Source organism: Stenotrophomonas sp. YJH_SMC_110 (assembly GCF_059369255.1).
Genome location: NZ_JCAFSM010000006.1, coordinates 114,931 through 224,476, shown reverse-complemented (window position 1 = coordinate 224,476; position 109,546 = coordinate 114,931). Strand labels below are relative to the sequence as shown.

At 67.1% G+C, this 109,546-nt stretch carries 108 protein-coding genes and 1 riboswitch (2 of these 109 running past the window's edge); of the genes, 60 read left to right on the top strand and 48 right to left on the bottom strand.

Translation table 11 applies throughout. The annotated features are described in order from the left end of the window. Nucleotides 1–1,215, bottom strand: partial view of a succinyl-CoA:acetate CoA-transferase ScpC gene (scpC, locus tag AC5P6H_RS13325; protein ID WP_032960979.1) — the 5' portion only. Its footprint begins 300 nt before the window's first position; 1,215 of the gene's 1,515 nt are visible here — the first part of the coding sequence; the start codon lies at nt 1,213–1,215; its stop codon lies beyond the left edge, outside the window. A gap of 386 nt (nt 1,216–1,601) precedes the next feature. Here scpC and glnE point away from each other — a divergent pair, with 386 nt between their 5' ends. After that, on the top strand, nt 1,602–4,397 hold the full coding sequence (glnE, locus tag AC5P6H_RS13320) for a bifunctional [glutamate--ammonia ligase]-adenylyl-L-tyrosine phosphorylase/[glutamate--ammonia-ligase] adenylyltransferase (protein WP_495202746.1): 2,796 nt from the start codon (nt 1,602–1,604) through the stop codon (nt 4,395–4,397). A gap of 207 nt (nt 4,398–4,604) precedes the next feature. On the opposite strand, the gene AC5P6H_RS13315 is transcribed toward glnE, so the two are convergent. The 5 genes from AC5P6H_RS13315 to AC5P6H_RS13295 all read right to left on the bottom strand — a co-directional run bounded on the left by AC5P6H_RS13315 (nt 4,605) and on the right by AC5P6H_RS13295 (nt 8,326). Further along, a complete protein-coding gene (locus AC5P6H_RS13315; protein WP_495202745.1) occupies nt 4,605–5,165 on the bottom strand; it encodes a queuosine precursor transporter in 561 nt (186 codons plus the stop codon). A gap of 75 nt (nt 5,166–5,240) precedes the next feature. Continuing rightward, nucleotides 5,241–5,756, bottom strand: a complete 516-nt coding sequence (locus tag AC5P6H_RS13310) for a hypothetical protein (RefSeq protein WP_014645728.1) — start codon at nt 5,754–5,756, stop codon at nt 5,241–5,243. 31 nt (nt 5,757–5,787) lie between these two features. Continuing rightward, on the bottom strand, nt 5,788–6,291 hold the full coding sequence (locus tag AC5P6H_RS13305; protein ID WP_014645729.1) for a hypothetical protein: 504 nt from the start codon (nt 6,289–6,291) through the stop codon (nt 5,788–5,790). A gap of 19 nt (nt 6,292–6,310) precedes the next feature. After that, nucleotides 6,311–7,162, bottom strand: a complete 852-nt coding sequence (locus tag AC5P6H_RS13300; RefSeq protein ID WP_197602877.1) for a DUF2145 domain-containing protein — start codon at nt 7,160–7,162, stop codon at nt 6,311–6,313. Nucleotides 7,163–7,366: 204 nt separating this feature from the next. Beyond that, nucleotides 7,367–8,326: a mitochondrial fission ELM1 family protein gene (locus AC5P6H_RS13295; RefSeq protein WP_495202744.1), complete on the bottom strand. Its 960-nt coding sequence runs from the start codon at nt 8,324–8,326 to the stop codon at nt 7,367–7,369. A gap of 126 nt (nt 8,327–8,452) precedes the next feature. On the opposite strand from AC5P6H_RS13295, the gene AC5P6H_RS13290 reads away from it, so the two are divergent. Next, nucleotides 8,453–9,043, top strand: coding sequence for a malonic semialdehyde reductase (locus AC5P6H_RS13290; RefSeq protein WP_005415046.1), 591 nt, complete (start codon nt 8,453–8,455; stop codon nt 9,041–9,043). A gap of 86 nt (nt 9,044–9,129) precedes the next feature. Then, nucleotides 9,130–9,837, top strand: coding sequence for a YceI family protein (locus AC5P6H_RS13285; RefSeq protein ID WP_005415047.1), 708 nt, complete (start codon nt 9,130–9,132; stop codon nt 9,835–9,837). 157 nt (nt 9,838–9,994) lie between these two features. Here AC5P6H_RS13285 and AC5P6H_RS13280 read toward each other — a convergent pair whose 3' ends face one another. Next, on the bottom strand, nt 9,995–10,396 hold the full coding sequence (locus AC5P6H_RS13280; RefSeq protein WP_075076856.1) for a hypothetical protein: 402 nt from the start codon (nt 10,394–10,396) through the stop codon (nt 9,995–9,997). A 208-nt stretch (nt 10,397–10,604) separates the two neighbouring features. Here AC5P6H_RS13280 and AC5P6H_RS13275 point away from each other — a divergent pair, with 208 nt between their 5' ends. Next, nucleotides 10,605–11,438, top strand: a complete 834-nt coding sequence (locus tag AC5P6H_RS13275) for a hypothetical protein (RefSeq protein WP_495202743.1) — start codon at nt 10,605–10,607, stop codon at nt 11,436–11,438. A 161-nt stretch (nt 11,439–11,599) separates the two neighbouring features. On the opposite strand, the gene AC5P6H_RS13270 is transcribed toward AC5P6H_RS13275, so the two are convergent. Together AC5P6H_RS13270 and AC5P6H_RS13265 are read right to left on the bottom strand one after the other, a co-directional pair. Then, nucleotides 11,600–12,397 carry a siderophore-interacting protein gene (locus AC5P6H_RS13270; protein WP_495202742.1) on the bottom strand — a complete coding sequence of 266 codons (798 nt, stop codon included), beginning with the start codon at nt 12,395–12,397 and terminating at the stop codon, nt 11,600–11,602. Nucleotides 12,398–12,457: 60 nt separating this feature from the next. Beyond that, nucleotides 12,458–13,018, bottom strand: coding sequence for a PadR family transcriptional regulator (locus AC5P6H_RS13265; RefSeq protein ID WP_495202741.1), 561 nt, complete (start codon nt 13,016–13,018; stop codon nt 12,458–12,460). 544 nt (nt 13,019–13,562) lie between these two features. Between AC5P6H_RS13265 and aceE the strand changes: the two genes are divergently transcribed. From aceE to AC5P6H_RS13250, 3 genes are all read left to right on the top strand, one after another. Then, nucleotides 13,563–16,250: a pyruvate dehydrogenase (acetyl-transferring), homodimeric type gene (aceE, locus tag AC5P6H_RS13260; protein ID WP_053494867.1), complete on the top strand. Its 2,688-nt coding sequence runs from the start codon at nt 13,563–13,565 to the stop codon at nt 16,248–16,250. 124 nt (nt 16,251–16,374) lie between these two features. Then, nucleotides 16,375–17,805 carry an AAA family ATPase gene (locus AC5P6H_RS13255; protein WP_100449284.1) on the top strand — a complete coding sequence of 477 codons (1,431 nt, stop codon included), beginning with the start codon at nt 16,375–16,377 and terminating at the stop codon, nt 17,803–17,805. Between the two features lie 3 nt (nt 17,806–17,808). Beyond that, nucleotides 17,809–18,756, top strand: a complete 948-nt coding sequence (locus AC5P6H_RS13250) for a hypothetical protein (protein WP_146257714.1) — start codon at nt 17,809–17,811, stop codon at nt 18,754–18,756. A gap of 144 nt (nt 18,757–18,900) precedes the next feature. Here AC5P6H_RS13250 and AC5P6H_RS13245 read toward each other — a convergent pair whose 3' ends face one another. The 4 genes from AC5P6H_RS13245 to AC5P6H_RS13230 form a co-directional block, all read right to left on the bottom strand. Continuing rightward, nucleotides 18,901–19,269 (bottom strand): hypothetical protein, encoded by a 369-nt coding sequence (locus tag AC5P6H_RS13245; RefSeq protein ID WP_100449285.1) that lies wholly within the window; start codon nt 19,267–19,269, stop codon nt 18,901–18,903. Nucleotides 19,270–19,756: 487 nt separating this feature from the next. Beyond that, nucleotides 19,757–19,972 carry a hypothetical protein gene (locus AC5P6H_RS13240; RefSeq protein ID WP_181452930.1) on the bottom strand — a complete coding sequence of 72 codons (216 nt, stop codon included), beginning with the start codon at nt 19,970–19,972 and terminating at the stop codon, nt 19,757–19,759. A gap of 91 nt (nt 19,973–20,063) precedes the next feature. Further along, the gene (locus tag AC5P6H_RS13235; RefSeq protein WP_111144197.1) at nt 20,064–21,389 is read right to left on the bottom strand and encodes an XVIPCD domain-containing protein; all 1,326 of its coding nucleotides are present in this window, start codon (nt 21,387–21,389) and stop codon (nt 20,064–20,066) included. Between the two features lie 21 nt (nt 21,390–21,410). Further along, nucleotides 21,411–22,280, bottom strand: coding sequence for a hypothetical protein (locus AC5P6H_RS13230; RefSeq protein ID WP_088435684.1), 870 nt, complete (start codon nt 22,278–22,280; stop codon nt 21,411–21,413). A gap of 214 nt (nt 22,281–22,494) precedes the next feature. Between AC5P6H_RS13230 and AC5P6H_RS13225 the strand changes: the two genes are divergently transcribed. The 6 genes from AC5P6H_RS13225 to AC5P6H_RS13200 all read left to right on the top strand — a co-directional run bounded on the left by AC5P6H_RS13225 (nt 22,495) and on the right by AC5P6H_RS13200 (nt 27,292). Further along, nucleotides 22,495–23,421: an XVIPCD domain-containing protein gene (locus tag AC5P6H_RS13225; RefSeq protein WP_495202740.1), complete on the top strand. Its 927-nt coding sequence runs from the start codon at nt 22,495–22,497 to the stop codon at nt 23,419–23,421. Between the two features lie 189 nt (nt 23,422–23,610). Continuing rightward, complete coding sequence (locus tag AC5P6H_RS13220) at nt 23,611–24,582, top strand: DUF3427 domain-containing protein (protein WP_164111039.1); 972 nt, start codon at nt 23,611–23,613, stop codon at nt 24,580–24,582. Nucleotides 24,583–24,788: 206 nt separating this feature from the next. Further along, nucleotides 24,789–25,934, top strand: coding sequence for a YncE family protein (locus tag AC5P6H_RS13215; RefSeq protein ID WP_495202739.1), 1,146 nt, complete (start codon nt 24,789–24,791; stop codon nt 25,932–25,934). 144 nt (nt 25,935–26,078) lie between these two features. Further along, nucleotides 26,079–26,651 carry a hypothetical protein gene (locus AC5P6H_RS13210; protein WP_495202738.1) on the top strand — a complete coding sequence of 191 codons (573 nt, stop codon included), beginning with the start codon at nt 26,079–26,081 and terminating at the stop codon, nt 26,649–26,651. Nucleotides 26,652–26,701: 50 nt separating this feature from the next. Further along, the gene (locus AC5P6H_RS13205; protein ID WP_495202737.1) at nt 26,702–27,028 is read left to right on the top strand and encodes a hypothetical protein; all 327 of its coding nucleotides are present in this window, start codon (nt 26,702–26,704) and stop codon (nt 27,026–27,028) included. Between the two features lie 129 nt (nt 27,029–27,157). Next, entirely contained in the window at nt 27,158–27,292 is a 135-nt protein-coding gene (locus tag AC5P6H_RS13200; protein ID WP_495202736.1) for a hypothetical protein, read from the top strand. Between the two features lie 41 nt (nt 27,293–27,333). Here the strand turns inward: AC5P6H_RS13200 and AC5P6H_RS13195 are convergent, their stop codons facing one another. Beyond that, complete coding sequence (locus AC5P6H_RS13195; RefSeq protein WP_053494882.1) at nt 27,334–27,750, bottom strand: XVIPCD domain-containing protein; 417 nt, start codon at nt 27,748–27,750, stop codon at nt 27,334–27,336. A 75-nt stretch (nt 27,751–27,825) separates the two neighbouring features. Beyond that, nucleotides 27,826–28,305, bottom strand: a complete 480-nt coding sequence (locus tag AC5P6H_RS13190; protein ID WP_053494883.1) for a nuclear transport factor 2 family protein — start codon at nt 28,303–28,305, stop codon at nt 27,826–27,828. Nucleotides 28,306–28,526: 221 nt separating this feature from the next. On the opposite strand from AC5P6H_RS13190, the gene AC5P6H_RS13185 reads away from it, so the two are divergent. Further along, the gene (locus AC5P6H_RS13185) at nt 28,527–29,339 is read left to right on the top strand and encodes an alpha/beta fold hydrolase (protein WP_495202735.1); all 813 of its coding nucleotides are present in this window, start codon (nt 28,527–28,529) and stop codon (nt 29,337–29,339) included. 293 nt (nt 29,340–29,632) lie between these two features. Here the strand turns inward: AC5P6H_RS13185 and AC5P6H_RS13180 are convergent, their stop codons facing one another. After that, entirely contained in the window at nt 29,633–30,313 is a 681-nt protein-coding gene (locus AC5P6H_RS13180; protein ID WP_495202734.1) for a hypothetical protein, read from the bottom strand. Nucleotides 30,314–30,451: 138 nt separating this feature from the next. On the opposite strand from AC5P6H_RS13180, the gene AC5P6H_RS13175 reads away from it, so the two are divergent. Continuing rightward, nucleotides 30,452–31,096, top strand: a complete 645-nt coding sequence (locus tag AC5P6H_RS13175) for a hypothetical protein (protein ID WP_014645753.1) — start codon at nt 30,452–30,454, stop codon at nt 31,094–31,096. Between the two features lie 64 nt (nt 31,097–31,160). Continuing rightward, the gene (locus AC5P6H_RS13170; RefSeq protein ID WP_495202733.1) at nt 31,161–32,129 is read left to right on the top strand and encodes a polysaccharide deacetylase family protein; all 969 of its coding nucleotides are present in this window, start codon (nt 31,161–31,163) and stop codon (nt 32,127–32,129) included. 3 nt (nt 32,130–32,132) lie between these two features. Here the strand turns inward: AC5P6H_RS13170 and AC5P6H_RS13165 are convergent, their stop codons facing one another. Continuing rightward, nucleotides 32,133–33,053, bottom strand: coding sequence for a class I SAM-dependent methyltransferase (locus AC5P6H_RS13165; protein WP_230548521.1), 921 nt, complete (start codon nt 33,051–33,053; stop codon nt 32,133–32,135). 65 nt (nt 33,054–33,118) lie between these two features. Continuing rightward, nucleotides 33,119–33,535 (bottom strand): hypothetical protein, encoded by a 417-nt coding sequence (locus AC5P6H_RS13160; protein WP_075076834.1) that lies wholly within the window; start codon nt 33,533–33,535, stop codon nt 33,119–33,121. A gap of 90 nt (nt 33,536–33,625) precedes the next feature. On the opposite strand from AC5P6H_RS13160, the gene AC5P6H_RS13155 reads away from it, so the two are divergent. Beyond that, complete coding sequence (locus AC5P6H_RS13155; RefSeq protein WP_032961769.1) at nt 33,626–33,910, top strand: hypothetical protein; 285 nt, start codon at nt 33,626–33,628, stop codon at nt 33,908–33,910. 88 nt (nt 33,911–33,998) lie between these two features. Here AC5P6H_RS13155 and dmeF read toward each other — a convergent pair whose 3' ends face one another. Further along, nucleotides 33,999–34,961 (bottom strand): CDF family Co(II)/Ni(II) efflux transporter DmeF, encoded by a 963-nt coding sequence (gene dmeF, locus AC5P6H_RS13150; RefSeq protein WP_046428557.1) that lies wholly within the window; start codon nt 34,959–34,961, stop codon nt 33,999–34,001. 48 nt (nt 34,962–35,009) lie between these two features. On the opposite strand from dmeF, the gene AC5P6H_RS13145 reads away from it, so the two are divergent. Continuing rightward, nucleotides 35,010–35,294 carry a metal-sensing transcriptional repressor gene (locus AC5P6H_RS13145; RefSeq protein ID WP_041863029.1) on the top strand — a complete coding sequence of 95 codons (285 nt, stop codon included), beginning with the start codon at nt 35,010–35,012 and terminating at the stop codon, nt 35,292–35,294. A 76-nt stretch (nt 35,295–35,370) separates the two neighbouring features. Here the strand turns inward: AC5P6H_RS13145 and AC5P6H_RS13140 are convergent, their stop codons facing one another. Continuing rightward, nucleotides 35,371–35,742 carry a MerC domain-containing protein gene (locus tag AC5P6H_RS13140; RefSeq protein WP_046428559.1) on the bottom strand — a complete coding sequence of 124 codons (372 nt, stop codon included), beginning with the start codon at nt 35,740–35,742 and terminating at the stop codon, nt 35,371–35,373. 69 nt (nt 35,743–35,811) lie between these two features. Here AC5P6H_RS13140 and AC5P6H_RS13135 point away from each other — a divergent pair, with 69 nt between their 5' ends. After that, nucleotides 35,812–37,137, top strand: a complete 1,326-nt coding sequence (locus AC5P6H_RS13135) for a GTP-binding protein (protein WP_014645761.1) — start codon at nt 35,812–35,814, stop codon at nt 37,135–37,137. A gap of 186 nt (nt 37,138–37,323) precedes the next feature. Here the strand turns inward: AC5P6H_RS13135 and AC5P6H_RS13130 are convergent, their stop codons facing one another. Then, nucleotides 37,324–38,931, bottom strand: a complete 1,608-nt coding sequence (locus AC5P6H_RS13130; RefSeq protein WP_445392124.1) for an ATP-binding cassette domain-containing protein — start codon at nt 38,929–38,931, stop codon at nt 37,324–37,326. Nucleotides 38,932–39,142: 211 nt separating this feature from the next. Then, complete coding sequence (locus AC5P6H_RS13125; protein ID WP_014645763.1) at nt 39,143–40,042, bottom strand: LysR family transcriptional regulator; 900 nt, start codon at nt 40,040–40,042, stop codon at nt 39,143–39,145. Nucleotides 40,043–40,273: 231 nt separating this feature from the next. Here AC5P6H_RS13125 and AC5P6H_RS13120 point away from each other — a divergent pair, with 231 nt between their 5' ends. Further along, entirely contained in the window at nt 40,274–41,452 is a 1,179-nt protein-coding gene (locus AC5P6H_RS13120) for a serine hydrolase domain-containing protein (protein ID WP_111207064.1), read from the top strand. Continuing rightward, the gene (locus AC5P6H_RS13115; RefSeq protein WP_014645765.1) at nt 41,449–42,633 is read left to right on the top strand and encodes an MFS transporter; all 1,185 of its coding nucleotides are present in this window, start codon (nt 41,449–41,451) and stop codon (nt 42,631–42,633) included. Before AC5P6H_RS13120 ends, AC5P6H_RS13115 begins: the two co-directional genes overlap by 4 nt. 218 nt (nt 42,634–42,851) lie before the next feature. Here AC5P6H_RS13115 and AC5P6H_RS13110 read toward each other — a convergent pair whose 3' ends face one another. Further along, on the bottom strand, nt 42,852–44,468 hold the full coding sequence (locus AC5P6H_RS13110; RefSeq protein WP_075076829.1) for an EAL domain-containing protein: 1,617 nt from the start codon (nt 44,466–44,468) through the stop codon (nt 42,852–42,854). Between the two features lie 230 nt (nt 44,469–44,698). Between AC5P6H_RS13110 and cycA the strand changes: the two genes are divergently transcribed. Next, on the top strand, nt 44,699–46,072 hold the full coding sequence (gene cycA, locus AC5P6H_RS13105; RefSeq protein WP_032962245.1) for a D-serine/D-alanine/glycine transporter: 1,374 nt from the start codon (nt 44,699–44,701) through the stop codon (nt 46,070–46,072). A gap of 162 nt (nt 46,073–46,234) precedes the next feature. Continuing rightward, nucleotides 46,235–47,011: a lytic transglycosylase domain-containing protein gene (locus tag AC5P6H_RS13100; protein ID WP_049406906.1), complete on the top strand. Its 777-nt coding sequence runs from the start codon at nt 46,235–46,237 to the stop codon at nt 47,009–47,011. 66 nt (nt 47,012–47,077) lie between these two features. Here AC5P6H_RS13100 and AC5P6H_RS13095 read toward each other — a convergent pair whose 3' ends face one another. Next, complete coding sequence (locus tag AC5P6H_RS13095; RefSeq protein ID WP_495202732.1) at nt 47,078–48,598, bottom strand: hypothetical protein; 1,521 nt, start codon at nt 48,596–48,598, stop codon at nt 47,078–47,080. Nucleotides 48,599–48,763: 165 nt separating this feature from the next. Here AC5P6H_RS13095 and AC5P6H_RS13090 point away from each other — a divergent pair, with 165 nt between their 5' ends. Next, on the top strand, nt 48,764–50,845 hold the full coding sequence (locus AC5P6H_RS13090) for an NHL repeat-containing protein (RefSeq protein ID WP_495202731.1): 2,082 nt from the start codon (nt 48,764–48,766) through the stop codon (nt 50,843–50,845). On the opposite strand, the gene AC5P6H_RS13085 is transcribed toward AC5P6H_RS13090, so the two are convergent. Continuing rightward, a complete protein-coding gene (locus AC5P6H_RS13085) occupies nt 50,823–51,230 on the bottom strand; it encodes a YciI family protein (RefSeq protein WP_012479004.1) in 408 nt (135 codons plus the stop codon). The genes AC5P6H_RS13090 and AC5P6H_RS13085 overlap by 23 nt on opposite strands. Before the next feature lie 737 nt (nt 51,231–51,967). Here AC5P6H_RS13085 and AC5P6H_RS13080 point away from each other — a divergent pair. The 13 genes from AC5P6H_RS13080 (at nt 51,968) to AC5P6H_RS13020 (ending at nt 64,316) form a co-directional block, all read left to right on the top strand. Beyond that, nucleotides 51,968–52,381, top strand: coding sequence for a YciI family protein (locus AC5P6H_RS13080; RefSeq protein ID WP_014645771.1), 414 nt, complete (start codon nt 51,968–51,970; stop codon nt 52,379–52,381). A 67-nt stretch (nt 52,382–52,448) separates the two neighbouring features. Continuing rightward, nucleotides 52,449–52,871 (top strand): VOC family protein, encoded by a 423-nt coding sequence (locus AC5P6H_RS13075; RefSeq protein ID WP_014645772.1) that lies wholly within the window; start codon nt 52,449–52,451, stop codon nt 52,869–52,871. Between the two features lie 36 nt (nt 52,872–52,907). Next, the gene (locus tag AC5P6H_RS13070; RefSeq protein WP_495202730.1) at nt 52,908–53,318 is read left to right on the top strand and encodes a VOC family protein; all 411 of its coding nucleotides are present in this window, start codon (nt 52,908–52,910) and stop codon (nt 53,316–53,318) included. 23 nt (nt 53,319–53,341) lie between these two features. Further along, the gene (locus tag AC5P6H_RS13065; RefSeq protein ID WP_111205908.1) at nt 53,342–53,698 is read left to right on the top strand and encodes a DUF1428 domain-containing protein; all 357 of its coding nucleotides are present in this window, start codon (nt 53,342–53,344) and stop codon (nt 53,696–53,698) included. 45 nt (nt 53,699–53,743) lie between these two features. Next, entirely contained in the window at nt 53,744–55,006 is a 1,263-nt protein-coding gene (locus AC5P6H_RS13060; protein WP_495202729.1) for an RNA polymerase sigma factor, read from the top strand. A 106-nt stretch (nt 55,007–55,112) separates the two neighbouring features. Then, nucleotides 55,113–56,309 (top strand): hypothetical protein, encoded by a 1,197-nt coding sequence (locus tag AC5P6H_RS13055; RefSeq protein WP_495202728.1) that lies wholly within the window; start codon nt 55,113–55,115, stop codon nt 56,307–56,309. After that, entirely contained in the window at nt 56,300–57,400 is a 1,101-nt protein-coding gene (locus AC5P6H_RS13050) for a hypothetical protein (RefSeq protein WP_014645777.1), read from the top strand. The genes AC5P6H_RS13055 and AC5P6H_RS13050 overlap by 10 nt, the downstream gene beginning before the upstream one ends. A 98-nt stretch (nt 57,401–57,498) precedes the next feature. Continuing rightward, on the top strand, nt 57,499–58,185 hold the full coding sequence (locus AC5P6H_RS13045; protein WP_049408541.1) for a hypothetical protein: 687 nt from the start codon (nt 57,499–57,501) through the stop codon (nt 58,183–58,185). A 16-nt stretch (nt 58,186–58,201) separates the two neighbouring features. Then, complete coding sequence (locus AC5P6H_RS13040) at nt 58,202–59,851, top strand: CsgG/HfaB family protein (protein WP_495202727.1); 1,650 nt, start codon at nt 58,202–58,204, stop codon at nt 59,849–59,851. Nucleotides 59,852–60,094: 243 nt separating this feature from the next. Further along, a complete protein-coding gene (locus tag AC5P6H_RS13035; protein ID WP_495202726.1) occupies nt 60,095–61,744 on the top strand; it encodes a M28 family metallopeptidase in 1,650 nt (549 codons plus the stop codon). Between the two features lie 174 nt (nt 61,745–61,918). Continuing rightward, the gene (locus AC5P6H_RS13030; RefSeq protein ID WP_046428597.1) at nt 61,919–63,178 is read left to right on the top strand and encodes a sensor histidine kinase; all 1,260 of its coding nucleotides are present in this window, start codon (nt 61,919–61,921) and stop codon (nt 63,176–63,178) included. Continuing rightward, nucleotides 63,168–63,938 carry a LytR/AlgR family response regulator transcription factor gene (locus AC5P6H_RS13025; RefSeq protein ID WP_049441363.1) on the top strand — a complete coding sequence of 257 codons (771 nt, stop codon included), beginning with the start codon at nt 63,168–63,170 and terminating at the stop codon, nt 63,936–63,938. Before AC5P6H_RS13030 ends, AC5P6H_RS13025 begins: the two co-directional genes overlap by 11 nt. Nucleotides 63,939–63,971: 33 nt before the next feature. Continuing rightward, on the top strand, nt 63,972–64,316 hold the full coding sequence (locus AC5P6H_RS13020; protein WP_111205904.1) for a hypothetical protein: 345 nt from the start codon (nt 63,972–63,974) through the stop codon (nt 64,314–64,316). A gap of 39 nt (nt 64,317–64,355) precedes the next feature. Here AC5P6H_RS13020 and AC5P6H_RS13015 read toward each other — a convergent pair whose 3' ends face one another. Then, nucleotides 64,356–64,970 carry a hypothetical protein gene (locus AC5P6H_RS13015; protein WP_014645784.1) on the bottom strand — a complete coding sequence of 205 codons (615 nt, stop codon included), beginning with the start codon at nt 64,968–64,970 and terminating at the stop codon, nt 64,356–64,358. Between the two features lie 309 nt (nt 64,971–65,279). Here AC5P6H_RS13015 and AC5P6H_RS13010 point away from each other — a divergent pair, with 309 nt between their 5' ends. Next, complete coding sequence (locus AC5P6H_RS13010; protein ID WP_049441361.1) at nt 65,280–66,209, top strand: oxygenase MpaB family protein; 930 nt, start codon at nt 65,280–65,282, stop codon at nt 66,207–66,209. A gap of 77 nt (nt 66,210–66,286) precedes the next feature. Here the strand turns inward: AC5P6H_RS13010 and AC5P6H_RS13005 are convergent, their stop codons facing one another. Further along, entirely contained in the window at nt 66,287–66,874 is a 588-nt protein-coding gene (locus AC5P6H_RS13005; RefSeq protein ID WP_014645786.1) for a TetR/AcrR family transcriptional regulator, read from the bottom strand. 133 nt (nt 66,875–67,007) lie between these two features. On the opposite strand from AC5P6H_RS13005, the gene AC5P6H_RS13000 reads away from it, so the two are divergent. Together AC5P6H_RS13000 and AC5P6H_RS12995 are read left to right on the top strand one after the other, a co-directional pair. Beyond that, on the top strand, nt 67,008–68,222 hold the full coding sequence (locus tag AC5P6H_RS13000; RefSeq protein WP_134808466.1) for an MFS transporter: 1,215 nt from the start codon (nt 67,008–67,010) through the stop codon (nt 68,220–68,222). Beyond that, on the top strand, nt 68,219–69,391 hold the full coding sequence (locus tag AC5P6H_RS12995; RefSeq protein WP_495202725.1) for an MFS transporter: 1,173 nt from the start codon (nt 68,219–68,221) through the stop codon (nt 69,389–69,391). The genes AC5P6H_RS13000 and AC5P6H_RS12995 overlap by 4 nt, the downstream gene beginning before the upstream one ends. 132 nt (nt 69,392–69,523) lie before the next feature. On the opposite strand, the gene AC5P6H_RS12990 is transcribed toward AC5P6H_RS12995, so the two are convergent. After that, nucleotides 69,524–71,635, bottom strand: coding sequence for a M13 family metallopeptidase (locus AC5P6H_RS12990; RefSeq protein WP_032959257.1), 2,112 nt, complete (start codon nt 71,633–71,635; stop codon nt 69,524–69,526). 175 nt (nt 71,636–71,810) lie between these two features. Between AC5P6H_RS12990 and AC5P6H_RS12985 the strand changes: the two genes are divergently transcribed. After that, nucleotides 71,811–74,873 (top strand): bifunctional diguanylate cyclase/phosphodiesterase, encoded by a 3,063-nt coding sequence (locus AC5P6H_RS12985; protein WP_046428611.1) that lies wholly within the window; start codon nt 71,811–71,813, stop codon nt 74,871–74,873. Nucleotides 74,874–75,033: 160 nt separating this feature from the next. Here AC5P6H_RS12985 and AC5P6H_RS12980 read toward each other — a convergent pair whose 3' ends face one another. Next, nucleotides 75,034–75,915 (bottom strand): LysR family transcriptional regulator, encoded by an 882-nt coding sequence (locus AC5P6H_RS12980; RefSeq protein ID WP_049441354.1) that lies wholly within the window; start codon nt 75,913–75,915, stop codon nt 75,034–75,036. Between the two features lie 96 nt (nt 75,916–76,011). On the opposite strand from AC5P6H_RS12980, the gene AC5P6H_RS12975 reads away from it, so the two are divergent. The 3 genes from AC5P6H_RS12975 (at nt 76,012) to AC5P6H_RS12965 (ending at nt 79,009) form a co-directional block, all read left to right on the top strand. Then, nucleotides 76,012–76,422 (top strand): DoxX family protein, encoded by a 411-nt coding sequence (locus AC5P6H_RS12975; RefSeq protein WP_046428617.1) that lies wholly within the window; start codon nt 76,012–76,014, stop codon nt 76,420–76,422. A gap of 31 nt (nt 76,423–76,453) precedes the next feature. Continuing rightward, nucleotides 76,454–77,242: a dioxygenase family protein gene (locus AC5P6H_RS12970; protein ID WP_032959251.1), complete on the top strand. Its 789-nt coding sequence runs from the start codon at nt 76,454–76,456 to the stop codon at nt 77,240–77,242. A 117-nt stretch (nt 77,243–77,359) separates the two neighbouring features. After that, entirely contained in the window at nt 77,360–79,009 is a 1,650-nt protein-coding gene (locus AC5P6H_RS12965) for a Na+/H+ antiporter (protein ID WP_014645794.1), read from the top strand. A 148-nt stretch (nt 79,010–79,157) separates the two neighbouring features. Here AC5P6H_RS12965 and AC5P6H_RS12960 read toward each other — a convergent pair whose 3' ends face one another. Next, nucleotides 79,158–79,406 (bottom strand): DUF3297 family protein, encoded by a 249-nt coding sequence (locus tag AC5P6H_RS12960; protein ID WP_005415112.1) that lies wholly within the window; start codon nt 79,404–79,406, stop codon nt 79,158–79,160. Nucleotides 79,407–79,496: 90 nt separating this feature from the next. Between AC5P6H_RS12960 and AC5P6H_RS12955 the strand changes: the two genes are divergently transcribed. Further along, nucleotides 79,497–80,039, top strand: a complete 543-nt coding sequence (locus tag AC5P6H_RS12955; RefSeq protein WP_032959249.1) for a DUF6630 family protein — start codon at nt 79,497–79,499, stop codon at nt 80,037–80,039. Nucleotides 80,040–80,094: 55 nt separating this feature from the next. Here AC5P6H_RS12955 and AC5P6H_RS12950 read toward each other — a convergent pair whose 3' ends face one another. The 5 genes from AC5P6H_RS12950 to msrB form a co-directional block, all read right to left on the bottom strand. Next, nucleotides 80,095–80,370: a DUF4031 domain-containing protein gene (locus AC5P6H_RS12950; RefSeq protein WP_046428626.1), complete on the bottom strand. Its 276-nt coding sequence runs from the start codon at nt 80,368–80,370 to the stop codon at nt 80,095–80,097. A gap of 13 nt (nt 80,371–80,383) precedes the next feature. Beyond that, complete coding sequence (locus AC5P6H_RS12945) at nt 80,384–80,872, bottom strand: hypothetical protein (RefSeq protein WP_046428629.1); 489 nt, start codon at nt 80,870–80,872, stop codon at nt 80,384–80,386. Between the two features lie 97 nt (nt 80,873–80,969). Further along, nucleotides 80,970–81,920 carry a flagellar motor protein MotB gene (motB, locus tag AC5P6H_RS12940; RefSeq protein WP_046428632.1) on the bottom strand — a complete coding sequence of 317 codons (951 nt, stop codon included), beginning with the start codon at nt 81,918–81,920 and terminating at the stop codon, nt 80,970–80,972. A 3-nt stretch (nt 81,921–81,923) separates the two neighbouring features. Next, nucleotides 81,924–82,778, bottom strand: a complete 855-nt coding sequence (gene motA / locus AC5P6H_RS12935; RefSeq protein WP_014645799.1) for a flagellar motor stator protein MotA — start codon at nt 82,776–82,778, stop codon at nt 81,924–81,926. 91 nt (nt 82,779–82,869) lie between these two features. Further along, nucleotides 82,870–83,337, bottom strand: coding sequence for a peptide-methionine (R)-S-oxide reductase MsrB (gene msrB / locus AC5P6H_RS12930; protein ID WP_005415117.1), 468 nt, complete (start codon nt 83,335–83,337; stop codon nt 82,870–82,872). Nucleotides 83,338–83,477: 140 nt separating this feature from the next. On the opposite strand from msrB, the gene AC5P6H_RS12925 reads away from it, so the two are divergent. Next, complete coding sequence (locus AC5P6H_RS12925; RefSeq protein ID WP_014645801.1) at nt 83,478–83,852, top strand: hypothetical protein; 375 nt, start codon at nt 83,478–83,480, stop codon at nt 83,850–83,852. Nucleotides 83,853–83,996: 144 nt separating this feature from the next. After that, a complete protein-coding gene (locus tag AC5P6H_RS12920) occupies nt 83,997–84,176 on the top strand; it encodes a lana protein (RefSeq protein WP_495202724.1) in 180 nt (59 codons plus the stop codon). A gap of 109 nt (nt 84,177–84,285) precedes the next feature. On the opposite strand, the gene AC5P6H_RS12915 is transcribed toward AC5P6H_RS12920, so the two are convergent. Next, on the bottom strand, nt 84,286–84,765 hold the full coding sequence (locus AC5P6H_RS12915) for an Lrp/AsnC ligand binding domain-containing protein (protein WP_495202723.1): 480 nt from the start codon (nt 84,763–84,765) through the stop codon (nt 84,286–84,288). 149 nt (nt 84,766–84,914) lie between these two features. Here AC5P6H_RS12915 and AC5P6H_RS12910 point away from each other — a divergent pair, with 149 nt between their 5' ends. Together AC5P6H_RS12910 and alr are read left to right on the top strand one after the other, a co-directional pair. Beyond that, nucleotides 84,915–86,219: a D-amino acid dehydrogenase gene (locus tag AC5P6H_RS12910; RefSeq protein ID WP_032959242.1), complete on the top strand. Its 1,305-nt coding sequence runs from the start codon at nt 84,915–84,917 to the stop codon at nt 86,217–86,219. Continuing rightward, entirely contained in the window at nt 86,198–87,265 is a 1,068-nt protein-coding gene (gene alr, locus AC5P6H_RS12905; protein ID WP_014645804.1) for an alanine racemase, read from the top strand. The genes AC5P6H_RS12910 and alr overlap by 22 nt, the downstream gene beginning before the upstream one ends. A gap of 103 nt (nt 87,266–87,368) precedes the next feature. Here alr and AC5P6H_RS12900 read toward each other — a convergent pair whose 3' ends face one another. After that, nucleotides 87,369–87,935 carry a DUF3016 domain-containing protein gene (locus AC5P6H_RS12900; RefSeq protein ID WP_014645805.1) on the bottom strand — a complete coding sequence of 189 codons (567 nt, stop codon included), beginning with the start codon at nt 87,933–87,935 and terminating at the stop codon, nt 87,369–87,371. Between the two features lie 244 nt (nt 87,936–88,179). Between AC5P6H_RS12900 and AC5P6H_RS12895 the strand changes: the two genes are divergently transcribed. Beyond that, nucleotides 88,180–90,168: a hybrid sensor histidine kinase/response regulator gene (locus AC5P6H_RS12895; protein ID WP_014645806.1), complete on the top strand. Its 1,989-nt coding sequence runs from the start codon at nt 88,180–88,182 to the stop codon at nt 90,166–90,168. 43 nt (nt 90,169–90,211) lie between these two features. Next, the gene (locus AC5P6H_RS12890; protein WP_049441346.1) at nt 90,212–90,505 is read left to right on the top strand and encodes a DUF3247 family protein; all 294 of its coding nucleotides are present in this window, start codon (nt 90,212–90,214) and stop codon (nt 90,503–90,505) included. Between the two features lie 71 nt (nt 90,506–90,576). Here the strand turns inward: AC5P6H_RS12890 and AC5P6H_RS12885 are convergent, their stop codons facing one another. Then, a complete protein-coding gene (locus tag AC5P6H_RS12885; RefSeq protein ID WP_005407925.1) occupies nt 90,577–90,840 on the bottom strand; it encodes a hypothetical protein in 264 nt (87 codons plus the stop codon). Between the two features lie 158 nt (nt 90,841–90,998). Between AC5P6H_RS12885 and AC5P6H_RS12880 the strand changes: the two genes are divergently transcribed. The 3 genes from AC5P6H_RS12880 to AC5P6H_RS12870 are packed head-to-tail and all read left to right on the top strand — an operon-like array spanning nt 90,999 to nt 93,441. After that, entirely contained in the window at nt 90,999–92,063 is a 1,065-nt protein-coding gene (locus AC5P6H_RS12880; RefSeq protein ID WP_495202722.1) for a class I SAM-dependent methyltransferase, read from the top strand. Continuing rightward, entirely contained in the window at nt 92,060–92,761 is a 702-nt protein-coding gene (locus tag AC5P6H_RS12875) for a pseudouridine synthase (protein ID WP_014645809.1), read from the top strand. The genes AC5P6H_RS12880 and AC5P6H_RS12875 overlap by 4 nt, the downstream gene beginning before the upstream one ends. After that, entirely contained in the window at nt 92,758–93,441 is a 684-nt protein-coding gene (locus tag AC5P6H_RS12870; protein ID WP_046428651.1) for an HAD family hydrolase, read from the top strand. The genes AC5P6H_RS12875 and AC5P6H_RS12870 overlap by 4 nt, the downstream gene beginning before the upstream one ends. Nucleotides 93,442–93,536: 95 nt before the next feature. Here AC5P6H_RS12870 and fabB read toward each other — a convergent pair whose 3' ends face one another. Further along, nucleotides 93,537–94,745 (bottom strand): beta-ketoacyl-ACP synthase I, encoded by a 1,209-nt coding sequence (fabB, locus tag AC5P6H_RS12865; RefSeq protein WP_014645811.1) that lies wholly within the window; start codon nt 94,743–94,745, stop codon nt 93,537–93,539. Beyond that, a complete protein-coding gene (gene fabA, locus AC5P6H_RS12860) occupies nt 94,745–95,260 on the bottom strand; it encodes a 3-hydroxyacyl-[acyl-carrier-protein] dehydratase FabA (RefSeq protein ID WP_014035851.1) in 516 nt (171 codons plus the stop codon). The genes fabB and fabA overlap by 1 nt, the downstream gene beginning before the upstream one ends. Nucleotides 95,261–95,451: 191 nt before the next feature. Between fabA and dinB the strand changes: the two genes are divergently transcribed. Beyond that, the gene (gene dinB / locus AC5P6H_RS12855) at nt 95,452–96,546 is read left to right on the top strand and encodes a DNA polymerase IV (RefSeq protein ID WP_495202721.1); all 1,095 of its coding nucleotides are present in this window, start codon (nt 95,452–95,454) and stop codon (nt 96,544–96,546) included. A gap of 258 nt (nt 96,547–96,804) precedes the next feature. Here dinB and AC5P6H_RS12850 read toward each other — a convergent pair whose 3' ends face one another. Together AC5P6H_RS12850 and AC5P6H_RS12845 are read right to left on the bottom strand one after the other, a co-directional pair. Further along, nucleotides 96,805–97,716 carry an MBL fold metallo-hydrolase gene (locus AC5P6H_RS12850; RefSeq protein ID WP_495202720.1) on the bottom strand — a complete coding sequence of 304 codons (912 nt, stop codon included), beginning with the start codon at nt 97,714–97,716 and terminating at the stop codon, nt 96,805–96,807. A 91-nt stretch (nt 97,717–97,807) separates the two neighbouring features. After that, a complete protein-coding gene (locus AC5P6H_RS12845) occupies nt 97,808–98,446 on the bottom strand; it encodes an NAD(P)-dependent oxidoreductase (protein ID WP_032959230.1) in 639 nt (212 codons plus the stop codon). 108 nt (nt 98,447–98,554) lie between these two features. Here AC5P6H_RS12845 and AC5P6H_RS12840 point away from each other — a divergent pair, with 108 nt between their 5' ends. From AC5P6H_RS12840 to gph, 3 genes are all read left to right on the top strand, one after another. Beyond that, nucleotides 98,555–99,484 carry a LysR family transcriptional regulator gene (locus AC5P6H_RS12840; protein ID WP_014645815.1) on the top strand — a complete coding sequence of 310 codons (930 nt, stop codon included), beginning with the start codon at nt 98,555–98,557 and terminating at the stop codon, nt 99,482–99,484. Then, entirely contained in the window at nt 99,481–100,272 is a 792-nt protein-coding gene (locus AC5P6H_RS12835) for a class I SAM-dependent methyltransferase (protein WP_014645816.1), read from the top strand. The genes AC5P6H_RS12840 and AC5P6H_RS12835 overlap by 4 nt, the downstream gene beginning before the upstream one ends. A gap of 64 nt (nt 100,273–100,336) precedes the next feature. Beyond that, entirely contained in the window at nt 100,337–101,005 is a 669-nt protein-coding gene (gph, locus tag AC5P6H_RS12830) for a phosphoglycolate phosphatase (protein WP_049441337.1), read from the top strand. 93 nt (nt 101,006–101,098) lie between these two features. Here gph and btuB read toward each other — a convergent pair whose 3' ends face one another. After that, nucleotides 101,099–102,940, bottom strand: a complete 1,842-nt coding sequence (gene btuB / locus AC5P6H_RS12825) for a TonB-dependent vitamin B12 receptor (protein WP_495202719.1) — start codon at nt 102,938–102,940, stop codon at nt 101,099–101,101. 115 nt (nt 102,941–103,055) lie between these two features. Beyond that, a riboswitch (cobalamin riboswitch) is annotated at nt 103,056–103,278 on the bottom strand. Nucleotides 103,279–103,420: 142 nt separating this feature from the next. Between btuB and AC5P6H_RS12820 the strand changes: the two genes are divergently transcribed. Continuing rightward, nucleotides 103,421–103,999, top strand: coding sequence for a histidine phosphatase family protein (locus AC5P6H_RS12820; RefSeq protein WP_049441334.1), 579 nt, complete (start codon nt 103,421–103,423; stop codon nt 103,997–103,999). 91 nt (nt 104,000–104,090) lie between these two features. On the opposite strand, the gene AC5P6H_RS12815 is transcribed toward AC5P6H_RS12820, so the two are convergent. Both AC5P6H_RS12815 and AC5P6H_RS12810 read right to left on the bottom strand, forming a co-directional pair. Next, entirely contained in the window at nt 104,091–104,453 is a 363-nt protein-coding gene (locus AC5P6H_RS12815) for a TfoX/Sxy family protein (RefSeq protein WP_014645820.1), read from the bottom strand. Beyond that, nucleotides 104,450–104,932 carry a GAF domain-containing protein gene (locus AC5P6H_RS12810; RefSeq protein ID WP_014645821.1) on the bottom strand — a complete coding sequence of 161 codons (483 nt, stop codon included), beginning with the start codon at nt 104,930–104,932 and terminating at the stop codon, nt 104,450–104,452. Before AC5P6H_RS12810 ends, AC5P6H_RS12815 begins: the two co-directional genes overlap by 4 nt. Nucleotides 104,933–105,000: 68 nt before the next feature. On the opposite strand from AC5P6H_RS12810, the gene bioD reads away from it, so the two are divergent. Further along, nucleotides 105,001–105,684: a dethiobiotin synthase gene (gene bioD / locus AC5P6H_RS12805; protein WP_495202718.1), complete on the top strand. Its 684-nt coding sequence runs from the start codon at nt 105,001–105,003 to the stop codon at nt 105,682–105,684. A 75-nt stretch (nt 105,685–105,759) separates the two neighbouring features. Here bioD and AC5P6H_RS12800 read toward each other — a convergent pair whose 3' ends face one another. The 3 genes from AC5P6H_RS12800 to AC5P6H_RS12790 all read right to left on the bottom strand — a co-directional run. Then, nucleotides 105,760–107,208 carry an aminotransferase-like domain-containing protein gene (locus AC5P6H_RS12800; protein ID WP_495202717.1) on the bottom strand — a complete coding sequence of 483 codons (1,449 nt, stop codon included), beginning with the start codon at nt 107,206–107,208 and terminating at the stop codon, nt 105,760–105,762. A 242-nt stretch (nt 107,209–107,450) separates the two neighbouring features. Further along, complete coding sequence (gene msrA / locus AC5P6H_RS12795) at nt 107,451–108,188, bottom strand: peptide-methionine (S)-S-oxide reductase MsrA (RefSeq protein ID WP_495202716.1); 738 nt, start codon at nt 108,186–108,188, stop codon at nt 107,451–107,453. 14 nt (nt 108,189–108,202) lie between these two features. Then, nucleotides 108,203–109,546, bottom strand: partial view of a cytochrome c biogenesis protein DipZ gene (locus AC5P6H_RS12790; protein WP_126411688.1) — the 3' portion only. Its footprint extends 423 nt past the window's final position; only the last 1,344 of its 1,767 coding nucleotides appear in the window; the start codon falls outside the window, past its right edge — the gene reads right to left on this strand; it ends in the stop codon at nt 108,203–108,205.

Genomic DNA, 109,546 nt, shown 5'->3' with positions numbered 1-109,546 from the left:
GGACGGGCTCAGGAACGCCGACAGGAAACCGTTGCGGGCGAAGTCACCCGAACCGCCAATGCCGTTCATGATCCGCGTGCCCATCACGTGCGTCGAGTTGACGTTGCCGTAGATGTCCACCTCGATCATGCCGTTCATGCCGATGCAGCCCAGGCGGCGCACCAGTTCCGGATGGTTGGAGATCTCCTGCGTGCGCATGATGATGCGCTCGCGGTAGAAATCGATGTTCTCCTTGAACGTCTCGTTGGCCTGCGGGCTCAGCGCGAAGCCGGTACACGAGGCGTAGCTCAGCACGCCATCGCGCAGCAGGTCGAGCATGCCGTCCTGGATCACTTCGGTGAACGCGGCCAGGTCGCGGAAACCGCTCCTGGCCAGGCCGGCCAGCACGGCGTTGGGGATGTTGCCCACGCCCGACTGCAGCGGCAGCAGGTTCGGCGGCAGGCGGCCCTTCTTCACCTCGTGCTTGAGGAACTCGATCAGGTGCGAGGCGATCTGTTCGCTGGTCGCATCGATCGGACTGAACGGGCTGTTGCGGTCCGGGCCGTTGGTGCGCACCACGGCCACGATCTTGTCCGGGTCGCAGCGCAGCGCGGTGTCGCCGATGCGGTCGTTGGCGTTCACCAGCGGAATCGGCTTGCGGTGCGGTGGCAGCGCGGTGCCGTAGTAGATGTCGTGCATGCCGTCGACGCCGGCCGGCTGCCATTCGTTGACCTCGACGATCACCTTCTTGGCCAGGTCCAGCCAGGTCTTGTTGTTGCCGACCGAGGTGGAGGGCACCAGCGAGCCATCTTCGCGGATGGCCGAGACTTCGATCACGGCGGTATCGATCTCGCCGTAGAAGCCGAACCACACGTGCTGGGCGACGTGGCTGAGGTGGATGTCGATGTAATCCAGCTTGCCCTCGTTGATGCGGTTGCGCGCATCCGGATCGCTCTGGAACGGCATGCGCATGGCGATGCCATCGGCCTTGGCAAGCGCGCCATCGAGTTCCGGCGCGGTGGAGGCGCCGGTCATCAGCTTGATCTGGAAGGGCTGGCCCTGGGCGTGCACCGCTTCGATGCGGCGGGCCAGTTCCACGGGAACGGCCTTGGGATACCCGGAGCCGGTAAAGCCGCTCATGGCCACGGTTTCACCGGGCTGGATCAGCGCGGCTGCGGCCTCGGCGGAGACCACGCGGTCACGAAGACGCGCGTTGGCGATGCGATCAACAGACATGACGACAGTGTTTCTGGGGGGAAACCCGATTATCGGCCATCCTCATCCGTACGGGGGGTTCTACCTTCGTGGAATGGCTTTTCCCCACCGGGGTCACCCATACCCACCGGTTTTGTTTTGCAGTGCAGCGTGCAAAGTGCTTTCACAGCCCGCACGATGGCCCTGCATCCCGACGTGGGGGAGGGAGCAGAGCCCGCTGGCAGTTCGCTGCAAGCGGGCTTTTTTATTGCCTGCCGCCCAGAATGAATGCGCGGCACCCCTTCGGGGTCGGATCCTTTTGCCAAGGGCAAAAGGCTCTGACCCCAGCAGCGGCATCAACCGGCGGCACCTCGGGGTCAGAGCCCTTCGCCGTTGGCAAAGGGATCCGACCCCGCGAGAATCAGCGCATGACCCTCGCCACCGCTGACCTGCCCGCCACCCTGCAGCCCCTTGTCGACCGCGCCCTGGCGCGCCTGGCCCAGGTCCTGCCCGAGCCCGTTCCGGCCGAGCTGCTGCCGCTGCTGACCCGGCTGGCGGTGGCCAGCGACTTCGCGCTGGACACCCTGGTGCGGCAACCGGCGCTGCTGGCGCAGCTGGCCGCGCCCGGCTGCCCGCCGATCCCGGCGCCGGTGCTCGATCCGCTGCAACCCAGCGACTGGCCGGCACAGCTGCGGCGCTGGCGCACCGCGATGTCCACGCGGCTGATCTGGCGTGACCTGGCCGGGCTGGATGACGTGGCGCAGACCCTGGCTGGTGCCACCACCCTGGCCGAGGATTGCCTGCGGCTGGCGCTGGACGCCCTGCAGCAGGAATTCGCACAGCGGCACGGCGTGGTCCGTGATGGCGCAGGCGTCCCCCAACAGCTGGTGGTATTCGGCCTGGGCAAGCTCGGCGGTGGCGAGCTCAACTTCAGTTCCGATATCGACCTGGTCTATGCGTACCCGCAGGGCGGCGAATCCGACGGTCCGCGCGCGCTGGCCGCCGAGGAATATTTCGCCCGCCTCGGCCAGCGCCTGGCCAAGCTGCTGGACGAAACCACGGTCGATGGCTTCAGCCACCGCGTCGACCTGCGCCTGCGCCCGTTCGGCAGCGCCGGTCGCGTCGCGCTGTCGTTCGCGGCGATGGATCAGTACTTCCAGCGCGAAGGCCGCGACTGGGAGCGCTATGCGTGGCTGAAGGCGCGCGCGGTGGCCGGCGATATCGACGCCGGCGAAGCGTGGTTGCAGACCCTGCGCCCATTCGTATACCGCCGCTACCTGGATTTCACCGCGCTCGACGGCCTGCGTGAGATGAAGGCGGCGATCACCGCCGAAGTCGCGCGCCGCGAGCTGCACGAAGACATCAAGCGCGGCGCCGGTGGCATCCGCGAAATCGAGTTCCTGTGCCAGGCGCTGCAGCTGATCCGCGGTGGCCGCGAGCCCGCGCTGCGCGAGCGCCGCCTGCTGGTGGCACTGGACGCGCTGGTGTCCGCCGGACAGATTGCGCCCGACGATGGCGCTGCGCTGCGCGAGGCCTACCTGTTCCTGCGCCGGTTGGAGAACCGCCTGCAGATGCTGCGCGACGCGCAGACCCACGTGCTGCCCAGCGACGCGCTGGACCGCGCGCGCATCGCCATCGGCCTCGGCTACCCGGATTGGGAGGTACTGCGCGCGGCACTGGCCGAACAGCAGCAGCGGGTCAGCACCGAATTCGCCGCGCTGCTGGCCCCGCGCAAGGGCCAGGCCGCGCCCGACGCGCTGGCCAACTACTGGCGCAGCCTGCCCGAGGGCAGCAACGCGCCGTTGCTGGCCGAAGCCGGTTTCCTCGATGCCAATGGCGCAGACCAGTCGCTGCGCGATTTCGCCCAGGGCACCGGCGTGAAGTCATTGTCCGATGCGGCGCGTGCGCGGCTGGATCGCGTACTGCCCGCGTTGCTGCATGCGGCCACGCGTTCGCCGCAGCCCGATGCCGCGCTCAAGCGCGTGCTCGGCCTGCTGCAGGCGGTGCTGCGCCGGACCAGCTATCTGGCGCTGCTGGACGAACAACCGAGCGCGTTGGCGCGTCTGGTCGATGTGCTGGCGCGCAGCGCGCTGCTGGCCGAGCGGCTCGCCGCGTACCCGCTGTTGCTGGACGAACTGCTGGACGTGCGCGTGTCCGGACCGATGCCCGATGCGGCCGGCATGCTGGCCGAGTGCCAGCAGGTGCTGGCGGTGGAAGATCCCGAATCGGCACTGCGCTGGCTCAACGAGACGCGGCTGGCGCTCAGTTTCCGCATGGCGATGGCCACGCTGGACGGCCGCCAGGGCGCGGTGGACAGCACGCGGCAACTGGCCGAACTGGCGCAGGCGGTGGTGGTCACCGTGCTGGCGATGGCCGAGGCGGACATGCGCGCCGCGCACGGCGCGATTCCCGGTGGACGTTTCGCGATCATCGGCTACGGCAGCCTCGGCGGGCTTGAACTGGGCTTCGGTTCCGACCTGGACCTGGTATTCCTGCACGACAACCCGGCCGGCGTGGAGGCCAGCGACGGCGCGCGTCCGCTGGAGCCGGGGCGCTGGTATGCGCGGCTGGCGCAGAAGGTGATGGCGCTGCTCGGTGCGGTCACCGCCGCCGGCCGCCTGTACGACATCGACGTGCGCCTGCGCCCGGATGGCGGCAAGGGGTCGCTGGTGTCTTCGCTGGCCAGCTACACCGAGTACCAGCGCGAACGTGCGTGGACCTGGGAACACCAGGCGCTGGTGCGCGCGCGTGGCGTGGCCGGCGATGCCAGCCTGCTGGCCGATTTCGAGCAGGTGCGTGCACAGACGCTGGGGCGTGAGCGCGACATGGGTGTGCTGTATGCCGACGTGCTGAAGATGCGTGGGCGCATGCGCACCGAACTGGACCGCAGCGACGCCGCACGGCTGGACCTGAAGCAGGGTGCGGGCGGCGTGGTGGACCTGGAATTCCTGCTGCAGACCGGTGTGCTTGCGCGCAGTGCGCGGCACGTGGCGTTGCTGCAGCCGCGCGATACGCCGTCGTTGATCGATGCGTTGGCGGTTGCGGGCTTCCTGCCCGATGCCACCGCGCAGGCGCTGCATGGCGCGCACGCCACGCTGTTGGACGTGGGCCTGGCCTGCACGCTGGACCGCCGCCCGCGGCTGGCCCCGACCACGCCGGCGATTGAAGAGGCGTGTGCAGCGATTACGGCGGCGTGCAGAGCGGCAGAGCTGCCGTTCGCCTGAGTGCCGGATGGCGGAGGACTGCAGTTGGTAGCCAACCTTGGTTGGCATGAATGCCAAGCGCCAACCAAGGTTGGCGACTACCGGATCAATGGCCCTGCGATGCCCGCTCCTGGTAGGTGCCGACCGTTGGTCGGCACAATCTGTCGGCAGCGATGAGTTCTGCAGGGCGTGTCGACCAACGGTCGGCACCCACCGGATCAATGGCGGTCAGCTGGTGGCGCGCAACGGCGCCATCTTCCACAACAACGCGCGGAACGGGGCCAGCAGGCAGACACCGATCGCCAGCTTCACTGCCAGGTCGCCGGCGGCCCAGCTCACCCACGGCAAGGTGGAACCGGTAAACGCGATCGACCAGAAAAGGGTGGTATCCACCGTCGCGCTGCAGGTGGTGGCCACCATCGGTGCGCGCCACCAGCTGCCGCGGCGCAGGCGGTCGAACACGGTGATGTCCAGCAGCTGGGCCACGATGAACGCCGAGCACGAGGCAATGGCGATGCGCGGGGTGGCCACCCAGATCGACAGCAGCACCGCCACCGCGAAACCGATCCACGCCACGCGGCGCGCCGGGCCCGGGCCGAAGCGGCGGTTGATCAGGTTGCTGACCAGGAACGCGACCGGATAGCTGAAGGCGCCCCAGGTCAGCCAGTCGTTGATCGGGTACTGCACCAGCACGTTGGACAGCAGCACCACTGCACCCATGGCCAGTACCGCCAGCACCAGGGCGCGCGGGGTCAGCGGGGCAAACAGAGGGGCAGGACGCACGGACATGGCGAGCCAAGGGGACAAAGGGGATCGCCCATTATCCGCCCGGCCTGCGGCAAAGCCAAAACCGGTCGTTCAGCTTTACAGCGCTTCACTCATCACATCACCGGCGGCATAGGCCGTCGGCACATAGGCCAGGGTCTGGCCCTGCGCGCTCTTCACGTTCCAGCCGGCACCGGCCTCGGTGGGGTCGAAATGCACCCGTTGCCCGACCACGAAGGCTGCAGTCGGGTTCTCGCCCGGCGGCTGCACCGGCCAGCGCAGGGTGGCGGTGTGGTCGGCCTTGTCCGGTACCTGCAACTGCACCTGGCGTTCGCCCGTGGGCGTGGTCTCCACCTTCTTCACTTCCATCGGCGGCAGCGGCACCGCCTTGGTGCGGGTCGCCCTGGCATTGCGTTCGCTGGCCTTGAACGGCGCCTTGGACAGTTCGGACAGGCCCATCGAGGCCGCCATCGGCAGCGACAGCACCACGAACGAGGTCACGATCACGCTGGCCTCGCTGCTGTTCAACTGCGGCGCGGCGCCGGCATGGACGGTGGGCACCAGCAGCGCTGAGAGCAGCAATGCAGTGGTGGGAACGCGCAGGCAACGGAACATGGAGACCTCCTGGTCAGCGTGGGGCGGCAGCTCAGCGCCGGGTATCGAAGATGTCGCGCGGGCCGGTAGCCTCGGGCAGGTATTCCAGCGCACGGCCCTGGTTGTCCTTCAACTGCCAGCCCTGGTCATTGCCCGTCGGCTCGAAGTTCACGGTCTGGCCCACGGTGAACTGCACGGCCGGGTCGCCAACGCCGCGCGGGTACTGCATCGACGCGGTGTTCTGCGGATCGTTGGCATCGCGCAGCAGCACTTCGCGGCGGCCGTCGACGGTAGTGGCAATCGCGCTCACCTCCATCTGCGGCAGCTTGATCTGCTGCGGGCGGGCCAGCGGCTGGCCGGCATCGGCGGCATCCTGGGCTTCCTTCGCCGCGGCGGCGCGGGCCGAGGCCACCATCTGCGTGGACATTTCCAGGCTCGGTCCCTGCGGGCCCGGGTCATGGATGATCACGATGCGGCGTTCGGCATGGGCGGCCGATGACCAGGCCAGCGCGGTGACGATCAGCATCGATACCAGGGAGTTGTGCAGCAGACGCATGTCGTTCTCCTTGCGGGATTCAGGGCGAGGCGGCGGTGGCACCGGCCACCGGCACATGGGGGATCACCAGTTCCTGCTGCAGCTGGCTGCGCTGGTGCAGGAAGTCGAACACCGATTCCACCGTCACCACCGAATAGTTGCCGGAGATGCGTTCGCCGGCCGGATGGTCGGTGGTGGTGGCGTTGGCCACGAACAGGCGCGCACCCACGCGCTTGCCGAGGCCGATGTGCAGCACGCTGGGCTGGTACTTCTGCTGGCGCAGCCACTGCTGTGCCTGTTCGCGCTTGACGATGGCCGGCGCGCCTTCGGCCTGCGCCATCGCCGCCGCCAGCACCTCCAGCACCCACTGGTTGGAGTTCTGATAGTCGGTGGCGAACGGGTAGGCGACCACGTTGTACTTGGTTTCGTGCAGCGCCTTGGGCTGGATCGAGGGCGGCACCAGCATCGCGCGCAGTGCGGCACGCAAGGGGGCCGACGGCACGCCGATGCGCAGGTCGGTATGGCCGCCGCTCTCGCCGACGAAGTTGCCGAGGCCCTCGTGGTACAGCTGCGAGCTGTCGGTCTTGCAGCGGTTGAGCAGGTGCATCGCGCGCCAGCGGCCGTCGTCCTCGCGCAGCAGGAAGGCCAGGTGGCTGTGGCGCAATCCATAGCGGCTCAGGTCCTGGCCACCGCGCGCGGCGACCACCACGTCCACATCGGGCAGCGCGTCCAGGCGTTCGGCGGTGGTCCAGGCCACGTCCAGCATCGCCGCCTGCGATGCCACACTGGGGTAGCGCTCGCGGCAGGCGGTGCTGTTGGCCCAGGCCGGTGCGGTCGCCAGCAGGCTGGCGATCAGCAGCGCGGCGCGGGGCAGGCGGGAAAAACGATCCATGTCGGTACCTTCAACGGCGGGCAGGCCCGCGCGCCGATCATACGCTGCTCAGCGCAGCGGGCGATCCACGCCCTTGCGCCGCGCAATCGGGTAGTGCCGGCCGCTGGCCGGCAACGGCAGGGTTTGGCAATGCGTGCAGCGTTGGCGGCCAGCGGCCGGCACTACCGTGATGTCAGGTACAGCGTTGCCGGCCAGCGGCCGGCACTACCGTGATGCCAGGCGCTGTTTCACTTCCGCCGCCACCCGCGCGGTTTCGCGCAGCGGCTCGATGCGGTCGTACTGCCAGTCCAGCCAGTGCGCCTGCAACCGCCCGCGTTCGCGCAGCTGCTGCTGGAAGCGCGCCAGGCGGCCCTGCGCTGTGTCGGCCAGCGCCACCATCACCGGCATGCGCGTGGCGCACGCCTCCGAGAGCAGGTTCACCGAATCGGGCGAGACCACCACGCGGTTGGCCCAGCCGAGCAGGCCGCCATAGGGATTGGTGCCGTCGCCACCATCGCCCCAGATCACGTGCGGCAGGTCGGCGAACTTCGCGCGCAGGATCTCGGCCAAGGCCGGCGGCGTGCGTCGCGAGGTGGTCGCCAGCAGGCTGCCGCCTTCGCTGCGGATCTGGTCGGCCAGCGCCTGGAATACACCGACCATCGCCGTCTCATCCCACGGTGCCAGTGGCGTCGGCCCACCGACCAGCAGTGCGGTGCGCGGGCCGGGCAGGGTGCTGAAGCCGGCGAACGCAGCGCGGCCCCAGGCCAGCCAGTCATCGTCCACCGGGTTGAGGCTGCCGAGCAGGGTCAGCACGTTGCTGCCGCGCAGGGCGTCGTGTTCGGGCACCACCACCACATCCCAGTGGCGCGCGCCGATGCGCGGGTCGAGGATCTGCACCACCTGGCTGCCGCGTGCGCGCAGCACGCGCAGGGCGCCAGCGGCCTGGCGGCCACAGCCGATCGCCAACGCCGGGGCGTCGGCAGCCAGCGTCGCGAAGGCCTCGCCGTAGCCGTTCACATCGCCGGGCAGGCGCCGCGGCGCCAGCCAGCGCCAGGGCGCGCGCGGTTGCAGCAGCAGCGGTCGGTGGGTGCCCTGGCGCAATGCCGAGGCCAGCGCGACCGCCTGGCGGACATTGCCCGCGCGGCCGTCAGTGACCGTCCAGGGCGCGCTCGATCGTTTCACCATTGGCATTAATTCGTTTCAGTCCTGCTGGGTGTTGCAACAGTCGCGACACTCTACACTGCGGCTCGTCGATTCGCCCCGCGCCGCCCGCGGGCACTGACTTCCTTTCGCCGCCCTGGAGATCCACCGATGTCCCACGCGCTCGACGCCGCCGCCCTCGATCAGCTGTTCCGCACGGCCCGCACCCAGAACGCCTTCCTCGACAAGCCGGTCCCCGAGAGCCTGCTGAAGGAACTGTACGACCTGGTGAAGTGGGGTCCCACCGCGGCCAACACCACGCCGGCCCGCTTCGTCTTCGTCACCTCGAAGGAAGCCAAGGACAAGCTGGCCCCGGCGCTGTCCGAAGGCAACCTGGCCAAGACCATGGCGGCGCCGGTCACCGTCATCATCGGTTTCGACCTGGACTTCCACGAGAAGCTGCCGTACCTGTTCCCGCACACCGATGCCAAGGCCTGGTTCGACGGCCCGCAGGAAGGCCGCCATGAAGCCGCCATCCGCAACGGCAGCCTGCAGGGCGCCTACCTGATCCTGGCCGCGCGCGCGCTGGGCCTGGATGCCGGCCCGATGTCCGGCTTCGACCCGGCCAAGGTCGACGAAGCCTTCTTCGCCGGCACCTCCATCAAGTCGAATTTCCTGGTCAACCTGGGTTACGGTGATCCGGCGGGCCTGTTCCCGCGCCTGCCGCGCCTGTCGTTCGACGAAGCGGCGCGCATCGCGTAAGTCGCTGTATCGGTTTCGGGCCCGCCGTCGTGCGGCGGGCTCTTGCTGCACCGTGTACCCACCCTACGATCCGGAGAGTTCCTCAGATGAGCGCCACCCGTAAACTGCTGCTGCCGCTGGCCCTGACCCTGGCCATCGCCGCCTGCTCCAAGCCGGCCGACACCGCTGCCCCGGCCGCCGATGCCGCCGCCCCGGCCACCACCGAGCAGGCCGCCACCCCGGCCGCCGATGCCGCCGCTGCTGCGCCGGCTGCCGAAGCGATCAAGATCGCCTCGGGCACCTACAAGCTGGACCCGAGCCACACCGACGTGCTGGCGCAGTGGAGCCACTTCGGCTTCTCCAACCCGAGCGCGCACTTCGGCAACGTCGAAGGCACCCTGGTGTACAACGCCGAAGACGTGACCAAGTCCACCGTGGAAGTGAAGCTGCCGCTGAGCGGCCTGAACAGCTTCACCGCCAAGTTCGACGAGCACCTGAAGAGCGCCGACTTCTTCGACGCCGCCAAGTTCGCCGATGCCACCTTCAAGAGCACCAAGGTGGAAGCGGCCGGCACCAACAAGCTGACTGTTACCGGCGACCTGACCATCAAGGGCATCACCAAGCCGGTCACCCTGGACGTCACCGTCAACGGCGGCGGCGAGCACCCGATGGCCAAGGTTCCGGCCGCCGGCTTCGATGCCACCACCACCCTGAAGCGCAGCGATTTCGGCGTCGGCGCGTATGCTCCGAATGTCAGCGATGAAGTGAAGATCCGCATCACCACCGAAGCCACCGGCGAAAAGCCGGCCGCTTGATGCACCCCGCTCACTCGTCGTGAGAAGGCAGAAGGCCCGCTGAAAAGCGGGCCTTCTTTTTGGGTGCGGGGGAACGCGCGTTGGTAGATGCCAACCTTGGTTGGCACATGGGCACTCCGCAGGCCAACCAAGGTTGGCCACTACCGGGTACGCGCCCTCAGCGCAACGCGCCCAGCCACGCCCCACATGCTTCGCTCGGGCTCTGCTTGGCCTTCACCGCCAGCCCGCTCACCCGCACGAACGTCTGCGCGGCCTGCGCCACCACCTGGCGTGCGATCAGCGCCGCCTGCTTGGTCGCGGCCTGCTGCTTGCGCAGCTGCACGATGTGCACCGACGGCCGGCCCACCGGCGCGTACTTCTGGTCGCGGCGCAATACATCGGCCACCTGGGCCACTTCGAATTCGGCCTGCAGGTAGCGGTGCTGTGCCGCCACCAGCTCGCGCAGCGGCGCGCGCAGTACGGCGGTGTCGGCGAACGCGGCCAGCGCCGCATCGCAGGCGGCGTCATCGGCAAAGCGGGTACGCAGCGCATCCACGCTGGCCAAGGTCAGTTTGGCCATGTGGGCCTCGTTGCTGCAGGAAAGGAGCGCGATTGTCGCATTGCCTGGCGGCTGATGCGTTGAACCGGGTGTCGGAATCCGTGTAGAGCCGAGCCCACGCTCGGCTCATCGCGCGCAGCGCGAGGGTTTTCCGATGGCGGAGCGGAGAGCAGCCGAGCGTGGGCTCGGCTCTACAATGGCTGTTGTATCACCCACGGAAGGAAGACCCATGCAGGACGCGCAGTACTGGTTGAACGAATTCTGGTCGGGCCTGAGCGTGCTCGATCTGCTGGGCGGCAGCGTGCTCGGCACGTTGCTTGGCCTGGTGCTGGGCATCCTCGGCTGGCGCTGGCTGCACCGCCGGGGTTGGTTGCAGCGGCGCAAGCGCTGGCATCACTGGCTGCTGGCCAGCTACGTGGTGCTGCTGCCGCTGGCCACGGCCATCTTCGGGCTGCAGCTGGGCTTCACCGCCGGTGCGCACCGCGCGCTGTTCAAGCAGCTCGATCATTTCCAGCCGCACCTGCAGACCCTGGTGGAAGGCTGGAGCGAAGGCTTCACCGACTCGCTGGACGACCCGCGCATGCGCGAGGCGTTGCGCAGCCAGGGCACGGTGGGCGATGTGGCCGACACCATTGCCTCTGCCTACCTCAGCGAACATCCGTTGCCCGGCCTTGATCGTCTTGGCAATGGCCCGTTGGCACGCGGCACCGGCTGGGTGATCGGCAAGGTGCGCGAAGGCCTGCTGCGCGGCATGGTGGAAGACACGCTGGTGGACAAGGCCGGCACGGTCGGGCTGGAACCCAAGGTGGTGCGTGAGGCGCTGACCATGCATGTGGATGAGCTGCTGCACACCCGTGGCGTGCTGCGGCTGGTGAAGGCGCAGATCAACGGCATGATGCCCGGCGTGTACTTCGGGCTGCTGCTGCCGCTGCTGGTCATCGCGCTGCTGGTTGCGCTGGAGATCTGGGCCGCGAAGCGGTTCGGGTGGGTGCGGGAGGGGGTCGTGCCGCCGGTCGCGGTCCCTCCTGTAGAGCCGAGCCCATGCTCGGCTCATCGCGGGTAGCGCGATGGGTCCATCGGTGGCCGAGCGGAGAGCAGCCGAGCGTGGGCTCGGCTCTACACAGTCAAGGGCGTGCGGACCAACGGTCCGCACCCGCCAGGCAGGTTCTGGTGCATGGGGTCAGATCCCTTTTCCACAGGAAAAGGGATCTGACCCCGAGCCGGTCAATCGCCGTCGGTTTCGTCCGGGTGGGCCTTCCAGTAGCCGGTCGAGCGGATCCAGTCGCGCGGCACGCCCAGGTGGCCTTCGATGAACTTGCGCATCATCCGCGCGCGGCGCGATTCGGTGGCGATCCAATAGAAGACATCGCCGTCAGGTGCCTCGAAGTCGGTCAGCATGTCTTCCAGCAGCGTGCTGCCGGCCGCCGGGAAGCCGTTGCGCTCCAGCCAGTGGATGCGCACGTTCTCGTACTGCGGCAGGTCCTGGCGTTCGGCCTCGTCGCGCACTTCGATGAAGGCCTGCACCTCGGCAGCGTCCGGCAGCACGTCCAGCCAGCGGGCGATGGCCGGCAGCGCGGTTTCATCGCCGATCAGCACGTAGGCATCGTAGGTGTCGGCCACCACGAACGAGCCGCGCGGGCCGCCGATCACCAGCGTATCGCCCGGCTGCGCGCGCTCGGCCCACGGCCCGGCGACGCCCTGGTCGTGCAGCACGAAGTCGATGGCCAGCTCGCCGGCTTCATGGTCCCACGCGCGCGGGGTGTAGTCGCGCGACGGCGAGGGCGCCTTGCCGTCCGGGTAGCTGCGGCCTTCGGCGGTCAGCACCGGCAGCACCATCTCGCCGCTGCTGTTGGGGAAGAACAGCTTTATGTGGTCGTCGGCACCGGGCGAATCGAAGCCGGCCAGATCGTCGCCACCCAGCACCACGCGGCGCATGTGCGGGGTGACTTCTTCGGTGCGCAGCACGGTCAGTTCACGGAAGCGCACATCCAGGCGCAGGCGCGTGTTGTTGTGTTCGGTCATGGGGATACCTGTAAAGGTGTCGCGCGGGGGCGCGCGGCGTAGGGGAGGACCTGGCTGGATTCAGTCTGGCTGGGTCGTTGAAAACGGTGGGCTCTCGCTACCGGCGGTACCGTTGAGCAGGGCCGAGGCCCGCGTCAGCAGCGCCGCCACTTCTTCCGCCTCGCCCTCGGCCCAACGGCCGTGGTGATGCACCAGCGCCCGCTTGAACTCGCGCAGGGCAGTGGCCAGCGGCGGCGGCAGCGAGGCCTTGGTGATCTCGCGGGCACGGTCGAAGGCTCGACGTTGCGCCAGACGCACCTGGGTGCGCTGCACCTTCAGCTCGAACTCGCCGGCAGCGGTGATGCGGAAGATCCGCTTCCCATCCACTTCCTCGGCCTCGATCCAGCCGGCCTGCTCGAAGCTGGCCAGCAGCGGGTACATGGTGCCGGCGCTGGGCGTATAGGCCTGCATGAACTGGTTGCTGATCAGCTGCATCAGCTCGTAGCCATGGCGCGGCTGCTCGCCGATCAGGGCCAGCACCAGCAGGCGCAGGTCGCCGCGGCTCAGCACGCGCGGCTGGCCGTTGCGGCGCGGCACATCCGGATCGGTGGAACGGGCTCTGGGAGAGGGGCTTCGGCTCATTTCGATATATCGTTAAACGAGTGTGCAAACGATATATCGATATATCGAAGCCGGCAATCATCGATCCGGCCACAAGCAGGTCCGTTTTGGGCCACGGGCGGCCGCGTGCACAGCAAAAGGGGCGCCCCTTGCAGGGCGCCCCGGCGAACCGTGGAAGGGAGCAGGGCCGCCAGGCCCCTCACTCGCAGCCCACGCTGGACCCGATGCCGGCACCGATCCAGAGGCAGGTGCGACATGTTGTCGCCGGTTCAGTACCGTTGCCCGAACCGCCCCTGCAGCGGTGCCGGAGTTGCCCTACAACCGTCATCGGCAGCGGTAACACTGCGTCCTGCACATGGGCGCAGCGGCCCGCAAGCGACAGCCCACGCAGCCGCCAAGGCCTGCCGCAGGGCCATCAGCGGGCCCGGCAAGCCCCTTGCGGACACTGGCCGGTTGCATCCATACGCCTGCGTAGCCAAGTGACGAAAGCCCTTGGTGCGCTACACTTTGCGGTCTAGAAATCTATACAACAGTCGCGCGCGTGCGTGCGGTTATGGGAGCGCTAATGAACTGGTTGAACGAGGTGCTGAACAACGACCCGAATCCTGTGGAAACCCAGGAGTGGATCGAGTCGTTGAAGGCCGTTATTGATGTCGAGGGCTCCGAGCGCGCGCATCAGCTGCTGGAAGGCATGGTGGAACTGACCCGTCGTTCGGGCGCCTACCTGCCGTTCTCTCCCACCACCGAATACGTCAACACCATCGAACCGCAGTTCGAGGCCAAGAGCCCGGGCAACGCCGAGCTGGAATGGCGCATCCGTTCGATCATCCGCTGGAACGCGATGGCCACCGTGGTGCGCGCCAACCGCAAGCCGGGTGACCTGGGCGGCCACATCGCCTCGTTCGCCTCCGGCGCCACCCTGTACGACGTGGGCTTCAACCACTTCTGGCGCGCCCCGAGCGAGAACCACCCGGGCGACCTGCTGTTCATCCAGGGCCACAGCGCCCCGGGCATCTACGCGCGTTCCTTCCTGGAAGGCCGCATCAGCGAAGAGCAGCTGGACAAGTTCCGCATGGAAGTGGACGGCGGTGGCCTGTCCTCGTACCCGCACCCGTGGCTGATGCCGGACTACTGGCAGACCCCGACCGTGTCGATGGGCCTGGGCCCGCTGGCCGCCATCTACCAGGCGCAGTTCATGCGCTACCTGGAAAACCGTGGCCTGATCGAGAAGTCCGACCGCAAGGTGTGGTGCTTCATCGGCGACGGCGAGAGCGACGAGCCGGAAACCCTGGGTGCCATCGCCCTGGCCGGCCGTGAAGGCCTGGACAACCTGATCTTCGTGGTGAACTGCAACCTGCAGCGCCTGGACGGCCCGGTGCGCGGCAACGGCAAGATCATCCAGGAACTGGAAGGCGTGTTCCGTGGCGGCGGCTGGAACGTGATCAAGCTGCTGTGGGGCGGCTACTGGGATGCCCTGCTGGCCAAGGACACCAACGGCGTCCTGAAGAAGCTGATGATGGAAACCGTCGACGGCGAATACCAGAACTGCAAGGCCTTCGGCGGCGCGTATACCCGCGAGCATTTCTTCGGCAAGTACCCGGAAACCGCTGCGATGGTCGCCGGTCTTTCCGACGACGACATCTGGCGCCTGAACCGTGGTGGCCACGACCCGCACAAGGTGTACGCCGCCTACCACCAGGCCGTGAACACCAAGGGCATGCCGACCGTCATCCTGGCCAAGACCGTGAAGGGTTACGGCATGGGCAGCGCCGGTGAGGCACTGAACCCGACCCACCAGACCAAGAAGCTGGACGACGAAGCGGTGCGCCACTTCCGCGACCGCTTCAACATTCCGGTGACCGACGCGCAGCTGGCCGACGGCCAGGTGCCGTTCTACCACCCGGGCGCGGATTCGCCGGAAGTGCAGTACCTGCAGGAACGCCGTGCCGCGCTGGGCGGTTACCTGCCGCAGCGCCGCCGCAAGGCCGACAAGACCTTCGTGGCGCCGAAGCTGGAAGCGTACGAACGCCTGCTGAAGAGCAGCGGCGAGCGCAGCTACTCCACCACCATGGCGTTCGTGCAGAGCCTGAACATCACCCTGCGCGACAAGGAACTGGGCCCGCACATCGTGCCGATCGTGGCCGACGAAGCCCGTACCTTCGGTATGGAAGGCCTGTTCCGCCAGATCGGCATCTACGCGCCGTTCGGCCAGAAGTACAAGCCGGTCGACGCCGACCAGCTGATGTTCTACCGCGAAGACCAGAGCGGGCAGGTGCTGCAGCAGGGCATCAGCGAGCCGGGTGCGATCAGCTCGTGGATGGCCGCCGGTACCAGCTACTCGGTCAGCAACGTGCCGATGCTGCCGTTCTACATCTACTACTCGATGTTCGGCTTCCAGCGCGTGGGCGACATCGCCTGGCAGGCTGCCGACATGCGTACCCGCGGCTTCCTGCTGGGTGGCACCGCCGGCCGCACCACGCTGAACGGTGAAGGCCTGCAGCACGAAGATGGCTTCAGCCATCTGGTGGCCGGTGGCATCCCGAACGTGCGCAGCTACGACCCGACCTTCGGCTTCGAAGTGACGGTGATCCTGCAGCACGGCACCAAGCGCATGATGGAAGACCAGGTGGACGAGTATTACTACGTCACCCTGATGAACGAGAACTACACCCACCCGGAAATGCCGGAAGGTGCGGCCGAAGGCATCGTCAAGGGCATGTACCTGCTGACCGACGCCGGCAAGCCGAAGAAGGGCGAGCTGCGCGTGCAGCTGCTGGGCTCGGGCACCATCCTGCGCGAAGCCATTGCCGCGGCCGAGCTGCTGGACAAGGACTTCGGCGTGACCGCCGATATCTGGAGCTGCCCGAGCTTCAACGAACTGCGTCGCGATGGTTTCGACGTGGAACGTGCCAACCGCCTGCATCCGGAAGGTGAGCAGCGCAAGGCCTACGTGACCGAGCTGCTGGAAGGCCGCCAGGGCCCGGCGATTGCCGCCACCGACTACGTGCGTGCGTATGCGGACCAGATCCGCGCGTTCGTGCCGATGAGCTACACGGTGCTGGGTACGGATGGGTTTGGTCGCTCGGATACGCGTGCGAACCTGCGCCGGTTCTTTGAGGTTGACCGGTACTACATCGCCCATGCCGCGATTGCGGCGCTGGCGAAGGAAGGGAAGATGACCGCGAAGGATGTGGCCCGGGCGATCAAGCAGTACAAGATTGATCCGGAGAAGGCTAATCCTGTTGGGGTTTGATTCGAATTCTTGAGGACATTAGTGAATGGCGACCCTAGGTCGCCATTCTTTTAGTTGATAGTGCGATACGTACTTCTGCTTCGAGTGTGCTGTCAGGCGCTGAATAATAAGAGGAAATGGAATTATGGAAGAGCGCAAGTCCACTGCTAGTCCGTTGTTTATTCGGCGCATTGTCGTTGAGGGGCTTCATGGGCAAATGGATGTCGATATGACGCTGGGCCCAGGTCTGAATGTCATCTATGGCAAGAATGGTCGTGGCAAGACGACAATGCTGCACCTTCTGGCTAATCTTCTTGAGCTCGATTTCAACAGATTTAGATACATCAAGTTTCAGCGAATCTGCGTTTGGACGTCTGCAGATGACAAGGTCGAAATTGAAAGGGATGAGGATAGTTCGGCGATCAGAGTATCTGTTAACGGGGCTTTGACCGGATCTTCTATAGACGCGCTATCGCCGCTAGAGCTGACTTCTCTCAGAACTGTTCTCGGCGGCCGCGCGACATATCTTCCGGCTTTCCGCTCGGTTCTGGAGCGAACAAGGCGAGATGGATATGGTGTTGGCAGGTACAGTGAAGCACGATCTGAAGAATTGGAATCGCTTCAGAAATTGGAATTCATAGCCTTGAGGGAGGGTTCCAGAGAAAATCTGTCCCCCCGGCAGGTGCACGAGGAAGCACTCTCCTCGGTAGAAAAAACACTTGTTTGCCGCCAGTGGTTTGGCGAATTTGTTCCTGTTATTCGCTACCCAAGTATTTCAGATGTCGAGACTTCCTTAACTGAAGAGTGGCGCCGCGCGCAGTACGAAATAACTGCCAAAGAGCAGCGAATGTTCGAGGAAACATTCGTAAAGGTATTTAGAGTTAGTGCTGGGCTAGAAAGCACTGAATCCAAGGATTCCAATGAAGGTATTCTTCAGGAGATATCCGATCTTCTTGAGGCTCAGGAATTGGCTTCGGGTGTCGAGAATTCCAAAGAAATAAATCAGGACCTTCTGCGGTCCGCACGTCAGCTTGGCTCGTCACCTCAACCCTCTGGGGTCAATAGATATCTTCTTGATATTTATAGGAAGGCATTGTTGGAGCGAGAGGGGACTCGAAGAAATGCGCTTCGCAAAACGCGAGAGTTCGAGAATTCAGTTAACAAATTCTTGGATGGAAAACAGCTGAAGATTGGCAGGAACATTGAGGAAAAGCGGCCGACGAAAAGACTTGTTTCAATTTCGACCGGGGCAGGTCATTCATATGGAATGAATGCGCTCTCCTCGGGTGAGAGGCAAATTATAACGATGCTGTACTGCGCGAGCCGTACCAAGTTCACGTCTGGAATGTTCCTGATTGACGAGCCGGAGCTTTCGCTCCATATCGATTGGCAGCGCATAATTCTCAACGAGTTGACCCGCCAAGCACCGGATCGACAAATTGTCGTGTGCACTCACTCGCCTGAAGTTGGGGCTGAGCATTTGTTCGATGTTCAAGATTTTGAGCCTAATGCTTCTGCGCGAAAGCAGCCTTCACTTTTTGACGATGTTCAGCCTGATGACGTGGATGAGGCATAAGAAATGGGATCGAAATACAGCATAAATGGATTTATTAATGCAGCCCTGCGGAGGAGTGGCAAGACGCTCCTTGTAGAAGGGATATCCGACCGGAATGTTATTCTTAGGCTGCATGCTGAAAGGGATTGTGACGCAGTATTTACGGTTGATCAGGCCGGCATTCTTGAGGGTGAATGCTGTGCTGGAATGGGTAATAAAGAAAAAGTGAAGGAAGTGGTAAGAGTGGCGCAGCAGCTCGCGAATAATTTGCCGAGGATCAATGATGTGCTCGCGGTGCTGAAAGATCGGGAATGGGATGGATTGCCCCCGGGTGAGTTCCGACTTTCTAATGCTTGGGTCGCGCCTGTCCAGGGAGCCAGAGAATTCTCCACGCAAGGTCATTCTATTGAGAACTACAATTTTCGACGGGATCATGTCGTCGCCTATTTGAAGATGGCGTTTAGTGGGTCACTGAAGAATGGATTCTTCTCATTAATTAATGATGAATTTAAAAAAATCCTTGTAGTCTCCTCGTGTCTTTCGCTTGCACTGCAGGAGGAGGGGGTTTTATCAAGGGTAGGGGGGTTATTGAGGCACGAGCACTTTGAGCCCAATTCAGATCGTGTTGTGATCGCCACTTCCTTGATTTCTTCACTTGAAAGTCGAGGATGTGCCGAACCTCGAGCGAAAATGATCGTCGATCGTATAAATGGGCTTGTTGAGAATCATGAGGATTCCCTCAGCACAAATATCTCAATTCAATGGCTTCCTCATGGTCACGCGGGAGAGGAGTGTATCTGGGCGTGTATAGGTGCATACGCTCGCCTTTCGGGGGTTGATAGTGTGGTCTGTAACAGCATTGTGAGTTTTGGGCGGGATGAGCGGCAACGTTATATGGCAACTTTGTTGGCTAAAACAGTGCCTGAGGATATTTTCCCCCTGCCTGAGATAGTGGAATGGCTTGCGGCTTAGGTTTTGCCACACACGCTCCGTGTTTGCCAAGTTTCACACTTTGAGTCTGCAACGCTGTTCCTGCATCATTGCAGGCTCAATTGCCTCTTCCCATTGATTTTCCTCAACAATCATTTGGCTACATGTGTGCGTGAACGCTCATCTTTATCGGTGAACCTGCAATCGCTCAGCCACCTGCGCAGTCAACGCCACACACGCCATCTTCAACCCCTCCATCACCCGATCCCCCAGGTACTCCTCGGGCGCACCATTCTGCCTAGTCCGCTCCGCAGCCAGCATCAGCTCCGCCACCACACGCAGCCCCGCCAACGCGCAATCCGCATCCGCCAACTGAAGACATCGCCCAGGCAGTTGATGCCGTTCCGGCCAAGGCTGGCCATCCGCAGCCGCACCAGATCCGATACGGCGCAGCGTGGCGACGAAGGCGTTGGGATCGACGGACGGTTCGCGCTCGGGTTCGGCGTTGTCCGGATCGTATTGCGCGTGCAGGGAACGGAAGTCCGATGTGTTCATGGCAATGCTCCGTACAGGACAGATAGCAACGCCACCGATAGAGGCGGCGGACGGTGCGTGGTTCGAAAGCCGGACAGTAACCAAGCCGGTGGGTCCGAAGACCCCCACGCACCGCCCGCCATGGAACGCGAACGGATTGCCAGCCGGCGCCACCCCAAAGGTGACGCCGGCTGACAAGCGCAAAACACAAGGTTACTGAGCGGGCTTTCGAACCCCGCGCCACCCTTTCCCGGTGGCATGCCAAGGTGTACTCGCATGGTTGCGAGATGCCAAGAAACCGTAGACCTCAGAGGCCGTAAATGCTGACGCTTACGGCATTGTTGCATGGCGCAGGCGTGGCAGAACCCTTGCGGTGCCGCGGTTTCGGCCGGTGTTAAGTTACCGCCCGAATGCGCATTGAAAAGCACGGTTTGCAGAGGGTCGGGGTCTCAAAAGCGACAGTCCGCCCGCAGGTCTGAGATCCGAAGCGTGCTGATTGCGACACAGCTTAACTTTCCGACGCCACGCCCGGCCGTGGCCACAGCGCATCGTCGCGCTCCAGGTCGTAGTCGCTGCCGAACGCCAGCGCCGCTTCGCGTGCCGGCAGGTCTGCGTAACAGCCCAGCAGGTACTCATCCATGCCTGCGTCGCCATGATCGATGGCGAACAAGTAGAGAAGCTCCTTGTCGAAAGCTTCCAGCCATGCAGGGTCGATCTTGGTCATGGTCATCCTCCCGAAGCAGGGGAGGATGATCTGGGGAGGTCTCAGGGGCTGCGACCTCTGGCCCCGAGGGAGGCCGCCTCAGCCTGCGCGATCAGCCCATGCGCATGGCGTGGCTTTGCTGTTCCTGCGCACGTGCATCCAGCGCCTGCTGCTCATCTTGGCGGGCGAGCTCGCGCTGATCGCCCACCACAGTCAGTTGCTGCAGCGACTCAGCCACCGGCGTTTGTGCAGCCACGGCAGTGGGCATTCCTGCACGCAGGTGGGCAGGGTCAGATAGCTCGCCTTGTACAACAAAGATGGTGTGCCCCGCCGGCTGATTGGCCGTGGCGTTGCTCAGCACCACATGGTCCACCTGTTCCAGACCCTGCTCGCGTGCCCTCACTGTCAGGCTGGCGGCGAGGTTCTCACTGGTCGCGTCGAAGGGGCGGCCGTGCTTCTCGTCCAGTGCAGCGACGCCCTGGCGGATCTGCTGATGGAGCGCGTAGTCCGGGCTGCCTGGCGCTATCGCTGCGATGCGGCGTCCTTCCGTATGGAGAGGCTCGGGTTCCTGCGTAGATACCACGCGTGGGCTCTTGGCGATCTCTCTGTAGGGATCTTCAGGATGAAACTGCTTCGCCTTGGTCTCGCGTTCCAAGCGAACTTCGCGGGTCTCGTTCAACGCGGAAATCTCGGCGGGATCGGTCTCTTTGGTTGTTCTATCCAGCGGGGGAACGCCCACTGTGTGGTTCCAGCTGCCGTCCTTGGGGTCGTAGCTGTGGTAGTCGAACTTGGTACCAATCACGTTCGGATCGACGGCGTCGCGCTGCAGGAGCGCTGCGCCCTCGAACTTGCTCAGCTCAACGAAGTAGAAATGCCCAGCGGGCTGCGGCATATCCAGGTGCACGCTGACTGCCGTCCTGCCGGCACGGAATGCGCCGGCAGCGCTGTTGTCGAGCATGTTCTGCCATACCTTTTCGGCTGCCTGCTCGCCGCGTTTGTGCTCCGTGGACACCAGCAGCAAGCGCGGCGTCCAGCAGTTCACATTGAGGTTGTTAGCTTCGAAGGAAACATCGTGGGACTTGAGCGTGCTCGTATAGGGCAGGTTGAGAGCAAGATCGGGCCTGCCGGCCTCCACCCAACTTCTGCGCTCCGCCAGGTCGTTTCTGATCAGATCCTGGCCGAAGGTTTCCTGCCTGCGTTCGGTGAACGCTACGTTCTTCTCGTTGCCGAACAGCGTGGCCTGTTGCTCGGCAACGGCGGTTGCAAAGCTGTTGGCCACCCGGCCGGGGAGGCTGTCGTTGCGCACAACACCCAACGCCAGCAGTCCATAGCCATCATTGTCGGGAAGCTGCGCGAGATAGTTCCAATACAGCTCGCGATTTCCCTCCTTCGCGTAGGAGGACAGGACACGAATATCCTTATCGGTAAGTCCGCTCATGATTCATCCTTGAGATGCGGTTTACGGCTGAACGCGATAGCGGCTCAGAAGATCACGCACGCTGGTTTCCAGACGCTGCCAGTCGCTCAGCATTACGCGTGCATAGTTCATCTCGATGGCGATGCTGTCGCCCACATCCACGATGGAATGGCGGCACATTGCGATCTGGCCTTCTCCGACGCGTTCAAGTGTCTTTCCCTGAGCTACAAGTCCGTCAGGAATGCGATCTGCCGGGTCGCAGCTGATGAACGTTGTCAGTTGCCCCTCCGCCGAGCGGGCCACATACCAGTCTGGCTCCATCCCCGGGTTGTGCACGTAAGGCCTGCCCAGCGCAGCCTCTGACTCCTTCGCATAGGCTTCCATCAACGATGGGTCGATCGAATAGGGCGTCAGGCCCCATCGCTCGGGTTGTGCAACGCGTAGCGCAAGATTCTCTACCGGGTCTCTTCGCTCCAGCGACCCCGGCGCGCTGGTGGCCTCACTGCTGGACCGACGTGCCAGATAGTTCTGGATGGGAACGCGATCGATGTACCTAAGCTCGACCAGTACCTGCCGCCGGCTGTCCTGCGTGCTGCGCACCGGGCGATCACCAGGAGGCGCTGCATCGAAATCAGGCCAGAACACAGTGAGCATGACGCCCCCATCGGCCAAGGGGCCCGTCTGGTTGTAGTAGAGGTTGGCCGGGAACATGAAGCGGTGCGGGCCAAGCCGAGCTTCCACCGGCTGCATTGTGTAGGTCTGTCCGCCCACCGTACGTGGGCTGGTTGCGGTTTCGGACATGGGGGTTCCGTTCGGGTCCTTTTCCGTGGATGGGGCCTTCGCGCAGGCGGTGGTGCTGAGCACGGCCACCAGGGCGAAGGAGGCAAGCCGGCAAGCCGGTGCTCTGCTCATGGGCGATTCCCTTGCATGATCGAAACGACTATAGAACGGTGGGATGGCAAGCTCCAGTCGCAGCCGGGACCGCGGCCACCGCGGGGTCATTACTGCATGCTGGCTCACATATTCAGCAAGTCGCGATCGGCGTCCTCTCTTCCTCCACCTGCCCGCCATCCCACCTATGCCATCATCCGCTCAGGACCGCAGTACCCAACAAGGCTGAGCAGGCATGGAGCAGGCAACACGCTACACCGCAACCCTTTATCTGGCCGCCCCCGGCACCCCGCTGAAAAGTGGAGGCGTCTCGCCGCGCGGCCATATGTACTTCCAAGTGGCCGCGGGCGACGAGGCCCACAGTTACGGCTTCGCACCGCCGCGCCAGGCGCCGGGCGAAACCCCCACCGGCGTGCAGTACGCGCAGGTGCGCCACGACGATGCCGATGAGCATCTGGACCCGTACTACAGCCGTACCCTGGAAATCACCGAAGAGCACTACGGCTGCCTGCGTGACTTCGCCGAGGAACCGGCCGAGTTCGAATTCGACGTTGATCGCCCGGCCACCATCAATCGCTGCAGCGATTTCGTCTGGACGGCCCTGCACTACGCCGGCCTGCACCCGCTGCCGGCGCCGCTGGACGGCGGCAGCAACCTGGGCGAGTTCGCGGTGCTGTTCAACCTGCCGGAGATCCAGTGCATTGCCGCGCCGTTCCCGGGCAGCGACCTGAATGCCGAAACCCACCACGCGATGCCCGAGCGTGAGGCCGAGCATCATCGCCAGGGCGACCGTGCCAGCGATGAGCCGCCGCCGACGCCGATTGAAGTGGCCGGTACGCTGCTGGACCCTTCGCACCCCGACCATCGCCTGTTCTCGCAGCTGATCCAGAAGGTAGCGGAGCTGGACGCCGCGCACGGCCGCCCGTTCGATGCAGCCAGCCAGCGCATCAGCGCCAGCCTGCTGGTGCTGGCCAAGCAGAACAATCTCTCGCGCGTGGACCACGTGCTGCTCAGCCAACCGACCCAGAACAGCCACGCCGCCGAGAGCATCTTCATCGTGCAGGGCGACCGCAACGACCCAGGGCACAGCCGCGCCAGCATCGCCACCGAGGTGGCGGCCAAGACCGATGTGGCCGATTCGCTACGGTTGAAGGAGCAGTAGCGGCGGATTTTCCAAGGCTAGCGGAAGTCGTACCCACTCCGCGGAGAGGTGTCGCGCCAGCAGCAGTGGGCATTCTGTCAGGTCCTGTCGGCTTTGCCTCTTGCAAATCGAAGCTTCTGGATCGCCAATTGATTGAGTCTATGGTTATGCCGCCACTAGAATTCCCCCGTCTATGGGACGGGATGGGTCATGGCTGCACAGCAGGAAGTGTTCAATTCGGATGGGCTGGTCATTGGCAAGACCTACAGCCGCAAGGAGATGGCTCATGCGGGTGGTGTAAAACCCCCTACTGAATCCCGTGATCCACGCTGGACGAGCGGCGTAGTTTCCTTCAGTAACGCCACCTTGCTGCTTGTAACCCTGGAAAAGGGGGATGGCGGCTACGATGATTCCTTTGAGGGTGAGCAATTCCACTGGCAGAGCCAGTACCGCCAGAGCCAAACATCTAAGCGCATCGTTGCCCTGAAGAAGGGCGCCGTGAAGGCACTTCTATTCGTTCGCATCTATGCAAAACGGGGGCGGGACGCCCAGCCGTTCTACTACTGTGGTGAGGTCGTACTTCGATCCATGGAGAAGAACAATCCCGTTGATTGCGTCTTCGATGTTAAGGAAGCTCTGCAGGGTAGAAGTGAGGCGCTCGACGAGATTCTTCGTTGGCGCCCCATTCGTCCTGGGGACACGCTCGGTGCGGAGTTGTTTAGTGCGCAAGAGGCGGCAGAGCAAGAGGCGCAGGCTGCGGATGACGCAGATCGTCGAAACAAGACGTTGCGGGCCATCTACGTGCGCCGGGGGCAGCGAGCGTTCCGCCGAAGGCTACTGAAAAGCTACGACAAGACGTGTGCCGTAACGGGGTGCAAGATTGAGGCACTTCTGGAGGCGGCGCATATCAGCCCGTATCTTGGTGACCACACAAATTCCGTTAACAACGGATTGCTGCTCCGTGCTGACATTCACACGCTCTTTGACCTTGGACTGCTTTGGGTCGCGGAAGGCTTCATCATTCAAGTCGCGAAGTCCGCGCGGGGCGGTCCTTACGCCGACTTGCATGGCAAGCCGTTGAGACTACCAAATGCCGCAAACGATCGGCCTAGCTCGGAAAGGCTTAAGCAGCATGCGAAGGTGGCAGCTGAGCGCAGGAAGAAGTATCGAGACGCGCACTGAGTCTGGTTTTATAGGGGAGCGCTGAACTGAAGGGCGACCAAGGTCGAACGTCTACCACGCCCGCGCCGGCGCACGCCACGCCCCCACCTGCTACCATTCCCTTGCAACCCCAGCCAGCCCACCCGCGCAGACAGATGCAGGTCGGGCCGTCGCAGTACGGCCCAGCGAGCCAGGACACCTTCCCGTGCCCATTCAAGGACGCTCGCATGTTCCGTACTCCTCTCTTCCGTTCGGCCGCCCTGGCCCTTGCTGTATCGCTCAGCCTCGGCGTGCCTTCGGCGTTCGCCGATAACGCGCCCGCCGCCAGCGCCACCACCGCCGTACAGCGCCAGGCCGTGGCCAAGGGACTGTACGAGCTGGCCTACAGCCCGAAGCAGAACGCCGTGTTCGTGGCCTCCTCCGGCGGTTTCGGCGATGACGCCGGCCCGGCCCAGGTGCTGCGCCTGAATCCGGCCACGCTGGCCGTGGAAACCCGCATCCCGCTGGAGCGCAAGGCGTTCGGTGTGGTGCTGGATGACGCCCACAACCGCCTGTACGTGGGCAACACCGTGGACCTGTCGGTGACCGTAGTCGACACTGCGCAGAACAAGGCCGTCGGCACCATCCAGCTGATGGAGAAGAAGACCGGCAAGGACGGCAAGGCTGCCTACACCCACGACCTGCGCGAGCTGGTGGTCGACAGCGCGGCCAACCGCCTGTACGTGACCGGCCACAGCAGCCAGCCGGACGTGGGCAGCGTGCTGTTCGTGATCGATACGAACACGCTGAAGGTGATCAACACCATCGATGGCCTGGGCAATGCCAAGGCACCGGGCCTGGCGCTGGATGCGGCCAACAAGCGCGTCTACACCAGCAACCTGCTGGCCGACCTGGTGGTGGTGGGCACCGATTCGAACAAGGTGGTGGCGCAGCACAAGATCGCCGCCGAGCAGCCGATGAACATCGCGCTGGACCCGGCCGGCAAGCGCCTGTTCGTGACCGACCAGGGCTCGGAATTCCTGCGTGGCTACCAGGCCAAGAGCAGCGGCCTGGTCAGCAAGCATCCGGGCCAGCGCGTGCTGGTGCTGGACCGCAGTACCGGCAGGGAACTGGCCAGCATCCCGACCGATGCCGGCCCGCTGGGCATCCTGCTGGATGCACCGCGCAAGCGCCTGTACGTGACCAACCGCGAAGCCGGTACGGTGACCGCGTACAACAGTGACAGCTACCAGAAGGTGGCGACCTACAAGGTACCGACCCACCCGAACAGCCTGGCGCTGGATGCGAAGAACAACGTGCTGTTCGTGAGCATCAAGAACGGCGAGAAGGATGACAAGGGCGCTGACGAGAGCGTGGCGCGCATCCAGCTGTAAGGCGCTGACGCAAGGCCCCGCGCCGTAGCGCGTCGCATGAGGAAGGCAGTGTGCAGACCCTGCCTTTTTCTTTGCCTGGTTGCAGTGCCCAGCACCAGCCCGCTAGGGTTGAACCCCATGGCAGGGAGCCAAAGGGTCTTCATCATGCTGGGTATCCACCGCTGGCTGCGCGCCGGCCTGATCTTCACGCTGGTGGGTGCACTCGGCGCCTGCAGCCGCATACCGGATGCACCGGAGCCGCTGGATCTGGTTAAGCCGATCAACGTGACCCAGTCTGGCCAAGCGGTGCGGTTCGAGTTCGAGACGAATGCCCGCAACTTCCACCCGGGTCGCACGTATGCGCTGGAGCTGGAGTTGCAGCGCCAAGAGACGCGAAAGCCCGACGAGCCTGACGTGGGCACAATGCGGATCCCGTTCGAGGTGATCCTGCAGCAATGGCGTGCTGATGCCTGGAAGGATGTTCCCACCTACGACAGCTTTCAAGCCGGGGTGCTCAATGCCGGTGAGCAGCTTCCGGAATGGCATGAATCCGGCGAATGGCGGTATACGTCGCCGCACATGGGCAGTGATGGCCAGTACACGCTGAGCCTGGTTGCTCTGCCAGTGGAAATTGACTCCCGCTACCGCGTGGACGTGCGCACGGTGCAGAGGACCGAGGCACTGCAGGATTACTCGGCCCGTTTGCGGATCCATGCCGCCCGTCCCGCCGGAAAGTAATCAATCGTCTGGTTGCGGCGCCACTGGTCGCTCGCCAGGATAGGTACTTCATGGCAGGACGCCAAAGGGTCTTCATCATGCTGGGTATCCACCGCTGGCTGCGCGCCGGCCTGATCTTCACGCTGGTGGGTGCACTCGGCGCCTGCAGCAGCCGCATACCGGATGCACCGGAGCCGCTGGATCTGGTCAAGCCGATCAACCTTGCCGAGCCAGGCCAGACGGTGCGGTTCGAGTTCGAGACGAATGCCCGCAGTTTCTACCCGGGTCGACCCTACGTGCTGGATCTTGAGGTGCAGCGACATGGCCCCGGGCCTGACATGGACCCTGTTCATGTTCCCTTCCAGCTGTCCCTGCAGCGCTGGGTCGCAGGTGCCTAGCAGGACGTTGCAACGTCTGATGTCCATCAGGCAAGGGCGCGCAATCTGGGTCAGCCGCTCCCCGAATGGCATGAGTCGGCAGACTGGCGCTACGCGCATCAGGTATCGATGGACGCCAGCCGATACAGGTTGAACATCGTCACCCTGCCGATGGAAACCGATGCCCGCTACCGCCTCGATGTGCGCACGGTGCAGCCCACCCTCTTGCTCCAGCATTACCCGGCACAGCTGCGGGTCCACGCGGACCCTCTGTCGGGAAAATGATCAGAGACTTGCGCCGCTCCGCAAACAACGCTGGAGGCGGCTCAGCCCAGACGGTGTGCCAGGTTCTGCTGCTGCTCCTGCTCACGGGTCTGCTGTTCGGGCACTAACCCCACGGCCGGCTGCTGCGGGGCCAACCCCAATTTCTGCATCGACTGTTCCACCGGCGTCTGCGCCGCCACGGCCGTCGGCATCATCGCGCGCAGGTGCGCCGGGTTGGCCGGGTCGCCCTGCACCACGAAGACGTTGTGCCCGGCCGGGTGCTGGGCCGTGGCGTTGCTGACCAGCACGTGGTCGACCTGCTGCAGGCCCTGCTCGCGGGCGAGTACGGTCAGGCTGGCGGTCAGGCGTTCGCTGGTCTGGTCGAACGCACGTCCATGCTGGGCGTCCAGTGCGGCCACGCCCTGACGGATCTGCTGGTTGAGGCCGTAGTCGGGGTGGTTGGGGGTGATCTCTGCCATGGCGATCGAACGGTAGCGGTGGGTCGGGGTGAACCCTGCCAGTATAGATCCGGCCGGTGAAGGGCGCCGGAAAGGTCAGTCCGCCGGCCGGTGGTCATAGCTGATCACCCGTTCGGCCAGCCAGTGCCCGTCCACGCGGCGCCAGACCTGGATGAAACGGGCCTGGCCGACCCAGCGTTCCACACCGTCCTTGCCGCGCTCGTGGAAGCGGTGGTCGCCGATTTCCAGCGCCCGCTCGTCGTGCAGCGGGAACACCTGCAGCGAGGAGTCCACCAGCTCGCGGCGCAGGCGCCAGCCGCCCTTGCGCGCGTTGTCGCACAGGTTGGCTACGCTGCGGCGGAAATCCTCGCGGTTGCTGGCCGACTTGCCGTCCTTGTCATGGAAGAACTCCATGTCTTCGGTGGTCATCGCGGCGGCCTTGTCGGCGTCGCAGGCCTCGAAGGCCATGGCGAATAGTTGGGTATCGGCCTGGCGGATCTGCTCGCGCAGGTCATCAGGCGGCGCTGGCGCGGCAACCAGGCCGGCGGCCAGCAGGGGCAGGGTGAGCAGCAGCATGGCAAGACTCCCGGGGATGGTCTGCGCAGGCTGGCATGCCGATGACCGCGGCGGTACGGCCCTGCGACGAAACCGCCTGGGCGCGGTGCGAAGGCCGGCCAGGCCGGTGCGGCTTCGCGTTGCGGCATGTGCAGGCGATGTCACGGGCGGGCGTGATTCCCTCACGGCTGCCACAGGGCGCTGCCGCTAGCCTGCACTCCTCCCCTTCCACAGGAGCGTCCATGCCTGCTTCCCGCATCCGCCTGCATGTTGAAGATACCGGTGGCGACGGCCGCCCGGTGATCCTGATCCATGGCTGGCCGCTGTCTGCCGACGCCTGGAAGACCCAGGTGGCGATCCTGCGCGATGCACAGCACCGCGTGATCAGCTACGACCGGCGCGGTTTCGGCCGCTCTGACAAACCGGGCGAGGGCTATGACTACGACACCCTGGCGGCGGACCTGGCGGGGTTGATCGAGGAACGTGACCTGCGCGATGTCACCCTGGTCGGTTTCTCGATGGGCGGTGGCGAGGTAGCGCGCTACGTGGCCAACCACGGCCAGGATCGCCTGCACAGTGTGGTGTTCGCTTCGGCGGTGCCGCCGTTCCTGCTGCGTAGTGACGACAACCCGGAGGGGCCGCTGACCCAGGACAAGGCCGATGAAATGCGCAGCGGATTGGAGAAGGACCGCGAGGCGTTCTTCGACGGCTTCACCCGCGACTTCTTCAGCGCCAACGGCCAGCTGATGGTGACCGAAGAAACGCGCCAGGCGGCGATCGCGCTGTGCCATCAATCCGACCAGACGGCGGCACTGGGCTGCATGCACGCGTTTGCCACTACTGATTTTCGGGATGACCTGAAAAAGATCACGGTGCCGACGCTGATCCTGCACGGTGACAGCGATGCCATCGTGCCGTTCGAGGGCTCCGGCCAGCGTACCCACAAGGCCATCAAGGGCAGCGAAGTGGTGATCCTGGAAGGCGCGCCACATGGCTGCAACACCAGCCACGCCGACCGCTTCAATCTGGCCCTGCTGAACTTCCTGAAGCGCTAAGCTGCGGCCATGCGCCAGACCAGAACACCCCCGTGGAAGAAGCCCAACCCCAAGGGCCAGACGTCGCAACCGCTATCGGATGCGCAGAAGGCGGCGGCACGGCAACGTGCTGAGGAGAACGGGCGGCGCTATCCCAACCTGGTCGACAACATGTGGGCGGCGAAGCTGCCGCGTGGGTCGTGATTCAAAGGCTGGCTGTGGGCCTGGTGTAGCGCCGAGCCGATGCTCGGCTGGCGCGCGCAGCGCGTGCCAGCCGGAGAAGGGGCAAAGGGCAGCGGAGCATGGGCTCGGCGCTAAGGGCCGGGCAGTGGCTGCCAGTCCGCCTCCCTCCACGGCGCAACCTCGCGTTGCTGTACGTCAATGGCCTCGATTGGCAACCCGGCCAGCCGTGCCAGTTCCGCACGCAGCATTTCGGTGTCCAACGGCAGCGCGATGGCCACCTGCAGGCGGTTGCCCTGCTGCCGGACCTGCACGGGCACGACCGCATGGGCTTCATGCTCACCGCCGGTGCGACCGATCGGGTAGCGCATCGCCGTGGGCCGCCCCAGCTGTGCGAGCGCGGGTTGCCATGCCTGCAGCACGACGGGCTGTGCGGCCACGGGAACCTGCGCCTCGACGACGGTTCCCGCATAACCGGTGAGATTGTCCACCATCACCTGGAAGCGTGCGCCATCGGGGATGACCAGCACGGTGGCGATCAGCGCCATCAGCGAGAGGATGGCCGCGGCGACGTGCCAGCTGCGGGGTGCGGTGGCGGCGCGGGTTGCCGTGCGCAGGCCCGGCTTGCGCCGCAGCTTGCGCGCGTAGATGCGTCGATCCTTCCTGCGGGGGCTGCTGCTGTGCTCCGGCAGGTTCAACGGGACGCGTGGCATCCGGGCGACGCGCGCATTGATCAGGCGCGAGAGCAGCCACCATGCGAGCACGAACGCCAGCAGTGGCAGCAGCGTTCGTACCACCAGATACAGCATCACCATCGGGAACATCCTGCTTGGCACACACGGATTCAATCAACCTCGTCATCGTAACGGCGCTGCGTGGTGCGTGTCGCATCCGCCAGCCGACACGTGCGAAGCGCTTGGTTAGGATGGCTCTTTGCTGTCATGGATGAACCGATGAGCGCCGCCACTTCCCGAATCCGCCGCATCTGTGGGCAGGGGCCGATCCTGTTGATGCTCCAGTGGGTCGCGCTGCTTTCTGTGGTGCTGGCTGCCGGCTTCTTCCATTACCGCGTGGAGCTGTTGCTGGAGCCGGTGACGGTGGCCTGTGGGGGCCCGGACGCGCAGGCGCGATTGCAGGTTGCCGAACAGGTGATGGCGCGTGCGGGCGCACTGGATGACTGGCAACCCCTGGGCTGGATTCCATGGGTAGGCCTGGTGCTGGCCTTGCTGGGGGCCATGGCGGTTTGCGCAAGCCGTGCGCTGTGGCTGCGCGATCGGCTGCGTACGGCGAACGTGGCGCTTATGGTGCTGCACGGTGGCGCACTGGCTTTGGCCGGATGGGTACTGCACCTGTACGAGGATGCGTGGAGCAATGTGGCGCGGCTGTCACCCACGGCGTGCCTGGTGGAGCTGGTGTCGGAGGGCGATGTACCGCTGGAGCAGGCGCAGCGCGTGGTGTTCCACATCCTGACGCGGGTGAACGCGCCACTGCTGCGTAATCCGGATGATCTGGCGCTGGTGTTGACGGTGCTGTTGTTGGCCGCGATGGCCGGCGGCGTTGCCCTGTGGCGTGCGATCGCGCGGGCCCGGGCGGGCTGAGCACGCTCGGCGGCGCGCGGCAATCGCGCTACAGTCGACGCCTCGCCACTCCAGGGAAGACCCGATGCGCTTGTTGCTGCGTGCGTTGCCGTTGTTGCTGTTGTCGCTGGCGGTGCATGCCGCCGAGGTGGACCGCCGTATCGCGGTGACCATCGATGATCTGCCGTGGGCACGGCTGGACCAGATCGTGCCGCCGGATCTGCAGGCGCGGCATGAGGGGTTGATGGCCCAGCTGCACCAGGCAGGCGTGCCGGTGGTCGGCTTCGTCAACGAGAACAAGCTTGAGGTGGAGGGACAGGTGCAGCCGGCGCGGGTGCAGATGCTGCGCGACTGGCGTGATGCGGGCTATGTGCTGGGCAACCACACCTACTCGCACATGGATCTGAATGCGAAGGGCCTGGCGGCGTTCCAGCAGGATTTCCTGCGCGGCGAGACGGTGCTGCGGCCGCTGCTGGCCGAGAAGGGGCAGGCGCCGCAGTGGATGCGCCACCCCTACCTGCGTGCCGGGCGCACCGCGGATGAGCGGGTGCAGATGGATGCGTTCTTCAAGCAGCATGGCTACCGCGTGGCACCGGTGACGGTGGACAACGGTGAGTGGGTGTGGGCGTTCGCCTATGCCAACGTGATGAACGAGCAGGCGGACTCGCCCGCGCGCGCGGCGACGCTGGCGCAGCTGCGCAAGGGCTACGTGCCGTACATGCTGAACAAGCTGGACTATTACGAGAAACAGTCGCAGGCGCTGCTGGGGTACGCGCTGCCGCAGGTGTGGCTGATGCACGCCAATGAGCTCAACGCGGCCATCTTCGCCGAACTGGTGGCGGCCACGAAGCGCCGCGGCTATCGCTTCATTTCGCTGGACGAGGCGATGAGTGACCCGGCCTATGCGCGGGGTGCCGAGGGCTACAACGGCCGCTATGGCCCTAGCTGGCTGCACCGCTGGGCGATGGCGGAGAGCAAGCCGAAGGATTTCTACGCCGGCGAGCCCGAGGTGCCGGCGTGGGTGATGAAGCTGGCCAAGGTCGATTCGGAGTAAGGCTCAGCGCTTGACGGCCAGCACGCCGTCCAGCGCCAGTTCGGCCTTGAAACCAGCCTTTTCCAGGCGCTTGGCCACTTCACGCGGCACGTCGCGGCCGCTGGTCAGCTTGTTCGGCGCACCGGTGTAGTGGAACAGGCGGCCGCCCTTGCGGATCACGCGGGCGAGGTGGTCGTAGAACACCTGTGAGTACAGCTCGCCGGCGATGCCGAAGCGCGGGGGGTCGTGCAGGATTGCGTCGACACTGTTGCTGGCCACCTGTTCGATCTGCTGCGAGACGTCACCGTGGCTGAACTGCAGGCGGCCACCGGCGGCAGCCGAGTCCGGATCCGGCGACCACGGGTTGAGCGTGCGCAGCCACATCACATCGGCGTTCTTCTCGAACGAGCGGATCTGGCCGACACCGGCTTCCAGCGCACAGGCAGCGAAGTAGCCGAGGCCACCGCAGGTATCGAGGATGACCTTGCCGGCCGGGGCGACCAGCTCCACCTTGCGGCGTGCATCCTCGAACGGCGACAGCTTCGAGGTCGGCAGCATCTTGATGCCGTCGATCTCGAAGGTCGGTGCGCCCCATTCGGTCGGCACCAGCTTGATCAGCGAGCCGCTGTAGCGCGAGATCGGCGCGAAGTCCTCGCCATCCCAGTAGTACAGGGTGCGGTCCTTCAGCTTGCCCGGCCAGGGATAGGGCTGGCCCCGGAAGTGGAAGCCGTCCGCATCGAGCGCCACGCTGTCCTGGCTGCGCCCGAGGTCGAGCGAGCCCTGCCAGTCGGCGGCGCCCTTGTCACGGGCACGGCGCAGGGTATCGGCGCTGTCGCGGGTCAGCAGGGGGCCGGTGTAATGGGGCACGGCGGGTACCGGGGCGGTTCGGGGGAGGGCATGGTACCGCAGCTGTTGTAGAGCCGAGCCCGCCCTAGGCTCCACCATGCCTGCATCCACGCATGGCGTGGATCTACTGCAAACGTAGCCGAGCGTGGGCCCGGCTCTACAGTTCAATCGCACTTCACCGCATACACCGGCCCAGCCCCGATCAGCATCAGCGCCATGTAGTCGCTGTCGCTGGCCTTGCCCTTCAGCGTCGCGCCCTTGTTGAAGTGGAAGATGCCGAAGCCGCCGGACATGCGGATCAGGGCATTGTCGATCTGGTCGGCGTCGTCGCGGAAGTAGCGGCTGATCTCGCTGGACGTGGCCTTGTGCAGGGCGTTCGGTTCGCGCTGCCACTGCTCGCCACGGCTGAAGGAAACGAAGTACTGGCCGCCTTCCTTGTCGATGCGGAAGTCGGCGGGCTTGCGCGCGCCGGTGGCGAAGCAGCCCTGCAATGGGTCGGCGGAGAAGGGAAGCCGCGCATCGTCGCCGCAGGCAGTGAGCAGCAGGAGGGCACCGGGCAGCAGCAGGCGGAGCGTGCGCATGGGATGTCCCTACAGGGCAGGTGCGGCTAGTGTAGGCAGCACGCGGGCGTGGCCCGTACAGAAATTCGGCAAGGACACAGGGGTTTTCGGATGGCGCAGGGCAAGGCACCGTGGTGCGGCGTGGCCAGTTGGCTGGGGATTGCTGTGGGGTGGGGGGCAGGAACCGTGGCGGCGCAGGCGGCAGTCGCTGCCGGTGGCAATGGCATGGCCGCTGGGCTGGGCGTGGGCGTGCTGGGCGCGGCCTTGGTGGGCGGCGGCCTGGCAGTGGCCGCGCGCGTGCGTGGCGAGCGCTGGCCATGGATCGGCATCAGCGGTGCGGTGCTGAGCGCGCTGCCGCTGCTGATGTACCTGCTGCGGATGATGCTGAAGCTCTAGCGGTAGTGCCGGCCGCTGGCCGGCAACTGCAGGTGGCGTGCGGTGTTCATGGGGTTGCCGGCCAGCGGCCGGCACTACCTGGCGTGCATCACTCGCTGCGGTGGATCTCCACCGTTACATGCACCAGTTCTTCGTGGATCGCCAGCGCGTTGCGCACGGTATCGGCATCCAGCGTGGCGTCACTGGTGACCACGCTGGCGCTGACCGCGTACTTGCCGCGACCCACCTGCCAGACGTGCAGGTCGGCCAGGCGTGCCGGCCACGGGCCCTGTTCGATCACCTCGCGTACTTCGGCCACCACCGGCGCGTCCATCTGCGCGTCGAGCAGGATGCGGCCGCTGTCGCGCAGCAGGCCGACCGCCCACACCGTGACCAGTACGGCGCCGACCAGGCCCATCACCGGGTCCAGCCAGGTGAGGCCGAGCAGCTTGCCGCCGAGCAGGGCGACGATGGCCAGCACCGAGGTGGCGGCGTCGGCCAGCACGTGCACGTAGGCAGAGCGCAGGTTGAGGTCGTGACCGTGCGCATGGCCGTGGTCGTGGTGTTCGTGGCCATGCCCGTGGTCATGGCCATGGTGATGATGCGCGTGGCCCGGGCTGTCGTGCAGCCACCAGGCACACAGCAGGTTCACGCCCAGCCCGACCGCCGCGATGGCGATGGCTTCGTTGTAGTGGATCGGTGCTGGTACCCACAGCCGCTCCAGCGACTGCACGGCCATCAGCGCGGCCACGCCGAGCAGGGCGATGGCGCTGGTATAGCCGGCCAGGATCTCGATCTTCCAGGTGCCGAAGGCGAAGCGCGGGTCGTGCGCGTAGCGGCGTGCGCAGCGGTACGCAAACACCGAGAGCCCGAGCGCCAGCGCATGCGAACTCATGTGCCAGCCGTCGGCGAGCACGGCCATGGAGTTGAACCACCAGCCGCCGACGATCTCCACGACCATCATGCTGACGGTGAGCCACAGGGCGCGGCGGGTATTGCGTTCGGCCAGCGGGTTGCCGTCGTCGAAGCGGTGTTCGTGGCGACGGGCGGCGGCAAGGGCGTCCAGGTGCATGGGGGCCAGCGGTGGAGTGGATACCCCCATAGGGTATATGATTCCGGCATGGCTCATGTACACAAGCATCGAAAGCAGTTGCTGACCCGGGTGCGCCGCATCGGCGGACAGGTGGCGGCGTTGGAGCAGGCGCTGGACAGGCCGGAGGGTGAGGCCGGCGACTGTGCGGACGTGCTGGTGCAGGTTGCCGCCGTGCGCGGTGCCGCCCATAGCCTGCTGATGGAGCTGCTGCACGAGCACCTGCAGGAACACGTGGTGGGCGCCGAAGACCCGCAGCAGCGGGCGGCCGAGGCCCAGGTGCTGGTCGAGCTGCTGCGCCGCTACGGCAAATGACCTGGTAGTGCCGGCCGCTGGCCGGCGACTGCAGGTTGTCTTCCCCGTTCATGAGGTTGCCGGCCAGCGGCCGGCACTACCCGTGGCGGTGCCGCGCGTTCCAGATATGCGTGGCGGCCAGCAGCAGGCTGCCGGTGACCGTCATCGGTGTTTCCCAGTCGTGCGAGGGCAGCGCCAACGCGCCGGCCAGCAGCAGGCCGAGCCCGGCGCCGGCGGTGGCCCAGGCCAGCACGGGCAGCGGGTGACGGCGTTCTGCCCGCCACAGCGCGTAGCCGGTCAGCGGCAAGGCGATGGCCACGAACAGCAGATGCACCCATTCCGCTTCGGCCCACGTGCCGAACAGCGGCAGCGCGGCGGCAAGCAGGGGCAGCGCCAGGCAGTGCAGCAGGCACAGGCTGGACAGGGCGACCGCGCTGGCATCAAGCAGGGCGGCAGAAGGCGACTTCATGGGGGGAGGTTCCTTGCGCAGTAATTGTTATACAGTAACATTTCCGTTCCGCAGCCAACCCGCTCCGACATGAACACTGTTTCCCGCGCCGACCGTCGCCTTCCGGTCACCGTGCTGTCCGGCTTCCTCGGGGCCGGCAAGACCACCCTGCTCAACCAGATCCTGCGCAACCGCGAGGGCCTGCGTGTGGCGGTCATCGTCAACGACATGAGCGAGGTCAACATCGATGCGCAGCTGGTACGCGAGGGCGGCGCCGAACTGCGCCGCACCGAAGAGACGCTGGTGGAGTTCAGCAATGGCTGCATCTGCTGCACGCTGCGCGATGACCTGCTGCAGGAAGTGCGGCGCCTGGCCGATGCGGGGCGCTATGACTATCTGCTGATCGAGTCGACGGGCATCGGTGAGCCGATGCCGGTGGCGGCCACCTTCGCGGTGCGCGACGAGCAGGGCTTCAGCCTGAGTGACATCGCGCGCCTGGACACGATGGTGACGGTGGTGGATGGCAGCGCGTTCCTCGCCGACTTCGGCTCGACGCTGCGCCTGGCCGAGCGTGGCCAGCAGGCTGGGCCGGATGACGATCGCGGCGTGGTCGACCTGCTGTGCGAACAGGTCGAGTTCGCCGACGTGATCGTGGTCAGCAAGGTCGATCAGACCGATGACGAAGTGCTGCAGGACACGCTGGCCGTGCTGCGTGGCCTGAACCGCGACGCGAAGCTGCTGCTGTCCAGCTTCGGTGACGTGCCGCTGGCCGAGCTGCTGGACACCGGTCGCTTCGACTTCGAGCGTGCGCAACGTGCGCCGGGCTGGGTAAAGGAGCTGCGTGGCGAGCACACGCCGGAAACCGAGGAGTACGGCATCGCCAGTTTCGTCTACCGCTCGCGGCGACCGTTCCATCCCGCGCGTTTCGCCCGCGCGTTGCAGTCGGGCATGCCGGGCGTGATCCGCAGCAAGGGCTGGTTCTGGCTGGCCAACCGCATGGACTGGGTGGGCGAGCTGAACACCGTAGGTGCCGCGACGCGGACGCAGGCGGCGGGATTCTGGTACGCCGCACGCGATCGCGTGCGTGCCGGGCTGGAGGACACGCCGCCGTTGCTGCCGCCCACGCCGCTGCCGTACAGCGACCTGGGCTGGGCGCGGCAGCAGGCCGATTGCTGGAGCGCACCGTTGCCGGGGCCGGAAGACTTCCCGGATGCGGCCGCGCACTCGGCGATGCAGCGCCTGTGGCACCCGTTGTGGGGGGATCGCCGCCAGGAGCTGGTGGTGATCGGCGTGCACATGGATGAGCGTGCGGTACGTGCGGAACTGGATGCCTGCCTGCTCAACGACCAGGAGCTGCGTGCGGGCCCGCTGCTGTGGCATCAGTTGCCGCAGGCGTTCCCGGTGTGGAAGCGGTGACGGTGCACTGAGGATCCATGGGCTGCCGGCCAGCGGCCGGCACTACCCGTGGTCGATATGCCATGCGTGGATGGATGCATGGCGGAGTCGAGCATGGCTCGACTCTACAATGTGATCCGTCGCGGCCAATCCTGTAGAGCCGAGCCCATGCTCGGCTGCTGCAGTAGATCCACGCATAGCGTGGATCTACAAGGCGTCACGCCACTGCCAACCCTCGCTGCTCACCTGCAACACCTGCGTCGGCTGCAACGCCTGCAGCAGGTGCCGGTCGTGGCTGACCATCACCAGCGCTCCCGGCCATGCCACCAGCAGTTCTTCAAGTGCCTGCAACGCGCTCAGGTCCAGTGCGTTGCCGGGCTCGTCCAGCAGCAACAGCTGCGGTGGGGGGGCGGCATACAGCACGCTGGCCAGCGCGCCTTTCACCCGTTCGCCATCGCTGAGGTGATGGGCTGCACGCTGGATGCGCTGCGCGTCCAGCCCGAGCAGGGCCAGCCGTGTGCGCAGTTCACCGGTATCGGCCGCCGGGTTGGCAGCCTGCACGGTGTCGAGAATGCTGCGCTCGCCGGAGAGCCCCAGCAACTGCTGGTCGAGCAGCGCCAGTGGTGCATGCCGTTGTACGTTGCCACTGCGTGCAGGCAACTGGCCGGCCAACACGCGCAACAGCGTGGACTTGCCACTGCCGTTGTCACCAACCACGGCGATGCGCTGGCCGCGGCGGATGTCCAGCTGCAACGGCGCGCGGCAGCCATGCGGCAGCACCAGCGACTCGGCCTGCAGCAGGCGTGCGCTGCCGCGTTCCCCCTCGCCGGCAAACAGTGCGAGCTCCGGTGTGGCGTGAACCGCCGAGGCTGCAGCGCGCAGCTGGTCTGCGCTGGCCTGCAGGCGCTCGGCCTGTACCTGCTGTGCGCGGCCGTGGCTGCCCTCTGCACGTTGTTTCTGTCGGCCGAGCAGGATCGGCGCCTGGTTGGCCTGCTTTGCATCGCGATTGCCACGTGCCTGGCGTTGCTGTTGCCGTTCGTGCTGTTCGCGCGCACTGCGCTGCTGCTGCCGGTGCTGGGCGCGGGCGTGGTCGAGCTGTGCTGCGGCCGCTTCGCGTTCGGCGGCACGCGCGTCGGCGTAGTGCTGCCACGGCCCGCCATAGCGATGCAGCCCGCGCGCGTCGAGCTCGACGATCTGCTGCATGTGCGCCAGCAGTTCGCGATCATGGCTGATCACCAGCAGGCCGCCGCGCCACTGCTGCAACCGTTCGTACAACTGCTGGCGATGGCGGGCATCGAGGTGGTTGCTGGGTTCGTCCAGGATCAGCCAATCAGCGCCGCTGGCCCAGGCGCCGGACAGCGCCACCTGCATGGCCTGGCCACCGCTGAGGCGCGCGGCGGGTTGGGCGGGATCGAGGTCGTCGGGCAGCCGTAGCGCCTGCCATTGCTGCTGCAGGCGCTCGCGCAGGTCCCAACGGTCGCCGACGCAGGCGAAGTCGGCCTCGTCCACGCTGCCGGCTTCGATGCGTTGCAGTGCGGCCAGTTCAGCGCCAACGCCGGCCAGTTCACCGACCGTGCCAGCGGGTGGATAGCCGGGCGTCGGCAACAGGAACACGCGGCCGCTGCCGCGTACCTGCCCGTTCTCTGGCTGCACCCGGCCGGCGAGCAGGCGTGCGAGCACGCTCTTGCCAGCGCCATTGGCACCGACCAGGCCGGTGGCGACCGGATCGAAGGAAAACGTCAGATCGGAAAACAGCGGGCGGCCGTCGGCCAGTCGATACGACACGCGATCGAGCGTGAGGGAATGCGGGGTCATGCGACCTCCATGGATGCCGGGTTCTCCCCTGCGCGCAGGGGCGGGAAGAGTCAGGCCGTCTGATGGGAAGACGGCGGCATCAATGGCGCATTGGTCGCGAGCCTCTTGGAGGAATGAGGGGGCAGTATAGCGGCGCTGGCTGAATGGTTGCGTGCAGCGGTAGAGCCGAGCCATGCTCGGCTGACCTTAAGCATCCACGCATGGCGTGGATCTACGGCACGGTACCCAGCCGGGCGCCGACGAAGTCGATGAACACCCGCAGCTTCGGCAGCACGTGGCGGCCCGAGGGCCACAACAAGTGGAAGGTGCCGCAGGAGTGGACATGATCCTCCAGCACGGTGACCAGGCGGCCGTCGGCCAGCGCATCGCGCACCGAGTGCACCGGCACGAAGGCCAGGCCGACATCACGCAGTGCCAGCGCCACCCGTGCTTCGATGGTGTTGGCCACCATGTGCACCGGAAGTTCCTGCGGTGCTTCGTCATCGGGCCAGTGGATCGGCCACGGCTCCAGCTTGCCGGTGCTGGGGAAGCGATAGTGCAGCAGCGTGTGCTGCATCAGTTCCGCCGGCGTGCGCGGAACCCCGCGGCGCTGCAGGTAGCCCGGCGAGGCGATTACACGGCGCGGGAACACCCCCAGCCGGCGTGCGTTCATCCGCGAGTCGCTGGGTTCACCGACGCGCAGCACCGCATCGAAGCCTTCCTCGATGACATCGACCAGGCGGTCGCTGAAATCCAGGTCGAGGCGGATGTCCGGATACGCCGCCATGAACTCGGCCATCAACGGCAGGGTGAGATCGCCGACCAGCGGCAGGCTGATGCGCAGCGTGCCGCTGGGCGTGGCGTGCGGTTGTGCCAGCTCGGTGCGTGCGGCATCGCGCTCGTCGAGGATGCGCCGGCAGCGCGCCAGGAACAGCTGGCCCTCGGCGGTGAGCGTGATGCTGCGCGTGCTGCGGTGGAACAGGCGCACGCCCAGTGCATGCTCCAGCCGGGCAACGCACTTGCCGGCGGCAGATGCGGAGATGCCCTGCAGGCGCCCGGTCTCGACGAAGCTGCGCGTGTCGGCGGCGTGCACGAAGGTCTGCAGGTTGGCGAGATTGTCCAGGACTGACATCGGCGTAGGGGCAATGAAAGCGGCAGGGTAGGGGCGGCGTGATCACGGCGGGCGGCGCCGCCACCGCAACACTGTGGTGCAGGGTGGGGGGCGCCTGCTGTTGCGGCCTTGCAGTTCCGGCCATCATGCCGATTGCGGACTCCACGGTCCATGATGCCCGGAGCGGCAACCGGCTTTTTGCACCGCGCCGTGCTGCCTAACGTGGCGGGCCTCTCCCCACGGATCACCGCGATGAATGCCGCTCTTTCCCTCGAACCTGCACCGATGCTGCCTTCGGTGCAGCGGCTGCTGCAGCAGGTCCACCCGACGCGCCTGGTCGGTGCGGTGGTGCTGGTGTGCGAGCACGGCGTGCTGCGCCATGCCAGCGCGACCGGGCAGGCCGATCGCGAGTCGGCCCTGCCGATGCAGCGCGACCAGCTGTTCCGGCTGGCATCGGTCAGCAAGCCGCTGTTGAGCACGGTGATCCTGCGCCTGGTGGCCGAGGGCGTGCTCGACCTCGATGCGCCGGTGCGGCGCTGGCTGCCGGACTTCCGGCCGGCGCTGGCCGATGGCCGCAGGCCGCCGATCAGCCTGCGCCAGTTGCTCAGCCACAGCAGCGGGCTGGGCTACCGTTTCCTGGAAGCCGATGCGCACGGACCGTACGCCCGGGCCGGCGTCAGCGATGGCATGGACGCCAACCCGGTGTCCCTGGCCGAGAACGTGCGCCGTATCGCACAGGCGCCGCTGCTGTTCGAACCGGGCAGCCAATGGCTGTACTCGTTGGGCGTGGACGTGGCCGGTGCAGTGGCCGAAGCGGCGACCGGTGAAACGCTGCAGGTGCTGTTCGAGCGTTTGCTGGCTGCCCCCCTGGGCCTGCGCGATACCGCGTTCGCCACGCGCGATGCCGCACGGCTGGCCACGCCCTACGTGAGCGGCACGCCGCAGCCGCATCGCCTGCAGGAAGGGGAGGTGGTCGCGCCGTTCGAGGGAACGGTGGGCATCGAGTACAGCCTTGCGCGTGCCCTCGATGCCCGCCGTTTCGCTTCGGCCGGCGCCGGCCTGGTGGGTACTGCCGATGACGTGATGTCGGTGCTGGAGGCGCTGCGTGACGTGCAGCGCTCCGGCCTGCTGCCGCCCGCGCTGGCGGCAGAGATGGCCAGCCCGCAGGTGGGCGAGCAGGGGCCGCCGGAACCGGCCGGCTGGGGCTTCGGGCTGGGCTTTGCACTACTGCGCGAGGCCGCTGCCAGCGGCACGCCGCAGCGCGAAGGCACCTGGCGCTGGGGCGGCGCTTATGGGCACAGCTGGTTTGTTGATCCGGCGCGTGGGCTGAGCGTGGTGGCGCTGACCAACACCCTGTACGAAGGCATGGATGGTGCCTTCGTCGATGACCTGCGCGATGCGGTCTATGCAGACCTGGAGGCTGCGCGATGAGCGGCCACGCCATCGATGCGGCCAGCCCGGCCGGTGAGGCCACACGCTTGCCGTGGGCGGGCCTGCTGGCGCTGGCCGGCGGCGGCTTCATCACCCTGTTGACCGAGACCCTGCCGGCCGGCGTGCTGCGACCGATGGGCGACAGCCTGGGCGTGAGTGATGCGGCGGTGGGCCAGCTGGTGAGCGTGTATGCGCTGGGCTCGGTGATGGCGGCACTGCCGATGACAGCGTTGACCCAGCGCCTGCCGCGGCGTCCGCTGTTGCTGGCGGCCATCGCCGGCTTCGTGGTGGTCAACACGTTGACGGCGCTGAGCAGCAGCTATGCGCTGATCCTTGCTGCGCGTTTCCTGGCCGGCGTGAGCGGTGGCCTGCTGTGGTCACTGGTGGCTGGCTATGCCGCACGCATGGTGGTGCCGTCGCTGCAGGGGCGCGCGATCGCGGTGGCGATGGTGGGGTCGCCGTTGGCGCTGTCACTGGGCGTGCCGGCCGGTACGTTGCTGGGCCAGCAGGTCGGCTGGCGCTGGGCGTTCGCGCTGATGAGCGTGCTGGGCGTGGGCCTGCTGGCGTACGCGCGCTGGGCACTGCCGGCGCTGCCTGCGGCCGGTGCCGGTCAACGTGCGTCGCTGGCCAAGGTCTGGCGCATGCCGGGCGTGCGCAGCGCGCTGCTGGTGATGGTGCTGTACGTGCTGGCGCACAACGTGCTCTACACCTACATCGAACCGTTGGCGGTGGAGGCGGGTGCCGGCCCGTGGCTGGACCGGCTGCTGCTCGCCTTCGGCGTGGCGGCGATTGCCGGCATCGGGATTGCTGGTTGGGGCGTGGATCGCCACCTGCGTGCGCTGGTGTGGGCGGCGGTGATCGGCTTCATCGTACCGGTGCTGGCCTTGCTGGTATGGCCCGGCGTGGCCAGCGCGCTGCTGCTGGCGACGATCCTGTGGGGCGTGGCGTTCGGTGCGGTGCCGACCCTGTTCCAGACCGCCTTGGCACGACGCGCCGGCGCCGCTGCGGACCTGGCGCAGTCGATGCTGGTGACCGGCTGGAACCTGGCCATTGCGGCCGGCGGCGTGGCGGGCGGCGTGCTGCTGCAGGCCAGCGGCCCGAGCCAGCTGGGATGGTTGCCGCTGCTGTTGCTGGCGGTGACCGTCGCGTGGTTGCTGGCACGGCCGAAGGCGTGGGCGTAGGCGGCGCTCAACGATGATGCGGTGCCGGCCAGCGGCCGGCACTACCGTGGGCCGCGCCATCCACGCATGGCGTGGATCTACCGAGTGCAGCGACCCGTGTTTGCTTTCTTCTGTTGATTCCGTGGTAGGGCCGCCGCCAGAACCTGTCAGAGACCGTCCCGGCCAACGCCGGGATAGCTGTACGCGACCCACCACCAGGGGCTCTGCCGTTGGCCGTCCTACTCGATCCCTTCACGCTCGATCGGCACGCTGCGCGGGTTCTGCATGTGCTCGCGTGCAGCGCCGTACTGCTGCTGCCGCTTGTGGTGGAAGGCGACGAACTCATCACGCGGCAGCGGCCGCGAGAACAGCCAGCCCTGGCCGAATTCCACATGCCGGCTGTGCAGGTAGGCCAGCTGCGCTTCGGTTTCCACGCCCTCGGCCACCACCCACAGGCCCAGCTCCTTGGCCATGTCGATGATGTGCGGCGTGACCGGGCTGGTGGCGCTTTCGGTGCCGATCGCATCGATGAACGACTTGTCGATCTTCAGCGCATCCAGTGGCAGCTGCTGCAGGTACTGCAGGCTGGAGAAGCCGACGCCGAAATCGTCGATCGCCACGCTGTGGCCGGCGCGGCGGGCGGCGGCAAGCATGGTGCGCGCGCGGTCCAGGTCGAGGAAGCCACGTTCGGTGGCCTCCATCCAGATCTGCTGCGGCAGGATGCCGCTGCCGGCCATGTGCCGGGAAATCATCTTCAGGGCGCGGCCGCTGCTGATGTCTTCGGCGGCGAGGTTGATCGCGATGTGCGCGCTGCGGTCGGCCACCAGCAGCTCGCGCATGTCGCGCACCACGTTCTCGATCACCAGGTCGGTGACGTCGGCGATCATGCCGGCCTCTTCGGCCAGCGGAATGAACAGGTCCGGCCGCACCTGGGTGCCATCCGGGCGCTGCCAGCGCACCAGCGCCTCGGCGCCGACGCAGATGCCGGTGTCCAGTTCGATGATCGGCTGGTAATGCAGGTACAGCTCGCGGCGGCGGATGGCGGTGGCCAGCTCACCGCGCAGCGACAGGCGGCGCCGCGACAGCCAGATCACCAGGCCGGCCCCGGCGGCGGCCAGCAGCAGGCCGACCGGCACGTACAGCCATGCCTGCTGGCGGAAGGCGGCGGCCAGCGCGGTGCGCGGCGTGGTGGCGATGGCCAGCCATTCCTCGTTGCGCGCGGTGGCGAACAGCGTGGCGTGATCCAGGCCTTCGCCGGGGTCGCGCAGCAGTGCCTGCAGCAGGTCCGGATCCAGGCCGGGCTGTTTGGCCAGCAGGCGTCCATCGGGGCTGGCCAGCGCCAGCCGCACGTTCGGGTCGGCAATGACATCGACGAAGCGGCGCGGGTCCACCAGTGCGTCGTAGGACCCATACAGGACCGCCAGCACCTGGCGGCGGCCGCTGATTTCCGGGCGCACATCCACTGCAATGCCTGCGCCATCGCTGGTGACGTGGTCCGGCGTGGGTTGATCCACATCGGACAGGAACGGACCCCACGAGGTGCAGCGCAGCTTGCCACCTTCGAAGTAGCCCATCTGGTCGATCGATGGGGTGGTCATCACCAGGGTCTGCATGCGCCGGATGTGTTCGGGGCTGCAGGGTACGTAGGCGCCGGCCTCGGCCGATTTCAGTGCCGCCAGCGCTTCCTGGTAGGACAGGTCGGAGCGGCGCAGGGTGCGATCGGCGATGTCGCGCAGGCGCTGCTGTTCGACGCTGATCGCGCGGTCCCAGGTGGCGTAGGCCATGACCGCGATCGGCAGCGCAGCGGCCAGCAGGGCCAGGGCGGTGCCGCCGATGATGACGCGCAGCCGGCTCATGGCCGGGGCTCCAGCGGGGCGGGCGGGGCAGGGCGCATGGTGGGCCGGTCCTTGGGCAGGTGCGGCTATCTGAGCATGGCGCCGGGCCGGGCGGAATGGGATCAATACGGTATTCGGTCACATTGTGGTGAAAGCGGCCCGCTTTGACGCAATGGGTCCGTCTGGCGCTGGCGCTCGGCGCCGCGGAGGACTACCGTCGAATGCTTCGCCCGCCCCTTTTGCCCGCGCCCATGACCGAGCCCGCAACGCCCCCCGAGCACCTGCGCCGCAGCCTGTCCAACCGCCACCTGCAACTGATCGCCATCGGCGGTGCCATCGGCACCGGCCTGTTCATGGGATCGGGCAAGACCATCAGCCTGGCCGGCCCCTCCATCGTCTTCGTCTACCTGATCATCGGCGCGATGCTGTTCTTCGTGATGCGCGCGATGGGCGAACTGCTGCTGTCCAACCTGCAGTACAAATCCTTCATCGATTTCTCCACCGACCTGCTCGGCCCGTGGGCCGGGTTCTTCTGTGGATGGACCTACTGGTTCTGCTGGATCGTCACCGCCATCGCCGATGTGATCGCCATTGCCGCCTACGCGCAGTTCTGGTTCCCCGGGCTTGAAGCCTGGAAACCGGCGCTGGCCTGCGTGATGCTGCTGCTGGCATTGAACCTGGTGACGGTGAAGCTGTTCGGCGAAATGGAATTCTGGTTCGCGCTGATCAAGATCGTGGCGATCTGCGCGCTGATCATCACTGGCGCCGGGCTGGTGGCGTGGGGCTTCACCTCACCCAGCGGCCACACCGCGTCGCTGTCGAACCTGTGGAATGACGGTGGCATGTTCCCGATGGGGCTGGTCGGCTTCTTCGCCGGCTTCCAGATTGCGGTGTTCGCCTTCGTCGGCATCGAGCTGGTCGGCACCACCGCCGCCGAAACCGCCGACCCCGAGCGCAACCTGCCCAAGGCGATCAACTCGATCCCGGTGCGCATCATCATCTTCTACGTGCTGGCGCTGATCGCGATCATGGCGGTCACCCCGTGGCGCCAGGTGGTGCCGGACAAGAGCCCGTTCGTGCAGCTGTTCGTGCTGGCCGGCATTCCCGCCGCCGCCAGCCTGATCAACTTCGTGGTGCTGACTTCGGCCACGTCCTCGGCCAACAGCGGCATCTTCTCCACCAGCCGCATGCTGTACGGCCTGGCCGAAGAGGGCCACGCCCCGCGCGGGCTGTCGAAACTGTCGCGCGCCGCAGTGCCGGCCCGTGGCCTGCTGTTCTCGTGCCTGTGCCTGCTGGGCGGCACGCTGCTGATCTACCTGATTCCCAACCTGGTGACCGCCTTCACCCTGGTGACGACGCTGGCGACGGTGCTGTTCATCTTCGTCTGGTCGCTGATCCTGGTGGCCTACATGGCCTATCGCCGTCGCTATCCGGAGCGCCATGCTGCATCGATCTTCAAGATGCCCGGCGGCGTCGCGATGTGCTGGGCCTGCCTGGTGTTCTTCGCCGCCGTGCTGGTGCTGCTGAGCCTGCAGGGCGACACCCGCCAGGCGCTGATCGCCAGCCCGGCGTGGTTCGTGCTGCTGGGCGTGGGCTATTGGGTGCGTCGGAGGACCGCGAAGTGATCCGAAGTGGGGTCAGATCCCGTTGCTCAGCAACGGGATCTGACCCCGGCAGGTCGCGGGAGGTTGCCGGCCAGCGGCCGGCACTACCACGGGTGCAGGACGCAGCCCTGCCGGCCCCCATTCACCCAACATTAGCGGGCACGGCCGGATCATCCGGCCGCCATGTCCCCTCGCCCCGTCCTGCTCGCGCTGTTGCTGCTGCCCAGCCTGTGGCCCGGGCTGGCCGCCGCGCGCACCGTCTACCGCTGCGTGCAGGGCAACACCGTCAGCCTGGCCACCGCGCCGGAGCCGGGATCGCGGTGCACGCCGAAGGAGATCGACGACAACGCCGTCCAGACCCCGAACCTGTGGGGCAACATGGGCGTGTTCAGCGGCGTGCTGTACGAGCGCGAACAGGACGGGGCGCTGGTCTACTCCACGCGCAACCTGCCCGGCTCGCGGGTGTTCCTGAAGTTCACCGTGGCCACGCCGCCAGGCGAGCCGGCGCACGAAGGCCTGGGCAAGGTCGGCACGCCGCAGCTGGCGCAGCACGCCAGGCAGTTCAAGGCCGCGTCCAGGGCCACCGGCGTCGATGATGCCTGGCTGCGTGCCATCGCCCACGCCGAAAGCAATTTCGACGCGCTGGCGGTATCCAGCAAGGGCGCACAGGGCGTGATGCAGCTGATGCCCGAAACCGCGCAGGAATACGGGGTGAGCGATCCGTTCTCGCCGCAGCAGTCGATCGAGGGTGGCGCGCGCTACATGCGCGCGCTGCTGCGCCGCTACAACGGCGACCGCCCGTTGGCGGCGGCTGCCTACAACGCGGGCATCGGTGCGGTCACCCGCTACAAGGGCGTGCCGCCCTACGCCGAAACCCTGGCCTACGTGGACAAGGTGATGGCGCTGTACGCACGCTACCGCGAAGCGATGGGCATCCGCACCGAGGTGCCGGCGCGCTAGCGGACGGTGCCGCCTGCACGTGGCGTTGTAGAGCCGAGCATCGGCTCGGCTCTACACAAAAGCTGCTCAGCGCGAGGTGGAGCTGCTGACCAGGTCGTAGCGTTCAATGCGGCCGACGCGGGCGACCTCGGCCTGCACGTCGGCACGCTGCTTGAGTGCACGCCACGCGGCATCGATGCGCACATCACCCGGCAATGACGGATACGTGCGCATGTCCTGCAGGCTGGCCAGGGTTTCACCGCGTTCGATGGGCGAGCGCAGCTGTTCGATCAGCACGGCGGCGGCACCGTCCAGGTTGCCTTCCTCCAGCAGCATTTCGCGATGGAACAGGCGGGCATCCTCGCGCTGGGCCAGGATCACCGCGCGTGCCGCTTCGCGCGCTTTGGCATCACCACGCTCGCGGGCGGCGGCGAACTGCAGCAGCGCCTGCGCGGCCTTGCCGTAGCCGGCGAGGCCCGGCATGTCATTCACTGCCTGCGCAGCGTCCTGCATGCGCCCCAGCGAACTGAAGACGAAGCCGACATTCATCTGGTGCTCGACACCATCCGGGCCGAGTGCGCCGATGCGTTGGGCCTGTTGCGCCGTGGCCAGTGCCTCATCGGTGCGGCCCAGCCGGCGCAGTGCGGTGAGCCGGCTGTTGAGCAGCCAGGCCACCCATTCCGCTTCGGCGGCGGCAGGTGATTCGCCGTTGCTCGCGGCACCGGCCATGCCTTCGGTCAACGACAGCACTTCCTCGTTGCGGTCCAGCATGAGCAGGGTGGTGCTGAACTCGGCCATGCGCGCGTCCAGTGCACGGTCGAGCAGGCCGGAGACGCGCAGTTCATCGAGGTGGCGCTGCGCCGCCTGCACCGGATCGAAACGCGCATCGCCGCGATCGACATAACGGTCGAAGCGCTTGTCGCTGCGCAGGCGGATGATCTCGGCCGGGCTGTCGATGCGGGCCAGCGTGGCTGGAATGCCGTCGCCACGGCCATTGTCGGCCTGCAGCGTGGCCAGCGTCAGCCACAGCCCGGTGGGTTCCAGGCCGGCACTTTTCCAGCCGTTGTCAAACAGCGCCTGCAGCAGGTCCATGCGCTTCATCGGCTGGTCACGCAGGCGGTACTGCAGGTAGTTGATGGCGTGGTGATCGACCGGCAGCGGCGCGTCGGCATGCTGCAGTGCCTTCACCAGGAAGGTGGTGGCTGCGGCCGGCTGGTTGTCCGACAGTTCCACCGACACCTGGGTAAGCAGGATCTGTGCATCCTCCGGCAGGGCCTCCTGCGCCCGCTGCAGGTAGCGGCGGGCCAGGGCCGGCTTCTTCTGCATCAGTGCGGTCCAGCCAGCGACCTGCGAGGCGCGGCCACGATGCTCGGCATCGAAGTCGTCCAGCAGGGGATCCTCCATCAGCCGTTCCATGCTGATCAGCGCGCCCAGCGTGTTGCCACTGCGTGACTGCTGGATGGCCTCATCCCAGCGCGTGGCATAGGTCTGGTGCATCGCATCGGCGGTGATTGACGGCTTCTGCGGCGCCACCGTGATCGAAGCAGTGGCGGATGTGCTGGCCAATGCGGCCAGCAGCAGGGCGGTGAGCGGGAGAACGCGGGGCATGGAGAATCTCCATCCGTGGGAACCGCATTGAACCTGCTGCAGCCAGCGAGGACAAGCACGACGAAGCGAATTCTGGCGTTCAGCCGCACAATCGGCCGTGGCGGATCGCACGCGCAGCGTCTATTGTCGGTGCCTCTTCAGACAGCAGGCAGGCAGCGCAGCACGATGGCACGGTGGCAATGGATGGCGGCAGGCGTAGCGTTGGCGACGGTAGTGGCATTGGCCGCAACCTGGTGGGAGAAACCGCTGCATACGCTCGCTGAACCGGTGGGTCCGGTTCCAACGCCGTTGGCGTGGACCGCGCAGATCGAACCGCTGGCCGGCGATGGCCACCCGGGTGACCGCGATGGCGCGTCCGCGCAGGCACGCTTCGCCGATCCGTACGCGTTGCTGCGCAGTGCCGATGGCAGCGTCTATTTCACCGATGCCGGCGACAACAACCGGATCCGTCGCCGCCTTCCCGATGGCCGCGTTGAAACGGTGGCCGGGCAGGGCGAGGGACGCGTCGATGGCCCTGCACTGCAGGCCAGTTTCAACACGCCTTCGGGCATTGCCGCCGACGCGCAGGGCAACCTGTATGTGGCCGACACCGGCAACCATGCGATCCGCCGCATCAGCACCGATGGCCAGGTGACCACGCTGGCCGGTGGCGAACAGGGCCACGCCGACGGCCCTGCCGCACAGGCCCGCTTCGATGCGCCGATGGGCATCGCCGTGGATGCGCAGGGCCAGGTTTACGTGGCCGATACGTTCAACGATCGCATCCGGGTGATCGGTACGGATGGCAGCGTGCGCACCCTGGCCGGTGGTGATCGGCCGGGCCTTGCCGATGGCGTGGGCGCCGCTGCGCGCTTCGATACGCCGGTGGCGCTGGCCTTCGACGCGCAGGGCGCGTTGCTGGTGGCCGACCTGTTCAACAACGCCGTGCGCCGGGTGGGTGCCGATGGTACGGTCAGCACCGTGGTCGCCGCCGGTGGCGTGATCAATGGGCCGCTGTCGTTGGCCACCACCCATGACGGCGTGCTGTACGTGGGTGATCTCGATGGCCGCATCGTGCAGGTGACGCCGCAGGGCCATCAGATCGCGCTGGTCGGCAATGGCCGCCTGCCGCGCCTGGCCCGCCCCAGCGGATTGACGCTGGATGCCGATGGCAGCGTGCTGGTGGCCGACGCCGCCAGCTACCGCCTGCATCGCCTGCGCCCGCTGCCGGTGGGCGACCTGCCGGCACCGGCACTGGTCGGCCCGGCTGCCGATGCCGCGCTGCCGAAGACCGGGGGCCGTTGGCCGCTGGCACCGCAGGACGGCTGGCACGAAGTGGTCGGCACCTTGGGCGAGGTGCGCGGCAACTTCACCGGTGAGAGCCGCCACCACCTGCATGGCGGCTTCGACGTGCGCGGTGATGTGGGCCAGACCGTGCTGGCGATCGCCGAAGGCAAGATCAGCAGCCCGGTGGCCGCCTGGAACCTGGGTGAGCAGGCCGAGGGCCTGGTCGTGGATCGCCTCAAGTACATCCACATGCGGGTCGGCCGCACCCCGCGCGACGAACCCTACGATGCGCGCTGGCAGGCGCTGTACGACGAGCAGGGCAGGCTGGAGCGGATGCGCGTGCGCCGCGGCATGCGCATCCACGTCGGTGACCGCCTGGGCAGCATCAACAACCAGGCGCACGTGCACCTGGCGGTGGGTACCGGCGGCTTCGAGACCAACGCGGTGGCGCTGGGCTTCCAGGGCTACGCCGACCACTTCGCGCCGCGCATCACCGATGTGGCCCTGCTGGACGACAACGACCAGCCGATGGCCGCCGGCAGCGATGGCGTGGTGATGGTGGCGCGCCAGGGCCGCGGCGTGCAGATCGTGGTCGAGGCCTGGGACCAGGTCGACAACAACCTGCCGCGCCGCCGCCTGGGCATGTACCAGGTCGGTTACCAGATCCTCGATGCCGCTGGGCAGCCGCTGCAGGGTTACGAGCAGCCGCGCTGGAACATCGTGTTCAACCGCATGCCGCCGCAGAAGGAAGCGGTGCGCGTGGCCTACGCACCGGACAGCGGCATCACCGTGCATGGCAGCGCGGTCACCCGTTTCCGCTACCTGGCCACCAACACCGTGCGCGACGGCCTGATGGAAACCGGGCGCTGGCAGCCGGCGGCGCTGCCGCCGGGCGAGTACATCGTGCGCGCCAGCGTGCGCGACTACAGCGGCAACGAAGGCGTCGGCCCGCGCGAGATCAGGGTACGGCTGCTGCCATAGCCGCAGCCGGGGCGCCGCAGCGTTCGCGCTCGGCGTCCATGTCTTCCAGCGGCCGCACTTCGATGCTGCCGAAGCGCGCCCACGGGAAGTCGCGGGCGATGCGCATGGCTTCGTCGCGGTCGCGGGCGACGATCAGGTTGAAGCCGGCCAGCAGTTCGCGGGTTTCGGCGAACGGGCCATCGAGAACACGGCTGTTGCCATCACGCACGCGCAGGGTCTGTGCAGTGTCGACCGGCTGCAGTTTCTGCGCGGCCAGCAGCGTGCCTTCGGCCTGCAGCTTGTCGGCGTGGGCCAGGCAGTCGCGCATCAGCGCGTTGAATTCTTCGATGGGCAGGGCCTGCAGCAGGGCAGGCTCGATATAGATCAGAAGCAGGTACTGCTGCATGGGACGGTCCTGGCGGGGGCGGGGTGTCCATGATGGCGCAGGTTTGCCCGCCGGCATGCTGCAGCGCGAAAAGCCGCCTGCGGCGGGCGATCGGCGAACGGCGGAGCCCCTCCGTGGTGGGGTGGGTGGGTCGCTGAAAGCGGGTTTCCTGAGGGTGGGCCGGGCGGGCGGGATTGGCGGGGACGCCGTGAATCCGTCCCTGGAGGCTTAGCCGCGCCATCCACGGCGCGGATACCCCGCCAACCCCACCCGCCCGGCCCCAGACAGATTCCGGCGGCCGATCCACCACGGGAAATCAACAAGCAAGAGCAAAAGCGGGTCGCTTTGCTCGCAAAGCCGAGCCCGCCAGCCAACCGCCTTTGCTTTTGCTGTTGCTTTTGCTGTTGCTGTTGCCTTTTCTCTTGATCTTCCCGTGGTGGGTACCGGAGGCAGGAAACTGTTCAGGGCCGGGTGGGTAGGCGGGGCGGGGGTGTCCGCGGCATGGATGCCGCGGCCAAGCCCCCATGGATGGGTTTACGGCGTCCCCCGACCCGCCTACCCACCCGGCCAAACCCATGAACCCGCGCTTTCAGCGACCAACCCAACCCACCACGGAGGGGCTCCGCCGTTCGCCGACCTCCGCCGAAGGCGCGCTTTCCACGGAAGAAATAATTTTCAGAGGACGTGTCGATTCCCAGCCCCCTGGTTCGTTGTACCCAATGAAGGGCACGCACCACGCGTCCCCACGGGAGACCGCAATGAAAGTGATGGTGATCGTGAAGGCCAACGCCGACTCCGAAGCCGGCCGCATGCCCAGCGAACAGGAACTGTCCGAAATGGGCGCCTTCAACGAACAACTGGTGGCCGCCGGCATCATGCTGGCCGGTGAAGGCCTGCACGCCACCCAGCGCGGCCGTCGCATTCACTTCGGCGGCGGGGCACCCCAGGTCGAGGCCGGTCCGTTCGGTCCTGCCAGTGAACAGATCGCCGGCTTCTGGCTGTGGGAGGTGCGGTCGCTGGACGAAGCGGTTGAATGGGCCAGCCGCGCGCCGTTCGGCAGTGGCGGCACGCTCGAACTGCGTCCCTTGATCTCCGCTGAAGACTTCGGTGAAGCCTTCACCCCCGAATTACAGCAGCAGGAACAGCGTCTGCGTGCACAGCTGGAAGGTTGACCCGATTCATCTCCACGCCGGGCACGACCCGGCGCTACCGCCCTGAACCACATCACGGAGTATTGCCATGAGACTGATTCCCTTCCTCGGCTTCAGCGGCCAGGCCCACGAGGCGATGGCGTTCTACGCCAAGGCACTCGGTGGCCAGGTCACTTCGGAAATGAAATACCGCGACATGCCGCCCTCCGATGGCTCGCCGGGCTGCAACGAGATGCCGCCGGAAACCCTGGACCACGTCGCCCACAGCCAGCTGGAGATCGGCAACGCCATCGTGATGGCGGCCGACGGCCCCGGCGGCGGCGAGGGTGGCTCGACCACCATCAATGTTGATGTCGACAGCATCGAAGAAGCCGAACGCGTGTTTGCCGCGCTGGCCGAGGGGGGCCAGGTGCAGATGCCGATCGCCGAAACGTTCTGGGCGCACCGCTGGGGCATGCTGGTCGACCGCTATGGCAAGCCGTGGATGGTCAACTGCATGAAGCAGCCCTGATTCCTCTCTTTCTTTCATCCACAAGGAGCTTCACCGATGAGTGCACCGCAACCGCAGATGATCTTCGTCAACCTGCCCGTGCAGGATCTGAACGCGTCCAAGACCTTTTTCGCAGCGCTGGGCTACAGCTTCAACCCGACCTTCACCAATGACGATGCCGCCTGCATGGTGATCAGCGAGAGCATCTTCGTGATGCTGCTGACCCAGCCGTTCTTCAAGCAGTTCACCAACAAGCCGATCGCCGACGCACGCAGCCAGACCGAGGTGATCACCTGCCTGTCGGCGGACAGCCGCAAGGCGGTGGACGTGATGGTGGACAAGGCTCTGGCGGCCGGCGCCAGTGAACCGCAGCCCGCGCGCGACTACGGTTTCATGTACCAGCGTGGCTTCCAGGACCTGGATGGCCATCTCTGGGAAATCGCACACATGGACGGCGAGCCGGGCTGACGGCCGCCGCAGGGAGAACCCGCATGGCTTACGTGGACGCTTACGTGCTGCCGTGCCCGCAGGACAAGGTGGCGGCCTACCGTCGCCTTGCCCGCAAGGCCGGTGCGGTGTGGAAGGACCATGGCGCGCTGCAGTACATGGAATGCGTGGCCGACGATGTGGAGCCGGGCAAGAGCACCTCGTTCCCGCGCGCGGTCAAGGCGAAACCGGGCGAGACGGTGATCGTCGCCTTCGTGGTGTTCCGCTCGCGCGCGGCACGCGACCGCATCAACGCAAAGGTGTTGGCCGACCCACGGCTGGCGTCGCTGGGCCCGAAGGACATGCCGTTCGATACCCGGCGCATGTTCTGGGGTGGCTTCAAGCCGATTGTTGAAGCGTGAGCTGCGGCGCTTGTGCGGGCCGGGCGTGCGTGCTGTGATCGGCGCATGCTCGAGCCCGCACTGACGCAGCGTCTGGAAACCCTCTGGCGGATGGAGTCGCCAGTGCTGATTGCGCGCCTGGCGCGGCTGCTCGGTGGCGATGTCGGCCGTGCCGAGGAGCTGGCCCAGGACACCTGGCTGGCCGCGCTGGAGCGTTGGCCGGAGCAGGGTATCCCGGACAACCCCGGAGCCTGGCTGATGACCACCGCGCGCAACCGTGCCATCGATGTGCTGCGCCAGCACCAGCGGGTGGCGCAGCAGCACGCGCAATGGGGCGATGAACTGCATCCGGCGGCACTGCCGGCGCCGGATGACAGCCAGGCCCTGGAGGACGACCTGGGCGATGACCTGCTGCGGCTGATGTTCGTGGCCTGCCATCCCGTGCTGCCTGCCGATGCGCGGGTGGCACTCACCCTGCGCCTGCTCGGTGGCCTGACCACCATCGAGATCGCGCGTGCGTTCCTGCAGCCGGAGCCGACCATCGCCCAGCGCATCGTGCGCGCCAAGCGCACCCTGGCGCAGAAGCAGGTGCCCTATGAAGTGCCGCGCGCGGAGGCGATGCCGGAGCGCCTGGCCTCGGTGCTGGAGGCGATCTATCTGGTGTTCAACGAAGGCTATGCGGCCAGTGCCGGTGATGACTGGATGCGCCCGGCGCTGTGCGAGGAAGCGCTGCGGCTGGCCCGCATCCTGGCGCATCGGTTGCCGGTGCCGCCGGTACTGGGCCTGCTGGCGCTGATGGAACTGCAGGCCTCGCGTGCAGCGGCACGGGTGGACGCGCAGGGGGTGCTGGTGCTGCTGGACCAGCAGAACCGCGCGCGCTGGGATTGGCTGCAGATCGAACGTGGGCAGCAGGTGCTGGCGCGCGCATTGGCCATCGGTGGCGACCAGGATCCCTACGTGCTGCAGGCGCGCATCGCGGCCTGCCATGCGGCTGCGCGGCATGCTGACGCCACTGATTGGCCGCGTATTGCTGCGCTTTATACACAGCTGCTGCAGGTGCAACCTTCGCCGGTGGTGGCATTGAACCGGGTGGTGGCGATCCTGCGCAGCGACGGTGCCTTCGCCGCGTGGGCACAACTGCAGCCACTGCTGGTCGATCCGCGCCTGCGCGACTACGCGCCGCTGCAGGTGGTGCGCGGCGAGCTGCTGCAGGCACTGGGGCGTGAGCAGGACGCACGTGACGCTTTTGGCCAGGCCGCTCGGCTCAGCCAGAACCAGGCCGAGCGCGGACTGCTGCGGCAACGGGCGGGCCTGCCCCCCACGGACTGAGCCGACAAAGGCAGCACTTGTCGCCGGCCGCCTGAGCGGCTATGTTTCGCGCCCAGCGGACGCATCAGCGTCCGCGATCCGTGCGTATTGACCGAGGAGCGGTTGGATGTATTCAAGGACGAAGAGCGCATCGCGCGCTTTTGCGCGCCTGCTTGCCTGTGCCCTGTGCCTGGTCGTATGGCCGATGGCCGTGCAGGCTGCGGACAAATCACAGCAGGCCTATTGGGCCGGTTTTGCCTATACCGCTGACGCCGCCGCCGTGCAGGCGACCACCCCACATGCGCACGCGGTGCTGGAACGGCGTGGGCTGGTCCCGCTGAACCAGACGCTGGCACAGTCGCTCAAGCGCCACGCACCGGCCCACCTGGAGCTGATCGACCAGCCGGTGGCGATGCTCGACGGCACTACCAGTGCCACCGTGCTGGCCGCTGCGCTGGATCGCGAGCTGGTCTCGGTCGAACCGATCGGCGACCAGTACAAGGTGCTGGTGGAAGTGGCACTGCAGGCGTTGTTCTTCGACTTCCGCGAGCGCCAGGTGATCGCCTCCTATCCGCTCACCCTGCAGCGCATCGACGTGCAGGACTACCGTCCGGACAACGACGATATCGACGCGATCGTCGCCGATCTGCTGTACGGCGGTGCCGATACCAGCCTGTCGCAGGTACTGGCGGCCAGCCTGGCGCAGGCCCGGTTGCCCGATGCCGCCGTGCGTCGCCTGCAGGTGGGCGGGGTGACCCTGTCCGACGCGGCACGCGCCAAGCTGCCCGATCCGAAGTGGGAAGCACCGCTGCGTGCCACGCTTGCGCACGAACTGTCCAAGACGCTGTCGTCCAACACTGGCGTTGGCCTGCTGCCGCCGGCCTCGGGCCAGGCGATCGGCGGTGCGATGGCCGCCCGCTTTGCCGACGGTAAGGTCTACCAGCTGAAGATTCCCGAACCCGACTACGTCATCCAGCTGCAGGTCGATGCACTGAAGAACGGCGTGATCGAGGAAACCCCGGCGATGAAGACGATGCTGTTCGGCGCCTTCTTCACCGCCAAGGTGAGCGAGCCGTTTTCGGGCAAGGTCTATTTCGAACAGCCGCTGCGCAAGGGGGCCACCAAGGTGGTGCCGGTCACGCAGTGGCAGGTCGACCAGTGGTCGGCCAGCTACGAAACCCTGCTGGCCGGCTTCGACGCCTTCGCCGGCGCCGCCGCCAAGCGTGCCGATTCGCGCGCCTGGCTGGACGAACAGAAGCCGGGCGGCCGCCCGTTGCAGCAGCAGACCCAAGCCCTCCAGGAGTTGATCAAGTCATGTCGTTGATGCGTACCATCCTGCTCATCCTCATCGCGCTGGCGGTGGCCTCGCCGGTCGCTGCGCAGACCGCGAGTTCGCGCGGTACCGGCTCGGCCAGCTACGGCCTGCGCCTGAGCGCCGATACCCGTGCCCAGGCCCTGAACAAGGCCAAGGTCAATGCCCTGGAGGCGTACATCGCCGAAACCGGTGCGGCCAAGCTGCGCCTGTTCGAGGCGCGCCGCGCCGAGTTCATCGGCGAGATCGACCGCTACGTGCTCAGCGCCGTGCAGCTGTCGGACACCGAAGACAAGAAGGCCAAGACCTACAGCGTCACCGTCCGCGCCGAGATCAACACCACCCTGCTGCAGACCAAGCTGGATGCGGGTTCGGCCGTGGCCGGCGCCACCGCTGCGCAGCGCTCGCTGCTGACGTTCCTGTTCATGGCGCGCTCGCAGGACACCGTGCAGTCGTTCCAGGACAAGGAATACCGCCGCGTCGACGCCAGCAGCAGCTACAGCGAGAACACCCGTGAAGGCGACAGCTTCCGCGGCAATTCGGTCAGCACCAACGGCAGCATCAACCAGAACGGTTCGGTGTCGGTCACCAGCGGCGGCAGCACCACCGCGCGCGCCGACAACATCACCTGGAAGGTGGCCAACGCCGCCGAAGTCAACACCGCGATGACCGGTGCCTTCAGCGCCGCCGGCTACGAGGTGGTTGAAGCCGAGTACGTGGAAGGCGAGTCGCGCGGCCTGCTCAGCATCGAGCGCATCCGCAAGGACTTCAGCACCGGCAACGACCTGGCCCCGGCCACCCTGCGCGACACCGCCAATGGCATCCGTGCGGCCAACATCCCGTACATCGCCGTCGGCACCCTCGACGTCGGCATGCGTGACCGCGATCCGGCCAGCGGCAACACCCGCGTGTTCGTCACTGTCACCGGCAAGGTGCTGGACGTGACCGGTCGTTTCCCGCGCACCGTGTCGTCGGTCGGCCCGGTGCAGTTCTCCGGCACCGGCCCGAATGAAACCGTGGCCCGTACCAATGCCCTGCAGCTGGCTGCCGAAAAGGCCGCCCAGCAGATGATCAACGAACTGAACGTCAAGGCGGTCCGCTGATCCGCCGCCCCGTTGGGTGCCGAGCTCGCTCGGCATCGCCCCTGGGTTACCGATTCCCCACGTGCCGCACGCGGCCGTTTCTTCCAAAGGACTCTCACATGATCCGCAATACCGCTCTTGCCCTGGCCATCGCGGCCGCCACCCTGTCGATGCCGGCCCATGCCGGCCTGGGCAAGCTGAAGGACCTGGCCGGTGGCTCCACCGGCTCCTCCAGCAGCACCTCCAGCGCTGCTGCCCCGGACGAAGCCGCGCAGGAAGCGCTGGTGCGTCGTTTCGTCAGCTCGCAGTCGCACTCGCTGCAGGCCCAGACCTCGTTCGCCCGTGCCTTCGGCCTGGCCGAGCAGGTGCAGCTGCTGGAAGCCGAGCGCCAGGCGCTGTCGTCGGGTTCGGTCAGCGTCGATGCGATGAAGAAGTCGGTGTCGGTCAGCGAAGCCGCCCAGGCCGCGATCGACGAGCGCCAGGCCGCGCAGCCGGAGCTGAACGCTGAATCCAAGCAGCACTACGCCGAAGGCCTGGTCTCGCTGCTGTCCTCGGCTGCCGAAGCGCAGAAGCTGGGTGGCGAAGCCAGCAACTTCACCGCCGGCATGAAGAACCTGGGCGCCACCCAGATGGCTACCGTCGGCCGCAAGCTGGCCGCTGGTGCATGGGTGGCCAAGGAATCGCCGGGCTTCATCCAGGGCCTGTACGGTTCGACCAAGTCGGCTGTGACCTTCGCCAAGAAGAGCAAGGTCAAGGTGCCGTCCAACGCCGACTCGATGCTGGGCCAGCTGGACAAGATGAACTGATCCGAGGCGAATCCCCATGCGTACGACCTCCCGTTTGATCGGCCTGGGCCTGGCTGCCGCGCTGCTTGCAGCCTGTGGCAAGCAGGACACCCCGGCCGAAGCGCCCGCACCTGCCAAGGACAAGGCAACCAGTGCACTGGCCAGCAATGCGCCAGTGGAAGCAGCGCCCCTGCGTGGCACGCCGGATTTCGGCGGCACCACCCAGGTCGCGCGCGAGGCCGACGGCATCGGCAGCACCCCGGAACTGGCGGTGCTGGCGGCGTTGCAGTCGGCGGTGGCGCAGGTCAACGGCGTACGCGTGGCCAGCCAGATGCAGAGCCTGCGTGCAGGCCTGCATGTGGATGTGGATGACGAACACGTCGGCGATATCCGCGCCGACGCGTTCACCCAGCAGATGATCGCCGGCTCGCAGGGCGCGGTGCTGGGCTATGAAATCCTGTCGCAGGACGAAGTGCGGCAGCTGGATGAAGAAACCATCGCGCGCGTGCGCGCCAGCGACGAAGGCTGGAGCTTCAAGGGTTCGGCCTCTGCCAGCGCGTCCGGCGAGGCCACGGCCAAGGGCGGCGGAGCCTCGGCCAGCGTCAAGGAGAGCTACGACGAGAAGGTCAGCGTCGATGCCAAGCGTGGCGCAAGCTCGTTCGATTCGGACGTGACCCACCGCAGCATGCGCAGCTACTGGAAGGTGCGCGTGCGTGCACAGATTGCCCAGTACCGTGCACCGGACGAGCAGGGCAAGCCGAAGATCGTGGTCGCGCTGCCGCGCACCAAGGCCGTCAGCTATGCCGTGGGCGATGGCCGCGTGAGTGCCGATGAAGTGGCCGACGCGATCCGCGCGCGCCTGTCCGACACGCTGACCCAGACCCAGCGCTTCATCGTGCTGGATCGCGAGTTCGGCGACGAACTGCAGGCCGAGATCGACCATATCAACAGCGGCAACGTGCGCCTGCAGGACACCGCACGCGTTGGGCAGCAGCTGGCGACCGACCTGATCCTGATCCCGACCATCGAACGCTTCGAGTACCCGCGCAGCGTGCGCAACCTGCGCATGTCCGACCGCCAGGTGACCTCGTACTCCGGTGGCGGCCGCATCACCCTGCGCCTGATCAACGCCACCACCGGCCAGGTGGTGATGTCCGACAGCTTCGACCACCAGCTGGCCTCGACCGGCCCGAGCACCCTGCCCCGCGTGGTCAACGGCCGCAACATGGCCGCGGCGATGATGGAATCGCTGTCGGGCCAGATCGGTACCACCATCGTCACCACGCTGTTCCCGGTGTCGGTGGTTTCTGTGGACGGTGACCAGGTGGTGCTGAGCCAGGGTGGCGAAACCCTGCAGGCCGGCCAGCGCTGGCAGGCCGTGCGCCTGGGCGAGGAACTGAAGGACCCGCAGACCGGCCGCTCACTGGGCCGCAGTGAACACCCGTGCTGCACCATCCGCATCGACCGCGTGGCCGCACAGACCTCGTACGGCACCATCGAAGACGGCGTCGACGCGATGCGCGGCGGTTTCCGCCCGGGCCAGATCGAACTGCGCCAGAAGCTGGGCAGCAAGCCGGCCGCCGCCGCAGGTGCGACTGCCTCGGCCGCTCCCGCCGCCGCCGCACGCCCGGCGGCCAAGCCGAAGCCCAAGCCCGCTGCTGCCCCGGCCGAAGACCCGAACTGGTAACACGCCCAAGCAACACACCGATGGGGTCAGAGCCCTTTTCCGGCGGGAAAAGGATCTGACCCCTTCGTGTTTCCGTGCGTGTCGACCCAGGTCGACACCCACCAACAGCAGTGGGACCCCGCCTACCCTCAGGAAACCAGCTTTTGCTGTTGCTTCGGCTGTTGCCGTTGTTTCGGCAGGTGCAGGGCGCAGCCCTGGCGAATCCCATTACACTCCAGAAGGATTTCCCTGCTGGAGAGAGCAATGAAACGAGTGGTACTGGGCGTACTGGCCCTGTCGGTGTCGAGCGCACTGATGGCGGCCACCCCGAAATTCGATGGCGCGCGGATCTCCGCCGACGTCAAGGAACTGGCCTCCGACGCCTACGAAGGCCGCTCGCCGGCCACCGCCGGCGAAGAAAAGACGATCACCTACCTCAGCAAGCAGTTTGCCGACGCCGGCCTGCAGCCGGGCGGCGACCTCAAGGACGGCAAGCGCCTGTGGACCCAGGCCGTGCCGCTGCGCAAGGGCGACATCGTCGGCGCACCGCAGCTGGCGCTGCACCAGGGCGGCAAGACCCTGCCGCTGGAGCAGGGCAAGCAGATCGCCGTGCGCGCCGCCATGAACGGCGCCAGCAGCGTCGACATCAGCAAGGCCCCGCTGGTGTTTCTCGGCTACGGCGTGAAGGCACCGGAGCGCAACTGGGACGACTTCAAGGGCGTGGACCTGAAGGGCAAGATCGCCGTGGTGCTGATCAACGACCCGGACTTCGAAACCGGCCAAGGTGATTTCGACGGCAAGGGCATGACCTATTACGGCCGTTGGACCTACAAGTACGAGGAAGGCGCCCGTCAGGGTGCGCAGGGCGTGCTGATCGTGCACGAGACCGCACCGGCGTCGTATGGCTGGGCCACCGTGGCCGGCTCCAACACCAACACCATGTTCGACGTGGTGCGTGACAACCCGGCAGAAAGCCACCCGCTGCTGGAAGGCTGGATCCAGCGCGACCTTGCCGTGGAGCTGTTCCGCTCGGCCGGGCAGGATTTCGAGGCACTGAAGAAGAAGGCGCAGCAGCGCGACTTCACCCCGGTGCCGCTGACCGGCGCCAGCCTGGACGCGAAGTACGCGGTGAAGACCGAAGTGATCACCTCTCACAACGTGGCCGCGCGCCTGGAAGGCAGCCGCCATCCGGACGAGACCATCATCTACAGCGCGCACTGGGACCACATCGGCGTGGGCGAGCCGGACGCGCGCGGTGACCGCATCTTCAACGGCGCGCTGGACAACGCCAGCGGCACCGCCTCGCTGGTCGAGCTGGCCCGTGGCTTCGCCAAGGAGAAGCGCCCGCAGCGCTCGCTGCTGTTCCTGGCGGTCACCGCCGAGGAAAAGGGCCTGCTGGGTTCTGAGTACTACGCCACCCATCCGCTGTATCCGCTGGAAAAGACCGTGGCCGTGATCAACATGGACGGCATGGCGCCGTTCGGCCCGTCGCGTGACTTCGGTATCTACGGTGCCGCGCGCTTCGAGCTGCTGGACCAGCTGAAGGACGTGGCCAAGGGCTGGGATATCCGCTACACGCCGGATCCGAAGCCGGAAGCGGGCCTGTTCTTCCGCTCCGACCACTTCCCGTTCGCCAAGCGTGGCGTGCCGGCGCTGTCCTGGTCGGCCGGCCAGGACTGGGTGGACGGTGGCGTGGCCGCAGGCAGGAAGGCCTCCGAGGACTACACCGCCAAGCGCTATCACCAGCAGGGCGACGAGTGGCAGCCGGACTGGGTGTTTGCCGGTGCCGCGCGCGACCTGGAAGTGCTGTACACGCTGGGCAACCAGCTGGCCAATTCCCGCGATTGGCCGAACTGGAGCAAGGACGAGGCGTTCCGCGCCGTGCGTGACGCCAGCGCCGACCAGCGCAAATAACGGCGTCCGGTAGTGCCGGCCGCTGGCCGGCATTGCCGCCCCCGGAAACGCCGGGCCGTGCCCGGCGTTTCCATAACGGCTTCCATCCCAACTTTCCCGGCCTTCGTCGCAGCCTGCTTGCTTGCCCGGCGGGCCGCCCTATGCTCGGCTCACCCCCTTCCTCAAGGCGCCGCCGTGTTCGCCAGCCTCTCTCTCCTGATCCGCCACCTGCTGGCCTGGGCTGCCGCGCTGGTTGTCGCCGGCATGGTCTGGAGCGGCATCTTCAGTGGCATGAACGATGGCCCGGGCTGGATCTTCGGGCTGCTGGCGATGTTCCTGATCATTTCCGCGCTGGGCAGTGCCATCACCCACATCCGCCGGGTCTGGCTGGTGGCCGGTCGCCTGGATGCCACCACCCTGTCCGGCCGCCAGCGCCGCCAGATCGAACTGCCGATGGACGCGGGCCACGCCTTCTCGGTGGTGGAGGCGGCGATTTCCGAACTACCGCGCGTCGAAGACGTGGAAAGCTCGGCCGGCAGCCTGCAGGTGCGCGCCTATGTGCGCCGGGTCGACCTCTGGAACGGCCGCCAGCCCTCGCGCTGGAACCTGCCGGCGCGGCTGGCCATCAAGCGCAACAGCGTGCTGGCCACGGTGACACCGGGGCAGGGCACCAGCACCGTGACCCTGCTGTTCGAACCCGATGCCGGCTGGTGGGCCGACCTGCTGGCGCTGGACGAAGGCAGCAACTTCGAGAACGCCGAAGCAGTCACCCGTGCGATCAGCCGCCGCGTCGCCGACCAGCGCCGCGACGAACAGGCTGCGGCCGAACAGACCCAGGTGGAAAAGGAACTGTCGGTGGCACGCTTGAACCTGTTGCATGCGCAGGTGGAACCGCACTTCCTCTACAACACGCTGGCCAACGCGCAGGTACTGACCCGCACCGATCCGGCGCGTGCCGAACAGATGCTCGGCCACCTCATTCAATACCTGCGCAGCTCGTTGCCGCAGGTGGACGAATCGGTATCCACGCTGGGCGTGGAGCTGGACCGCACCCGCGCGTACCTGGAAATCCTGCGCATCCGCATGGGCGCACGCCTGGCGGTGGAAATGCAGGTACCGAACGAACTGCACGGCGTGCACCTGCCGGCGATGGCACTGCAGACGCTGGTGGAGAACGCGATCAAGCACGGCCTGGAACCCAAGCCCGGCGGTGGCACGATCTGGATACTGGCGCGCGGCTTCGATGACCACGTGACCGTGACCGTGGCCGACGATGGGCTGGGCTTCGGCCAGGGCACCAGCGGTACCGGCATCGGCCTGAAGAACCTGCGCGAGCGCCTGCGCCTGACCTGCGGCGAGCAGGCCGGCGTGGCGATCGTTGCCAACTTCCCCAGCGGCGTGGCCGCGACCATGACCCTGCCGCAGTCGCACAAGGAGCGCAGCCATGCCGCTTGAAGCCCTGATCGCCGAAGACGAAGAACTGCTGCGGCAGTCACTGGTGGAGCAGCTGGGCCGGTTGTGGCCGGAGCTGAAGCTGGTGGCCGAGTGCGAGGACGGTGCCAGCGCGCTGGAGCAGCTGGCCGAGACGCGGCCGGACATCGCGTTCCTCGACATCCGCATGCCCGGCATCAGCGGCATCGAGGTCGCGCGCTCGCTGTCCGAGCTGAGCCCGCGCACCCAGGTGGTATTCGTCACCGCCTACGACCAGTACGCCATCGATGCGTTCGAGCAGGGCGCGATGGACTACCTGTTGAAGCCGGTCAGCGACGAGCGCCTGCTGGCCACCCGCGAGCGCATCCTGTCGCGGCTGCCATCAACGCGACAGGACGATGCCGTGCTGGAGCGCCTGCTGCAGCGGCTGGGCCCGTCGCAGGGCGCAGCGGAGCGCCCGCCACTGGCCTGGATCACCGCCAGCAACGGCCGCGAGACGCAGCTGATCATGCTGGAAGATGTGGCCTACTTCCGCGCCGACAACAAGTACACCACCGTGGTCACCGCTGCCGGCGAAAGCCTGCTGCGCACACCGTTACGTGAACTGCTTGAAGTGCTCGACCCGCAGCACTTCCGCCAGATCCACCGCTCCACCATCGTCAACATGAAGGCGGTGGCAGCGGTGAGCCGCGACGACACCGGGCGCGGCGTGCTGCGCCTGCGCGGGCGCACGGAGACGCTGGTGGTCAGCCAACCGTTCATGAGCCTGTTCCGCGGCATGTAGCCGCGCCGCAGTCTCCGCCGCCATGAGCATTGCATGCGTTTTTTCCTGCTTGTCGGCCTCGCCGCATTGGCGCTTGCCGGTTGCCGGAAGTCCACTGAAACCGCGATCACCCGCACCACTGCCAATAGCGTGGACACGCTGTACAGCAAGCGCACGGTAGTGGACGGCGTGGCGCGTTTCGAGTGCATGGCCAGCCGCAGCGGCCAGTGCCATTACCTGGTGCTGGACCCGGCCTGTCGTCCTGATGCCGCCTGTGCGAAAGCGCCGATACGGTCGTTCGCGTTGGCGGCCGGCACGACCCGGGAGTTCAGGGGCCTGCCGAAGGGCTTCGCCCAGTGCGTCAGCGAGGATCGGAAAGAACAATGCCACCGTGAGTGATCACGGTGGCATTGTGGCTCCCCCCGCTTCCCTGAAGGGTCAGTAGGCAGGCTGTAGTGTCAGGTCGTGGTGGTGCTCGTTCTCGCCCACGTGGTTGAGGCGGCCGACCAGTTCGGAGTGCTGCTTCATGCGCCCGATCTCGGTCATGATGCGGATGTCCTCGTGGCGCAGCTCGCGCTTGGCGGTGACCGCCTGCTTGTAATCGAGCACTTCCGGGTAATGCTCGGCCAGGTCCAGTGCCTCGGCCACGTGCTCGACGCTGTCGGCCTTGGAGCTGATGCGTGCGCGACTGTTGAACGCCTTCATCCAGCGCTCGAAACCGGCCTGCTGATCGAACATGTTGGCCATGAACCAGATCACGAACAGGATCGAGACCCACGAGCCGAACACGACTACCACGCGGGTGAACGTGATATGGAAGTCGTCGCGCCAGAGGTAGTTGGCGATCAGGCCAAGAATCAGCAGCGAGGCTGCCTGCCAGCCGACGATCGAGGCGATCAGCCATTGGCACTTGGCCTGGGCCAGCACCGCGACTTCATCGCGGATCTGCTGCTCGCTGAGATTGCGCCAATGCGCGACCTGTTTGTCGAACGGGCTGCTGTAGAGCTCGTTGTCGCGAAGCAGAATTCCCAAACCCTTGAACAAAGCAATCATGGCTGGCTCCTTGTGGAACGTGCGTCGATCAGCATTGGACGGTGTGGCGGTTCCAGTTCTAGCACTTCCAGCGAGCCGTGCAATGGGCGCAATGCCAAGCTGCGCAAGGGCTTTGCCTGAATCGGTGAATGTTGTTGCATCGCAGCATCGAGGGCGCTGCCTGCGACAGGATGTCGCAGGGTGAAATGTGCTGCGGCCGCACATGAAACCGTGGCTGAGTACGAAGACTCGCCGCCGCGGTCGTGATCGCCGAGAATCGGAGCCAACCGCGCGAGATGCGACTGTTCTTCCGTCTTTCTTGGACCTGTGATGCCGGCTCTGCTGCAGCGACTCTCCCGCCCCGTCACCGCGCCGATCCGGCGCTGGGTGCTGGAGGCCTTCCCCCGTGGCCAGAGCGGCATCGATTACGACCAGCCGCTGGGTGACCCGGGTTGGTTTGGACCCGACAGCGTGACCTGGCGCCTGCACGCCGAGTTCCCCTCGATGCTGGCCGGTGGCCTGTGCGCGCTGATGCTGCAGACCCTGCATCCGCGCGCGCTGGCCGGGGTCTACGATCACTCCAATTTCCGCCAGGACCTGGTGGGTCGCCTGCGTCGCACCACCGCGTTCGTTGCCGGTACCAGCTATGCGCCCACCGGCGAGGTGGAGGCGCTGGTGGCCAAGGTGCGCCGCATCCATGCACGGATCCGCGGCCAGACCGCACAGGGCGAACCCTACGCCGCCGACGATCCGCAACTGCTGACCTGGGTGCATGTGACCGAGGCGTTCGGGTTCCTTCAGGGCTTCCGCCGGTACGGACGGGAGGTGCCGGCACACATCGCCGACCGTTACTACGATGAGTACCGCGGCGTGGCCGAGGCACTGGGTGCGGTGGACGTGCCGCGCAGCGAAGCGGAAGTGGCGGCGTACTTCTGTGCGCGGCAGCCGGAGCTGCGCGTCGACGAGCGCTCGCGCGAGGTGCTGGAGGTGCTGTCCGGCGTGCGCCTGCCGGTACCGGTGCCGGGGCTGTCGCGCGAAGTGTTCCTGGGTGCAGGCGCGGCACTGCTGCCGGACTGGGCCGAAGGCATGCTTGAACGCAGTGGCCGTCAGCGCGCGCAGGCCGCCGCGTCGGCGAAGCTGATGCAGGGCATGGCGCCGCTGTTCCGCCGTGCGTTGCCCGATGGCCTGGCCAGCCGCGCCTGTGCGCGCATGGGCGTGCCGGTGTCGGTGCTGCGCGAGTGGCCCACCGTTCCCCGGTAGGTGCCAACCTTGGTTGGCACGCGTTGCGCGCGGTGCCGCAGGAGCCGCAGTAGATCCACACCATGCGTGGATGGGCCTTACCCCGCCGACTTCAACCCGCGCAACAGCATCTCCAGCGCCGCCGTCGCCTGCCGCAGGCGCACGTCGCCATCCTCGCCCTCGGCGATCCAGAACGCGGCCTCGGCCAGGCTGCCATAGATCAGCGACGCCAGCGCCTGCGCATTCACCGGCGCCACCACGCCCTGGGCAACCAGATGTTCGATCAGGTGCTGCATCGAGTGCACGCAGTGGCGCTGCGATTCCGGTGAGGCGCCACCGAGCACCGCGCGCGCGTCGCGCAGCACGATGCGCTGGATCTCCGGTTCCAGCGCCATCTCCAGGTACGCGCGGCAACGCTGCACGAAGCCCTCCCAGGCATCGTCGGCGGCATCACTGATCGCCTGCAGGCGCTGGTCGGTCTCGGCATCGAGCTGGGCGACGACAGCCGCCAGCAGACCCTTCTTGTCGCCGAAGTGGTGGTACAGCGCGCCGCGGGTCAGCCCGGCCTGGGCGGTCAGGTCGTCCATCGAGGTGGCGGCATAGCCATGCTCGCTGAACACCCGGCGGGCGGTGGCCAGGAGGGTGGCGCGGGTTTCTTCCATCTCGGCGCGGGTGCGGCGAACCATTCAGAGCTCCTTACATACATAGTGCATGATTATTTACATACGGCGCGTATGAATGTAGGCTCTTATTCATACGCCCTGTATGTATTGTCATGGCGCCCCGTGCGCCAGGCAAGTCGCTGCCTTGGAGAACCTGATGGCCACCCCCTATCGCGACCTGTTCGCGACCCCCGGCACCGCCGGCCTCGCCCTGGCCGGGCTGCTGGCACGCCTGCCGCTGCCGATGACCGGTATCGGCATCATCACCTTGCTGTCCCAGCTGCGCGGCAGCTATGCACTGGCCGGTGCGGTGTCGGCCACCTTCGTGCTGACCTATGCGTTGCTGTCGCCGCAGGTGTCGCGCTGGGTCGACCGGCGCGGGCAGGGCAGGGTACTGCCATGGGCCACTGCGGCCAGTGCGTCCGGTCTGCTGTTGCTGCTCGCGTGCACGCTGCTGGCCGCGCCGGACTGGACGCTGTTCGTTGCGGCGATGCTGGCCGGCTGCATGCCCAGCGTGTCGGCGATGGTGCGAGCGCGCTGGACCGCGACCCATCGCGGACGACCACAGCTGCAGACCGCGTATTCGCTGGAGACCGTGTTCGACGAGGTGACCTTCATCGCCGGGCCACCGTTGTCCGTCGGATTGTCGGTGGCGGTATGGCCACAGGCTGGCGTACTGGCGGCCGCCCTGCTGCTGGTGGCCGGCGTCGCCGCACTGGTGCTGCAGCGGGGCACCGAGCCGCCGATACAGCACTACGAAGGTGCAACATCCTCACACTCGCTGCTGCGGCAACCGGAGATCCGCCTGCTGGCGTTGCTGATGCTGGCGATGGGCGTGATCGTCGGCACCGTCGACATCACCAGCGTGGCATTGGCCGAGCTGCGCGGACAGCCACTAGCTGCCAGCTGGGTGCTGTCGGCCTACGCGCTGGGCAGCTGCGCGGCGGGGCTGCTGTTTGGTGCCCTGAAGCTGCCGATGCCGCTGCCGCGCCTGTTGCTGGCCGGAGCAGCGGCCACCGCATTGACCACGTTGCCGCTGCTGTGGGTCGGCAGTCTGCCGGCACTGGCCGCTGCGGTACTGCTGGCCGGGGTGTTCTTCGCGCCGACGATGATCGTGGCGATGTCGCTGGTTGAACAACGCGTGCCCGAAGCACGCCTGACCGAAGGCATGACGTGGCTGCTGGCCGGCCTCAACATCGGCGTGGCGCTGGGCGCGGCGCTGTCCGGACAGAGCGTCGATGCGGCGGGCGTGCGCAGTGGTTTTGTGGTTGCGCTGGCGGCAGGCGGTGGCGTGCTGCTGTTCGCCTTGCTCGTGCAACGTGCGCTGCGCCCGTCTGCCGCGTCCACATCTCCTGAAGGAATCATTCCGTGAGCGCTTCATCGCCTGCGCATGCCGCGTCTGTGCCCCGCCATCCGTGGTGGGCGGTCTCCGCCGTCGGCCTCGCCACGTTCTCGGTGGTCACCACCGAAATGCTGCCGGTCGGCCTGCTGACTCCCATCGCCGAAGATCTCGGCGCGTCCACCGGCACCGCCGGTCTGATGATCTCACTGCCCGCCCTGCTGGCGGCAGTGTTCGCCCCGCTTGCGGTGATCGCAGCCGGTGGCATCGATCGTCGCCGCATCCTGTGTGTGCTGTTGGGCCTGCTGCTGGTCGCCAACCTTGCGTCGGCGCTGGCACCTGGCATCGGCTGGCTGTTGGCCGCGCGTGTGCTGGTGGGGTTCTGCATGGGCGGCATCTGGACCATTGCCGGTGGGCTGGCAGCGCGCCTGGTACCTGCGCAGCGCATCGGTCTGGCCACCTCGATCATCTTCGGAGGCGTGGCCGCAGCTTCGGTGCTCGGCGTTCCGTTGGGCGCGCTGATCGGGGATGCATTGGGCTGGCGCACCGCGTTCGCGGCGATGACGTTGTTCAGTGCGGCGGTGATGCTGCTGCATCTGCGGGTGGTTCCCGCGTTGCCGGTCAGCACATCGGTGCGGCCGCGTCAGTTCGTGCAGCAGCTTGGCCAGCGCAACCTGCGGCGTGGCCTGTGGCTGACCGGGCTGCTGGTGTCCGGGCACTTCATCGCCTTCACGTACGTGCGGCCGCTGCTGACGTCCGTATCGGGCGTGGATGCGTCGTGGATAGGTGCACTGCTGTTTGGGTACGGCCTGGCTGGCATCGCCGGCAACTTCATCGCCGGGCCGCTGGCTGCGCGCCATCCACGGGGCATGCTGCTGGCGATAGCCTCGGGCCTGCTGCTGACGCCTCTGCTGTTCCTGTGGGTGGGAAATACGCCCTCCGCAGGTATTGCAGTGCTGCTGCTGTGGGGTCTGGCCTATGGCGGTGTATCGGTGGGCCTGATGAGCTGGATGATGAAGGCGGTGCCGCAGGCCGTGGAGATCGCCACCGCGTTGTATGTGGCGGTATTCAACATCGGCATCGCAATGGGTGCGTGGGGTGGTGGCCGCCTGCTGGATGGCGTGGGCCTGCATGCGAATCTGTGGGCTGCGGCGGTGTTGGCTGGGAGTGCCCTGCTGATGGCTGCCATCACCCGCAGGTAGATCCACGCCATGCGTGGATTCCTACCCCGTGCCGACCAAGGTCGGCACCCACCAGAGCGGAGTATGTGCCGACGAAGGTTGGCCGCTACCCGGAAATGAAACGGGCGCCTTGCGGCGCCCGTTCCGGTTACATCACCACACCTTGACCCGCTTGTCCGGGGCCAGGTACAGCTTCTGGCCTTCCTTCACTTCGAACGCCGGGTACCAGGCGTCGATGTTGCGCACGGTCAATGCGCGGAACTGGCCCGGGGCATGCACATCGGTCAGCAGCGAATTGCGCAGCGCCTGCTCGCGGCTCTTGCTGCGCCACGCCTGGGCGAAGCCGAGGAAGAAGCGCTGGTCCGGGCTGAAGCCTTCCAGGGTCTGGCCCGGCTTGCCCTGCAGCGACAGCTGGTAGGCATCGTAGGCGGTACCCAGGCCAGCCACGTCGGCGATGTTCTCACCCAGGGTCAGCTTGCCGTTCACGTGCACGCCGGGGAACGGCTCGTAGCTGCTGAACTGCGCGGCCAGCGCATCACCGGCGGCGTTGAACTGCTTCAGGTCCTCGGCGGTCCACCAGTTGTGCAGCTTGCCGGTCTCATCGAACAGCGCGCCGGCGTTGTCGAAGCCGTGGCTGATCTCGTGGCCGATCACCGCACCGATCGCACCGTAGTTCACCGCGTCATCGGCAGCGCCGTCGAAGAACGGCGGCTGCAGGATCGCGGCCGGGAACACCAGGCGGTTCTCCAGCGGCACGTTCATCGCATTGATGGTCTGCGGCAGCATCGCCCACTCGCTGTGGTCGACCGGCTTGCCCAGCTTGGCGATGTTGCGCTGGTACTCGAACAGCTCGGCGCGCTGTGCATTGCCCAGCGGGTCATCACGGCGGATCTCCAGGCCGGTGTAGTCGCGCCACTTCTCCGGATAGCCCATGCCCACGGTCAGGCCCGTGACCTTGGCCTTGGCATGCGCCTTGGTCTGCGGCGACATCCACGACAGCGCGTCGATGCGCTTGGCGAAAGCGGCGATGATGTTCTTCGCCATCTCGTCCGCACGCTCCTTGGTCCTGGCGTCGAAGTGCTTTTCGACGTAGCGCTTGCCGATCGCTTCGCCGACGGCATGGTTGGCATCGTCCACCGCGCGCTTCCAGCGGTCGCTCTGCTGCGGCGTGCCGCTCAGCGCGGTGCCATGGAAGGCGAACCGGGCATCGGCGAACTTCTTCGGCAGGTAGGCGGCGGCACGGTCCAGCGCGTGGAACGCCAGGTAGTCCTTCCAGGCGTCCAGCGGCTCGGTGGCGACCAGCCTGGACAGGCCGGCCACGGCCTTGGGCTGCCACACGATGAAGTCCTGCTGGTTGCCCAGCGCGGCCGCATCGAGGAAGGCGTTCCAGTCCAGGCCCGGCGCCTTTGCATTGAAGTCGGCCTGGGTCCAGGGGTTGGCGCCCTTGGTCACGTCGTTGGTTTCTTCCTGGGTGGCATGTGCTTGCGCGATCTTCGTTTCCAGCGCGAGGATGCGCTGCGCCTTGCCGGCCGGGTCGGCGACGCCGGCCAGCTGCAGCATCTGTGCGATGTAGGCCTGGTACTGCTTGCGCAGTTCGGCCATGCGGCCATCGCCCAGGTAGAAATCGCGGTCGGGCATGCCCAGGCCGCCCTGCACCAGGTACGGCGCGGTGCGATCCGGCTGCAGCATGTCCACCGACACCCACAGGCCGAACAGGCGGTCGGTGTAGAAGTTGGTGGCGTTGAGCAGGTCGACGTCGGCGCGCAGGTCGCCGCCGAGTGCGCGGGCCAGCCCGGCCTTGTCGGCGATCGCATCGATGGCCTTCAGCTGCGGCTGCACCGGCGCCAGACCGTGCTGCTCGATGCCGGCTTCGTCCATGTAGGCGGCGTAGTAGTCGCCGATCAGCTTGTCGTCGCCGCTGGCCTGGGTGTTGCCGGCGGCCCCTTCCAGGATGGCGCGGGTGTCGGCCAGGGTCTTCTCGGCAATGACATTGAAGCTGCCGAAGCGCGAGCGGTCGGCCGGAATCTCGGTGTTCTTCACCCAGGTGCCGTTGGCGAAGCCGAAGAAGTCGTCGCCGGCGGCGATGCTGCGGTCCATGCCGCTGGCATCGAAGCCGAAACTGCCCAGCATCGGCTTGGCCGCAGCGGGGGCGGCATCGGCCGGCGCGGTGGCACCGACGGCCGGGTCGGCCGGGCGGTCACAGGCGGCCAGGGACAGGCTGGCAACAATGGCCAGCGCCAGGGTGGGACGGCGCAGCTTGGACATGGACTTCTCTTGCAGCGGAAAACCCCAAGTCTAATCCGCTCCGGCGCCACTGGCCGCCCCCCTGCGGGGCCGCCCTGTGCAGGATCTGGCTGAACGTGCGGATGCGATCTTCACGCCGTCACCGGGGTGGTGCATGCTGGACCCTCGAGCCCTGCGCGGACACGGGGAGGTGGCCATGCAGGACGGGGTCAGGCGTCAAGAATGGCGTCCGCCGGCCGTTGAGGTCGGGGACGTGGAGGATTCGTTCGCGCATGAAGCCAGCCGACTGCACAAGGAACATCAACCGATGCCCGCGCTGAAACGGGCGTTGGCCCGGCCGCTGCGCGCCATCACCTGGGGCGGTGTGCTGCTGGGCGTACTGCTGGTGACCGGTCTGGCCCTCATGCTGGTCAACGACCACCACCGCCGCCTGGAAGCGGCGCAGCGGCAGAGCCGCGCGCTGGCGGTGGGCAGCGAGCGCCTGCTGGCGCTGGAGCTGCGCAACCTGGAGCGGGCCATGACCGGCATCGCCGCCGACGCCGCGGAACTGTTCCGCAGCGTGCCGGCACAGGCGCCGGCCTTGCTGGATGCCTCCATCGGCGGCGTGCTGGGCCGGCACGCCGAACTGCACAGCATCGTGGTGCTCGACAGCTATGGCCGCGCATTGACGGCCGGCAAGGGCGACCTGCAGTTGCCGTTGTGGACCGATCCGCAACGGCGCGGCTCGGGCAGCGCGCTGTACATCGGCCCGCCGCAGCGTGCCAGCGACGGGGGCTGGGTGGTCCCGCTGGCGCTGCCGATGGCCGATGGGCGCTGGCTGCTGGCACGGCTGCGCTGTGGCGAACTGCAGCGCATCGTCGGCGGCCTGGATGTCGGTCCCAACGGATTGGTCTCGATCAGCGATGCCCAGGGCTACATGCTGGCCCGCGTACCCGATCCGCATGGCACGGTGGGCCGCCGCTATGACCTGCCGCGCCGGGACCTGCTCGGCACGCAGGCAGTGGTCGAGCTGGGCAGCATGCCCGGCGTTGTCGACGGCGTGCCGCGCATCCTCACCATCAGCACGCTCGAACGCAGCCCGCTGGCGGTGCAGGTCGGCCTGGCCGACGAAGATGTACTCGCACCGTGGTGGCCGTACCTGAAGGCGTCGGTGGCGATCGTACTGGCCTACATCGCGGTGTTGCTGGTACTGCTGTACGCCGTGCGCCGCAGCACCCGCAGCCAGCAGGCGATGGCCGAGGAACTGAAGACGGGCCACGCCGAGCTGCGCCTGGCGCACCAGGTCGGGCGTGTCTGCACCTGGTACGTGGATGAGGACGCCGCGCTGCTGCGCTGGTCGCCGCTGGCCCGCGAGATCTTTGGGGTACAGACCGACGCCTTGCCGGTCGCGGACTTCTTCGCGCGCGTGCATCGCGATGATGCCGCGCGCCTGCAGCAGGCCTTTGACCAGGCCTTCGCCGGCAGCGCTGTGCTCGACCAGGTGTTCCGCCTGGTGCTTCCCGGGGGCGAGGTGCGCTGGGTCGGCGCGCGCGGGCAGCGGGTGGAGGTGGCCGACAGCGAGCGGCGCATGATCGGTGCGCTGACCGACCTGAGCGAACGCTATCAGGCGCGCGAGCAGATGAGCGAAGTGGAACGCCGCTTCCGCCTGCTGTTCGACCGCAATCCGGCACCGTTCTGGGTGTTCGACCCGGATACGCTGCGCTTCATCGAGGTCAACGACGCTGCAGTGCGCCAGTACGGCTACAGCCGCGACGAGTTCCTGGCGATGAGCATCCTCGACATCCGCCCGCGCGAAGGCTGGGACGAAGTGCGTGGTGCCATCCAGCGGGCGCAGGTGGGCGATCCCCCCGACGCGACCGTCCGCCTGCACCGGCGCAAGGACGGCAGTGTGTTCGAGGTGCGCGCACACCTGTCCAAGCTCGACTTCGACGGGCAGCCCGCGTGCCTGGTGCTGGCCGAGGATGTCAGCGAGCGGCTGGCCTACGAGCGCGACCTGGCCTATCAGGCACGGCACAACCCGGCCACCGGCCTGCTCAATGTGCGCGCCCTGACCGAACAGCTGGACGAGCAGGAGGAGGGCTACACCATCGCCTTCGTGCAGCTGCGCGGGCTGCAGCTGGTGGCCGATACGCTGGGCCGCGAGATCGGCGATGCGGTGCTGCAGTCGATGGCGACCCGGCTCGGGGGCCTGGGCGCACGCTGTGGCACGCTGGCGTTCCAGCCGGCCGAGGATTTCGTCTTCGCCATCGGTGCCGAGCACGATACCCAGCGCGTGCTGGACGACCTGCTGCAGATCGTGTCGGCGCCGATGCGCGGCAAGGACTCGCTGCACCAGTTCGAGCCGCGCATCGGCGTGGCCGTGCACATCGCTGGTGACGGGCACACGGCCGAGCAGGTGATCGGCATGGCCGCGCAGGCCGCGCATGCGGCGCGCGCCGAGGGCAACGTGGTGGTCTGGTTCGATGCGGCCGTGACCACGCGCCTGGCCGACCGCCTGCGCCTGGCCGGGCGCATCCATGCCGCCATCGACAACGAATTCCAGCTGTATTTCCAGCCGATCCGGCATGCCGGCGATGGCAGCCCGGCAGCGCTGGAGGCACTGCTGCGCTGGCCGCAGGCCGATGGCAGCTTCATCCCGCCCAACGAGTTCATCCAGCTGTGCGAGGACACCGGGTTGATCCTGGCACTGGGCCGCTGGGTGATCCGCGCGGCGGCGAAGGCGCAGCGCCGTCTGGTCGAGGCCGGGTGGGGTGAGTTGCCGATCGCGGTCAACGTGTCGGCGGTTCAGTTCTTCAACAGCGACCTGGTGGCCGAATTCACCCGTGCCCAGCAGGATTTCGGCCTGGCCCGTGGCGCGCTGCACGTGGAGCTGACCGAGAGCAGCCTGATGCGCAAGCCGGCACAGGCGATGCAGACCATGCAGCGCCTGCACGAGCAGGGCATCCGCGTGTCGCTGGATGATTTCGGCACCGGCTATTCCAGCATGTCCTACCTGCAGCACCTGCCGCTGGACATCCTGAAGATCGACCGCAGCTTCGTCGCCGACGTGGAAACCAATCCACGCAATGCCTCGATCTGCCGCGCGCTGCTGTCGCTGGGCCACAGCATGGGCCTGACCATCATCGCTGAAGGCGTGGAGACGCCGGGGCAGCTGGACTGGCTGGCTGCGCATGGCTGTGACCAGGTGCAGGGCTACCTGTTGGGGCGGCCGGCGCCGCTGGAACAGATCATCGACGCGCTGGATGAGGTTCCCGCCTGATCGGGTTTCGTATGTGCCGGCCAGCGGCCGGCACTACCCGACCGAAGCACGACGGGGTTTCGTATGTGCCGGCCAGCGGCCGGCACTACCCGACCGAAGCATGACGGGGTTTCGTATGTGCCGGCCGGCGGCCGGCACTACCGGCAAGCGCCAGACTCGGCTACACCCCGGCGTCCACCAGATGGTCGATGAAACTGCGCACCTTCGGTGCCAGGTGGCTGCGGCTGGTATAGACCGCGAAGATGCCGATCGGCGAGGCCTCCCATTCCGGCAGTACGCGCACCAGGCGGCCATCGGCCAGCGCGTCTTCCAGCAGGAAGTCGGGCTGCAGGATGACGCCCATGCCGGCGATCGCCGCTTCACGCAGCACGTCGCCGTTGTTGGCGTGCAGCAGGCTGTTCACCGCTACTTTCACTTCGCCGCCCGGCCCCTGCAGCGGCCAGTGGTCACCGGCGGCCCAGTAGCTGTAGCCCAGGCACGCGTGCGCCTGCAGGTCCTGCGGGGTCTGCGGGGCGCCGCGTGCGGCCAGGTAGGCCGGCGCGGCGCACAGGCTCACCCGCGATTCGCCCAGGCGGCGGGCGATCAGGGTGGGGCCCGGCTCGCGGGTGATGCGGATGGCCACGTCGTAGCCTTCCTCGACCATGTCCACGAGGCGGTCGGACAGGGCCAGGTCCAGTTCCACCTGCGGAAAGCGTTCGCGGTAACTGGCCAGCAGTGGACCGAGGCGGGCGATGCCCCAACTGACCGGTGCATTGATGCGCAGCATGCCGGAGGGCTCCAGCGCCTGCGCGCCGATGCTGGCCTCCAGCGCGTCGAACTCGGCCAGCAGGCGCACGCATTGGGCGTAGTAGGCGGCGCCGGTGCTGGTGGGGCTGACCCGCCGCGTGGTGCGATGGAGCAGGCGGGTGGACAGGCGCTTTTCCAGTGCGGCGACCTGGCGGGTAACGCCGGCGGTGGACATGTCCAGGGCCTGGGCGGCGGCGCTGAAGCCGTTGCGCTCGACCACCGCCACGAACACGCGCATCGCCTCAAGGGTGTCCATTGTTGCGCCTTCTGAAATAAATACGGTCAATCGATCGTATTTATCGGCCTGTGAAGGCGCAATAACCTGAGCCCACTCCCTTCCAGGTGCTTTCCGATGCACGCCACGACCGCTCCTGTTTCGCCGCTGGCCCCGTATGGCGCCACCCTGCTGCGCCTGGCACTGGGCGTGCTGTTCCTGGTCCATGCGCTGACCAAGCTGCTGGTATTCACCCCGGCCGGCACGGCAGCATTCTTCGAGTCGCTGGGCCTGCCCGGCGTGCTCGGCTACCTCACCCTCGGCGTCGAGCTGGTGATCACTGTCGCGCTCCTGCTGGGCATCTATGCGCGCTGGGTGGGCCTGGTCGGCGTGCCGCTGCTGCTGGGCACCATCGTCACCGTGCACGGCGCCAACGGCTTCGGTTTCGCCAATGCCGGCGGCGGCTGGGAATACCCGGCGTTCTGGGCGCTGGCGCTGGTGGTGCTGTTCCTGGTCGGCGATGGCAAGTGGACCCTGCGTTCGCGCTGATCGCCGCCTGATCCTGCAACTGGAGAATTCCATGTCCCGCCTGCCTTCGCTGTACATCTCCCATGGTTCGCCGATGACCGCCCTGCATCCGGGCCAGGTCGGTGTGCGCCTGGCCGAGCTGGCGCGCGACCTGCCGCCGCCGCGCGCCATCGTGATGGCCTCGGCGCACTGGCTGGGCCGGCAGCCGCTGGTCGGCGCACATCCGCAGCCGCCGACGATCCACGACTTTGGTGGCTTCCCGCGCGCGCTGTTCGAACTGCAATACCCGGCGCCGGGTGATCCGGCACTGGCCGAAGAAGTGGCCGGCCGCATCGCCGCCGCAGGCCTGCCAGTGGCCATCGACCCGCAGCGTGGGCTCGACCACGGCGCGTGGGTACCGCTGCGGCTGTTGCGCCCGCAGGCCGACATCCCGGTCGTGCCGGTGTCGATCCAGCCGCTGCTCGGCCCCGAGCATCAGTTTGCGCTGGGCCGCGCGCTGGCACCACTGCGCGAACAAGGCGTGCTGCTGGTCGGCTCGGGCAGCATCACCCACAACCTGCACGACTGGGGCGACTACCAGGACGGCAAGGAAGCGCCATACGTGCGGCCCTTCATCGAGTGGGTGGAGCAGCGGCTGGCCGCTGATGACCGCCAGGCGCTGTTCGATTACCGCCGGCAGGCCCCGTTCGCCGAGCGTGCGCACCCGACCGACGAGCACCTGCTGCCGCTGTTCTTCGCGATGGGAGCGGCCGGCGAGGGCGGTTTCGGCGCACGCCGCATCGACGCCGGCATCGATGCCGGCTTCCTGGCCATGGATCTGTACCGGTTCGACGGGGCATGAGCCGGGGCTGACGCGCGGCGGCCCCGGCCGTCGCGGTCAGGGCCGCATGTGGTAGTTTTTTCCGGGTTTCCGGCGCTGGCCCTCGTGCCTCCCCACGCGCCGCTTCCTGGAAGAAGCATGCATACCATTGAAGTCGTCCTGGCGATGCTGGTGGCCGTTGTCGCCAGCGGCTACCTGGTTCGCGTCCTCCCGTTCTCGCTGCCGTTGCCGCTGGTGCAGATCGGCCTGGGCGCGGTGATCGCCGGCGTGTTCAACCGCGGCCATGCGCTGGAGCCGGAAGTGTTCTTCCTGCTGTTCCTGCCGCCGCTGCTGTTCCTGGATGGCTGGCGCATTCCCAAGCAGGGCCTGTTCCGCGACAAGGGCGCGATCCTCGAACTGGCGTTCGGCCTGGTGGTGTTCACTGTGATCGGCGCCGGCCTGCTGATCCACTGGATGATTCCGGTGATGCCGCTGGCAGTGTGCTTCGCGCTGGCGGCCATCGTCTCGCCGACCGACCCGGTGGCGGTCGGGGCGATCGCCTCCAAGGCACCGATCCCGAAGCGCCTGATGCACATCCTGGAAGGCGAGTCGCTGCTCAACGATGCGTCCGGCCTGGTCTGCTTCCGTTTCGCGGTGGCCGCGGTGATGACCGGCTCCTTCTCGCTGGCCACGGCCTCGCTGACCTTCCTGTGGGTGGCGGTGGCCGGCCTTGCCGTGGGCGTGGCGGTCACCCTCGGCGTGTCCACCTTCCAGCGCTGGTTGTGGCGCCGCTTCGGCGAAGAGCCGGGTGCGGCGATGCTGGTCAACCTGCTGATTCCGTTCGCGGCCTACCTGCTCGCCGAAGAAATCCATGCCTCGGGCATCCTCGCTGCGGTCGCCGCCGGTATCGCGATGAGCTACGTCGAGCTGACCGGCCGTGTCTCCGGCAGCATGCGCGTGCAGCGCGCGGGCGTCTGGAACATGCTGCAGTTCAGCTTCAACGGCATCATGTTCGTGTTGCTGGGCGAGCAGCTGCCGGGCATCGTCGAGCGCGCCACCACCACCATGAACGAGTCCGGCCACCAGAGTGCATGGTGGCTGCTGGTATACGTGGTGGTGATCAACCTGGCGCTGATCCTGCTGCGCCTGCTGTGGGTATGGCTGTCGCTGCGCTGGAACCTGCTGCGCGCGCGCCGCCGTGGCCTGGAGCGGGGCGAGGCGCCGAACTGGCGCATCGTGGTGGCGACCTCGGTGGCTGGTGTGCGCGGCGCGATCACCCTGGCCGGTGTGTTGACCCTGCCGCTGTTCCTGCCCGATGGCAGTGCGTTCCCGGCGCGCGACCTGGTGATCTTTCTGGCCGCGGCGGTGATCCTGTTCTCGCTGATCGGCGCCAGCGTGGCGCTGCCGCAGCTGCTGAAGGGCCTGCAGCTGCCAGCCGATTCGGGCGAGCGCAAGGAAGAGGACCTGGCACGCAAGCTGTCCTCCAAGGCCGCGCTGGCCGGGGTCGAACGCATGCGCCAGCAGCTGGTGATGAACCAGAACACCGAGAACGTGCAGCTGTACAACGATGCTGCCTCGCGGGTGAGCCTGCTGTACCAGCGGCACTTGGAGAAAGACAACGACGGCCCCGACGTGGACCCGGAGAAGGTGCGGCGCATGGAGCTGGGCTACCGCCAGCTGCGCAGCGCGGGCCTCAATGCCGAGCGCGAGGAACTGTTCCGGTTGACCCGGCGCGGGGTGATCTCCGATGAGATCTCGCGGCGCCTGATCCGCAACCTGGACCTGCTGGAATCGCGCAAGCGCGAATGACGCCTGGGACCGGGCGTTGCTGACGCTGACGCCTATTCCGCCCTGCCATGTAGAGCCGAGCCCGTGCTCGGCTGCGCTTGCTTCAGGCGTCATGAACCCGGAACGAAAAGCAGCCGAGCACGGGCTCGGCTCTACATGCCGGTGCCGGTTATTCCGGCTTCTGGTCCAGGAAATACACCTCGACCTTGCCCTTGACCTTGATGGTCATCGGATTGCCGCGGCGGTCGCGGGCCTTGCCGGCCTGCACGCGGATCCAGCCTTCGCTGACCGAGTATTCCTCGACGTTGTCGCGCTCGACGTCGTTGAAACGCACGCCAACGCCGCGCTCCAGCGCCTGTGCATCATGGAAGGGGCTGGCCGGGTTGATCGCCAGGTGGTCGGGAGGGGTATCGCTCATCGCTTCATTCACAGTGACGGCCACCAAGGCCGGCTTCAGCGGCACAGGATAAACCGTAGAATGCGGGCCTGCCCCAGAGGACGTTCCGCCATGCCCGACAACAGCGACTATTTCGACTTCGAGGAAGACATCCACGACTTCGACGAGGAGGGCTTCGAGGCGCGGGTCTGGAACCTGCTGGTGCTGATCAACCCGGGCGACGAAGAGCTGGCCCTGCAGCAGTTCAACCGCTGGCGCGAGCACCTGTCCGAGGACGGGCAGCCGCTGGAAGCGGACAGCGACTGGCTGCCGGCCCTGTTCACGGCCATCGCCTGGCAGTCCGGTTTCGATGTGGAGCGCGATGACCTGGAATCGCTGCAGTCGGCGGTGAACGAGCTGTCGGCGCGCTTCAACCTGCAACTCGACTGGGGCGGCGACCTGGACGACGAGGACTTCGCCGAGGGCCTGGACGGCGTGCAGCTGATGTCCACCGCCTTCGACCGCCTGCGCGAGCACAACTACACGCTGTGGAGCGTGGATGCCGGCAGCGACGGCTTCACCGGCGTGATGGCGCTGACCCGCGACGACGACGCGATGCTGGCGCTGTGCTCGCTGCTGAACGTGGAAATCCGGCTGGGCAGCGACCCGTTCTGAGCGATGGGCCGATCCGCCGGGCACGACCCGGCGGGGACGATCTGCTGGGCGCGGCCTACGGCCGGTACTGCGCCCTGGCGTTGGCAATCACCGCTTTGACCAGCTCGCGGTCGGTGTGCCGGGAAATCGCCCGCGCACCGAGCGCTATTGCCTGTGCGCGCAGCTCGGCAGTGACGTCGTAGTGAGCACCGCTGGCCTTGTTCTGGAAGGCCCGCGGGGGAATGCCGAGCTGCGCCGCCATCGCGTGCAGCTCGGCCAGGGTGTCGGCCATCAGGTGCGCCCAGCGCTGTCCGCGCCAGGGATGCACCGCGTCATCGACGTAGACCGTCACCCCCGCGGCCGGTTCAGGCCTGCGGCTTGCTGTCGCTGTCAGCGGCCGGGGCGGCCTCGGCAGCGGCTTCTTCGGCCGCGTCGCCTTCGACGGCTTCGCCTTCTTCGCCCTCAGCGGCGTCGACGCCTTCGAATTCGGCAACCAGCTTGTCCAGGTATTCGTCAGCGGTCTGCTCGGATTCGGCAGCCAGGGTGTCCAGCAGCTTCTGCAGCAGTTCCGAGTACTCCAGGTTGACCTTGCGGCCTTCCTTTTCCTGCACGTTGGACAGGTGCTTGAGCATGGCCAGCATCGGCACCGGGTTTTCGGCGTTGCCCATGGTCTGGCCGCCGATGGCCAGCAGCCACTCACGGCCCTGCAGGCCGATGGCCGCTACCACCTGGCCGTCTTCGTTGGTCAGCACGGCATGGTTCTGCACCTGCTGCTGGGCATTCAGGCGGAGGAACGGGCGCTTGGCCTGCTGCTTCTTGCGCTTGTCGCGCTTGGCCTTGGAGTTCTGGGACATGGGGTGGGGTCACCTGGAAACGGAAAGACCGCCATTGTACCGGCCGCACACAGGCGGGGTCAGATCCCTTTCCATGGGAAAGGGATCTGACCCCGGTTCAATGTGCCACGGGCGCGGCCTCACCTTGCGCGGCCTGCACGTCCGGGTCGGCGGTCGGCGCCGACAGTCCCACCTGCGGGCCGGCACCGGCCAGGGCGGCCGCTTCGGCGGCCTGGGTCATCACCACGATGCTGATGCGGCGGTTGATCGGGTTCTGCGGGTCGGCCTTGTCGAACAGCACCGACGAAGACAGGCCGACCACGCGGGTGATCTTGCTGTCCTCCAGGCCACCGTCCACCAGCGCACGCCGTGCGGCGTTGGCACGATCGGCGCTCAGCTCCCAGTTGCCGTAGCCGCGCTCGGCCGAATAGGCGGTGATGTCGGTGTGGCCGGTCAGGCTGATCCGGTTCGGCACGTGGTTCAGGTAGTTGGCCAGCTCGTGCAGGATCTGCTGCGTATACGGCTTCAGCGTAGCGCTGCCGAGGTCGAACATCGGCCGGTTCTGCTTGTCCACGATCTGGATGCGCAGGCCTTCCGGGGTCAGGTCCAGCAGCAGCTGGTCCTTGAACGGCTCCAGTGCCTGGCTCCTGCTGATCGCTTCCTGCAGTTCCTTCATCAACGCTTCCAGCTGCTGCTTGTCGCGCTGCTGCTGGTCCACCGGCTGCGGCACCGCTTCCTTCTGGTTCTGGAAGGGATCGTTGCTGCTGCCGCGCGAGATGTCGGTGGCACCACCCAGCTTGATCATCGAGGTGCTGGCGCCGCCCGGGCCGGCCATGCCGGGCGCCGGCGTGGCGTTCTGCCCGCTCAGCGGGCTGGGGTTGCGGAAGTACTCGGAAATGGCCGCACGGTCGTTCTTGTTGGTGGTGGCCATCAGCCACAGCACCAGGAAGAACGCCATCATCGCGGTCACGAAGTCAGCATAGGCCACCTTCCACGAACCGCCATGATGGGCGGCGTGGCCGGCCTTCTTGACCCGGCGGACGATGACAGTGGGCTTGGTCTCGGCCATGGTTTACTTGACCGTCTTCAGGTGCTGCTCGAAATCGGAGAAGGCCGGGCGCACGTTCGACGGCAGCGTCTTGCGGGCGAATTCCAGCGCGATCTTCGGGTTGTAGCCGCGCAGGCAGGCCAGCAGGGCGGTCTTGACCGATTCATAGATGCGGCTGTCCTGCTCGGCGCGTGCCTCCATTGCTGCCGCCATCGGGCCGACGAAGCCGTAGCCCAGCAGGATGCCGAGGAAGGTACCGACCAGCGCGCCGGCCACGTGGCCACCGACCTCGACGATGTCACCGCCGATCGAGCCCATGGTGATGACGATGCCGAGCACCGCCGCGACGATGCCGAAACCGGGCAGTCCGTCGGCGACCTTGGTCAGCACCTGCGACGGCGCCATGGCCTCGGCGTGGTGCTTTTCCAGTTCCAGCTCCAGCAGCGGCTCCAGCTCGTGCGGCTCGATGTTGCTGCCGATCATCAGGCGCAGGCAGTCGGTGATGAAGTCGATCAGGTGGTGGTCGGCCTGCACCTTGGGGTAGTTGGCGAACAGGGCGCTCTCGGCCGGCCGCTCGACATGGTCTTCCAGGGCCATGAAGCCTTCGCGGCGGGCCTTGTTGAGCAGTTCATAGAGCAGGCTGAGGACATCGATGTAGTCCTGCTGCTTGTAGCGCGGGCCCTTGAACACGCCGACCATGGCCTGCAGGGTCTGCTTGACCGTCTTGGCCGGGGTGCCGACCAGGAACGCACCCAGTGCGGCACCGCCGATGATGACCAGCTCGTAGGGCTGCCAGAGGGCACCCAGGCGGCCGTGGGCACCGAGGTAGCCCCCGATCACGCTGATGATGACGACCAGGAATCCAACGATGATGAGCATGGGGCGACGCAAGGAGAGGGGATATCTCCTTGTCGGCCCGTCACCCGGTTTTCTGAAGAGGGAATTCTGTGAAATCGGTCAGCGGGGTGTTTCAGCCCGCCACACCGCTTTCCGCGCCGCCACGCTGCAACGGGTCGGGCCAGGGCTCGCCATTGCCGGTGAACGAAAGTGAGACGGAGTTCAGGCAGTGGCGCTCGTAGGTGGGCGGCGGACCATCCGGGAACACGTGGCCGAGGTGGCTGCCGCAGCGCGCGCAGGTGATCTCGGTGCGCACCATGCCATGGCTGGTATCGCGGATCTCGCGCACGTGCGCCGGGTCGAACGGGGCGAAGAAGCTGGGCCAGCCGGTGCCGGAATCGAACTTGGTGCTGGAGCGGAACAGCGGCAGCGCGCACAGCCGGCAGCAGTAGACGCCCTCGCGCTTGTTGTCCAGGAACACGCCGCAGAACGGCGCTTCGGTACCGTGCTGCAGCAGCACGCGGCGCTCTTCGCTGCTGAGGCCGGCGATCAGCGCCTCGGTCTGGGTGGCAGTGGGGGGCGTCAGGTCGAAGGCAGTCATGCCGGCTCTCCGTGGGGTCGATGGCCTGGGGATGCCGGAAAACGTGGGGGTGCCGGCGCGCGCTTGCAAGTGTGACGGCCGTTCATGGGCGGCACACAGGCGCAGGCGCAAGGTAAATGCGATCCACGCCGGAGCGTGCCATGAAACCGACCCTTCCCCTGCTGCTGATGGCCCTGTTGCCCACGTTGGCGCTGGCCCAGGTGCCTGCTGCCGACCCGACGGTCACCCGCAGCGCGACCACCGTGGCTCCGGCGCCGGTGGTACCGCCGCCGCAGGCCGCACGCCCCCAGCCGCAGGTGCTGCCGTCGCCGCAGCCGGCGCAGCCGATCAGGTCCACGGGTCCTGCCCGGATTGCGCCCACCCCGGCGCCGAGGCCGGCCGACAAGGTCTATGACCGCAATGGCCGCATCGTGCCTGGCGTGCGCCCGGCTGGCCCGAACCGGGTGTTCGATTCGCGTACCGGCCGCTATTACGACAGCGTGCCGGCCGGCGATGGGCAGCAGATCAAGCGCTGACCTCGGATGCCAGGCAAGGGTGGCAGCTTCCACACACTGCACGGCCTGAACGCACGAAAACAACATCCTGCCGATCACTGCTTTTTCGCCTGCGATTAACCGTGCCGGGACCACCGTGGCCCTGCGCCGGCATTCCGCCGCCGCATGTCCTTTGTCCACGGGATCGCGATCATGAAAAACCAGCAGAACCGTCATCCCGGCAAGGAACCGCAGGGCCGCAACCCGCAGCATCAGCAGCAACAGCAACAGATGGAACCGCAGCAGCCGCACAAGGGTGGCAAGCAGCAGGAACAGCGCTCGCAGAAGCATCCGCAGCAGCGCTGACTGTCGACATGACCGGGGTCAGAGTCCGCTGCGCGGGCTCTGACCCCTCGCAATCCCTGGCCGGGGTCGGATCCCGCAACGCGGGCTCTGACCCCAACCTGCGACCGCCTCAATCCGGAATCGGCAGGCTCAGCGTTTCCTTCACTTCTTCCATCACGATGTAGCTTTTGGATTCACGCACATGCGGCAGTGTCAGCAAGGTGCCGCCGAGCAGCTTGCGGTAGGAGGCCATCTCACTGATCCGCGCCTTCAGCAGGTAATCGAAGTCGCCCGAGACCAGATGGCACTCGAGCACATTGGGCAGCTTCAGGGCGGCGCGCCGGAACTCTTCGAAGATGTCACCGGACTTGTAGGCCAGGCTGATCTCCACGAACACCAGCAGGCTGGCCTTCACCGCCGCCGGGTCCAGGTGGGCGTGGTAGCCGGTGATCACCGCTTCGCGCTCGAGCCGGCGCACGCGCTCGGTGCACGGGGTGGTCGACAGGCCGACCCGCTCACCCAGTTCGGTGAAGGAAATACGGCCCTCCGCCTGCAGGATGCGCAGGATCTTGCGGTCGATCTTGTCCAGTTCGCGGGTACGGGTGGCCATGGCCGTCAACCTTGGGGAATGAATTGCAGGAGAACATCCTGCCGGTTGATTTCAAATCAGGCAAATCAACTGGGATTGGCTGTCTATACTTCCCCAATTATGGTCCCGGCACGCTCCAGTGCAGGGAATGATCGGGTTGGAGAAGTCCCATGCGAGTCCTAGTCCTCGGCAGCGGCGTGATCGGCACCACCAGTGCCTGGTACCTGCGACAGGCCGGGTTTGAAGTCACGGTCATCGACCGCCAACCCGGCCCGGCGCTGGAGACCAGCTTCGCCAATGCTGGCCAGCTGTCGTTCGGCTACACCTCGCCGTGGGCAGCCCCGGGCGTGCCGAAGAAGGCCATCGGCTGGCTGTTCGAGAAGCACGCGCCGCTGGCGATCAAGCCGGGCATGGACCTGGCCCAGTACCGCTGGCTGTGGCAGATGCTGCGCAACTGCACCCACGAGCGCTACGCGATCAACAAGGCGCGCATGGTGCGCATGTCCGAGTACAGCCGCGACTGCCTGAACGAGCTGCGCGCGCAGATCGGCATCGAGTTCGAAGGCCGCGACCTGGGCACCACGCAGCTGTTCCGCACCCAGCAGCAGCTGGATGCCTCTGCGCAGGACATCGAGATCCTGGCCCAGTACGGCGTGCCGTACGAGGTGCTGGACCGCGCCGGCATCATCCAGGCCGAACCGGCCCTGGCCCATGTCGACGGCCTGGTCGGCGCGCTGCGCCTGCCGCGTGACCAGACCGGCGACTGCCAGCTGTTCACCCGGCGCCTGGCGCAGATGTGCGTGGACGCCGGCGTCGAGTTCCGCTTCGACCAGGACATCACCGGCCTGGAGTTCGAGGGCGACCGCATCACCGGCGTGCGCATCGACGGCAAGCGGGAAACCGCCGACCGCTTCGTGGTCGCGCTCGGCAGCTATTCGCCGGCGCTGGTCGCACCGCTGGGCATGCGCCTGCCGGTGTACCCGCTGAAGGGCTATTCGCTGACCCTGCCGATCACCGACCCGGCGATGGCGCCGACCTCGACCATCCTCGACGAGAGCTACAAGGTGGCGGTCACCCGCTTCGACGACCGCATCCGCGTCGGTGGCATGGCCGAAGTGGCCGGTTTCGACCTGTCGCTGTCGCAGCGTCGTCGCGAGACCCTGGAGCTGGTGGTCAGCGACCTCTACCCGAAGGGCGGCGACCTGTCGCGCGCACAGTTCTGGACAGGCCTGCGCCCGGCCACGCCGGACGGCACGCCGGTGATCGGCGCCACGCCGTTCCGCAACCTGTACCTCAACACCGGCCACGGCACCCTGGGCTGGACCATGGCCTGCGGCTCGGGCCGTTACCTGGCCGACCTGATGAGCGCGCGCCAGCCGCAGATCAGCACCGAAGGCCTGGATATTTTCCGCTACGGCCAGTACGGTCACGCCCCGCAACATGAGAACCGCACATGCGTCCTGCCCGCGCGCTGATCGATCTGGGCGCCCTGCGCAGCAATTACCGGCTTGCCCGTGAACTGGGCGGTGGCAAGGCCCTGGCGATCATCAAGGCCGATGCCTATGGCCATGGCGCGGTGCGCTGTGCACAGGCGCTGGAAGGCGAGGCTGATGGTTTCGGCGTGGCCACCATCGAAGAGGCGCTGGAACTGCGCCAGGCCGGGATCCGTGCGCCGATCCTGCTGCTGGAAGGCATCTTCGAACCCAGTGACATGGCGCTGGTGGCCGAGCACGATTTCTGGTTCGCGGTGGGCTCGCCGTGGCAGCTGGAAGCGCTGGTCGCATTCGACAGCCCGCGCCCGCTGACCGTGTGGCTGAAGCTGGACAGCGGCATGCATCGCCTCGGCCTGGACGTGGACAGCTTCCGCGCCGCGCATGCACGCCTGTCGGCGCTGCCGCAGGTCGAGCGCATCGTGCTGATGACCCACCTGGCGCGTGCCGACGAGCTGGACAGCGAACGCACCCATGAACAGGCGGCGACCTTCGCGCGCGCCATCGACGGCCTGGACGGCGAGACCAGCGTGTGCAATTCGCCGGCACTGCTGGGCTGGCCGGATGTACGCAGCGACTGGGTGCGCCCGGGCCTGATGCTGTACGGCGCCAATCCGCTGCCGGACAACACCGCGCTGACCGAGCGCCTGCGCCCGGTGATGACGATGCAGTCGAAGGTGATTGCCGAGCGCTGGATCGAGGCCGGTGAGCCGGTGGGCTATGGCGCACGCTTCGTGGCCAAGGCACGCACCCGCGTGGGCGTGGTCGCGCTTGGCTATGCCGACGGTTATCCGCAGTTCGCCCCCAACGGCACGCCGGTACTGATCGATGGCCAGCCCGGCGTACTGATCGGGCGCGTGTCGATGGACATGCTGACGGTGGACCTGACCGCGCATGCGCAGGCCGGCATCGGCAGTGTGGTGGAACTGTGGGGTTCTGCGCCGACGCTGTCGGAACTGGCGCCGCGCTGCGGCGTGAGTGCCTACCAGCTGCCGTGCGCGGTCAAGCGCGTGGCGAAAGTCTACGTGTAGAGCCGAGCCCGCGCTCGGCTCTGGTAGCAGCCGACCTTGGTCGGCACCGTGCAATGCGTGTCGACCAAGGTCGACACCTGCCGGCAGGTAGAGCTGCACGGAATCATCGTGCAGCAGTAGCCCGCGTGCTCAGCTCGCGCTTCACCCAGTCGTCGATCAGGCGCTTCTCGTAGCGCAGCGGATCGCTGTCGCTCTTCAGCCCCAGGTTGTGCAGGTAGCCGGTGTCGCTGAGCTTGGCTTCGCCCTCATCGACGATGCGACCACTGGCGTCCTTCAACGTGTACTGCAGGGTGATCCGCGGCGGATAGATGTCCCGCATGATCCGGATGTCGCTGCCGCGCGGGCCGTGCCAAGGCTCGTAGTCGCCGGCGCGCTTGATGTCGACCAGGGTCACGTCCAGGGTCTGCCCGGGTTGCAGCGGCTTGGCCGCCGTGGTCTGCACGTAGCTGGCCAGCTGCTGCACCCAGTTGCCGCGTTCGGCCTCGAAGCGGTTGGTGCTCTGGCGGATTTCGGTGAATCCGGCTGGATCGTCCCACTTCACGCTGACCGGGCCATTGGCCTGCAGCGCGCGGGGCGCATCCGGATCGGTGACGGCGCGCGGCGCGGCGTTCGCGCTGCCCGCCATGAGGGCGCCTGCCAGCAGCAGGGCAGTGGCCAACGAGCGGTTCATGACGGTCTCCTGCGTCCCATCGACGGGGACGATGCGATTTATAGATCGAGTGTGATCCCGCTTTCCAGCCACCGCAACGGCCGATTGCGACACCGACAAGCGCGGTTGCCGCCAATTCATCGTCGTCAACCATGACTGACGGCGCTTGACGCTGTGAATACGCGCTTTGGAAGATGCTGTGCTTCCAATCCGGCCCGTCCAGACGCCCTTGTCCACACTGCCGCCCCTCGTGGAGCGCCCACCGATGATGGTGCAGGCGCCCGAACCCGACCTGCATCATGGCGTGCTTGAGCGCATCAACGCTGGTTTCTGCGTGATCCAGGTGCTGTTCGAGGGCGATCGTGCGGTCGACTATCGTTTCCTCGAGGTCAACGATGCCTTCGAGCGCCACACCGGGCTGAAGGATGCGCGTGGACAGCGCATGACCGAGCTGGAACCCAACCATGAGCAGGACTGGTTCCGTATCTACGGCGAGGTCGCACGCAGCGGCCGTCCCGCCCAGTTCGAGATGGAAGCGCGTGCGCTGGGTCGTTCGTTCGCGGTCGACGCGGTGCGCGTGGGCCGGCCAGGCGAGGACAAGGTCGGCATCCTGTTCTTCGACATCACCGCACGCAAGCAGATGGAAGTGGAGCTGGGCGAGAGCGAAGCGCGCTTCAGCGCGCTGGCCGACGGCCTGCCGATGCCGGTGTGGGTGCTCGATGAGCGCGGCCATGCCCGCTTCGTCAACAGCGCCTTCAGCGAGTTCTTCGGTGGCGACGAGACGCGTGTGCCGGAAGATGTCTGGCGCGGCCTGGTGCATCCGGACGATGCGTCGGTATTCGAATACGAACTGCAGGAAGCGCTGAAGGCGCAGCGTTCGATGCACGCGCTGGTGCGTGCGCGGCGCGCCGATGGCCAGTGGCGTTGGCTGGAGATGAACGCACGCCCGCGTTTCTCGCGGATGGGCCGCTTCATCGGCCTGGCCGGCAGCAGCCCGGACGTGACCGAACGCCGCGAGATCGAACTGGCCCGCGAGGAACTGCTGCAGTCCGAGCGCGCCGCGCGCAGCGCTGCGGAGAACATGGCGCGGCTGAAGGACGAGTTCCTGGCCACGCTGTCGCATGAACTGCGTACGCCGCTGACCACCATCCTCGGGTGGAGTGAGCTGCTGCTGCAGCGTGTGGACAACACCAGCCCTCTGTACAAGGGCCTGAACGTGATCGCCAACAGCGCCGGCGCGCAGAAGCGGCTGATCTCGGACATGCTGGACCTCAGCAGCATGCTGCTGGGCAAGGTGCAGCTGGAGGTGGAAGTGCTGGACCTGCGCACGGTGCTGGGCGAGGCCATCGGCGCGCAGGAACTGGTTGCCGAAGGCAAGGCACTGGACGTGCACCTGCAGCTGCCCGAACAGCCGAGCCTGGTGCTGGGCGATGCCACGCGCCTGCAGCAGGTGTTCTGGAACCTGCTCTCGAACGCGATCAAGTTCACCCCGGCTGAAGGCCGCATCGACCTGCAGCTGCGGGCCGACGGCAACCACTGGGAGATCACCGTGCGCGACACCGGTGATGGCATCGCACCCGAATTCCTCAATCACCTGTTCAGCCGCTTCCGCCAGGCCGATGGCACCACCACCCGGCGCCATGGTGGACTGGGACTGGGCCTGGCGATCGTGCAGCAGCTGGTCGAGCTGCATGGCGGCACGGTCGCCGCGGCCAGCGAGGGGCACGGCCATGGCGCTACGTTCACCGTGCGCCTGCCGCAGCACCTTCCCGATGCCGAGCGGCGCCCGCTGCGCGAAGTGATCAGCGGGCCGATCCTGGAACCGGTGATCGTCGAGCCGTATCCGCTGCGCGGCATGCACGTGCTGGCGGTGGAAGACCAGCCGGAAGTGCTGGAGTACCTGCGGCGCATGCTGGAAGAGCAGGGCGCCAGCGTGTCGGCGGCCAGTTCGGCCGGTGAGGCGCTGGCGTTGCTGGCCGACACCGGCCATCTGCAGTACCACGTGATGCTGACCGACATCGGCATGCCGGGCATGGATGGTTATGGCCTGGTGCGCACGCTGCGCGAGGACATGGGCGTGGATGCCACGACCCTGCCCGCGGTCGCCGTCACCGCGCTGGCGCGTGCCGATGACCGCCGCCGTGCGCTGGCGTCGGGTTTCCAGGAACACGTGGCCAAGCCGTACTCGGTGGCGCAGCTGGTGGCTGCGGTGCGCAAGGTGCAGGTACCCCGCGCGGACAGCGCGCTGCACTGAGCATTCACGGCCGATCGGCGACCCTGCATGCAGGAGGTCGCCGATGTCCCGCATAGCTCCCCGTATCCATACCGATCCGGCGCAGATCGCGCGCCTGGAAGCCCTGCTGCCGCAGCTGGAAGGCGAAACGCAGGTGGAACTGATTCTGCACGATGGCCGTCGCCTGCTCGGCACGGTGGCGGTGAGGCCAACCGTGCAGCAATACCGCAACGAGGCCGGCGACGAAGGCAGCAACGGCCAGTTGCGCCTGGATGACTACGACACGCCGGTGCAGCAGCACCACGTGTGGCTGGATGAAATCGCCAGCATCAACCGCCTGCCACCCAAGGCGCCTTGATCGGATGTAGAGCCGAGCCCACGGCTCGGCTGCGCCGTCGCCCGAGCGTGGGCTCGGGCGCTACCGATGTGTCAATGCTCGAACAAGGTCGGCGTCGCTTCGAACCGGCGCGCGTAGGCGCGTTCTTCCGCCACCCGGGCCACCTCGTCATCGGCCAGGTCCGGTGCGCCATATACCGCATAGGCCACGCTGCCATCGGCGCCATGGCCGACCTGGTGCAGCCGGTAACGCGAGTGCCCGCCGCCGGTGTCCTCGGGGTAGTGCACGGGCGGATGGCTGCCTTCCAGGTCCATTTCACTGTTGTCGACGACGCCACCGACGAACAAGGCTCGCATGCAGGTTCTCCTGGGTTTCCGGGGGGAGCCTCTACCCTGAACGTTTCAATGTTTCTGGCGGATCAAGGCCCCGTTCGGGTTTCGCAAAGCGGCCTGCCGGGGCCGGCCCGGCCAAGCCGGTACAATGGACGGCCCTCACGCTTGAAGTACCCGCGCCGATGGCCTCCAGCGACGACGCCCCCCTGCAGACCCTGCTCCTGCCGTTCTCTCAAGGCGCCCTGCGCTGGCCGGAGGGCCCGGTGGCTTTCCTGCGTGCCCGCGATGGCTGGCCGCTGCGCGAAGCGGCCGGCAACCGCGAGCTGCACTGCGAACAGAGCTTTGCCCCGTTCGCGCAGCCGCTGCAGCAGGCCGCCGGCTGGACCGTCAGCGGCCAGCTGGACGATGTGGCCGGCAAGGGCCGTTACCCGCTGGTGCTGGTGCTGCCACCGCGCCAGCGTGAAGAAGCCCGTGCGCTGTTCGCCCGCGCGTTGGCGCTGGTCGCCGAGGGCGGCCGCATCGTTGCCTGCCAGGCCAACAACGAAGGCGCGCGCTCCGGTGAAGGCGACCTCAAGCAGCTGGCCGGCCTCGGCGGCTGCCTGACCAAGAACCACTGCCGGGTGTACTGGACCGCCCCGCTGCAGGGCCAGCACGACGCCGACCTGGCCAAGCGCTGGTCGGCGCTGGATGCGGTGCGCCCGATCATGGGCGGACGCTTCCTCAGCCGCCCGGGCGTGTTCGCCTGGGACCGCATCGATCCGGCATCGGCGCTGCTGGCCGAGCACCTGCCGGCCGACCTGGCCGGCCGCGCCGCCGACCTTGGCGCAGGCTACGGCTATCTCTCGCGCGAGCTGCTGGAACGCTGCCCGAAGATCACCGCGCTGGACCTGTACGAGGCCGAGCAGCGTGCGCTGGCCCTGGCCGAACTGAACCTGGCGCCGCCGCCGCGCGCGCTGCCGCTGCGCTTCCTGTGGCGCGACGTCACCGCCGGCATCGAGCCGGGCTACGACGTCATCATCAGCAACCCGCCGTTCCACACGCCGTCGCGTGCCGACCGCCCGGACATCGGCCAGCGCTTCATCGCCGTGGCCGCGCAGGCGCTGCGCCCGGGCGGGCGCCTGTACGTGGTGGCCAACCGCCATCTGCCGTACGAGCACACCCTCAACGACAGCTTAGGTGCGGTGCGCGTGGTCGCCGAGCGCGACGGTTTCAAGCTGGTTGAAGCAGTGAAGGGGAAGGGCAAGTGAAGCTGGTCAAGCTCATCGCCAACCTGGGCTATGGCAGCCGCAAGCAGGTGCAGTGGATGTTCCGCGAAGGCCGCGTCACCGACGCCGACGGTGAGGTGCTGTACGCCGATGACCAGGTGCCGCACGAGGCGATCCGCGTCGATGGCGAGCCGCTGGACCCGCCGGTGGGGCTGTCGATCGCGCTGCACAAGCCCGCCGGCTACACCTGTTCGACCAAGGACACCGGCCGCCTGATCTACGACCTGCTGCCGCCGCGCTTCCGCGACCGTGATCCGGTGCTGTCCACGGTGGGCCGCCTCGACCGCGAGACCAGTGGCCTGCTGCTGCTGACCGACGATGGCGGCCTGCTGCACCGGATCATCTCGCCGAAGTCGAAGCTGCCGAAGGTCTACGAAGTCGAGTTGAGCGAGGACCTGCGCGGCGACGAAGTGGCGTTGTTCGCCAGCGGCACGCTGATGCTGGAGTCCGAGAAGACGCCCCTGCTGCCGGCTGAACTCGAAGTGCTGGAGGCGCGTCGCGCACGCCTGGTGCTGCATGAAGGCCGCTACCATCAGGTACGCCGCATGTTCGCCGCCACCGGCAACCACGTGCAGGCCCTGCACCGCAGCCGCGTCGGCGGGCTGGACCTGCAGGGGCTGGACGAAGGGCAATGGCGGCAGCTCACTTCCACCGACCTGGATACGTTGTTCGCTCCATGACCCCCTTCGCTGCGCTGCCGTTCCTGCCCGACGCCGTCATCTTCGACATGGACGGTTTGATGATCGACAGCGAGCGGGTCTCGCTGGCCTGCTGGAGCGAGGCCGCCGACGAATTCGGGCTGGGCCTGGAGGAAGCGGTGTTCCTGCGCATGGTCGGCCTCGGCGACCACGATACGCATGCGTTGCTGCGCGCGCAGGGCATCGAGGACAGCCTGATCGACGCGGTGGCGGCACGTTGCCATGAGCTGTACGAAGCACGCACGCAGACCGGGCTGCCGCTGCGGCCGGGCATCCTGGAGCTGCTGGAGCTGCTGAAGGCGCACGCGGTACCGCGTGCGGTGGCGACCACCACGCGGCAGCCGCGCGCCAACCGCAAGTTGGCGGCCGCAGGCCTGCTGCCGTACTTCGATGCCGTGATCACCAGTGGTGATGTGGCGCGGCCGAAGCCGGCGCCGGATATCTACCTGCTGGCCGCGCAGCGGCTGGGCCAGGCGCCCGAACGTTGCCTGGCGCTGGAAGATTCACCGGCCGGCACGCGGGCCGCACTGGCCGCCGGCATGACCGTGATCCAGGTGCCGGACCTGGTGCATCCGGATGAAGAGCTGCGCGCACTGGGCCACCGCATCGTCGGCTCGCTGGTGGACGCGCACGCCCTGCTGCTGCCGCTGCTGCCGAAGTAGCGGTGGGTGCCGACCTTGGTTGGCACTGAGCCGGGCATGGGCTCGGCTTCACATCTTCTGGTGGGTGCCGACCGTTGGTCGGCACACCTGTTCAATCACACCCGCCCGAACACCAGCGCAGCGTTGGTGCCACCGAAGCCGAAGCTGTTGGACATCACCGTGTCCAGCTTCTGCTCGCGGCTTTCGCGCAGGATCGGGAAGCTCTCCACCTTCGGGTCCAGCTCGCCGATGTTGGCCGAACCGGCGACGAAGCCATCGCGCATCATCAGCAGGCAGTAGATCGCCTCGTGCACGCTGGCCGCGCCCAGTGAATGGCCGGACAGCGCCTTGGTCGAGGACAGCGGTGGTACCGCATCGCCGAACACTTCACGGATCGCGTTGAGCTCGGTGACATCGCCCAGCGGGGTCGAGGTGCCGTGGGTGTTGAGGTAGTCCAGCGGGCGATCGACGCCCTGCAGTGCCATCTTCATGCAGCGCACCGCGCCCTCGCCGGACGGCGCGACCATGTCGGCGCCATCGGAGGTCACGCCGTAGCCGATCAGCTCGGCATGGATGTGCGCGCCACGCGCAACGGCGTGGTCGTAGTCCTCCAGCACCAGCATGCCGCCGCCACCGGCGATGACGAAGCCGTCGCGGTCCTTGTCGTACGGACGCGAGGCGCTGGCCGGGGTTTCGTTGAAGCTGGTCGACAGCGCGCCCATCGCATCGAACATCACGCTCATCGACCAGTGCAGGTCTTCACCGCCACCGGCGAACATGATGTCCTGCGCACCGTGGCGGATCATGTCCGCGGCAGCGCCGATGCAGTGCGCCGAGGTCGCGCAGGCGGCCGACAGCGAGTAGCTGACGCCCTTGATCTGGTAGGCCGTGGCCAGGCAGGCCGAGACCGTCGAGCACATCGTGCGCGGCACCATGTACGGGCCGACCTTGCGCACGCCACGTTCGCGCAGCAGGTCGACCGCGCCGATCTGCCATTCGCTGGATCCGCCGCCGGAACCGGCGATCAGGCCGGTGCGCAGGTTGCTGACCTGCTCGGGGCTGAGCCCGGCATCGGCGATGGCATCGCGCATGGACAGGTAAGCGAAGGCCGCCGCGTCGCTCATGAAGCGCTTCTGCTTGCGGTCGATCAGCGCCTCCAGATCGAGGTCGACGCGACCGCCGACCTGGCTGCGCAGGCCTGCTTCGGCATGGTCGGCCAAGGCGGTGATGCCCGAGCGCCCTTCGCGCAGCGCGGCCGAAACGGTATCCAGATCATTGCCGAGGCAGGACGTGATGCCCATGCCGGTGATGACGACGCGACGCATCAGAAGCTCCCGGTTTCAGTGAACAGGCCGACGCGCAGGTCGCGCGCGCTGTAGATTTCGCGGTCATCCACGTACATGCGGGCGTCCGACTGGGCCATCACCAGCTTGCGGTTGATGACACGGCTGATGTCGATCTCGTAGCGCACGAGCTTGGCGTCCGGCAGTACCTGGCCGGTGAACTTCACCTCGCCGCAGCCGAGTGCGCGGCCCTTGCCGGGGGCACCCAGCCAGGTCAGGAAGAAGCCGGTCAGCTGCCACATGGCGTCCAGGCCCAGGCAGCCGGGCATGACCGGGTCGCCGATGAAGTGGCAGCCGAAGAACCACAGGTCCGGGCGGATATCCAGCTCGGCGCGTACCATGCCCTTGCCGTGCGGTCCGCCGTCCTCGTGGATGTCGGTGATGCGGTCGAACATCAGCATCGGATCGTTGGGCAAACGGCCGGCGGCGGTGCCGAACAGTTCACCGCGTGCGCTGGCCAGCAGCTGTTCGCGGTTGAACGCGTGGAGACGGGTCATGAAGCACAATCCTGGAAGCGGGGAAACAGGGAAACAAGCGTTCGAGGATGCCCGTGGAAACTGCGCCGATCAAACATTTCAACCGTACGCAACCGTAGTGTTTTCAATGGAATACGCGCATCCTGTTGATGTGCAACGACCATACTTCGGCGTGTGGCCCGTTCGACACGCCCCCGCCCTTTCCGCCTGACATGACCCGACTGCGCAAGATCATCCACGTCGACATGGACGCGTTCTACGCGTCGGTGGAGCAGCGCGACGATCCGTCACTGCGCGGCAAGCCGGTGGTTGTGGCATGGCGCGGCGCGCGCTCGGTGGTGTGTGCGGCGTCCTACGAGGCACGCGTGTTCGGCGTGCGTTCGGCGATGCCGGCGCTGCGCGCCGAACGCCTGTGTCCGGACGCGATCTTCGTGCCGCCGGACTTTGCACGTTACAAGGCGGTGTCACGCCAGGTACGCGAGATCTTCCTGCGCCACACCGACCTGGTCGAGCCGTTGTCGCTGGACGAGGCCTACCTGGACGTGACCGAGCCGAAGAGCGGCATCGAACTGGCCACCGACATCGCCCGCACCATCCGTGCGCAGATCCGCGAGGAGACGAACCTGACCGCTTCAGCCGGGATCGCGCCGAACAAGTTCCTGGCCAAGATCGCTTCGGACTGGCGCAAGCCCGATGGCCAGTTCGTGATTCCACCGCAGCGGGTGGACGCGTTCCTGCTGCCGCTGCCGGTGAACCGGGTGCCCGGCGTCGGCAAGGTGATGGAAGGCAAACTTGCCGCGCGTGGCATCGTCACCTGCGGCGACCTGCGGCGGTGGTCCCTGGTCGACCTGGAAGAGGCGTTCGGCAGTTTCGGCCGCAGCCTGTACAACCGTGCACGCGGCATCGACGAGCGGCCGGTGGAACCGGACCAGCAGGTGCAGTCGATCTCCTCGGAGGACACCTTTGCCGAGGACCTGTTGCTGGAAGACCTGGGCGAGGCGATCGTGCAGCTGGCGGAGAAGACCTGGAATGCCACGCGCAAGACCGAACGCGTCGGCCACACCGTGGTGCTGAAGCTGAAGACCGCGCAGTTCCGCATCCTCACCCGCAGTTTCACCCCGGAGCGCCCGCCGGAATCGATGGAAGAACTGCGCGACATCGCACTGGCCCTGCGCGCCCGCGTCGACCTGCCGGCGGAGACGCGTTACCGCCTGGTCGGCGTCGGGCTGGGTGGGTTCCGCGAAAAGGAGGCCGTGGTGCAGGGGGAATTGTTCGAGCACGACATGATCAATCCCACAGATACCTAATCATCAAACAGTGGGGTCAGAGCCCGTTGCGCAGCAACGGGATCCGACCCCAGCAGATTGCCGAGATCTGTCGAAGGCGAGGTGGGTCCGGTTGCGGGGGCGTGAGCGCCATGGATGGCGCGACCGAGCCTCCATGGACGGATTCACGGCGTCCCCCGCAACCGGACCCACCTCGCCCTCCCACGGATAGCCAGCTGTTGCTTTTGCTGTTGCCTCTGCAGGTGCAGGGCGCAGCCCTGCAAAAGAAAGCGCCCTACCTCATGGCCACTGCATCTCGCCCTTGGCCACCTTCGCACTCAGCTCCAGCGATGCCACGCCGTCCAGCTTCGGGTAGCGCGACTGCATTGCTTTCACCAGCGCCGCACTGTCCTTGGCCTTTGCCGTCTCGACATCGAACGCGCGGATGTAGTCCGCAGTGAAGCGCAGCGCACTGGCATCCAGTGCGGCACCCGGCGCGTAATGCCCCGGCACCACCACCTTCGGCTTCAGTGCCTGCAACCGCTGCAGGGTCTGCAGCCAGTCGGTATGCGACTTAGGCGTCTGCGTGTCGGCCATCCACACGTGCTCGCCGGCTACCACCGGAATGCCACCGACGATCGCGCGCAGCGACGGCACCCACAGCACCGTGCGGTCCGGGGTCGGGCCATCCAGGCCGATCAGCGGCAGGCGCTGGCCTTCCAGCTGCAGTGCATCGCCATCCAGCACCTGCGGCAGCACGATGCGCGCGGGCACGTCGGCACCCATCTTCGGTCCCCAGTAGGCCAGCTTGCCGGCCTGGGTCTGCTGGATGTGGGCGACGGTCTGCGCGGTGGCGACGATGCGTGCCTGCGGGAAGGCGTCCTGCAGGGTGGCCAGGCCGAAGTAGTAGTCCGGATCGCCGTGGCTGATGTAGATCGTGGTCAGCTGCTTGCCGCTGGCGCGGATCAGCTCGACCAGCTTGCGCGCATCGCTGGCACCAAACTGCGCATTGACCAGGATCCCGTCGTGGCGGCCTTCGATCAGCACCGAGGACACCGAGAACATTGCCTGCGGGCCGGGATGGAAGGTCTGCAGGTGCAGCTGGGATTTCGTCGCCGCCGCCGGCGCCGTGGTGGCCGGTGCGGCCAGCAGCGGCGCACTGGTGAAGCTGGCGGCCAGGGCGAGGGGAAGCAGCAGGGCAGCGGTACGCATGGGAATTCCTTGTGTAGAGCCGGGCCAATGCCCGGCTGCATGTTCGCGTAGAGCCGAGCGCGGGCTTGGCTCTACATGGGACGTGCGTGGATCAATACGCTGCGGTGATGATCTGCTTCGGATACGCGTGCGCTTCCAGTTCGGCGACGAACGCCGCGCCATAGTCGGCGTAGCTGATGCGGCTGTGGCCGCTGGTATCGGCCAGGAACGCCTTGGGCTGCACGCGGTACTGGCCGCGCTCTTCACCCGGGCCGATTTCGGCGGCCGGCGAGAAGAAGGTCCAGTCCAGGTCGTCCACTGCCTGCAGGCGGTTGAACGCCTCGCGGTGGGCCAGCGCGTACGGCTTGTAGGCCTCCGGGAAGGTGGGGGTGTCGACCAGCTGCACGCCGGGTGCGACTTCCAGGCTGCCGGCACCGCCAACCACCACCAGGCGCGGCACGCCGGCCTTGCGCGCGGCAGCCGCCAGCTGCGCGGCGACCTCGCCGACGCGGCCGATGTCATCGCCCGGGCGCGGGCCGTAGGCACTGGCGAGCACGTCGTGGCCGGCGATGGCGGCAACCAGCGCGTCCTGGTCATCCAGCGAGGCGATCACCGGATGGGCACCGGCCAGCTCGGCCGGGAGGTCCTGCGCGCTGCGCACGATGACGGTGAGTTCGTGGCCGCGGGCCAGCGCGTGGCGGGCGATCTGGCGGCCGATGTTGCCGGTGGAACCAACGAGGGCGATCTTCATGGCAGGACTCCGTGGGGCGCTGTGGGGTGGGAATGGCGCCACTCTAGGCCGCTGCAGTCGCTCGAAAAACAGCGTATAACGTGCTTGTTTGTTGCATGGATCGAGCATATGGACCGATTGACCGCCATGACCGTGTTCGTCGAGGTGGCCGAGCGCGGCAGCCTGACCGCGGCGGCAGAGGTGCTGGACATGTCGCGGGCGATGGTCAGCCGCTACCTGGCTGAGGTCGAGGGCTGGCTGGGCGCACGCCTGCTGCACCGGACCACGCGCCGGGTCAGTCTGACCGGGCCCGGCGAGGCGGCGCTGGCGCGCTTCCGGCAGATGCTGGCGATCGGCGAGGAACTGCAGGGCGAGCTGGCCAGCGATGATCCCGAGCCGCATGGCACGCTGCGGGTGACTGCCAGCGTGTCGTTCGGGCAGAGCCACCTGGCGCGGGCGGTGGCCGGCTTTGTTGCGCGCCATCCGGCGGCACGCATCGAGCTGCTGCTGGTCGACCGCACGGTGAACCTGGTGGAGGAGCGGGTGGACCTGGCCGTGCGCATCGCGCGCCAGATCGATCCCAGCCTGATCGCGCGGCGGCTGGCCACCTGCCGCTCGGTGCTGTGCGCGACGCCGTCCTACCTGCAGGCACGCGGCACGCCGACTGCTCCCGAGCATCTGGCCGCGCACAACTGCCTGACCCACCACTACGTCGGCAAGAGCCTGTGGCAGCTGCACCGAGACGGCCGTTCGCTGTCGGTGGCGGTGGGCGGCAACATCAGCGCCAACGAGGCCTCGCTGCTGCTGGAGGCGGTGCGGGCCGGTGCCGGTATCGCCATGCTGCCGACCTACCAGGTGGCGCCGCTGCTGCGTACCGGCGAGCTGATCGAACTGCTGCCCGAATTCAGCCTGGACGAACTCGGCATTCATGCCGTGTACGCGTCACGGCGACAGCAGCCCGCTATCATGCGGCGATTCCTGGACTACCTGGCCGAGTGTTTCGCCAGCCCGGCCTTCCAGGATCTGGATTGGCGCCCACCGGGCAAGGAGAACACATGAACCATGGACAGGCCTTGATCGACCACAACCGTGCTGCCTGGGACCGCCAGGCCAGCGAAGTGCGCGAATGGTCGCGCCCGGTGGAAAGTTCAACCATTGCCGCCGCGCGCGAAGGCCGCTGGCAGGTGCATCTGACCCCACGCGCGCTGCCATTGGACTGGCTGGGCGATGTGCGTGGCCGCCGCATCCTGTGCCTGGCCTCGGGCGGGGGCCAGCAGGCACCGGTGCTGGCCGCTGCGGGCGCCGACGTCACCGTGTTCGATCTCTCCGACGGGCAGCTGGAACAGGACCGCAGCGTGGCGGCGCGCGATGGCCTGCAGCTGCGCACGGTGCAGGGCGACATGCGCGACCTGCACGTATTCGCCAACGACAGCTTCGACGTGGTGTTCCATCCGATCTCCAACCTGTACGTACCCGACGTGCGCCCGGTGTGGACCGAATGCCGCCGCGTGCTGGCGCGCGACGGCATGTTGATGGCCAGCTTCTACAACCCGGTGCTGTTCGTCGGCGCGCGCGATCCGCAGCTCGATGCGCAGGGCCTGATCCGGCCGCAGTACGCCATTCCCTATTCGGACCTGGAAGACCTGCCCGCCGCAGAACGTGAGGCGAAACTCGGCCGCGGCGATGCGCTGACCTTTGGCCACAGCCTGACCGAACTGATCGGCGGGCAGCTGGATGCGGGGTTCGTCATCGATCGCTTCATGGAAGACTGGCAGCCGCAGCCGCGCTTCCTGATCGACCGCTACCTGCCCACGTTCCTGGCCACCCGCGCACGCCGGATCGGTTGAGGCGGATCGGCGCAGAAACCAGCGGCGTACAATGGGCGGCCCCACGTCGTGCAGGTGCCGTCCCTTGTCGTATCCCTATCCGCTGGTCGTGTTCGACCTAGATGGCACGCTGGTCGACAGCGCAGCTGATATCGCCGAAGCACTGAACCGCACGCTGGAAGACATCGGCATGGCACGCGTGCCGGAAGCCACGGTTCTGGGCTGGATCGGCGACGGTGTGCGCCGCCTGGTCGAGCAGGCCGTGCACGCCGCGGGTCGTGAGGTCGACCTGGCCGAAGTGATGCCGGTGTTCATGGTGCACTACCGTGAGTGCCTGCTGCGCAGCCCGCGCCTGTTCGATGGCGTGGCCGAAGCGCTGATGCAGCTGCGTGCACGCGGTGTTCCGCTGGCGATCTGCACCAACAAGCCCGAAGCGCTGGTGCCGCCACTGCTGCAACACCTGGGCATTGGTGATGCGTTCGCGCTGGTACTGGGCGGCGATTCGCTGCCGCAGCGCAAGCCCAGCGGTGAGCCGCTGCGGCACATCGCTGCGCACTTCGGGCTGGCGGTGGATGCCTGCCTGATGGTGGGTGATTCGTTGACCGACTACCGCGCCGCCGAAGAGGCAGGCATGCCGATCGCACTGGTGCGTTACGGTTATCCGCGTGGCCTGGACCTGGCCACCGCACAGGCGGTGGCGGTGATTGACGACCTGCGTGAGTTGCCGGGGTTGGCCGCGGGCGTTCGGGTGTAGAGCGGAGCCCACGCTCGGCTGCTTCATTGCGTGAGCCGAGCATGGGCTCGGCTCTACAGTAGATCGGCGCCGGGCGATGCCCGGCGCGCGCCTTCATTTCGGCTGGTAACGCACGCTCAGCTGGTATTCGCGGCCGGGCTGGTTGAACCACGCCACCGTCTCGTAGCGGCGGTCGAACACGTTGGCGGCACGTGCCAGCAGCGACCACGCCGGCGTCAGCGCGTACTCGGCGCGCAGGTCCAGCGTGCCGTAGCCACCGACCTTCACCGCGTTGGCGGCATCGTCATAGCGCTTGCCCGCACCCTGCACGGTCAGGCCGGCGCGGAAATCGCCGAAGCGGCGGTCGACGTCCAGGCGCGCGGTCTGCTGTGCACGGCGCGGCAGCCAGTTGTCGAACTGGGTGCTGCCATGGGTGCGGTTGCGCGGGTCGGTGTAGCTCAGCTGCGCGTTGAGGTCGAAGCCGGCCAGCAGCACGCCACCGGTCAGTTCGGCGCCACGGATGCGCGCCTTCTCCACCTGCTGCATTTTTATCGTGGACGCATCGTAGGTGATCAGGTCATCGATGCGGGTCTCGTACACGTCCAGGCCCCAATGCCAGCCCTGGCCCTGCTGCGAAACACCGAGGTTGGCGCTCTTGGACTTCTCCGGCTTCAACGTCGGCACGCCGCTCCACGGGTCGTACAGGTCGCTGAAGGTCGGTGCCTTGAAGGCGGTGCCGTAGCTGGCATTGACGCGCAGGCCGTGGTCCAGCTGCATTGCCCAGCCGAGACTGCCGGTGGCGTGGTTGCCGAACTGCTGGTTGTCGTCGTTGCGTGCGCTGGCCTGCAGCTGATGGCGGCCGAAGCGGCCCTGGTACTGCACGAACACGCCGGTGTTGCGACGGCTGTCGACGAGGTAGCCCGCGCTGCTGCCATCCAGGTTGTCTTCGCTCCAGTCCACGCCGGTGCTCAGCAGCTGGCTTCCGGTCAAGGTGAAGTCACCCTGCAGCGAGGCGCTGTCGCGGTGGGTCTGCGCGCTGCCGCGTGCGCCGAAGTCGCCGAAGTTGTCCGATTCGTTGTCGCTGCGGCCGACGTTGGCGGTGAACGCCAGGCGCCCGGACGGGGTGTAGCGCACCTTGCCGGCCAGCACCTGCTGGCGGGTTTCCGAGTAGTTGTAATAGCCGTCGTAGTGGTTCTTGCCGTCGGCGCGCAGCGCACTGCCTTCCACATTCCACTGGTCGTTGAAGGTGTAGCCGCCACGCAGGCTCTTGGACAGGTTGCGGTAGCCGTCGCGGTCGGGTTCGTCAGCGAAGCAGCCGGTGAACAGCGTCGCCGAGCCACGGCAGGCATCGACGCCATCGGAATGCTGGTAGGCGATGTCGGCGCCGAACCAGCCGCGTTCGGTGCCACCTCCGATGCCGCCGCTGGCTTCGCGCAGGCCGTTGCTGCCACCACCGAGCTGGAAGTGCGGAGCAAAATCGCCCTGGTTGCGGCGGGTGAAGATCTGGATCACGCCACCGATGGCGTCGGCGCCGTACAGGCTGGACTGCGGGCCGCGCACGATTTCCACGCGTTCGATCTGCGCCAGCGGCAGGTCCTGGTACATGGCCAGGCCGAGGTCGGCACTGTTGATGCGCACGCCATCGACCAGCACCACGGTGTGGCCCGAGTTGGTGCCGCGCAGGAACAGCGAGCTCTGCTTGCCGAGCCCGCCGGCATTGGTCAGGTTGATGCCGGCGCGGCCGCGCAGCAGTTCCTGCAACGAGGTGGCCTGGCTGGATTCGATCTGCGCGCGGTCGATCACCTGGGCTGGTGCGATGCTGTCCTGCAGGGCGATCGGGGTGCGGGTGGCGGTGACCAGGATCTGGTCGAGCGCGGTGGTGTCATCGGCGGCCTGGGCCAGCGCGGGCAGGGCGGCCAGCACGGTCAGGGACAGCATTCGGGACTGCAGCTTCATGGGGGACTCCAGGTGCCACGCACGCCCGCGTGGCGAAGGGGAGGAGCCGCGAAGGCAGGCATGCGCCGACGCCGCAGCGCAGGCTGCGGTCATCCAGCGCCATGCCCACCGCACCGCGACCTGAGGCTTCCGGGCCGGTCTCCGGGCTTGCCGCCGGGTGGCGCGAGGCCACCGTCCAGGCGCCTTCCCATGCCTGCGGCACAGTGGCGTTGTTGCCTGGAACTGACGTGCTTACCGTTGCGGGGGCAGCGCCGGCCTGGCGTGGATTCACGCGTCACCGGCTTCCCGTTTCAACCTGCCGGCCGTGGCCGCAGGTCACCTGGAAGTGCGCGCAGTCTACGGCATCGCAGGCGGCCCGTAGCGTCGAGCGTACCCGACTGCCTTTGCTGTGCCCTTAGAATGGTCCCTCGATCCCGTGGTGCCGTTGCCGATGTCCGCCCGTTTTCCGCTGTTCCCGCGTTGCCTGTACAGGACGCACGCATGATCCTCGACCTGGTCCGCCATGCCGGCAACGGTCGCGATGAGTTCCTCGATGGCCGCAGCGATCCACCGCAGCTGGCCCGCCTGCCGCAGGAACTGGTCGACGCCTACGCTGCGCAGCCCTGGGAACGGGTGATCAGTTCGCCGCGGCTGCGCTCGCTGCACACGGCGATGGCCCTGGCCACCCCGCGCGGGCTGGACGTGGAAGCGGAGGAGGAATGGGAAGAGCTGGATTTCGGCGATTGGGACGGGCAGTCGCTGTTCGACCTGCCGGAGGATGCACTGGCGGCCTTCCATGCCGATCCGCATGCATACCCACCGCCCAACGGTGAGAGCTGGGGCCACTTCGAGCGGCGTATCGCGCGCGCGCTGGATCGACTGCTCGATGATGACGACCCGGTGCCAACGCTGGTGGTCAGCCATGGCGGCCCGCTGCGCATGGTGCTGTCGCAGGTCTGCGGCCTGCCGATGTCGCTGTGCTGGGCACTGCGCATCGACCACGGCACGCGCCTGCGGGTACGGCTGGAACGTGGCGAAGCCGGGCTGGCAGGCGAGCTGCTGGAACTGCAGCAGCCGTAACCCATCGGTAGTGCCGGTCGCTGGCCGGCAGTCTCAGGAATGTTGAAAAGACCACGCAGTTGCCGGCCAGCGGCCGGCACTACCGGTGCGGTCAATCCTCGTCCGCATCCTCGGTCACGCTGTCTTCCGCGTCATCGTCGGCATCGAAGCGCTGCTCATGCACCGGACCCGACGCCGGGCCGGCCGCCTTCAGCGGATGCGCGGCGATGCGTGCTTCGTAATCCTGCACCAGCGCCTCACGCTGCGGCTCGCTCAGTTCCTGCCAGTGGCAGTCCAGCAGCGCGCCTTCCAGCGAGTACAGCAGGTTCAGGCTGGGCTTGAAGCCGGCGCGCTTGACCTTGACGAAGGCGCCGACTGCGCCGGTCGCAACCAGGTCCTCGCGGCTGCGCAGGCCGACCTGGCGCAGCCACGCTGCACTCTTGGGGCCGATGTTGCGCAGCTTCGGTGCGCTCATCCCAGCGCCTCGACGAACACGCGGGCGATGGCTTCCAGGCCGGCCTGGTCATCGGCATCGAAGCGGCCGATCTTCGGGCTGTCGATGTCGAACACGCCGATCAGTTCATCGCCGCGCAGCAGCGGCACCACCAGTTCCGAACGCGAGGCCGAATCGCAGGCGATATGGCCGGGGAAGGCATCGACGTCGTCCACGCGCTGGGTCACGCGCTGGCTGGCGGCGGCACCGCACACGCCCTTGTCCAGCGGGATGCGCACGCAGGCCGGCAGGCCCTGGAACGGGCCGACCACCAGCTCCGTGCCGTCGTACAGGTAGAAACCCACCCAGTTCAGGTCGGGCAGGGCGTGGTAGACAAGTGCGGAGAGGTTGGCCGCGTTGGCGATGCGGTCGGACTCGGCGTAGACCAGGCCACGGGCCTGTTCCAGCAGCTGGGCGTATTGTTCCGGCTTGCTGCCGGTAAGCGAGGCATTGGCGAACATGCCCGCAGTCTAGCAAGCGCGCCGGGCCGGCGATAATGCACGCTCTGTTGCCCTGTTGGAGCCCATCGATGCCGTTGCCCGCTACGCTGCCGCCCGCCCTGTTCATTACCGGCACCGATACGGAGATCGGCAAGACCGCGGCCAGCACCGCGCTGCTGCAGGCGCTGCGCCGGCGCGGCCTGCGCGCGGTGGGCATGAAACCGGTGGCCAGCGGCAGCGAAGACCTGGGGCAGGGCCTGCGCAACGAAGACGCGCTGGCGCTGCAGGCGGCCAGCTGGCCGGTGCCGGACTATGCCGATCTGAACCCGTATGCGCTGCGGCAGCCGCTGGCACCGGAGCTGGCCGCTGCCGAGGACGGCGTGCGGGTGGAACTGGCGCCGATCGTGGCTGCGTTCGCGCGACTGCGCGCACAGGCCGACATCGTGGTGGTGGAAGGCGTCGGTGGGTGGCTGGCGCCGGTCTCGGCCACGCTGGACCAGCTGGACCTGGTGCGAGCACTGCAGTTGCCGGTGCTGCTGGTGGTGGGCATGCGGCTGGGCTGCGTCAACCATGCGCGGCTGACTGCGCAGTCGCTGCAGGCCAGCGGCGTGCAGTGCCTGGGCTGGATCGGCAACCACATCGACCCGGCGATGCAGCGCCAGGATGAGAACATCGCCACGTTGCAGGAGCGCCTGCCGGTGCCGTGCAGGGGACGGCTGCCGCATCTGCCGGGGGCGGATGGCGAAGCGCTGACCCCGCCCCTGCTCGAGTGATCCAGGGTAGTGCCGGCCGCGGGCCGGCAACCCCACCCCCCCGGTGATCCCGATGTTGCCGGCCAGCGCCCGGCACTACCGTGCTGCGCCCGCCAGCTCCCGCGCGATCGCGCCCAGTCGTTCCACCGCGCCAATGAAGCGCGCATCCAGGGTCTGGCAGCACGACAGCCGCAGGCAGTGGCGGTATCGCGCGCCACGTGAATAGACCTGGCCGGGCATGAACACGATGTCCTCCTGCAGCGCTCGCTCGAACAGCTCGCGCGTATCCACGCCCGGCAGTTCCAGCCACAGCAGGAATCCGCCCTGCGGTTCGGTGGCGCGGGTGCCGGCCGGGAAGTGCTCGGCCACCAGCTGGCGCAGCCGTCCCACCTGGTCGCGGTACAGCCGGCGCATGCGATGCAGGTGGTGCTCGTAGCTGCCGGCTTCCAGATACGCCGCGACCGCGTCACCGAGCAGCTGCGGCTCGCCGCCGGTGGACTGGAATTTCAGCAGCGCGATGCGCTCGGCGAAGCGGCCGCCATCCAGCCAGCCGATGCGGTAATCCGGCGCCAGTGTCTTGGAGAAACCTCCGACCACCATCACCCAGCCGTCGCGATCGAAGGCCTTCAGCAGGGGCGCCGGCGGTTCGCAGAACTGCAGCTCGGCGTACACCGCGTCCTCGATCAGCGGCAGCTGCCGTGCGTTGACCAGCTCGGCCAGGCGCTGCTTGGCGGCGGTCGGCATGGTGCAGCCGAGCGGGTTGTGCACGGTCGGCATCACCACCAGTGCGGCCAGCGGTGTGTGCTGCAGCAGCGCGTCCAGCGCATCCACATCCAGTCCGTGCTGCGGATGGGTGGGCAGCTCGATGGCCTGCAGGCCGAGGTTGGCCAGCAACGGATACAGGTTGAAGTAGGACGGTGCCTCGATGCCGACCGCATCACCGGGCTGGGCGACCGCGCGCAGCGCCAGCTGCAGGCCCTCCATCGCACCATGGGTCAGCAGCAGGCGTTCGCTGTGGGTGTGCAGCCCCATGCGCGGGCCACGCCGCACGATCTGCGCCAGCAGCCGTGGCGAGCCGTTGGGGCGCGCGTAGGTCTCCACCGTCTGCTGGCCGTGGCGCAGCACCTGTGCGGTATGCCGGGCCAGCTGCGCGCCCGGATAGAACTGGCGCCCGCGCGGACCGGCAAAGGCCAGGTCGATCACACCGGGGCGGCGCTGTGCTTCCAGCACGCGGGCCATCAGCACCTGCTGCAGTGGTGCGGTGGGTGCGGACGGGGTATCACGCAGCGAACGCTCTGGCACCGACAAGCGCGGCGCCACCTCGAAGCCGGCTTTGGGCCGCGGAATGACCAGGCCGGCGTCCTCCAGCTGGCGATAGGCGGCAATCACCGTGTTCAGGCTGAGCCTGCGCTGCAGGGCCATCTGCCGCAGCGAAGGCAGGCGGCTGCCAACCGGAAGGCGTCCGCCGTGGATGGCCTCGGCCAGCTCGTCGGACAGCCGTTGGTAGCGGGGTGGGATCATCGCGCTCTGGTCATCTGTATCCATCGAATTTCCCACCATCTGGTGCTGTACCCATGATGATGGCGAGCCTAGCATGTCGTTGTCGGCCGGGCCTGATCGGGGCACGGCCGATACTTCCCAAACGCACGGCTGGATGGCCGTGCGTCTTTTTCTGTGTGTAGAGCCGAGCCCATGCTCGGCTGCACTTCCGCCAACAGCAGCCGAGCGTGGGCTCGGCTCTACAGAGAGCACCGCCGAGCGTCGGTCAGCCCAAGGGGGAATGCCGGCTACCGCATCGGCACCAGCACCGCCTCGCGCCGGTACAGCGCCGGGAACTGCTTGCCCAGCGCGGCCAGCTTCGGTGCGTCGTAGTAGCGGATGTAGGCCGCCTGCGGGTAGTTGGTCATGTAGTTCTGGTGGTAGCTCTCGGCCGGGTAGAAGCGCTGGCCGCTGACCAGCTGGGTGACGATCGGCGCGCGGTAGCTGCCGGCCTGGCCGAGCTGGGCGATGTAGGCGCGGCTGGCAGCCTGCTGGCGTGCGTCGTCACTGAAGATCGCCGAGCGGTATTGGCTGCCGTGGTCCGGCCCCTGCTGATTGAGCTGGGTCGGGTCGTGCACCACCGAGAAGAACACCTGCATCAGCTGCCCGTAGCTGACCTGGCGCGGGTCGTAGTCGATCTTCACTGCTTCGGCATGCCCGGTCTGGCCACCGCTGACGCGCTCATAACGCGCATTGGCCGCACTGCCACCGATGTAGCCGGACACGGCATTGCTCACGCCCTTGACGTGCTGGAACACGCCCTGCACGCCCCAGAAGCAACCACCGGCGAACACCACGCTGGCGTGGGGGGCGTCATCGCGGAACGCCGCATCGCCGGTGGGGGCCGGCAGTGCCTGGATCTGCGCGCTGGCTTCGATCGGCGCCGCAATCGCGCCGTGGTCAACCAGCAGCACACCGGCGATCAAGGCCGTGGCCACCAGGCCGGCCACACCGGCGGCGATGCCCTGTTCAAAGGAGAGTTTCATCATGTCCTCCCGGTTCAACCGAAGGTGAAGGCATAGGCCTGCACGCCCGCATCGAGGAACTCGATCTCGAAGCGATGCGGGCCAACTGCGCCGCGCTGGCGGATCAGCTGGTACAGGCGGTGCTCGTCGACGACGCCACTGCCATCGGCACCAACATCACTGCCGGCATCGGTGGCGGGCAGCGCTTTGCCGTCCAGCCAGACGCGGAAGCGCACCGGCCTGCCGTCCTCGCTCGGTGCCAGCACCAGGTGCAGGTCGCGCGCATGGAACTGGAAGGCGATGCGGCCGCCGGCCTGCTGCAGCTGTGCGGCCTCATCGGTGACGGTCCAGCGCCCGGACAGCCCCCACTGGTTCAACGCCAGGGTGGCCGGCAGCGTGTAGTCGAACGCGGCGTCGCTGCGCTGCCCGCCGGGCGAGGCGAACTGCTCGGCGCGGGCGTGGCCCAGGTAGGTTTCCGGCGAACGCAGGTTGCCCATGTCGGCCTGCACGGCCACGCCCTTCAGGCCGGCGGCAGCGGGATCGGCCGGCGGCGGCAGATTGGTCTGCCCGGCTTCGGTCAGCAGGCGACGGATCATCTGTTCCGAGCGCGCATAGTTGCCCTCGCCGAACTGGTGGCCGCGGATATTGCCCTGCGCGTCGACGAAGTACTGCGCCGGCCAGTAGCGGTTGTTGAAGGCGCGCCAGATCGTGTACTGGTTGTCGAGCGCCACCGGGTACTCGACCTTCAGCTGCTGCACCGCTTTCATCACGTTGCGTGGGTCACGCTCGAAGGCGAATTCCGGCGTGTGCACGCCGACCACCACCAGGCCGTGGTCGCGGTAGCGTCGCTCCCATTCGTGCACGAACGGCATCGCGCGCAGGCAGTTGATGCAGGAATAGGTCCAGAAATCGACCAGAACCACCTTGCCGCGCAGCTGCTGTGCACTCAGCGGCGGGCTGTTGAGCCAGCCAGTGGCACCGTCCAGCGCGGGCAGCGTGCCCTCCACCGGCAGCGCTGCATCGGCACCGGCATTGGCGCCGGCCATCATCATCGGCGGTGCCGCCGGCTGCGCGCCGGGCACTGCATCCAGCAGGCGTTGCTCGATACGCGCGGTGCTGACCGTGGACAAGCGGGTCAGCAGGCCGGTATCCCAGCCGAGGCCGATCGCCACGACGGCCAGCAGCGCGGCCACACCCAGCACCTTGCGAAGTACATCGCCGAGGCCGAGCCGCGCCTGCATCGCGCGGAACACCCGGCCGCCGATCCACACCGCCAGCGCCAATGCGGTGATCGCACCCAGTGCGTAGGCCAGCAGCAGCGCAGTGGTACCGACGCTGGCGCCATGCAGGGCGGCGCCGGTCAGCACCAGACCGAGGAT

Coding starts and splice junctions, on each gene's coding strand:
- AC5P6H_RS13310 (WP_014645728.1), bottom strand. CDS start 5,756: ATGTTCCGTTGCCTGCGCGTTCCCACCACTGCATTGCTGCTCTCAGCG.
- AC5P6H_RS13130 (WP_445392124.1), bottom strand. CDS start 38,931: ATGACCCCGCATTCCCTCACGCTCGATCGCGTGTCGTATCGACTGGCC.
- bioD (WP_495202718.1), top strand. CDS start 105,001: ATGCCGTTGCCCGCTACGCTGCCGCCCGCCCTGTTCATTACCGGCACC.
- AC5P6H_RS12895 (WP_014645806.1), top strand. CDS start 88,180: ATGATGGTGCAGGCGCCCGAACCCGACCTGCATCATGGCGTGCTTGAG.
- AC5P6H_RS12885 (WP_005407925.1), bottom strand. CDS start 90,840: ATGCGAGCCTTGTTCGTCGGTGGCGTCGTCGACAACAGTGAAATGGAC.
- AC5P6H_RS12900 (WP_014645805.1), bottom strand. CDS start 87,935: ATGAACCGCTCGTTGGCCACTGCCCTGCTGCTGGCAGGCGCCCTCATG.
- AC5P6H_RS13165 (WP_230548521.1), bottom strand. CDS start 33,053: ATGGTGGAGCCTAGGGCGGGCTCGGCTCTACAACAGCTGCGGTACCAT.
- AC5P6H_RS12955 (WP_032959249.1), top strand. CDS start 79,497: ATGCCCGACAACAGCGACTATTTCGACTTCGAGGAAGACATCCACGAC.
- AC5P6H_RS13070 (WP_495202730.1), top strand. CDS start 52,908: ATGAGTGCACCGCAACCGCAGATGATCTTCGTCAACCTGCCCGTGCAG.
- AC5P6H_RS13230 (WP_088435684.1), bottom strand. CDS start 22,280: ATGAGCAGAGCACCGGCTTGCCGGCTTGCCTCCTTCGCCCTGGTGGCC.
- AC5P6H_RS12970 (WP_032959251.1), top strand. CDS start 76,454: ATGTCCCGCCTGCCTTCGCTGTACATCTCCCATGGTTCGCCGATGACC.
- AC5P6H_RS13095 (WP_495202732.1), bottom strand. CDS start 48,598: ATGCCCCGCGTTCTCCCGCTCACCGCCCTGCTGCTGGCCGCATTGGCC.
- dinB (WP_495202721.1), top strand. CDS start 95,452: ATGACCCGACTGCGCAAGATCATCCACGTCGACATGGACGCGTTCTAC.
- AC5P6H_RS13055 (WP_495202728.1), top strand. CDS start 55,113: ATGTATTCAAGGACGAAGAGCGCATCGCGCGCTTTTGCGCGCCTGCTT.
- AC5P6H_RS13050 (WP_014645777.1), top strand. CDS start 56,300: ATGTCGTTGATGCGTACCATCCTGCTCATCCTCATCGCGCTGGCGGTG.
- AC5P6H_RS13250 (WP_146257714.1), top strand. CDS start 17,809: ATGGGATCGAAATACAGCATAAATGGATTTATTAATGCAGCCCTGCGG.
- AC5P6H_RS13305 (WP_014645729.1), bottom strand. CDS start 6,291: ATGCGTCTGCTGCACAACTCCCTGGTATCGATGCTGATCGTCACCGCG.
- motA (WP_014645799.1), bottom strand. CDS start 82,778: ATGCTCATCATCGTTGGATTCCTGGTCGTCATCATCAGCGTGATCGGG.
- AC5P6H_RS13285 (WP_005415047.1), top strand. CDS start 9,130: ATGAGCGCCACCCGTAAACTGCTGCTGCCGCTGGCCCTGACCCTGGCC.
- AC5P6H_RS13275 (WP_495202743.1), top strand. CDS start 10,605: ATGCAGGACGCGCAGTACTGGTTGAACGAATTCTGGTCGGGCCTGAGC.
- AC5P6H_RS13170 (WP_495202733.1), top strand. CDS start 31,161: ATGCGCTTGTTGCTGCGTGCGTTGCCGTTGTTGCTGTTGTCGCTGGCG.
- AC5P6H_RS13220 (WP_164111039.1), top strand. CDS start 23,611: ATGGCTGCACAGCAGGAAGTGTTCAATTCGGATGGGCTGGTCATTGGC.
- AC5P6H_RS12870 (WP_046428651.1), top strand. CDS start 92,758: ATGACCCCCTTCGCTGCGCTGCCGTTCCTGCCCGACGCCGTCATCTTC.
- AC5P6H_RS12835 (WP_014645816.1), top strand. CDS start 99,481: ATGAACCATGGACAGGCCTTGATCGACCACAACCGTGCTGCCTGGGAC.
- motB (WP_046428632.1), bottom strand. CDS start 81,920: ATGGCCGAGACCAAGCCCACTGTCATCGTCCGCCGGGTCAAGAAGGCC.
- AC5P6H_RS12800 (WP_495202717.1), bottom strand. CDS start 107,208: ATGGATACAGATGACCAGAGCGCGATGATCCCACCCCGCTACCAACGG.
- AC5P6H_RS13145 (WP_041863029.1), top strand. CDS start 35,010: ATGGCTCATGTACACAAGCATCGAAAGCAGTTGCTGACCCGGGTGCGC.
- AC5P6H_RS12815 (WP_014645820.1), bottom strand. CDS start 104,453: ATGAGCGCACCGAAGCTGCGCAACATCGGCCCCAAGAGTGCAGCGTGG.
- AC5P6H_RS13175 (WP_014645753.1), top strand. CDS start 30,452: ATGAGCGCCGCCACTTCCCGAATCCGCCGCATCTGTGGGCAGGGGCCG.
- AC5P6H_RS12915 (WP_495202723.1), bottom strand. CDS start 84,765: ATGGCCACCCGTACCCGCGAACTGGACAAGATCGACCGCAAGATCCTG.
- AC5P6H_RS13210 (WP_495202738.1), top strand. CDS start 26,079: ATGCTGGGTATCCACCGCTGGCTGCGCGCCGGCCTGATCTTCACGCTG.
- AC5P6H_RS13255 (WP_100449284.1), top strand. CDS start 16,375: ATGGAAGAGCGCAAGTCCACTGCTAGTCCGTTGTTTATTCGGCGCATT.
- AC5P6H_RS13110 (WP_075076829.1), bottom strand. CDS start 44,468: ATGAGCCGGCTGCGCGTCATCATCGGCGGCACCGCCCTGGCCCTGCTG.
- AC5P6H_RS12925 (WP_014645801.1), top strand. CDS start 83,478: ATGAAACCGACCCTTCCCCTGCTGCTGATGGCCCTGTTGCCCACGTTG.
- AC5P6H_RS12945 (WP_046428629.1), bottom strand. CDS start 80,872: ATGTCCCAGAACTCCAAGGCCAAGCGCGACAAGCGCAAGAAGCAGCAG.
- AC5P6H_RS13185 (WP_495202735.1), top strand. CDS start 28,527: ATGCCTGCTTCCCGCATCCGCCTGCATGTTGAAGATACCGGTGGCGAC.
- AC5P6H_RS13025 (WP_049441363.1), top strand. CDS start 63,168: ATGCCGCTTGAAGCCCTGATCGCCGAAGACGAAGAACTGCTGCGGCAG.
- AC5P6H_RS13005 (WP_014645786.1), bottom strand. CDS start 66,874: ATGGTTCGCCGCACCCGCGCCGAGATGGAAGAAACCCGCGCCACCCTC.
- AC5P6H_RS12965 (WP_014645794.1), top strand. CDS start 77,360: ATGCATACCATTGAAGTCGTCCTGGCGATGCTGGTGGCCGTTGTCGCC.
- AC5P6H_RS12990 (WP_032959257.1), bottom strand. CDS start 71,635: ATGTCCAAGCTGCGCCGTCCCACCCTGGCGCTGGCCATTGTTGCCAGC.
- AC5P6H_RS13120 (WP_111207064.1), top strand. CDS start 40,274: ATGAATGCCGCTCTTTCCCTCGAACCTGCACCGATGCTGCCTTCGGTG.
- AC5P6H_RS12820 (WP_049441334.1), top strand. CDS start 103,421: ATGATCCTCGACCTGGTCCGCCATGCCGGCAACGGTCGCGATGAGTTC.
- AC5P6H_RS12985 (WP_046428611.1), top strand. CDS start 71,811: ATGCAGGACGGGGTCAGGCGTCAAGAATGGCGTCCGCCGGCCGTTGAG.
- AC5P6H_RS12960 (WP_005415112.1), bottom strand. CDS start 79,406: ATGAGCGATACCCCTCCCGACCACCTGGCGATCAACCCGGCCAGCCCC.
- AC5P6H_RS13140 (WP_046428559.1), bottom strand. CDS start 35,742: ATGAAGTCGCCTTCTGCCGCCCTGCTTGATGCCAGCGCGGTCGCCCTG.
- AC5P6H_RS13090 (WP_495202731.1), top strand. CDS start 48,764: ATGGCACGGTGGCAATGGATGGCGGCAGGCGTAGCGTTGGCGACGGTA.
- AC5P6H_RS12890 (WP_049441346.1), top strand. CDS start 90,212: ATGTCCCGCATAGCTCCCCGTATCCATACCGATCCGGCGCAGATCGCG.
- AC5P6H_RS12810 (WP_014645821.1), bottom strand. CDS start 104,932: ATGTTCGCCAATGCCTCGCTTACCGGCAGCAAGCCGGAACAATACGCC.
- AC5P6H_RS13180 (WP_495202734.1), bottom strand. CDS start 30,313: ATGGTGATGCTGTATCTGGTGGTACGAACGCTGCTGCCACTGCTGGCG.
- AC5P6H_RS13040 (WP_495202727.1), top strand. CDS start 58,202: ATGCGTACGACCTCCCGTTTGATCGGCCTGGGCCTGGCTGCCGCGCTG.
- glnE (WP_495202746.1), top strand. CDS start 1,602: ATGACCCTCGCCACCGCTGACCTGCCCGCCACCCTGCAGCCCCTTGTC.
- AC5P6H_RS13160 (WP_075076834.1), bottom strand. CDS start 33,535: ATGCGCACGCTCCGCCTGCTGCTGCCCGGTGCCCTCCTGCTGCTCACT.
- AC5P6H_RS13155 (WP_032961769.1), top strand. CDS start 33,626: ATGGCGCAGGGCAAGGCACCGTGGTGCGGCGTGGCCAGTTGGCTGGGG.
- AC5P6H_RS13035 (WP_495202726.1), top strand. CDS start 60,095: ATGAAACGAGTGGTACTGGGCGTACTGGCCCTGTCGGTGTCGAGCGCA.
- AC5P6H_RS12840 (WP_014645815.1), top strand. CDS start 98,555: ATGGACCGATTGACCGCCATGACCGTGTTCGTCGAGGTGGCCGAGCGC.
- AC5P6H_RS13190 (WP_053494883.1), bottom strand. CDS start 28,305: ATGCTGCTGCTCACCCTGCCCCTGCTGGCCGCCGGCCTGGTTGCCGCG.
- AC5P6H_RS13300 (WP_197602877.1), bottom strand. CDS start 7,162: ATGGATCGTTTTTCCCGCCTGCCCCGCGCCGCGCTGCTGATCGCCAGC.
- AC5P6H_RS13280 (WP_075076856.1), bottom strand. CDS start 10,396: ATGGCCAAACTGACCTTGGCCAGCGTGGATGCGCTGCGTACCCGCTTT.
- AC5P6H_RS13135 (WP_014645761.1), top strand. CDS start 35,812: ATGAACACTGTTTCCCGCGCCGACCGTCGCCTTCCGGTCACCGTGCTG.
- AC5P6H_RS13205 (WP_495202737.1), top strand. CDS start 26,702: ATGGCAGGACGCCAAAGGGTCTTCATCATGCTGGGTATCCACCGCTGG.
- msrA (WP_495202716.1), bottom strand. CDS start 108,188: ATGAAACTCTCCTTTGAACAGGGCATCGCCGCCGGTGTGGCCGGCCTG.
- AC5P6H_RS13045 (WP_049408541.1), top strand. CDS start 57,499: ATGATCCGCAATACCGCTCTTGCCCTGGCCATCGCGGCCGCCACCCTG.
- fabA (WP_014035851.1), bottom strand. CDS start 95,260: ATGACCCGTCTCCACGCGTTCAACCGCGAACAGCTGCTGGCCAGCGCA.
- AC5P6H_RS13295 (WP_495202744.1), bottom strand. CDS start 8,326: ATGGTGAAACGATCGAGCGCGCCCTGGACGGTCACTGACGGCCGCGCG.
- AC5P6H_RS12845 (WP_032959230.1), bottom strand. CDS start 98,446: ATGAAGATCGCCCTCGTTGGTTCCACCGGCAACATCGGCCGCCAGATC.
- AC5P6H_RS13315 (WP_495202745.1), bottom strand. CDS start 5,165: ATGTCCGTGCGTCCTGCCCCTCTGTTTGCCCCGCTGACCCCGCGCGCC.
- AC5P6H_RS13015 (WP_014645784.1), bottom strand. CDS start 64,970: ATGATTGCTTTGTTCAAGGGTTTGGGAATTCTGCTTCGCGACAACGAG.
- AC5P6H_RS13215 (WP_495202739.1), top strand. CDS start 24,789: ATGTTCCGTACTCCTCTCTTCCGTTCGGCCGCCCTGGCCCTTGCTGTA.
- AC5P6H_RS13060 (WP_495202729.1), top strand. CDS start 53,744: ATGCTCGAGCCCGCACTGACGCAGCGTCTGGAAACCCTCTGGCGGATG.
- AC5P6H_RS12980 (WP_049441354.1), bottom strand. CDS start 75,915: ATGGACACCCTTGAGGCGATGCGCGTGTTCGTGGCGGTGGTCGAGCGC.
- AC5P6H_RS13240 (WP_181452930.1), bottom strand. CDS start 19,972: ATGACCAAGATCGACCCTGCATGGCTGGAAGCTTTCGACAAGGAGCTT.
- AC5P6H_RS13075 (WP_014645772.1), top strand. CDS start 52,449: ATGAGACTGATTCCCTTCCTCGGCTTCAGCGGCCAGGCCCACGAGGCG.
- AC5P6H_RS13100 (WP_049406906.1), top strand. CDS start 46,235: ATGTCCCCTCGCCCCGTCCTGCTCGCGCTGTTGCTGCTGCCCAGCCTG.
- AC5P6H_RS12975 (WP_046428617.1), top strand. CDS start 76,012: ATGCACGCCACGACCGCTCCTGTTTCGCCGCTGGCCCCGTATGGCGCC.
- msrB (WP_005415117.1), bottom strand. CDS start 83,337: ATGACTGCCTTCGACCTGACGCCCCCCACTGCCACCCAGACCGAGGCG.
- AC5P6H_RS13235 (WP_111144197.1), bottom strand. CDS start 21,389: ATGAGCGGACTTACCGATAAGGATATTCGTGTCCTGTCCTCCTACGCG.
- dmeF (WP_046428557.1), bottom strand. CDS start 34,961: ATGCACCTGGACGCCCTTGCCGCCGCCCGTCGCCACGAACACCGCTTC.
- AC5P6H_RS13000 (WP_134808466.1), top strand. CDS start 67,008: ATGGCCACCCCCTATCGCGACCTGTTCGCGACCCCCGGCACCGCCGGC.
- alr (WP_014645804.1), top strand. CDS start 86,198: ATGCGTCCTGCCCGCGCGCTGATCGATCTGGGCGCCCTGCGCAGCAAT.
- AC5P6H_RS12850 (WP_495202720.1), bottom strand. CDS start 97,716: ATGCGTACCGCTGCCCTGCTGCTTCCCCTCGCCCTGGCCGCCAGCTTC.
- AC5P6H_RS13265 (WP_495202741.1), bottom strand. CDS start 13,018: ATGAGCCGAAGCCCCTCTCCCAGAGCCCGTTCCACCGATCCGGATGTG.
- AC5P6H_RS13080 (WP_014645771.1), top strand. CDS start 51,968: ATGAAAGTGATGGTGATCGTGAAGGCCAACGCCGACTCCGAAGCCGGC.
- cycA (WP_032962245.1), top strand. CDS start 44,699: ATGACCGAGCCCGCAACGCCCCCCGAGCACCTGCGCCGCAGCCTGTCC.
- AC5P6H_RS13125 (WP_014645763.1), bottom strand. CDS start 40,042: ATGTCAGTCCTGGACAATCTCGCCAACCTGCAGACCTTCGTGCACGCC.
- AC5P6H_RS12880 (WP_495202722.1), top strand. CDS start 90,999: ATGGCCTCCAGCGACGACGCCCCCCTGCAGACCCTGCTCCTGCCGTTC.
- AC5P6H_RS13010 (WP_049441361.1), top strand. CDS start 65,280: ATGCCGGCTCTGCTGCAGCGACTCTCCCGCCCCGTCACCGCGCCGATC.
- AC5P6H_RS13065 (WP_111205908.1), top strand. CDS start 53,342: ATGGCTTACGTGGACGCTTACGTGCTGCCGTGCCCGCAGGACAAGGTG.
- fabB (WP_014645811.1), bottom strand. CDS start 94,745: ATGCGTCGCGTCGTCATCACCGGCATGGGCATCACGTCCTGCCTCGGC.
- AC5P6H_RS13270 (WP_495202742.1), bottom strand. CDS start 12,397: ATGACCGAACACAACAACACGCGCCTGCGCCTGGATGTGCGCTTCCGT.
- AC5P6H_RS13020 (WP_111205904.1), top strand. CDS start 63,972: ATGCGTTTTTTCCTGCTTGTCGGCCTCGCCGCATTGGCGCTTGCCGGT.
- AC5P6H_RS13085 (WP_012479004.1), bottom strand. CDS start 51,230: ATGCAGCAGTACCTGCTTCTGATCTATATCGAGCCTGCCCTGCTGCAG.
- AC5P6H_RS12910 (WP_032959242.1), top strand. CDS start 84,915: ATGCGAGTCCTAGTCCTCGGCAGCGGCGTGATCGGCACCACCAGTGCC.
- btuB (WP_495202719.1), bottom strand. CDS start 102,940: ATGAAGCTGCAGTCCCGAATGCTGTCCCTGACCGTGCTGGCCGCCCTG.
- AC5P6H_RS13115 (WP_014645765.1), top strand. CDS start 41,449: ATGAGCGGCCACGCCATCGATGCGGCCAGCCCGGCCGGTGAGGCCACA.
- aceE (WP_053494867.1), top strand. CDS start 13,563: ATGAACTGGTTGAACGAGGTGCTGAACAACGACCCGAATCCTGTGGAA.
- AC5P6H_RS12920 (WP_495202724.1), top strand. CDS start 83,997: ATGTCCTTTGTCCACGGGATCGCGATCATGAAAAACCAGCAGAACCGT.
- AC5P6H_RS13290 (WP_005415046.1), top strand. CDS start 8,453: ATGTCCCACGCGCTCGACGCCGCCGCCCTCGATCAGCTGTTCCGCACG.
- AC5P6H_RS13245 (WP_100449285.1), bottom strand. CDS start 19,269: ATGAACACATCGGACTTCCGTTCCCTGCACGCGCAATACGATCCGGAC.
- AC5P6H_RS13225 (WP_495202740.1), top strand. CDS start 22,495: ATGGAGCAGGCAACACGCTACACCGCAACCCTTTATCTGGCCGCCCCC.
- AC5P6H_RS13195 (WP_053494882.1), bottom strand. CDS start 27,750: ATGGCAGAGATCACCCCCAACCACCCCGACTACGGCCTCAACCAGCAG.